Source organism: Tessaracoccus caeni, from assembly GCF_029211185.1.
Lineage (GTDB): Bacteria > Actinomycetota > Actinomycetes > Propionibacteriales > Propionibacteriaceae > Arachnia > Arachnia caeni.
This window is the reverse complement of sequence record NZ_JARGDO010000017.1, coordinates 1-109536: the sequence shown is the minus strand read 5'-3', so window position 1 is coordinate 109536 and position 109536 is coordinate 1. Positions and strand designations below refer to the sequence as shown.

Genomic DNA, 109536 nt, shown 5'->3' with positions numbered 1-109536 from the left:
CGGTGTCGGCAGCGTAGTCGGCGATCGCGTAGATCGATTTCGCGCCAGCAGCGACCGCGGCGACCGCGAGCGCCAGGACCACCGGCAACGCGTGTCGCCGTCCCCGCGCTTTGCGGGGGTCAGGGATATGGGTGAACAGTTGGGACAATCGGGCGGCGCGCAAGACTTTCGGCTCGACAGCACACGCCGTGACAGGGGAAGATGTCACCGGACGCGGTTCCTTGGCTCGAGGTTTGGACGTTGAACACCCACATCCTCGCTACTGGGGCCGCGTCCCTTGCGTCCACCACGCCGAGAATCACGCAAATCACCTAGTCAGGCGCCCCTACACACGACTTTGACGGCACCCTGAGGGCGCCCGCGTGGTGTTCATCTGCCACATGATCGTGCTGGCGACGGTGGGGAACCAGTAGTGATGGTGCTCGGGATTCGACGCGACGAACGACTCCTCGACGTTGGGGAAGAACTGTGTGGGCCAGTCCACGTCTCCGTTCTTGGCCGCCAGAAGCACCGCGTCGTTGCCGGGGATCGCAACAACCCGGACGCCGGGGATCTTCTGCTTGTCGGGCTGCCAGTAGTGCGGGTTAGGCCCCAGATCGTAGGACTGGGTCTGGAAGCTCAACACCTCCGTATACGGACCAGTGCCCACCGGAGTCTCATTGGTATCGCTCTGCCAGTCGGGCTTATCGGCCCAGATGTGATCCGGGACCAGAATCTGCTCCCCAGTACCCCAGAGTCCCGGCGAGTAGGGGCGATTGAAGGTGAAGGTCACCGTGTGATCATCGACCGCTTCCACGGACTCGAGATACTCATGGCCACCGAGTTCTTGGGCGAGCTTGAAGGTCGTCACGACGTCCTGCGCATCGAATGCCTCACCGTCGGACCACTTCACGCCCTCACGCAAATGGAAGGTCACCGACGTGGCGTCGTCGGCAACCTCCCATTCGGTTGCCAGCCACGGCGTGGTGGTGCCGTCGGCCGGATTGAAGATGAGCATCCGCTCGTAGATCGCCTGGCCGGTCAACTCCAGGCCTCCCGAGAACGGATTGAAGTTGCGCTCGAAGGTGGCAACCGCCTCGTTCGGGATGACGACGTACTTGCTGCCACCCGCGGAGGTACTACTCGGGTCACCGCCGCCGCTCGAGCAGCCCGAGAGGGCGAGCGCTCCTGTCACAGCGAGCGCGGTAGCCGCCAGAAGGCGGCGTGATCTAAGGAACTTCATCGTTGATCCTTCTCTCGTGTCGTTGTCGATGGACGACGCCAGGGGCCTGGACCTCCTCGTCTTGTCGACGGCTTATGGCACACATCTCATCGACTTACCTATATCGGTATAGGTGACCGTACATTTACCGGTATAGGTCTGTCTACCTCGATTTCTGTTGTTATCAAATCGTTATGTTGTCTGGTCTCGGGCCGCCACAGCCGTCCGTGCCAGACGGCAGCAACGCCGAGCCCACCATCCGGCGGCCACTACCATGGGCACATGGTGACTCTCAAGGATGTGGCTCGAGTCGCGGGAGTCACGAAGATGACCGTGTCGAACGTGCTCAACGGCCGCACGGGTCAGGTCTCGGAGCAGACCAGCCGCAGGGTCATGCAGGCCGTCAAGGAGCTGGGCTACGAACGCAACGCCGCCGCGCGTGCACTATCAGCCGCCAGGTCAGGCATCGTCGTGTTCATCTACCCGGGCCCGAACTCAAGGCAGTTCGGCTTCGGCAACCCCCACGACTCCCTCCTCCTGCATGCCGTCGAACAACGCATCTCAGAAGCAGGCAAACACCTCATGGTGCACTCATCCGTGGACGACGTGATGGTCACCGCGCGCCAAATCGGTGCGTGGAACGCCGACGGCGCCATCTTCTTCGGCATCCTTGCCGATCAAGTATCGGAACTACGCGCCGTGAATGACGTACCGATGGTGTTCATCGACGCAGTCGGGCCAGATCCGGTCGCCACCGTGGGACTCGATGACAAGGCCGGGGCCTACCTCGCCACGAAACACCTCCTGTCAGCAGGCCATCGTCGGATCGCATTTGTGGGTCCGCTCGCTCACACAGGTGGGGTCATCCAGGATCGCTTGGCAGGATTCGAGCAGGCGATGTCAGAGGCTCCTGGCACCGTCAAGGCCGCTTTCCATTCGGAGACCACATACTCGAACGCCTCCAGCATCGCGCCAACGATCCTCGCTGACCCACGCAGATTCACTGCGGCGGTAACCACTGCCGACACGATCGCGGTCGGCCTCCTCAGGACGGCACAGATGGCAGGCCTCCACGTTCCAGACGACTTCTCACTGGTGGGATTCGACGATATTCTCCTCGCAGAGATGACGGCGCCGCCGCTGACGTCAGTGCGCCAAGACGTGCTCGAAAAAGGGCGTCGAGCCGCCGATCTTCTCTTGTCGCAACTAGCCAACGGCCAAACCACCGAGCGGGTGGTCTTGACGCCGTCGCTCACGGTTCGCGAGTCAGTGGCGCCGCCCCGTGATCGGAAGCTCGTCCCGACGCCGGATCCCTAGCCGTCCAGGAGGTCACGGACGACGCCGTCGGCCAGGAGCCGGCCGTCGCGAGTGAGGCATAGGGTCCGATCGTCGATCACGGCCAGGCCCTGATCGACGAAACGACTCACCCGAGCGCGTTCCGACGTCGTGAGCAGGTCGAGCGGCAATCCCTCTCGAAGACGAAGGCGCAGCAGCACCTCCTCGACGCGCTGTTCATCCGGTGTCAGCACCTCGCGGGCCAGCGCCGGGGAACGCCCCTCCGCCAACTCCGCCGAGTAGCTGCGGGGGTGCTTGCGATTCCAGAACCGGACGCCGCCGATGTGAGAGTGCGCGCCGGGGCCGATCCCCCACCAATTGACGCCTCGCCAGTAGGCCAGGTTGTGCCGGCATTCCCCGCCGGGCCTGGCCCAGTTGGAGACCTCGTAGTTGTCGAAGCCGAGCGCGGCGAGCGTCTCGTCGGCCACCAGGTACTTGTCGGCCAGATCGTCGTCGTCGGGCATCCCCACCTCGCCGCGCCGCACCTGAACGGCCAGTCGAGTGCCCTCCTCGACGATCAGCGAGTAGGCGCTCACATGGTCGACGGGGGCGGTGAGCACAGCGTCGAGGCTGCGCCGCCAGTCGTCCATGCTCTCGCCCGGCGTGCCGTAGATGAGGTCGAGGCTGACGTGCTCGAAGCCCGCGTCGACGGCCCAGCCCGCGGCATCCAGCCCACGACGGGGCGTGTGGGCACGCTCGAGCACGCGTAGCACGTGCGGAACCACCGACTGGAGGCCCAGCGAGATGCGGGTGAACCCGGCCTCGCGCAGTTCCTCGAAGTAGGACGGGTCCACCGTCTCGGGGTTGGCCTCGGTGGTCACCTCCGCATCCGAGGCCAAACCGAACTCGTCGCGCAGCGTGCCCAGCAGACGGCCGAGCTCCGACGCCGGCAGCATCGTCGGGGTGCCGCCGCCGAAGAACACCGTCTCCAGCCGGGGCACCTCGTCCCCCAGGACACGTCGCGCGAGCCGGATCTCGGCGATCGCCGCGTCCACATAGGTGCTGGGTGCGAGTCCGCCCAGCTCCTGCGGCGTGTAGGTGTTGAAGTCGCAGTAGCCGCAGCGCACCCGGCAGAACGGCACATGCACGTACGCCGACAAGGGCGTCGTCGCCAACGCGGCGAGCGCGGATGCGGGCAGCGCTCCGTCCGGGGGCGCCGCGTCGCCATCGGGCAACTGGGGACTCATTGCCCCCATGCTACGGGTTCTCTTTCGGGGAAACTCGCCGATAACCCTCGCGTTAGGCGCTGACTACTGCCAAAGTAGCCGCATGCAACTCTCACGACGCTCACTTCTTCTTGGCGGCGGCGGACTCGCAGCCACCGCAACCCTGGCCGCGTGCGGCAACAACAATCCCCTCGACCAGTCCAGCACCGCGCCCTCCACCTCGGGTAGCGCGTCGGCGACCGGCGAACTCCCCGCGCTCTCGCAGTGGTACCACCAGTACGACGAGGCCGGCGTGAAGGAGGCCGTCGAAGGCTACGCGGCCGCCTACGACAAGGCGAAGGTCTCCGTGAACTGGGTGGTCTCCGACTACTCGAAGGTCTTGGGCGCCCAGTTGCTCACCAACGACCTCCCCGACGTCTTCGAGGTGGAGCAGGGCGGCTCGCTCGACATGATCCGCGCCGGCCAGCTGGCGGACCTCACCGACCTGATCGAACCCCATCGCTCCGAGTTCAACGAAGCCGTGATGAACCGCTTCACCTTCGACGGCAAGGTGCACGGCATCCCGCAGACCATCGACATGCAGTTGCTCTACTACCGCCCTTCGTTGCTGAAGGAGGCCGGCGTCGAGCCGCCCACTACCTTCGAGGAACTAGTGGCGGCCATCAACGCCACCAAGTCGGCCGACATCGGCGGCCTGTTCGCCGGCAACGATGGCAACGACATCGGCCTGCTCGGCACCCTGCTGATCTGGGCCTCCGGCCACGACCAGCTGAACGCGGAGCGCACCGAGGCCGCCTTCCTCACCGACGACTTCTACAACGCCTTGATCGCCTACCGCGAGCTGCGCGAGTCGGGCGGCATCCTCTCGGCAGCGTCCGCCGAGTGGTACTCGCCCGACGCGATGGCCAACGGCGAGGCCGTCTTCCAGTGGGGCGGTCTCTGGTCGCTACCGGTCATCCAAGAGGCCCTCGGCGACGACATCGCGGCCCTTCCGTTCCCGGCCATCGGCCCGAAGGGTCGCCCGGCGGTGCCGTTCGGTGCCTTCGGCGCCTGCGTCGCCGCCAAGGGCCCCAACGTCGACGCGGCCAAGGAGTTCGTCAAGTGGCTGTGGATCGAGCAGGACGAGTACCAGGTGGACTTCTCCGACTCCTACGGCACCCACATCCCCGCGAAGAACGCCCTAGTGCCCAAGGCCACCAAGCTGGCCGAAGGCCCCGGTGCCGACGCGGCTCGCTACGTCAACGACCACGGCTTCGCCAACGACATCATGTGGTCGGGCGCGGTGGGCGAGGCCTTCGGTGCTGCGCTCAGCGCCGTCATCCGTGACGGCAAGGATCCCAAGGAGACCTTCGAGCCCTTCGGCGAGCAGGTCGTCGCCGAGTTGAAGAACCTCAACTCCTGACCTCTAAGGAGATCGGCACACTCATGTGGCAGCGGTTGCGCGGACGCCAGGGCCAGAACCTCTGGTTCCTGGCGTTCGTCGCGCCCTTCTTCATCGGGTTGCTGATCTTCGTCTACATCCCCATCGTCTGGAGCGCCTACCTCAGCTTCTTCCAGGCGCGCAACACGGTGAACCCGACGAAGTTCGTGGGACTGGCCAACTACCAATACCTGTTGTCTGACCCGATGTTCCTCAACTCGCTGGGTGTGTTCATCGCCTTCGCGGTGTTCATCGTGCCGCTCACCTTCGTGTGCTCGTTGGCGCTGGCCCTGTTGCTGAACAATCTGAAACACGGCCAGGCGTTCTTCCGATCGGTTTTCTTCATCCCCACCGCCGTGTCCTACGTGGTGGCGGCCGTCATCTGGCGGATGAGCTTCTTCCACGGCGCCCGATTCGGCCTGGTGAACCAGGTAGGGAGGGCTTTCGGCGCCGAGCCCATCAGCTGGCTCGGCGGCGGCAACAGTCTCTACTGGGTGGCCATCGTCTCGGTGCGACTCTGGCTACAGGTGGGCTTCTACATGATCCTGTTCATCGCCGGCCTCCAGCGGATCCCACCGGACACCTACGAGGCCGCAGCTCTCGACGGCGCCTCTGGCTGGCGCATGCTGCGCTGGATCACCCTGCCGCAGCTGCGCGCCACCAGCGTCGCCGTGCTGATGCTGCTGCTCATCAACGCCTTCCAGGCCTTCGACGAGTTCTACAACATGCTGGGCTCGATCGGCAGCTACCCGCCGTATGCCCGGCCCCCGCTGGTGCACCTGTACCTGATCTCGTTGGGCGGCGGCCAGCAGGATCTCGGCGTCGGTGGAGCCGGCACCATGATCGTCACCGCCATCATCGTCTTGTTCGGCGTGACCCAGAACTGGGTGCTCGGACGTTCCGAGCGCAAGGAACGCAAGGCGGCGTTGCGATGAAGCACTCCCCCGCGCTCACCGCTCTCCGCTACGGCCTGCTCACCGCGCTGGCCCTGTTCTTCCTGCTGCCGTTCTACATCCTGGTGCGCAACGCCTTCTCGACGCAGCCCAACATCACGGCGCCGCGCTGGAACTGGCTGCCGGACCAGCTGAACCTCACAAACCTGTACTCGATGCTGGCCAACGACAACATCGGCATCGGACGCGGCCTGCTGAACTCTGCGGGCATGGCGTTGCTGCAGACGACGGGCACGCTGGTCGTCAGCCTGCTCGCGGGCTATGCCCTGGCCCGTTACACCCATCGCGTCGCCCGCGCTCTGCTGGGCCTGACCGTCTTCACGCTGATGGTGCCGGCGGCCACCACCTTCCTGCCGATGTTCATCATGACCGCCTCGCTCGGCTGGATCGACACCTTCCGCGGCCTCGTGATCCCCGGCATGTTCTCAGCCTTCGCCACCTACCTGTTCCGGCAGTTCTTCCTTGACTTCCCCGTCGAACTCGAGGACGCCGCGTTGATCGACGGCTGCAATCCGTGGACGGCCTTCTGGCGGATCGTGGTGCCCAACTCGACGGGCATCGTCGCCGCCGTCGGCGCCATCACCCTGATCGGCTCCTGGAACGCCTTCCTCTGGCCCAACCTGGTGGGCCGCGACGAGCGCCGCACCGTCCAGGTGGCGATCAGCCAGTTCATGACCAGCCAAGGCGTGAAGATGCCGGAGCTGTTCATGGGCTCGCTCGTCGCGATCCTGCCCATGCTGGTGGCCTTCCTCATCCTGCAGCGCTTCCTGGTGCAGGGCCTCACCACCTCCGGGCTCCGCTAGGGTCTGTTGCCCCTGCCCTGGGCATACTCGTCGAGGCGCCTGCTGTCCTCACGCCAGCTTTCGTATTACACTTCTGTCATGACGCGAAAGATGAGTGGTCGCGAGGTTTCGGAGGCCGAAGTTGATGCATGGGTCGCCGAAGCCGAAGCAGGATACGACGTCGAAGACTTGCGCAAGCGAGTGATTGGCCGACCGGCACGAGGTGCTGAGCCATCCCAGGTGATCCCCGTGCGACTAACGACCGACGAGCTGGCCGCCGTCATGGCTCGCGCTGAACGAGAACACCTCAACCGCTCCGAAGCCATCCGCGCCGCACTCGCGGAGTGGTCACACGTCGCATGATCGTTCGCCCCAGTAGTCACGCCTGCTCGGCTAGCTGGGCTAGCAAAGCGGCTCATCCGTTCTCTCCCGAAAAGGCTCAGGCGCCCGGGCTCTGGTAGTGCTTGGCCATGCGCGTGAACAGCGTCAGCGCGAGCGGAAGCAGCAGCCATCCGCCGGCGGGCGAGGCCCAGATCACGGCGTCGGGCAGCGGGACGCCGTCGGTGCGTCCCAAGAGAGCGGCCGCGGGAAGATAGGCGATGAAACCCAGCGGGAACGCGAAACAGAGCGCGAGCAGCCCGCCCGGACCGAAGATGGTCAAGGGGTAGACGCCGAAGGTGGTCACGACGGTGTCCGCCAGATAGTGCAGCGAGTTGACCACCGTCGCCCGGAACGCGATCGAGGCGATGAGCACCTGGATCGCCACCTCGACGATCCCGCCGCCGATCACGGCGAGGACGAGGTAGCCGATCCTCCACCAGGTCCAGTCCACCGGGGCCAGGATCGCGAAGCCCACCAGAGCCACGAACCCGAGGATCGCGTCGCCCAGTGCCATGATGTGGAAGCGCCGGGTGACGATCTGGACGAACTGGTTGACCGGTCTGAGCAGGAGCAGGTCGAACTCGCCGCTGCGCACCACCTCCGAGGTCTGCAGCAGGGACGCGAAGGGCACCACGTAAATCGCGTGAGAGGTCAGGCGCATGCCCACCAGAAGGCCGATCTCCCGGAAGCCCCAGCCGCCGATCATCCCGAAGCTGTGCAGCAGGAGGGCGACGAACACCACCTGGATGCCCTGGTAGGTGAGGCCGCCAATGAAGGCGACCAGGAAGTTGGAGCGATACTGCGCCTGCGAGCGCACCGCCGCGCGCTGCAGCGTCCACCAGGCCGACAGCGTGCCGGGCAGCTTCCGAGCGGACTCAGCCACCGAAGATCACCACCTTGCGCTCGGCCCGGCGCCACACTACGCGAAGCAATACGACGATGACGACGATCCACCCCGCCTGAGCCCCGATGGCCAGCCAGGCTGCGGGCCCTGTCGTGCTCCCGAAGTAGATCGACAAAGGTGTGAACATCTGCGCGCGGAACGGCAGCCAGTCCAAGGCCCCGGCCAGCCAGCCCGGCATGAACCACAGGGGAATCAGCGCGCCGGACAACAGCCCGGAGCCGAGGCGGTAGAGCATTCGGTAGCCGCCGATCTCCAGCGACCAGAAGCACGCCATCGACATCAGCAGATTCATCAGTAACGTGATGGTGGCCCCGAGCACCGTGGCGAGCAACCAGAGCCCGACGCCGTCGAGTCGAGGCGGCAGGCTCAGCGCCCCGATCAGCACCGCCCACACGATCCCGATCACGGCGATCGGCAACCGCGCGAGCAAGGTGCCGACGTTCTGGGCGAACACCTGCCCCACCAGGCCGAGCGGCCGCATCATGTCCACGCCCACCTGCCCGGTGCGCACGCGTCGGTCGAGTCCGGAGAACTCCCACGGCATCAGCGCCACCTGCAGGCAGGCGGCAAGCACCGCGTAGCTGACCGCTTGACTCTGCTCCACGCCGCGCACCTCGCCGGCCCCGCCGTAGACGGCGCGCCACACCGCCGTGAGCAGCCAGACCTGAATGAACAGCCCGGTCACGGCGGTCACCAGGTCGATCCGGTAGGCCCACGACGTCTTCACGGCGTTGCGGACGCAGCCTCGCACGGCGGGCCATGACGTGCGGTTCATCGCCCGGAGGCCTCCGCGTAGATCCTGGCCACGACGTCGCTCAGGCTCGCCTCGGTGACCGCAAGGTCGACGATCTGCCAGCGCGAGGTGACCTGGGCGATCAGGTCGGGCGTGCCGATCCGCTCAGGATCGTGGACCAGCACCGCCTTGCCGTCGGCCACCGAGGCGGAGGCACCGTCGACGACGATCGCTGCGGGATCGATCCCCTCCGCCGGTGTGACGGTGAGCACCCGCTCGTGCACGTAGCGGCGCTTGAGGTCTTCCAGGCTTCCGTCGAACAGCACCGTGCCCTGATCGATCATGATGATCCGGCGACACAGCGCCTCCACGTCGTCCATGTCGTGGGTGGTCAGGATCACCGTAGTGCCGAGCGTGGCGTTGATCTCGGCCACGAACTCCCGGATGCGCCGCTTGGCGACGACGTCCAGGCCGACGGTGGGCTCGTCGAGATAGACGATCTCCGGCGCATGCAGCAAGGCCGCCGTGAGATCGCCGCGCATGCGCTGCCCCAGCGAAAGGAAGCGGACGGGGGTGTCCAGGAAGTCGTCCATTCCCAGCAGTTCGACGAACATGTCGAGGCGCTCGCGGTAGTCGTCGGGCCGAACGCCGTAGAGGTCGCGGATCAGCTCGAAGGAGTCGCGCAGCGGCAGGTCGTACCAGAGCTGGCTGCGCTGCCCGAAGACGGCCCCGATGTGCGCGGCGTTGGCCTTCCTGTCCTTCGACGGCACGCGACCGGCCACCTGCACGACGCCGGAGGTGGGCACCAGGATCCCGGTGAGCATCTTGATGGTGGTCGACTTGCCCGCTCCGTTGGCACCCAGATAGCCGACGAGTTCCCCGGGCGCGATGTCGAAGGACACACCGCTCACGGCGACCTTGCGCGTCGTCGCCCGCGAGAACAGGCGACGCAGCGTCGTGAACCGGCCCTGAGGCTCCACCGGACGCTCGAAGACCTTGGTCAGATCCCGCACGTGAATGATCGGCTCAGCGGCCTTGAGGCTCTCTTGAGGGATCGACGTCACCCGGCAACCCTATCCCTCGCCGCTCCGGGGGCTCAGTGCAACCAGCGTTTGACGGCGGCGATCCGCTCCTCCACCTGATCGGTGGTCGCCTCGGCCAGCTTGCCGCCGCCGCACTCGCGACGCAGGGCGGCATGGACGTGGCTGTGCGGCATGCCCTCCCTGGCCGCGTACTGGGACACCAGAGAGTTGAGTTCTTTGCGCCTCGCCTCGAGCGCCCTGTGCAGGGAGACCACCGGCTCCTCCGAGCGCCGCGTCTGACGCTCCCGGCGCCTCACCTGGCGGGCTTGCCGCTCGCGCAGCAGAGTGCCGACCTGATCGGGGTCCAGCAGCCCTGGCAGGCCCAGGTAGTCCTCCTCGTCGGCGGACATCGGCTCGGCGTGCATGCCATAGGCCTGCTTGCCATAGAGCACGTGATCGAAGGTGGCCTGCGACTCCAGCGCCTCATACTGGCCCAGCAGGTCGTCGGAGGCGGCGTCCTTGGCGTTGGCCTCGGCCATCAGCGCCTCGGACTCGTCCCACAGCCCGTCGTCCTGCTTGGTCTTGCCCAGCACGTGGTCTCGCTGCCGCTCCAGCGCGGTGGCATGAGAGAGCAGGATCGGCACCGTGGGCAGGAAGACGGTGGCCACCTCGCCGCGCCGCCGCGAACGCACGAAGCGCCCCACGGCCTGGGCGAAGAAGAGCGGGGTGGAGGTGGCCGTGGCGTAGACGCCCACGGCCAGGCGCGGCACGTCGACGCCTTCCGAGACCATCCGCACCGCCACCATCCAGCGGTCCTCCGACGCGGAGAACTCGTCGATCTTGCCGCTGGCTTTGGCGTCGTCGGAGAGCACGACTGTGACGCTCTGACCGGTGATCTCCTTCAGCACCTTGGCGTACGACCGCGCGAGGCTCTGGTTGGTGGCGATCACCAGGCCACCGGCGTCGGGAACGTGCCGCCGCACCTGGGTCAGCCGGGCGTCCGCGGCGCGCAGCACGGATTGGATCCACTCCCCGGTCGGCGCCAGCGCGGTGCGCCACGCCTGGGCGGTCAGGTCCTTGGTGAGCGGCGAGCCGAGATCCGCCTCCAGCTCGTCGCCGGCCTTGGTGCGCCAGCGCATGGCGCCGCCGTAGTTCATGAACATCACGGGACGCACGACGTGGTCGGCGAGCGCCTCGGCGTAGCCGTAGGTGTAGTCGGCCCGCGAGGTGCGCACGCCGGGTGCGGTCTCCTCATAAGTGACGAACGGGATGGGGCTCTCGTCGGAGCGGAAGGGGGTGCCGGTCAGCGCGAGACGCCGCGTCGCGGGCCCGAAGGCTTCCAGCACGGCCTCGCCCCAGCTGAGGGTGTCGCCGGCGTGGTGGATCTCGTCGAAGATCACCAGGGTGTCGACGGCGTGGCACAGCGCGTCATAGGACCACGGCCGCATCGCGACGCCGGCGTAGGTGACGGCCGAGCCGTCGAACTGCCGGGAGCGGCCGCGCTTGGTGGAGCGGTTGGTTCCCGGGTCCAGGTGGATGCCCACGCGAGCCGCCGCGTCGGCCCACTGCACCTTGAGGTGCTCGGTGGGGGTCACCACGACGATCCGCTGCACCACGTCGGTGGTCAGCAGGTGATGGGCGATGCGCAGCGCGAAGGTGGTCTTGCCGGCGCCAGGCGTCGCGACACACAGGAAGTCGCGCGGGTTCTCGCTGGTGTACTGCTCGAATGCCGCCGCCTGCCATTCACGCAGGCTGCCGGCTGTTCCCCACGCCGCCCGGCCGGGAAAGGCGGGCGAGATCTGATCGAAGGCCGCAACACGCATAGGTCCGCGACCTTAGTACGAGCCACCGACAGGACGCGAGTTTGACACGCGCCCTTGTCAGAACTACTTCTTGCTGGGCTCCGACGTGGACAGCGCGGCGACGAAGGCCTCCTGGGGCACCTCCACGCGGCCCACCATCTTCATCCGCTTCTTGCCTTCCTTCTGCTTCTCCAGCAGCTTGCGCTTGCGGGAGATGTCGCCGCCGTAGCACTTGGCCAGCACGTCCTTGCGGATGGCGCGGATGGTCTCTCGGGCGATCACTCGGGAGCCGATGGCGGCCTGGATCGGCACCTCGAACTGCTGCCTCGGGATCAGTTCCTTCAGCTTGGCGGCCATGGTGAGGCCGTAGGAGTAGGCCTTGTCCTTGTGCACGATGGCCGAGAACGCGTCGACGGGGTCGCCGTGCAGCAGGATGTCGACCTTCACCAGCTCGGAGGCCTCTTCGCCGTCGGCCTCGTAGTCGAGCGACGCGTAGCCCTTGGTGCGCGACTTCAGGGCATCGAAGAAGTCGAAGACGATCTCGGCCAGCGGCAGGGTGTAGCGGATCTCGACGCGGTCCTCCGACAGGTAGTCGAGGCCGCGTTGGATGCCGCGCCGGGTCTGGCACAGCTCCAGGATGGTGCCGATGTACTCGGCCGGGGCCAGGATGGTGGCGCGCACCACCGGCTCATAGACGGCCGCGATCTTGCCCGTCGGGTACTCCGACGGGTTGGTCACGACGTGCTCCGACTTGTCCTCCATCTCGACGCGGTAGACCACGTTGGGAGCGGTGGAGATGAGGTCGAGGTTGAACTCGCGCTCCAGGCGCTCGCGCACGATCTCCATGTGCAGCAGGCCGAGGAAGCCGATGCGGAAGCCGAAGCCCAGCGCGCCCGACGTCTCGGGCTCGTAGGTGAGGGCGGCGTCGTTGAGCTGGAGCTTCTCCAGCGCCTCGCGCAGCTCGTTGAAGTCGTCGCCGTCGATCGGGTACAGGCCCGCGTAGACCATCGGGTTGGGGTGCTGGTAGCCGCCCAGATCCTGATCGGCGGGCTTGGCGTTGTTGGTCACGGTGTCGCCGACGCGCGACTGGCGCACGTCCTTCACGCCCGTGATCAGATAGCCCACCTCGCCGACGCCGATCGAGTCCGCCTTCACCGGCTCCGGCGCGATCACGCCCACCTCAAGCAGCTCGTGCACGGCGCCGGTAGACATCATCAGGATGCGCTCGCGGTGCTTCAGCTCGCCGTCGACCACGCGCACGTAGGTGACGACGCCGCGGTAGGTGTCGTAGACCGAGTCGAAGATCAAGGCTCGAGCCGGCGCATCCGCATTGCCCTCGGGCGCCGGGATCTGGGCCACGACGGCGTCGAGCAGGTCGGCGACGCCCGCGCCGGTCTTGCCCGAGACCTGCAGCACCTCCGACGCGTCGCAGCCGATGATGCCGGCCAGCTCGGCCGCATACTTCTCCGGCTGGGCGCTCGGCAGATCGATCTTGTTCAGCACCGGGATGATGGTGAGGTCGGCGTCGATGGCCAGGTACAGGTTGGCCAGCGTCTGCGCCTCGATGCCCTGAGCCGCGTCCACCAGCAGAATGGCGCCCTCGCACGCCTGCAGGGAACGCGACACCTCGTAGGTGAAGTCGACGTGCCCGGGCGTGTCGATCATGTTGAGCACGTAGGTCTCGTCACCGACGCTCCACGGCATCCGCACGGCCTGCGACTTGATCGTGATGCCGCGCTCGCGCTCGATGTCCATCCGGTCGAGGTACTGTGCGCGCATCTGACGGGCGTCGACCACCTCGGTCAGCTGCAGCATCCGGTCGGCCAGGGTCGACTTACCGTGGTCGATATGCGCGATGATGCAGAAGTTGCGGATGACGTCCGGGCGGGTACGTCCTGGGCGCGGTGCGGGCATGCAGTGTTCCTCGGGAGGGTCAAGGGGCGACAAAACAGTCGTGCCATTCTCCCACACCTCACCCCTCCGCCTTCGCTCCCTTCTTTCCCACCCCTTCTGAACACACATCTGCGTATGGATTGAGGCCTCGCCTACAGTGCGAGGGCTTCGCGCTGGCGCAGATCTATGCACGGACGCGCGATGCTGCGACGGCTGATCGCGCACGGGTCGACGTCATCGATGGTCGATTTGGGGCCTACCGGGACAGCGGTGTAATCTGGGTCGTCGCGTCCGAATGGGCGCCCTACCGAGTAGTCAACAAGATTCAGAGGCTTGCCAAGTGGCGAACATCAAGTCCCAGAAGAAGCGCATCAAGACCAACGAGAAGGCTCGTCTGCGCAACAAGGCCGTCAAGTCGGAGCTGCGCACGCACATCCGCAAGTTCCGCGCCGCCGTCGAGGCTGGCCAGAACGAGCAGGCTGTTGTGCTGTCGCAGGCCGCCAACCGCGCCCTCGACAAGGCCGTGAGCAAGGGCGTCATCCACAAGAACCAGGCAGCGAACCGCAAGTCTTCGATCTCGCGCGCTGTCAACAAGCTCGCAGCCTGAGCCCAGGCGGCTCCGCCGCTAGGGCCGTCTGACAAGGCGGGCTGAGCAAAACAACGAGCGTCTCGACCCACTCGGTGGTCGAGACGCTGTTTTGCGTGCTTTTGCACCACGCTCCTCCCTTCACGCTCCTTGAGGTGCGACGAAGTCGCCTCGAAAGGACCCAGCTGGCAGTCGAAGAGCAGTCCCAGCCGAAGGTCGCGTCGGCTCTTTTCGAGGCTCGCAAGCTCGCACCTCAAAGAGCGTGGATGAAGTGCTGCGCGCCCACCTTGATTGTCGAGGCTCGCTTCGCTCGCACCTCAAAGAGCGTCATTGGCGTCCCGACCCCTCATGGTCGGAGAAGCGTCGTGGTGGTCACCGACGACGCTGAGCCAGCACTCCTAGCACCATGGCTTCCAACGCATACTGGGCATCCACCGCCGCGCCCTTGACGTCGGCGTCGGTCTGAGCCACCAGGCGGATGGCGCTGGCGATGCCGGCGGATCCCCACAGCCGGGAGTTCCGGGACAGATCCTTCAGTTTCCACGGCGGAACCCCGACGTGGCGCGCCAGCTCTGCTCCGGCCATCCGGCCGGACTCTGCGTCGAGGAACTTTCCCATGCCCCGCAACGAGTTGGCCAACGCGCTGGTGATCAGCACCGGGGCCGCGCCAGTGTTCAGCGCCCACCGCAACCGCTCGACGGCGAGCGGCGCGTTGCCGGCCAGGATGGCATCGGCGACGGCGAACGACGTCACCTCTGCCCGACCGGCGAAGTACCTCTTGATCGTGGCGGCATCCACCTCTGACGTCGGCGAGTCCGCGGCCAGCTGCGCGACGGCTCCCACCAGGGCACGCAGATCGCTGCCGACGGCCGCAACAAGCGCCTCCGCCGCATCCTGGGGCATCGAGATCTTCAGCCGCTTGGCTTCGGCCAGGACGAACTTGGGCAACTCCCAGGCTTTGGGCGCGACCACGGACTCCGTCGGCACCTTGGCCTTCTTCAGCTTGTCCAGCAGGCCTTTGCCCTTCACGCCACCGCGGTGACGCAGGATCAAGCAGAGATCGGGGCCTGGATCTGACGCGATGGCGAGCACCTGCTCCACCGCGGAGGCCGGGCACGACCCGAGGTCGTCGATGATGGCGACGATGTCGCTGGCGAACAGCGAACCTCCGACGATCTCGTTCAGCATCGTGGACTCGAGCTGATCTGCCGTCACTTCATTGATCTGAGCCTCCGGGCGCTCCTTGAGCGCCTGCTGTCGGCGGGCCCGCACGGCGCGCTCGCCCAGCAACTCGTCGGGTCCGGTGACGAGCAGGGTGGAGCCGAAGATCATGAGGCCAAGCATGCCAGGGGTCACCGACAGCGGGAAAGCTCACGCCCTACACGAACCCTCCCGCTGCCTGCTGCGCCAGAGCGGCCGCTACTTCTTGATCTTCGCGGTTGGTTTCGAGGTCTTGGTGACGGTGGTGTAGCCCGACTTCTTACCGGTCACCTTCACCGTGATCTTCATGCCCTTGTCGGACTTGGACAAGGTGTAGGTCGACTTCGTGGCGCCCTTGATCGACTTTCCATTCCGCAGCCACCGGTAGCTGAACTTCGGCTTAGGTGACCATGTTCCCGGCTTGGCCGTCAGCTTCTTGCCAACCTTTACAGTGCCACTGATGGTCGGCGTCTTGGTTGACAGCGTCCCGGCCTTCACCAACGCCGTCTTCTTCGACATCTTCGACACCGTGGTGTAGCCGGACTTCTTACCGATCACCTTGACGGTGATCTTGGTCCCCTTGTCCGACGACGTCAGCGTGTAGGTGGACTTGGTGGCCTTGGAGATCTTCTTCCCATCCCGATACCACTGGTAGCTGAACTTCACGTCCGAAGGCCTCCAAGTTCCCGGCTTCGCGGTGAGCTTCTTACCCACCTGTACCGTGCCAGAGACCTTCGGTGTCGGCCCCTCAAGGCCCCTGCTCGTGAGCTTCACCGTGCCGCTCGCCGACCCCTTGCCATCAAGGGCCTTCGCTAGCTGACCAGCCTTCAGCCCGGTGCGACCAGGATCATCGGTGGCCTGGATCTCCCAGGTGTAGGTTCCGAGCGCAGCGTCAGCCCCAGCGTCCGTCTTTCCGTCCCAGCCCACACCACGATACGAGCCGTCGCCGGAAGCAGGTAGAGGAACACTGCGAACAGCCTTTCCCTTGGCATCCTTGAACACCAGCTTCCCAGCCTTGAGTGGTTTGGTCAGGTCGAACTCCGGTGCCCAGGTGGTTCCCTGGGCGAAGGAGGACGGCGCTACTGTCCCCAAGAGCCTCGGTGCCGATTTGCCCCCGACATCGAGGGTGTGCACGCGCACCTTTGAGCCACCCGGGGTGGCGACGAAACCCGCCACCCTGTTGTTGTAGACCAGACGCGGAGCAGACCCACCCTCAAGGGCAATGATCCGACCGGTACTGGTGTCGATCACGGTGGCTGGGTATCCGGGGATGACTGCGGTCCCGTCACTTACCTGATCGTTTCCACCGTACCCATAGAGCTCGTCCGCAAACTCCGCGAGCTGTTCGACCTCTCCTGTCAGCACCAGCCACTTCTGGAGGACAGTCTTGGGATGATCTTCGTCCCCCATGCGCTTAAGAAGATAGGCTTCATCGCCCCAGAATCCGAGAACATCAGCATCTGTCCCGAGCGAACCAAGTTGCTTGTCTGACTCGAAGTCGACGACATACAGAGAGGTACGCTTGCCGCCCTTATCCTCCTTTGCTGCAAGAAGACGAGATCCGAACAGGCCTTGACCGGCTTCGCTGTAATGCTCAGACTTCTGAGACCAGAGTTCATCCCCCGATACATTGCGTACCGTCGTCACGTACTTGCCCGAGCACTTCCCCGAAGAGAGGACGAACGGGCCTGACACCAGGCGGACGTTCTCGCAGGCAGGAATCGTCGGTCCTTCCGACACTGGCTGACCACGGTCGTACAACCGGTCACCAACCCACACCCTGGCAGCGGAGACCGCTACCTCGCCCGGCTGAGCCAGGAATTCAGGGGGGCTGGCGCTCTTTCCGTCCGCAGCGAGCGTCGCACGGAACAGCGCACCCCTGGTAGACAGCACGAGAGCATCGCCCGAAAACCCCACCGGAGAGCCAGGTACTGGTTCGCGCGGGCGTTCGGCGAACTTCTTCCCAGCCCCGGCTTTCGTCGGAAGGAAGATGCTCCCTTCGGCGCTGTCGCAGACGACGCCCATGAGCCCCGCCTCACATGAGCCAGCATCAAACGACCATAGTTCTTTGCCGGTGTCTGTATCAATCAGCCGATTATCATAGGTGAGCCACCCAAGCAAGGTTGGCACACCTCCATCGAATTCTCGGCAGACCCATTTGCCGCCGACCAAAGGAACGGCGCAGTGCGTTTCGGAGTCCCCAATATGCACCTCATCATCGAGGACTAACGCCTTGTCGACGTGGAAAGATGTGGCCGAAGGTGGGGACGGCAAAGAAATGTACTTCCTGGCGCAGGTATCATAGATCCCCAGCTTTCTTTTAGCACCCGCATCATAGCCAGTAACAATGGCATGACAGGGCGAAGCGACCACCAAAGCGCTCACATCGGCGATATCAGCAATCACCTGTTCGACACCGTCGAAAGGCCTGAATCGGAGTTCAGGGGCCTCCTCTGCGGCGAACACCGCCCCGTCAGGAAGCACTGCTATCTGGTCTCCCATAGCGAGCATCGGTAATGAGACGCGCACGTCTTTGCCCCCTGCTATCGGTACCCGGCGCGCATAATCTTGCCCATCCTCATACGCCACCCCGGTGATGTAGTCCACGCCATCGACACCCGTGACCGGCCTTGAATCCCACTCATCCGCCCAGCCGGGAAGATCTGGCGTTCTCCAGGTCTTCCCATCAGAGGTGACACGCCATCCTTGGTAACCATCGAGGTCGTAGGCATGGAGGGCGACTCCCCCCGTCGAGAGCTTGTAGAGCCCGCCACCGACCAGGCTCTTCGTGGGGACGGTGATATCCACCGTCGCTGTCGGCCGCGCCTCTGCCAAGGCAGGACTCACTGAGCCGCCCAGGACGAGTGCCGCCCCGGCCACCATCGCGATAGGCCTCCTCACCCTCAACTTGGTTCCAGAGATATCCGACACGGCTCGCCTTGAGCGGTTCAACTTGGGCATGGGGTTCCCTCTCAGCAGCTGCGATCGACCTACTTCTTGATCTTTGCGGTCTTCTTGGAGGTCTTGGTGACGCTGGTGTAGCCCGACTTGGTGCCCTTGACCTTGACCGTGATGGTCTTGCCCTTGTCCGACTTGGACAAGGTGTAGGTGGACTTGGTGGCCTTCGAGATCTTCTTGCCGCTGCGGTACCACTGGTAGCTGAACTTGGTGCCGCTGGTCCAGGTGCCCGGCTTGGCCGTCAGCTTCTTGCCCACCTTTGCGGTACCGCTGATGGTCGGGGTCTTGGTCGACAGCGTGCCGGCCTTCACCGACGCCGTCTTCTTGGAGGTCTTGGTGACGCTGGTGTAGCCCGACTTCTTACCGGTCACCTTCACCGTGATCTTGGTGCCCTTGTCCGACGACGTCAGCGTGTAGGTCGACTTGGTGGCCTTGCTGATCTTCTTGCCGTCCCGGTACCACTGGTAGCTGAAACTGGGCTTCGGCGACCAGGTACCCGTCTTGGCCGTCAGCTTCTTCCCCACCTGGACGGTGCCCGAGATCTTCGGGGTGGCGCCAACGAGGGCCTTGACACCCGTCCCGACCTTGACGGTGACCGACTTGTAGCTCCAACTGGACCCATACTGGTCACAGGTGGCACTGACGGCGAGGCTCTTACCATCATCCTTCGTCGGGGTGATCTCGACCGACCATTCGCCCTTTGTGTTGGGCTCGCCCAGCGCAAACTGCTTGCCCGCATACACGTACACGGTCGGGGTCTGCCAGATTTCCTTAACACAGCCCGTACCGGACAGCGTGAAGGACTTTCCCGGCGCAACCGGGTTGGGGGTAGCGGTCATCGTTCCTCCGTCAGCATGCGCTGCCGGGGTGGCCGCAAAGCCCAGCGCCAATGCGAGCAAAGCCACTGCGACTGTCTTGATGAGTTTCATTTCTCTCCTGTCGTCACTGATTGTGAATGTGAAAAACTATTGAAGGGAGCACTCGGACAAGCCGACGTCCGCAAGAAACCCGAAGGTTTCAGGAGTTGCCAGAAACGCGACTCCACCCATTGACTCGGTCGGTAAAGCGACCGGGTTCTGCATGGCTGCACTCAAGCGGAAGGCGTCCGATAGCTGCCAGTCGTCATCGATTGAGACAGCTCGAGCAACTCCCCATGCCGCGCCCACCAGACCCGGCCACGCGCCCTCATTCAGGCGCTCCTTGACACCCTCCAGAATCTGAAGCGCACCCTCAGCTCTCGTCAGCGCGCCCTCTCGGCCGCCTGCGGCGACCCACTTGCCCGATACGTATCGCTCGGGCTGCCTCGATCGGACCAACGCCATGGCTGCCATCCCGTCCAGAACGCTCTCACCCGCCGGCAAGTCCAAGTGCGCTTTGACATCACGCACGGCAGCAGGAAGAGCTACTTCGACGCCACCCACCGCATCCACGATGTTAATGAGAGCTTCTGGCTCCACGACAGCGACGTGATCTACGCCCACATCGAGCGTTCGACAAAGAGACCGAGCGGTGGCCTCGGCACCGTCGAGCAAGGTCATTGCCAGCCGTTGCGGGTTCCCCTCGTCATCGATGACAAGAAGATCTCGCGGCACCGAAATAGTGCTGCTGCTTCTGTCCTTGGATGGATGAACAAGGAGAACCACATCAGCTCGCCCACCTGTGTCCTGCACGCGACCCAACTTCTCCAGCGCACTTGCTGACACGTTGTCTCTTGAGTCGCTCCCCAGCAGGAGATAGGTATCTCCAGGCAACACCGACGTAGACTGCCAAGTGAATCGTCCGAGTTGCGCGGTCATCACCACACCATAAATAGAGGTAATGATCAGGACCACACCGGTGAAGATCATGATCGACGCCGCGACGCATCTGCGTTTACAGAAGGGCCTATCAGACATTCGGACTCCGTGATCGAACCAGCAATGGTACCTACCGAAGGCTAGCTGACCGTCACCTACTGGTTGAGGGTGCCGCGCAAATCTGGATGTCATCCTTTTGGACGACAACAAAGAACGAAATTTTCCCGATAGTTACGGTAGATCCCAGACCGGCTTCTGCCCTCATACCAAGACTCGGCTGCCAAAATCGGGTTCAGGGCTGTCGTCCGCTGGTAAGGACCGCCAACGCTCCTTCCTTGGGAGCCAGGGCGATCGAGCCTTGTTCGTCCGTGCGCAACACCGTCATGCCCAGCTCTTGGCTGAGCCGCAGCGCGGCCGCGCTCGGGTGTCCGTACGAGTTACCTACTCCCGAGCTGGCCACCGCGACCGACGCTGCAGACTCTCGAAAGAAGGCCTCGTCCTGTCTGGACGAGCCGTGGTGGGGCAGTTTCAGCACGTCCACCTCGATCGAGATGCCGAGCTCAGCGGCGAGCGCGAGCGCACGTCGTTGGCCCTCCGGTTCGGTATCTCCGGGGAGCAGGACGCGGATCCCGGCGACCTCCGCCACCCCCACGACCGAGGCGTCGTTCTCCTCCGACGACTCTCCCAGGTCGGAGGCGGCCGGTTCAGCAGCCGACGCCAGGGCCCATTCCCCTCCGGTGATCGTGCTCCAGACGACGTCCCCCACCGAAATGGTCTCTCCTGGCAGGGCTACCCGAACCTCCGCCCCGGCATCCCGCACAGCGCTGCGCACCGACTCGGCCGCTGCCGCCGGCGAGGGCAACGCGCTCACGAGCACCAGGCTCGAGTCGTATCTTTCCAAGATCGCGGCAAGTCCTCCGATGTGATCGGCGTGATAGTGGGTGAGCACCACCATCGGCACCCGGCTCACATCGAGCGCCTCCAGACACGCGAGCACCGACGAGGCATCGGGCCCCGCGTCCACCAGCACCGCGTCGCGATCGGATGCTCTGAGGACGGTGGCGTCTCCCTGACCCACGGCGCAGAAGGCCACCCTCCAGTCGTCCATCGGCCAGCCGAGCACCGGAGGACGCAGGAAGGAGGCAAGCACGAGCGACGCGACGACCGCGCCGGCCGACCACCATCTGCTGAGCAGCGGCCTGACCAGCAGCGCGGCGCAGACAGACATGACGATCGCCACCCCCATACCAAACCACCCCGGTGGCCAGGCCGCCGACGCCCCGGGCAACGCGGCGGTGGCACGCGCGATCCACAGAATGGGCTGCCCCGCCCACCCCGCGGCCCATCCAAGGAGCGACGCCAACGCCGGCCACCAAGAGACCGCAGCGGCGGCGAAGCCCAGCACCGTCGTCGGGCCGACGAAGGGCGCGGCCAAGAGGTTGCTCAGCACCCCCACCACGGAGATCTGGCTGCTGAGCAGCACGATCAAGGGAGTCGTGGCCAGCTGCGCGGCCAAGGGGACGCTGAAGGCTTCGGCCGCCCACCGTGGGCACCAGCGAGTCATCGTCTCGATCCACGTGGGCGTCAGCAGGACGATGCCCGCGCACGCCGACACCGACAGGGCGAACCCGAAGCTTCGCGCCAGCCACGGGTCGATGAGCAGCAGGGCGATCACGCACACCGACAACGCCCGCAGCGACCGTCGGCTTTTGCCGACCCCCGTGGCGGCCAACGCGATGAGTCCCATGACCGCAGCTCGCAGCACTGAGGGCTCGGGGCCACACACGAGCACAAACATGCCCACCCCGCCGGCGGCGATCCCTCGCACGAGCCACCCTCTTGCCCCGAGCCCACGCGCCAGCGCGAGCACAACTCCCAACATGAGGGTGAGGTTGGCACCGGAGACGGCCATCAGATGGGTGAGGGCGGTGACCTTGAAGTCATGCTCCATCTGTTCCGTGATCCGGCTGGTATCGCCCACCACCAAGGACGGCACCAGGGCCGCCTGCTCCGGGGCCAGCCCAGCGGTAGCGTCCCTGATGCCCTGGCGCGCCGCCGCCGCAACACGATGCAGGGGCCCGGGTTCCCCGAGCAACCGAGGCTCCTGGGTAAGGGAGAGCACGGCCGACTCGGCATCGCCTTCGTCCGACGGTGAGAGAACCCCACGCATCAGATACCGTCCACCGACCCTGAGATCGCGCGCGTACGCCACCTCGTCGCCGCGCGCCGTCAGCACCACCGGAACCGACTGCCGAAAGGTCTGTCCCCGCGCGTCGAACCACTCCAACCGGGCCGGGGCGCGAGCGAGGGCGGGTCTTCCCTGACCATCGAAGAGGCGAGCCTCTTCCGTGACCCGGACCTGCGCGGCTACCCCCACCTTCTGTAGCGCATAGTCGGATACGGCGCCGGCATGGCGCAGGTGCGATGCGACGAGGGAGGTGATCGCTACCGCCACGAACACCAGGCAAGCGAGCCGCACCCATCGTAGCTGCACCAAGACCGCGCTAGCTGCACCCAGCACCGTGAACCAGACCGCGACCGTGTGGTGCCCGCTGACCCCCAACCAGGCGGCGAACCACGCCACACCGGCCGAGGGCACCAGCCGCCAGTCGTGATCCTTCACGTGCTCACCAGAGGCTCGAGCGTGGCGAAGGTCTTGGGTCCGATCCCGTCCACCTCGCGCAACTGGGCGACCGACGAGAAGCCGCCGTTGCGCTCGCGCCACGCGATGATGGCGGTGGCGGTCACAGGGCCCACGCCGGGCAGCTCCTCGAGTTGGGCCTGCGTTGCGGTGTTGAGGTTGACGCCCGCGCCCTCTCCGCTGGAACCCCCCTCCGCCGAGCCGGTGCTGACCGCGCTGTCCTGACCCTCGACGCCCACCAGCACCTGCATGCCCTCGGCCACCGCGGCCGCCAGGTTGAGCTGTCCTGGTTCGGCGTCTTCACTGAACCCGCCGGCCGCGTCGATGGCATCCGCCACGATCGCGCCCTCGCGCAGGGTGACGACGCCCGGATCGTTGACCCCGCCCAGGACGTGAACACGGATCTCGACGGGCGAATCCTCCTTCGTTGCAGCCGACACGGCCGGCGTCGAGATGATCTCGGGTTGCGACAGCTCCACCTCGGTTGCCTGAGTGCGCAGGATGGCGAAGAGCGCGAGCAGCACCCCGCACATCAGCAGCACCACTGCGGCGATCACGTGCTTGCGGGTCACCTCGAAACGAGACCACCACGCAGCCTGAGTCACGGAAGGAGGTTCCGCGACCACGGGGATCTCGGCGTCGTCCTCGGCCAACTCGGCCGCGACGGCACGCCTCGGACCGGCGGGAGACGGCCGTCCGGCACTCACGTAGGCCAGACGGGCGCGGACCAGTTCCTCGGTGGTTGCTGGGCTCGGTCGCATACCCCGTGATAGTGCGAACTCCGCCACATTTTTCGTCGACTTCGTCGCCTGTGGATAGTCGAGGCGCTGTGCACAGTGCCGAGCTGCACAGCGACCACAGACTCAGCCAGAGCTAGACCGGTGCGGTGTTTATCATGGCCCCACGAGCCGAACGTCGACGTTCCCCACAGGCGCGGCCGGACTGAGGAGCGGGGTGTGACATGGCGTCACAAGAGGGCAGATTCCTGGCAATGCTCAAGAAAGAAGCATGGGCTATCGCCTGCACCAGCGCCCCCTGGGAGACGCAGCTGTGCACCGAACTCGAAGAGTTCTTCGACGACACCGTCTTTCTGCATGTGGTGAACCTGACGCGAACAGGACGGTGGAGTCTCCGTGTCGCCAGCTGGGTGGACTCGCCAATACGCCTCACCAAGGAGGAACCTCGACACGGCCAGACGATGCCCGATCTTCGCGCTCATCCCGGCGTCGCCACCATGTTTGCGCTGGGAACCGCCGGCCCGATCAGGCTGAGCGACATCCTGGACCTGCCGCGTTTCCGCGACACGGCCGTCTTCCACGCCACCCATTCCTATCCTGCGGACACGCGATTCGCCTCCGCGGCACCTCTGTTCCGCACGCCCGAGCAGCTCATCCTCCTCGGCGCACACGGCACGAGGAGGGACTTTTCAGCCGAGCAGATGGATCACATGGCTCAGCTGCAAAGCGTGCTGTCCCATGCCTTGACCATTCGCACCGAGTTGCAGCGCTTGGTCGACACCGCAAAGGAACCAGCATCGCCTTCCCCGCAGCCGATGCTCCCCCGCCAGGTGCCTGAAACCGACTACTGGCCCTCCAGCCGCGAGCAGCAGGTTCTGCGCCTCCTCGTCCTCGGCATGACCAGCCGTCAGATCGCGCGCCGGCTGGACATCACGGAGCGCACCGTGCGCAAACACCTGGACTCGATCTATCAGAAGGCCCATCTCTCCGGACGAGCTGCGGCTGCTGCGTGGTGGCAGCGCCACGCCAGCTGACGACGGCCCGAAAAGCGGAGAGCCGGTCCGACGAGCGTCGGACCGGCTCCCTCGAAGCCGCGGCTACTTGCCGGGCACCAGGCTCAGCATCTTAGGCAGCCTGGCGATCACCTTGATCACCTCGCGGCCCGCCAGGCTGCGCTGGACGCCCGCATCGGCCAGCGCCAGCTCCAGCGCCTCCTCCTCGGTGACCTCCGGGCTGACCTCCAGCTTGGCGCGGATCTTGCCTTGAATCTGGACGACCATGGTGACGGCGTCCTCGCGCATGAGCGCCTGATCGGCAACCGGCCAGGCGCTGTTGGCCACCGACGGCGCGTAGCCCAGCGATTCCCACATCTCCTCGGCCACATACGGGGCCACCAGGCTCAGTGCCTGAGCGATGAAGCCCGCGGCCTCGCGCACGGCCGGATCCGACGGGCCGGGGGCGCCGTCGATCGCCTTGCGCGCGGCGTTGACCAGTTCCATCACACGAGCGACGGCCACGTTGAACCGGCCGCCCTCCACCAGGGTGGAGATCTCGGCGATGGTCTTGTGCGTCGCCTTGCGCAGACCGGGGTCGCCGGCGGCGAGGTCGGCGTCGACGGGCGAGGTCACCTCGAAGGCGATCCGGTAGGCGCGCTGCAGGAACTTCAGCGACGAGGCCGGCGACACGTCGGCCCAGTCGATATCGTCCTCCGGCGGACCGGCGAACACGACCGTCAGGCGCACCGCGTCGACGCCGAACTCGTCGATCTGCTTACCCAGGTCGACGCCGTTGCCCAGCGACTTGCTCATGGCCTTGCCCTGGTTGATCACCTGGCCCTGATTGAGCAGGCGCAGCATGGGCTCGTCGAAATCGACCATGCCCAGGTCGCGCAGCACCTTGGTGAAGAAGCGCATATACAGCAGGTGCAAGATGGCGTGCTCGACGCCGCCGACGTACTGGTCGACGGGCATCCAGCGCCGTACGTCCTCGGGATCGAACGGCCCCTCGGCGTAGCCCGGGGAGCAGTAGCGCAGGAAGTACCAGGACGAGTCCACGAAGGTGTCCATGGTGTCGGTGTCGCGCTGAGCCGCACCGCCGCACGACGGGCAGGTGGTGTTGACCCAGTCGGTGGCCGACGCCAGGGGCGAGGTGCCCTTGGGCGCCAGGGCGGCACCGCGCAGGTCGGGCAGGCGCACGGGCAGCTGGTCGTCCGGCACCGGAACCTCGCCACAGGAGGCGCAGTGCACGATCGGGATGGGGCAGCCCCAGAAGCGCTGACGCGACAGCAGCCAGTCGCGCAGGCGAAACTGCACGGTGCCGCTGCCCATGCCGTCGGCCTGCAGTTGCTCGGTGATGGTCGCGACGCCGGAGGCCTTGTCGGTCAGCCCGTTCAGCAGCCCGGAGTTCAGGTACGCGCCATCGCCGACGGTGGCCACGCCGGTCTCGGCCGGGTCGGTGCCATCGACGTCCAGCACCACGCGCACGGGCAGGCTGAACTTACGGGCGAAGTCGAGGTCGCGCTGGTCGTGCGCGGGCACGGCCATGATCGCGCCGGTGCCGTAGTCGGCCAGCACGTAGTCGGCGGCCCAGATCGGAACCTGCTCACCGTTGACGGGGTTGGTGGCATAGGTGCCCAGCCAGACGCCGGTCTTCTCGTGCTCGGTGGACTGGCGCTCGATCTCGGTCATGCGCTTGACCTGGTCCAGGTAGGCCTCGAACGCGGGACGCTGCTCGTCGGTCACCAGCTCGGCCGCCAGCGCGGCGTCGGGAGCGACCACCATGAAGGTGGCGCCGAACAGCGTGTCGGGCCGGGTGGTGAACACCGTGATGGGTTCGTCGCGGCCCTCGACGCGGAAGTCGACGTTTGCGCCCTCGGAGCGGCCGATCCAGTTGCGCTGCATGGTCAGCACGTGATCGGGCCAGCCGCCCTCCAGCTGCGACATGTCGTCGAGCAGTTCCTGCGCATAGTCGGTGATCTTGAAGTACCACTGGTTCAGCTGGCGCTTGGTGACATCCGAATGGCAGCGCTCGCACTGGCCGGCGACGACCTGCTCGTTTGCCAGCACCGTCTGGTCCTGCGGGCACCAGTTGACGTAGGAGTCCTTGCGGTAGGCCAGGCCCTTCTCGAAGAAGCGGGTGAACAGCCACTGGGTCCAGCGGTAGTAGTCCTCGTCGGAGGTGTGCAGCCGGCGCGACCAGTCCAGGCTCAGGCCGTAGCGCTTGAAGGAGCGCACCTGAGTCTCGATGTTGTTGTAGGTCCAGGTGGACGGGTGGGCGTCGGCCTTGATGGCGGCATTCTCCGCGGGCAGGCCGAACGAGTCCCAGCCGATCGGATGCATAACGTCGAAGCCCTTCATCCGCCAGTAGCGCGCGACGACGTCGCCCATGGCATAGGCCTCGGCATGCCCCATGTGCAGGTCGCCGGAGGGGTACGGAAACATGTCGAGCACGTAGCGGCGCTCGCGGCTGCCGTCGTCAAGGGCGCGGAAGGTTTGGTCGTCCTCCCAGAACTGCTGCCACTTGTCTTGTGCTTGCACCCTGTCGTAGGTCTTGTGCTGGACCTCGTCTTGGCTCACGGAACTCATACTCCTGCTTGGCTGTGAAGTGCCGCCGGACGTGGCCCGACGGCCGGCCCAGTCTAGCGCGAGAGGAAGGCGTCAACCTCTTCGGCGGTCGGCGGCTTGGCGCCCTGCCTGGTGCAGACCAGCGCCGCAGCGGCCACGCCCCGATCGAGAGCAGCCTCCAAGGCCTCGGGGTTGTCGGCGTAGGACGACAGGAAACCGGCCATGAAGGTGTCACCGGCCCCCACCGTGTCAGCGACCTCGACTCGACGACCGGCCACCTTCACGACGGAGCCGTCGCCGCGCACGGCAGCCACGCCGTCGGCGCCGAGGGTGACGATGAAGAGCGGAAGCCCGAACTCCGCACACCAGCGCTGCGCGGTCTCGACGGGATCCGCACCCTCGGTGAGCCAGAGCAGATCGTCGTCGGATGCCTTGGCGATGCCGCCGTTCTCACCGACGACGCGCAGGAAGCTGGCCACCTTCTCGTTGTACTCGGCGCGATCGGGGATCACCGTGGGGCGCACGTTGATGTCGAAGCTGATCTTGGCCTCAGTTCCGGCGACGAAACGAAGCACCGGCGAGTAGCTGGGGTCGGTGACCGCGCCGATGGAGCCGAAGTGGAGCCAATCGCCCTCCGACAGCTCCGGGAACTCCTCGTCGTGCCAGTTGAAGTTGGACGTGCCGTGGAAGTGGAAGGTGTAGTGGGCCTTGCCCTCGTCGTCCAGGGACACGATGGCCAGCGAGGTGGGATCGTCGGTGGTGATCGCCAGATCCAGCTGCACGCCGTTGCTTTCGATGTGCTCGGCCAGCTGGCGACCGAAGGCATCAGAGCTGAGCCGGCCGAGGAAGTGGCTGTCCAAGCCGAGCTTTCCGAGCGCGACGGCCGTGTTCATCGGGCCGCCGCCGGACAGGGCGCGCCAGGCGCTTTCCGCGGGGGTCCGCTCGTCACCGGACAGCATGTCAATCAGTGCTTCACCGCACACCACAAAACGCATGAGGGAACTCTACTGCCCTGACCGTCGTCACCGGCGAAAAATGACCTAGTCGTCCCAATGTGCGGGAGGGATGGCGAGCCGGTGCAATCTCAGGAGCAGGCGCAGCATGGGGTGTTCGGGGTCGACGCGCGCGAGCTGCTCGAGACAGGCCGTGTGCTGGGCCGCCCTGCCCGCAAGCCAGCAGGCGAGGCCAAGGAGGGCGAGCGGGTTGGGTGCGGCCTCGTCAGGGCAGGATCGTCTGGCTCGAGTGAGCATGCCGAAGTGTCGCTCGGCATTGGTGGTCTTCAACTCCGTGAGCACGGCCACGAAGCACTCCTCATCCTGAAGCAGGACGGCGAGCCGCGTGGCTGCGTGTTCGCCGTCCGGCGCGTCCTCCATCAGAGCGCGCAGCAGGGCGAGTTTGTCATCGATCGACATGGCGGAGGCCTCCTCGACGGCGTCGCTCCAGATTCCGATGTCGACCACCCCCGCTTCCACCTCGGCGACGGTGGCCCGCCGGCCGCGTTGGATCGAGACTCCTTGATAGACGGCTTGGGCGGCGAGGGCGGAACTGTCGAAGTCGTATTCGACCGCATCGTGAGGGCAACCCACCGGCCAGTAGCGGTTCCCGTCGCAGATCAGACGCACCGCCACGCGCTCGCCACCGAGCACCTCGCTCAACTCCTCCAGCGCCACCTCCGCGTCGTCCTCGCTCGCGCTGTACGCGATGAGGATCCATTCGCACGGCCCCGCCCGCAGCTGGGCGTTGTAGAGCTGCTCCGCCACCTGATCGAAATAGGCGGCGTACCAGTCGAGGTCGACCCGCAAGCAGAACAGCACGGCCTTGCGGCGCGCGCTGCCCGCCCGCACGGCCATGACGACGCAGGAGTCGTCCGGATGGAAACCCAGCAAGAGGCTGGGCGCGGCGATCATGTCCTGGAACTGTCGAATCGTGAGACTCTCGGTTGTGCTCATGTCCCATGAGAGGAAACGGCGGCACGATTATCCCGCCGAGTTCCGCGCCTGTGGACAACCCGAGGTACGAGGAACCGCCGAGTAGGCTGTGGCCATCATGAGCAATGGACAGCGGCCACCGGGCAACCAGGGCAACCCATGGGCCCAGCAGGATCCCAACTGGCGCCCCCAGCAGTTCCATGACGCCGCGGCCCGCGACCCGCGAGTACCGTTCGGCCAGCAGCAACCACCACCCGATCCCCAGCAACTCAGCCCGTCAGGACCACCCCGAAAGGTGTGGGTGATCATCGTCGTCGCCGTCGTTGCGATCGCGATCGGTCTGTTCTCCCTGCAGTTCTTCATGGGCGTGGATCCCGAGTCCACCAACCCCGGCGAGCGTCCCGCCGTGCCCCAGCCCACCGCCACCCGAACCGGCAACTTCAAGCCCTTCGACGGCGCGGTCACCGGCGTCTTCGAGCTGACCGCCACCCGCTGGACCGACCAGGGCCTCGAGGTGGACTACCGGATCGAGGTGGACATGGTGGCGGAGTTCAGCTTCTTCGCCTACACCAACGCCAGTCGTGAGTCCTTCATCGCCGACAACGACCCGCTGGCCTACGCGACGCCGGAGACCCCCGCTACGGGCACGCTCGTGTTCCCGATGCCCCAGGAAGACTCCACCATCGTGCTCGCCGGCCCCCGCGGCAACAACGCGATCCAGGCACTACCCGTCAAGGCGCCATGATCAGGGCTGCAGGTCTTTGAGTTCGGCCCTGAGCTCGCGCCAGTCGGGTAGCAGGGAACTCATCCGGGCGTAGAAGCCGGGCCCGTGGCCGTGCTCCCACAGATGCACCAGCTCGTGCACCACGACGTACTCCAGCAACTCCGGCCGGAACTGGGCCAGCGCGAGGTTGAGCGTGATGTTGGCCTTGGACGGGCTACAGCTTCCCCACCTGGTCTTCATCCTGCGCAACCGCACCAGCCGCGCGGAGCGTCCCACCCGAGGCTGCCAGCGCTCGAACAGCGCCCGGACGACCGGCTCCAGCTCTTGACGGTAGAGCCGGTCCAGCAACAGCTCCGCCCGCGACGAATCCGCCACCACCAAACAGATCTCCTCGCCGACGAGGCACGCGGACTCCCAGGGACCGACGTCGACCCTCACGCGGTAACGCCTCCCCCACAGCCACGCCGTCGAGTGCTCGGCCAGCGGGCGCTTGACCTCGGCCGCAGCGATCACCTTGCGCTGAGCCCCGACGATCCAGTCACGACGCTCGCGCACGAACCGACGCACCTCGTCCGCCGAGACCCCGAACGGAGCCGACACGCGCACGTCGCCTCGCGGTGGCATCACGCGGACGCGCAGGTACTTCACAGACTTCACGGTGACGTCGACCACGATTCCGTCGAGGTCGAAGCTCCATGAGCGGGGGCGTAAGGACATGGCGTAGACCCTAGCCCGCCCCTCCGACAGTTCCGTCCAAGGCGACCCGTCGGCTCAGCGGAATCGGCGCAGCCTCAGACTGTTGCCCACCACGAACACGCTGGAGAAGGCCATCGCCGCGCCCGCGAGCATCGGGTTGAGCAGACCAAGGGCCGCCAGCGGAATGGCCGCCGTGTTGTAGGCGAAGGCCCAGAACAGGTTGCCCTTGATGGTGCCGAGCGTCCGGCGGGACAGCCGGATCGCGTCGGCGGCGCTGCGCAGATCGCCGCGCACCAGGGTGAGGTCGGAGGCCTCGATGGCGACATCCGTACCGGTGCCCATCGCCAGGCCCAGATCGGCCTGCGCCAGGGCCGGGGCGTCGTTGATGCCGTCGCCCACCATGGCCACCACGCGCCCCTCCTCCTGCAGCGAGCGCACCACGTCGACCTTGTCCTTGGGCAGCACCTCGGCGATCACCCGATCGATGCCCACCTCGGCGGCGATCTGCCGGGCGACGGTCTCGTTGTCGCCGGTCAGCAGCACCGGCGTCAGCCCGAGTCGCTTGAACTCCGCGACCGCCTCCGCACTAGTGGGCTTGACGGCATCCGCCACCACGAGCACCCCGCGGGCACGGCCGTCCCAGGCCACCGCGATCGCCGTGCGGCCGCCCGCCTGGGCCAGCGCCATGGCATCGTCGAGTTCTGGGGGCAGCGGGGAGCCCTGCTCGGCCAGCAGCGCCGGGCGCCCGACGATCACCTGATGCTCGTCGACGCGGCCGCGCACGCCCAGGCCCTCCATGTTCGCGAAGTCCGACGCAGCCGGCAGCGGCGCACGCAACCACTCGGTGGCGGCCTTGGCGATCGCCTGCGCGATGGGGTGCTCGGAGCTGTCCTCCAGGGCGCCCGCCAGGCGCAGCACCTCGTTGCCATCCTCCCCCGACGCGACAGCGACGTCGATCAGGGTCATCTTTCCGGTGGTCACGGTGCCGGTCTTATCCAGCACGATCGTGTCCACCTTGCGCGTCGACTCCAGCACCTCCGGCCCCTTGATCAGGATGCCCATCTGCGCGCCACGGCCCGTGCCGACGAGCAGTGCGGTGGGAGTCGCCAGGCCCAGCGCACAGGGGCAGGCGATGATCAGCACCGCGACGGCTGCGGTGAAGGCGGCTGACGCGGGGTTGCCCAGCGCCAGCCAGGCGATCAGCGTGACGAGCGCGATCACGATCACCACCGGCACGAAGATGCCGGAGATCTTGTCGGCCAGGCGCTGCACCTCGGCCTTGCCCGACTGCGCGTCCTCCACCAGCTTCGCCATCTGAGCCAACTGGGTGTCGGATCCCACCCGGGTGGCCTTCACGACCAGCCGTCCTCCGGCGTTGACGGTGGCGCCGGTGACAGCGTCGCCCTCCCCCACCTCGACGGGCACCGACTCTCCGGTGAGCATCGACGCATCCACGGCCGACGTGCCGGAGACGATCACGCCGTCGGTGGCGATCTTCTCGCCCGGACGCACCACGAAGTCGTCGCCGACGCGCAGCTGCTCGGTGGGGATCTTGGTCTCCTTGCCGCCCCGCAGCACGGACACCTCCTTGGCACCCAGTTCCAGCAACGCTCGCAGCGCGGCGCCCGCCCGGCGCTTGGCCCGCTTCTCGAAGTAGCGACCGGCGAGGATGAAGGTGGTGACACCCGCGGCGACTTCCAGGTAGATGTTGCCGGCGCCGTCGCTGGGCTGGATGGTCAGCTCGAACGGGTGCGTCATGCCGGGCATGCCGGCGTGGCCGAAGAACAGCGCGTACAGCGACCAGAGGAACGCGGCGATGGTTCCCATCGAGATCAGCGTGTCCATGGTGGCGGCGCCGTGACGCAGGTTGGTCCACGCCGCCTTGTGAAACGGCCAAGCCGCCCACACGACGACCGGCGCGGCCAACGTCAGGGAGAGCCACTGCCAGTAAGTGAACTGGAGAGCCGGGATCATCGCCATCAAGATGACGGGGACGGACAGCACGATCGACCCGATCAACCGCTGCCGCAGCGCGGTGAGCTCCGGGTCGTCGTCGGCCTCGCGCTCGTCCTTCTCCTCGACGGGGGGCGCGGGAAGCGCGGCGGTGTAGCCCGTCTTCTCCACCTCGGCGATCAGCTGCTCGGCCTCGAGGTCGCTGGAGACGGTGACTTTGGCCTTCTCCGTCGCGTAGTTCACGGAGGCGCTGACGCCATCTAGCTTGTTGAGCTTCTTCTCGATCCTGGCGGCGCAGGAGGCGCAGGTCATGCCGCCGATCTCGAGTTCGAACTCCTTGATCGGAAGCGGCGCGCTGGTGCTCATGCTCGTGCTCTCTTTCGGTCTCTATACCCCATCAGGGTATCCCTCAACGCTCACTCTATACCCCCAGGGGGTATCATTCAAGCGTCCGCACGACCTGGTGAGCAGCGCCCTAGAGTCCAGGCTCTCCAGGCCACCACTGGCTGTCGGGCGTCGAGCGGGAGCCGAAGATCGCCTGGCCCACGCGCACGCAGGTGGCGCCTTCTTCGACGGCGATCTCGTAGTCGCCGGACATCCCCATGGATAGCCCGCCGTCGCCGATCAGGGCCGGATCCTCGTCGCGCGCCCGATCGCGCAACGTGCGGAGCAGCCCGAAACAACGACGCACTCGCGCCTCGTCGGCGCTGAACACCGCCAGCGTCATCAGGCCACGAACGCGCAGCGACGAGTAGTGACGCAGCTGGCGCAGCACGTCGAGCAGTTCGCTCGGGGGAAGGCCATACTTGGACTCCTCGTCGGAGGTGTTCACCTGCACGTAGACGTCGAGCCCGCGTCCGGCGGCCTGTAGCCGGCGATCCAGCGCCTCGGCGACGCGAAGGCTGTCCAGGGCTTGGAACTCCGACGCGAAGGCCACCACGTCCTTGGCCTTGTTGGTTTGCAGGTGGCCGATCACGGCCCAGGCGACGTCGAGGTCGGCCAGCTCCGCATGCTTGCGCTTGGCCTCCTGCACCTTGTTCTCACCCAGTTCGGTGCAGCCCGCGGCGACGGCGTTGCGGATCCGATCTCCTGGAACGGTCTTGCTCACCGGCAGCAGGCGCACCTCCGACGGAGCCCGTCCAGAGCGCTCGGCGGCCGCGTCGATCCGGGATCTGACCTCGGCGAGGTTGCGCCGGAACTCCTCCACCGTCGACGCCCCTGGGTAGCGGATCACGGGGCCGGGTACCGCATCATCGACTGCCATTGCCCCATCGTGTCACTCTTCGCCAACGACGACACGGGGCACGCCGATAGCGGCATGCCCCGTGCCCTCTAGAACCCGGGTCCAGCGCTCCGATCAGACCTCTTTCAGGGCCGACACGACGCCGCCGAGCGACTCCTTCGCATCACCGAAGAGAAGCTGCGTCTTGGCGTTGAACAGCAGCTCATTCTCGATGCCGGCAAAGCCCGGCCTCATCGAACGCTTCAGGAAGAAGACCTGCTGAGCATGGTCGGCGTTGATGATCGGCATCCCATAGATCGAACTGGACGGATCGTCGCGCGCGGCCGGATTGACCACGTCGTTCGCTCCTACGACGAGCACCACATCCGTGGCCGGCAGCTGCGGGTTCACGTCATCCGCCTCGACCAAGAGCTCGTAGGACACGTTGGCCTCCGCCAGCAGCACGTTCATGTGCCCGGGCATCCGGCCCGCGACGGGGTGGATGCCGTAGGTGACGTCCACGCCTCGATCGCGCAGGCTGGTGACGAGTTCGGCCAGCACGTTCTGCGCCTGCGCGACGGCCAATCCATAGCCAGGGATGACGATGACCTTGCTCGCGTAGGCCAGCGCCACCGCGACGTCGTCATGGGTGGCGCGCCGCACGGGACGATCGGACTCCTGCGTGGAGCCCGCCGTCGAACCGCCCTTAAGCGAGCCGAGCAGAATGCCCGCCACGCTGCGTCCCATGCCGTCGGCCATCACCAGGGTCAGAATGAGACCGGAGCAGCCGACCAACATGCCGGAGATCAGCAGGACGGAGTTGTCCAGGGCGACACCGGAGGCCGCCACCGACAGGCCGGTGAAGGCATTGAGCAACGCGATGGTGACCGGGGCATCGGCACCACCGATCGGCAACAGGACCAGCACGCCGAGCAGCATGCCCAGAACCGACAACGCCAAGGCCCACACGAGCGACCCCGTCACCGCGACGTAGACCGTCGCGACCGCGGACAGCACCAACGCCGCCACCATGATCACGGGGGCGAACGGAAGCACGATGGGACGCGCCGACATGATGCCTTGCAGCTTGAAGTAGGTGAGCAGCGAGCCCGTGAAAGCCACCGCTCCCACCAGCACCGCGAACGCCACGGCCACCTGCGCGACATAGCCCGCGTCACCACGGCCGAGGCTGACCTCGACCACGCCGACGAGGACGGAGCCGAGACCGCCGACCCCGTTCAGGATGGCAACCAGCTGCGGCATGCTCGTCATCGGAACCTTCGCAGCGATGGGCACCGAGATGCCGGCGCCCACGACGAGGGCGGCGAGGATGAGAAGCAGCCTTGTCGTGCCGATGTCCGTGGACAGCAGCACCGTCGCGAGCGCCAGTACCGCTCCGGCCGCTCCGACGGCGTTGCCTCGTCGTGCTGTCGGCGGGCGCGACATCCCTTTCAAAGCGAAGATGAAACAGGCTGAGGAGATGAGGTACAACAGCCCGGAGACCGTGTCGGGGAGGAGGTTCACTTCTGAATCTCCTTCTTCGTGGTGAACATCTGCAGCATCCGGTCGGTGACGAGGAAGCCTCCCACCAGGTTGACTGCGGACAGCACGATCGCCAGCAGCCCGGCGACCAGCCCGATGGTCGAGTCAGTATGCGCGGTGACGAGCACGGCACCGATCAGCACCATGCCGGAGATGGCATTGGTGCCGCTCATGAGAGGGGTGTGGAGGGTGGAGGTGACCTTCGAGATCACCTCGACGCCCACCACCCCCGACAGGACGAGCAGAGTGAGCGCGATGACGAGGTCCATCTCATGCCTCCTTGGGTTGGGCGAGGCGGTTGACCCCGTCGTGAGTGATGGTCATGCCGTCGACGATGTCGTCGCCGAAGTCGATGACGACCGCCCCGTTGGAGGCGATCAGCTTGACGACGTTCTCGACGTTCTTGGCGAACAACCGCGACGCGTCGGCAGGCAGGTCGGACGGCGCGGACGCGACACCGACGATGGTGACGTCGCCGTCGCCTCGGGTCGAGGGCACCTTCACGTCCTCTCCCGGACGGCTCCCCTCGATGTTGCCTCCGGTTGGCGCGGCAAGATCCACGGCGACGGAGCCGGGTCTCATCGCCTGGACCATCTCCGCCGTCACCAGACGCGGTGCCGGGCGGCCCGGCACGGCGGCCGTGGTGATCAGCACGTCGGCATCGGCGATGTGCGGCGCAAGCGCCTCGCGCTGGCGTGTCGCGGCATCCTGCCCGAGCGTTCGCGCATATCCGCCGGTACCCGCTCCCTCGTCGGAGCCCAGTCCCACGTCGATGAACGTCGCTCCCACGGAACGGGCCTCTTCCGCCGAACTCGGCCGGATGTCGTTGGCAGAGACCGTGGCGCCAAGCCGTTTGGCCGTGGCGATGGCTTGGAGGCCCGCGACACCGATGCCCAGCACGACGACCTTCGCCGGCGGCACCGTCCCGGCAGCCGTCATCGCCAACGGAAAGAACCGAGGCAATCGGAAGGCGGCCTCCAGCACGGCGCGATAGCCGGCGGCGAGGGCCTGCGAGCTCAGCGCATCCATGGATTGCGCCCGCGAGGTGCGCGGCAGCCTCTCGAAGCTCATCGCGGTGATCTCGGCCTCCGCGAGGCGCGTGACGCGGTCGACCTCGTGCGGACCGGCCATTCCGATGGTCAGCGCTCCCGGTTTCAGCTCACGAATCCGTTCCTCCGTCAAAGGCAGCACGTGAGCGAGGACATCGATCTCGGAGAGCGGCACCACGGGGACGACCTCGGCCCCCGCCTCCTGATATTGCGCATCGGGGTGCCCGGCGGCGCCTCCGGCTCCTGACTCGACGATGATGCGATGCCCTGCCTTCGTCAAGGACCGGCAGACATCGGGCGTGAGCGCCACCCGAGTTTCGGGATAGGGCTCTCTCGTTGCAACTACTGTGATCACGTCGTCAGCCTATGAGACGACGACCTCGCGCTAAGCAGGGGGTCTCCCTGCGCCGGTGAGACGGCTCGCTAAAATGAACCAACTACTCGGCAAAGGCGAGAATCAGCCTGGCCGCGTCGGCCGGATCGCGGATCATCGCCTCGTGTCCATGGCCGGGCACCTCGTCGTAGCGGGAGTTCGGGACAATTTTGGCAACATGCTGCACCCAGTCGCGAGGACACACCTTGTCGGTCTCGCCGCGGAGCACCAGAGTCGGGGCCTGGATCTTCGGGTAGCTGCTCTCGACGTCGTGCTCCAGCATGATGCGCAGCTTCCGGAGGAACCACGGAATGCCGGCCTTGGCGTACTGCCAGCCCCCGAGGATCAGCACCTTCGGCGCTTCGCCCAAGAGGTCTTGCACCATCCGCCACGCTTGACGGGCGGCCGTGCGCTCCACCACGTTCACCGTCGGCGCGATCAGGACGAGCTTGGACACCAGCTCCGGATGACGCGCCGCCACCTCGGTGACGATCTGGGTTCCCATCGAATGCCCGATCAGCACCAGTTCCGCCGCGTGCAACTGCCGGAGGTAGTCCGCGACGAGGTCGGCGGTCTCCTGCATGGTGCGGGCCTTCCCGGGTTCCGGGGAGTCGCCGAATCCCGGCAGGTCGAGGGCGATCACCTGACCGGCATCGGCCAGCAACTCGGCCAGCCCCGCGAACACCCGGCGCCCCATGCCGATGCCGTGGATCAGCACGAATATCCGCTCGCCCGCGCCGGTGTGAGTTCCGACCAGGGTGGCGTCGTCGTCGTAGAAGAAGAACGAGTTCTCGGACACCCCACCAGGTTACGTGCCCGGACACCCGATGCGCGCTCTGAGCCGACGCCCAGGCGATCCAGATGGCCGCGGGGAGAACCGCGCGGGACGACGGTAGGCTACGAGAGCAAGGGGGGCATCCGTATCCCGAAATGAGGACCACCATGAGTCTTGTCACACGCACCGCGAAGTCCATCGCGCTCCTGGCCGCAGCGGCGCTGGCCCTCGGCACCATTCCCGGAGTCGCGGATGCCGCAAGCTGGACGTCCGCCAACTCCTCGGCGACGAACTATCGCCCGACGCAGACGAAGCTCCGCAACGAAGTGCTGAAAGAGGTCAATCGCGTGCGGAAGTCGTCGCAGAAGTGCGGCGACAAGAAGTACAAGGCGGTCCCGGCCGTGGAGCTGAACACCGTGTTGAACAACTCGGCGTTCCTGCACTCCAAGGACATGGCCGTCAACGACTACTTCGACCATATCGCCCTTGACGGACGCGACCCGTTCGACCGCATGGAAGACGCCGGATACACCATCACCCACGCCGCCGGCGAGAACATCGCCTACGGCATAGGCATGCTGCTCGACGCGAAGACGGTCGTCGCAGCCTGGATGAAGAGCCCGGGCCACTGCGTCAACATCATGAGCCCCGACTTCGAGGAGCTCGGGGTCGGCGTCTACTACTCCGAAGGGCGCATCCTCTGGACGCAGAACTTCGGCACCGGAACCTCCAAGAAGGTCTCCGACGTCGTCAAGTACAAGCTGAAGACGGCCACTCCGAAGATCAGCGGCACCGCGAAGGTGGGCAAGACGCTCACCATCAAGCGGGGCACCTGGACGTCCGGAACGAAGTTCAGCTACCAGTGGTACCGCGACGGCAAGAAGATCAAGGGAGCCACCAAGTCGTCCTACAAGCTGACCAAGTCGGACGCAGGCAAGAAGATCACCGTCAAGGTGAAGGGCACCAAGTCGGGCTACAAGTCGGTGACGAAGACCTCGGCGAAGACGGCCACGGTCAAGAAGTAGCCTCAGGTCTCCTGACACGACGACGTCCCGGTCAACCGCTGGTTGGCCGGGACGTCTGTTCTCCCTCCGCTGAACCGCCGGTCTACAGGCGAGCAGCCGGGGTCGACCGGCCGGGCGCGCACTATCGTCCTCCCCGTAGGCATACCCATTCCCTGGAGGAGTCCCCCATGAACGCTTTGCCCGGTTCCGGCGACGCGCAGTACCGCATCGGCACGACGATCGCCCGCGGCCTCCTCGAACCCGGCGAGGACGCGCCCGGGATCCAGCGCTACATCGACAACCAGACGCCGCCCGCCCTGACTGTGCCCGACGGATCCACCATCGTGTTCGAGTGCCCCGGAATGCCCTTGCCGCCCGGTGCGTCGCTTGAGCATCTCGCCGTCATCGACCCTGAACGGCCGCATGCGGTGGTCGGTCCGGTCTACGTCGAAGGCGCGGAGCCGGGTGACACCCTCGTCGTCGATATCGTCGACGTCAGCCTGGCGCAGAACTACGGCCACACCCTGTTCCTGCCCGGACACGGCCTGCTTCCCGACGACTTCTCCATGCCCTACATCCACAACTGGTCGTGGGAGCCCGGCGCCACGCACGCCGAACTGAAGCCCGGCATCTCCATCCCGATCCACCCGTTCTGCGGGTTCCTCGGCACCTCTCCCGCCGAGCCCGGCGAACACGCGACGCTGCCCCCGCGGCACACCGGCGGCAACCTCGACCTGCGTCACCTCGTGCCGGGCACCCGCCTGTACCTGCCCGTCGAGGTGCCGGGCGCGCTGTTCTCCTGCGGCGACGGCCATGCCGCCCAGGGTGACGGCGAGGTGTGCCTGACCGCAATCGAGACGGGCGTGCACGCGACCATCCGGCTGTCCGTCAAGCGCGGCGTGCGTCGCACCGCGCCGGAGTTCCGCACGACCGGCCCGCTCAGCGTCCCGTCGCCTCGCTCCGGCTATCACGCGATGTCAGAGGCCGGGCCCGACATCTATGCCTCCAGCCAAGAGGTGATCCGTCGCATGATCGGATACCTGACCAGCGAGCACGGCCTGACCAGGGAGGAGGCGTACGTGCTCTGCAGCGTCGTCTGCGACCTGAAGATCAACGAGATCGTCGACGTCCCGAACTGGGTGGTCACGGCGTACCTGCCGCTCGACATCTTCGACGCCGAGCGCTGATCGATGCCCCTGGTGAAGATCGCGCCGGGACTGCGGTTGCACGTGCAGGAGTACGGCGCCGGCGACCCCGTGATCCTGATCCACGGCGGATCCATGACGCACGCCGTCTGGGACCACCAGGTGGCGGCGCTGGCGACGGAGTTCCGCGTCATCGCCTACGACTTCCGGGGCGTCGGCGGCTCCGACCGCCCATCCGACGGCTATTCCATCGATACGTTCGCCGATGACCTCCGCCGGTTGATCGGCGTCCTGGGCGTCGAGCCCGTGGCGCTCGTCGGCTACGCCCTCGGCGCTCACGTGGCGCTGCGCCTCATGCGCGACGCGCCAGAGTTGGTGAGCCGGCTGGTGCTGATCGCGGGCGCTCCCTGGTTTGTGAAAGACGCCGGTGGCGGCCTGCCGCCGGAGCTGTGGAAGAAGATGCAGCAGCGGTCGATGACCGATCGCGCCGCCGCGGATCTCGCCCTGATCGACGGCGAGCTGTTCCTGCATCCGCCGAGCGAGGGAATGCGCCTCTGGCTTGCCCAGATGGCCTTCTCCTGGCCGCTGCCGATGTTCGCCGCCTTGGCCCCGACGCTGAGGACGGTCGACCACGACGCCTACCTGCCTGACATCGCCGTGCCCACACTCGTCATCCATGGGCGCCACGACAAGAAGACCCCCTTCGACGGCGGCGAATACCTGGCCACCCGCATTCCCGGCGCCCGCCTTGTCGCATTGGACAACAGCGCCCACGCCCCGATCCTCGAAGAGGTCGACCTGGTGAACGCCGCCCTGCTCGACTTCCTGCGATAGGCGCCTCCCAAACGTCGACGGAGACCTCAGCCAGGACGGTCAGGATATGGCGACTCTGGACACTCCCAGGTGAGACGGAGGCACGATAGGGTGCATCGCGGGGGGATCGCTATCTCAAGTTATGAGGAACAACATGAGTTTCGCCATCCGCTTTTCCCGAACGGCCGCGCTGCTGGTCGCCACCACGATCACTCTGGGCTCCGTCCCCGGCCTTGCCACAGCAGCCACCTGGACGTCGGCCGACTCCCCTGCAACGAACTACCTCGAGACCCAGACCAAGCTGCGCGCCGACGTTCTGAATGAGGTCAACCGCGTGCGCTCGGCGCCTCAGACGTGCGGCGACGAGGCCTTCGCGCCTGCTGCCCCGTTGACGCTGAACACTGTGTTGAACAACTCCGCGTTCCTGCACTCCAAGGACATGGCCATCAACGACTACTTCGACCACATGGCCCTCGACGGACGCGACCCCTTCGACCGCATGGAAGACGCCGGCTACACCATCACCCACGCCGCCGGCGAGAACATCGCCTACGGCATCGGCATGCTCCTTGACGCCGGATCGGTGGTGACAGCCTGGATGAAGAGCCCGGGCCACTGCGTCAACATCATGAGCCCCGACTTCGAGGAACTCGGCGTCGGCGTCTACTACTCCGAAGGGCGCATCCTCTGGACACAGAACTTCGGCACCGGCCTTTCTGAGGTCGTCGACGACGTCGTCCCCGCTGCGACTATAAAGAAGCTCAAGACAGCGACCCCCACGATCAGCGGCATCGCCAAGGTGGGCAAGACCCTCACCGCCAAGCCGGGCACCTGGACCTCCGGAACGAAGTTCAGCTACCAGTGGTACCGCGACGGCAAGAAGATCACCGGCGCCACCAAAGCCACCTACAAACTCACGTCCTCGGATCGTGGGAAGCAGATCACGGTCAAGGTGACGGGCTCGAAGTCGGGGTACGCGAAGGCGTCCAAGACTTCGGCCAAGACGACGAAGGTGGCGTACGGCACGCTGACGACCGCCAAGCCGAAGATCAGCGGAACGGTAAAGGTGGGCAAGAAGCTCACCGCCAAGCCGGGCACCTGGACCTCCGGAACCACCTTCAACTACCAGTGGTACCGCGATAGCAAGAAGATCACCGGCGCCACCAAGAGCACCTACAAACTCGCCAAGTCCGACGCAGGCAAGCGGATCACCGTCAAGGTGAAGGGCACCAAGTCCGGATACACGTCGGTGACCAGAACCTCCTCCAAGACGGCCAAGATCAAGAAGTAGCCGCGCCCAAACCAAGCGCGACGTCCCGGGCACCTATGGGGTGACCGGGACGTCGACGTGTGATGGCAGAAGGCGCCTCTTGCGCCGCTTGGTCAGAACGGCACGCCGCAGCGCAGGATCACGTTGGCGTAGGGCACGGTCGCTCCCGTACGCACCACGAATCTGGCATCGGCGAGCACGAAGGTGTCGGTGTGCCCGAGCCGGGCGATGGCCGCGTTCAGTCCGGGATTCAAGAGTCCGCGTTTCTTCATGAGACCTCCGGAAGCGGCGTACCCGGTGCGGGATAGGACGACTGCGCGCCGTCGAACTGCACCGTATATGCCGCGAAACGGGCGGCGTAGCCGGCCGAAATCACGAGGCTATCGCCGGCCGCCAGTCGTGCTGCCAGGGCACCCACGAACGCGTCGCCGGCACCAACGGTGTCAACCGGGGTCACCGTCGGAGAGGGTATCGAGGAGATCCCCGAAGCGTCGCCCACCAAGGCCCCCGCTGCCCCGAGCGTCATCACGACCGACGGCACCCCTTGGGCGAGCAGACCCTCCAGGATCTCGCGAGGCTCTGAGATCGTCTCGCCGCCCAACTGCTGCAGCGCTTCCTCCCCCTCATGCTCGTTGACGACCAGCGGATCGGCACGCCGCAGCAGCGACGCCGGCATCGAGATCACCGGCGCGAGGTTGACCACCACCTGTCCTGAGGCCAGATCAGCCGCCCGGGCACTGCTCGTCGCGGGGATCTCACCCTGCAGGACGAGCACCGTCGCGTCGGCGATGAGCGGCTCCCAGGCCTCCACCGATGCCGTGCCGACCAGGGTATTGGCCCCCGGCACCACCACGACGGTGTTCTCCCCTTCCGCGTCGACCGTCACCACGGCCAGACCGGTGGGCTGGTCGGCGATGACCGCCAGCCGCGAGATGTCGACGCCCCCGTCCTTCAGCAGCCGCAGGGCGGCCTCCTTGGCACCGTCGGCGCCGACCGCGCCGAGGAGCACGGTCGGCGCCCCGGCGAGGGCGGATGCGCACGCCTGGTTCGCGCCCTTGCCGCCCGGCGACAGCGTGCCGCCGGAGGCGAGGAGCGTCTCCCCGGGGCGGGGATGACGAGCGAGGCGGAGGTGCAGATCGGCGTTGACCGACCCGACCACGACGACACTCATTGCAGGAATTCGCCAACGTTGTCGGCGGTGATGGTCTGGACCGGCACGGGAGACATCGCGTCGATGGTCACGTTGTCCACAACAGTGACTCCGTTAAGGCGCTTGCTCACGCCTCTCAATGGGAGGATGCTCATTTCGTCCTTTCTCACGGAGCGGTACCGATAGATGCTCGGACAACCAGTTCGGTGGGTATCCGGATGCTGGCGGGGTGTCCGCCGTTCATGACCTCGAAGGGCGTGGAGACCGCGAGGCGCCCCATCTCCGCGATGCCCCCTCCGCCGAGCCAGATGACCTGGTGGTCGGGAACCTCGATCGTCGACGCGGTGACAGCGATCCAGCGGCGCTCTTCAAAACTGTCGGTGGAGTCTGACACGGTTAGGCCATGCCTTGGCACCTCAGCGACCAGTCACGAGAACTCGACCATCGATCTTTCGAGTCGGTCGACGAGCTCTGGGCCTGGCTGACGGAGAACCATCAAAGCCACCCCGGCCTCTGGGTGGTGCTCCAGAAGAAGGGAAGCCTGAAGCCTAGCATCACCTTCCACGACCTCCTCGAAGCCGGAATCGCATTCGGCTGGAGCGAAAGCACTCGCCGCGCAAACGACCGCCACTCCTATCTACAGAAGTTCACCCCGCGCCGCACCAAGGGCACCACCTCGGCGCGCAACACGGCGATCGCCGAACGACTCGAAACCGAAGGACGCATGACCCCCGCCGGACGATCCGCGCTTCAACGCTGACTACGAGAAGGTCGCTCGCGACATTAGCTAAGCCGCGCAACCTCATCGTCGACGGTTGCGGGCGACGACACCGCAGAGATGGCCGAGAGAAAGCGCTGCCATCGGCCTGCTGACATCCATACCTATCACCACTTCGCTACGGATATCCGCAAAATAGTACGTATAACGGTGGAAACCGACGAGCACCTCGCGGCCACTACACACCGAGACGCAGCCGATGAGCAAGGGCGGACCGCTCAACACCAGTAGTGCCATCATCAGAAGCAGGGCGAGCCTCCCGCAGTCACGCATTCACCCATCGGAACCAACCGAAGCCTCGCACGCTTCTATCCGACACAGGACACACCATTGTGAAAACGGCGGGCTAGGACCGCCGACACGGTCTCGTGGTCATGCTCGAATGGCTCACGACAAGCGTCGGCACTCAGCATCCAAGCGACATACCGAGTTCCAGCCGCCTGAAAATAGTGATCTCGGATCGGCGCATCCTGGTCGGTGATCGTCCCGTAACGCCAGGAGGCTATGGCACCGTTGGGTCATGCGGTACTTCACCTCAGACACCCACTTCGGGCACCAGAACATCATCAAGTTCTGCAACCGCCCATACACCAGTGTCGATCACATGAACCTTGACCTGGTGAAGCGCATCACGGAAAGGCTTGAGCCCGACGACGAACTCTGGCACCTGGGCGATGTGGCCCTCGGCCGGCTCGACGACACCCTCGTGCACCTTGCGTGCATCGCCGTCGACGTCACGCTCGTGGCAGGCAACCACGATCGCTGCCATCCGTATAACGGAGCCCGCGCCGAAGGGTTCGTCGACTACTACCGCGAGCGCTGCGGCCTCGCCGCACTCATCCAGACCAACACCGCCCTGACGCTGAGCAACGGACTCAAGGTCAAGGTCTCACACTTCCCCTACGCCGACCCGTCACTACCCGCACAAGAAGATCGACACGGGAAGATCGTCAGCGACAAGTTCGCACCCTGGCGCCCCATCGACGATGGTTCCTGGCTCCTCTGCGGCCACGTCCACGACAGTTGGCGGCAACGTGGGCGGATGATCAACGTCGGCATCGACGCCTGGGCTGGCCGCCCGCTCAGCGAAGAAGAGATCATCGACGTGATCAGCGCCGGACCACAAGACCTTGATGCGCTGCCATGGTGAGCCAGCAGCACGCCGAAAGAACTCGACCGCCGGTCCCTTCGAGTCGGTCGACGAGCTATGGGCCTGGCGGACAGACAAGAACCAAGACCATCCGGTTCAGGATCCCCAGCTGTTGGATGAGCTTGCAGGGAAGTCTGGAAAGATGGACTCATGCCGAGTTCTGTGCAGTTGATCCGAGCATCCAATCTTTCCGATGTTGCTGAATACGCGTACGCAGCAACGGCCCCGAAGGACGCACGCCTGATCTTCCTCGCCGGTTCCTGTCCGCTGAACGACGACGGCACCACCGCAGCCATCGGCGACTACGCCGGTCAAGCCGCCGCATGCGTGGAGACGATGACCCGAGCCCTGGCAGCAGCGGGCGCAACAATTCACGACGTGATCAGCACCCGCGTGCTCGTCGCCTCGTCGAAGCAAGCAGATCTCGTAACGGCCTGGGAAGTCGTCCGAGACGCCTTCGGCGAGCACGACGTGCCGAGCACTCTGATGGGCGTAACGGTTCTGGGATATGACGATCAGTTGGTGGAGTTGGAAGCGATCGCCGCCGTTACCGATTGAAGACGAAGGGTTGAGCAATCCATCGTTCGAGAGCAAGATCAGAAGAACCGCGCCGTGGTCGGCGAGGACACCGCCAGACGAACGCAGCGCTTCCAGGTAGGAAGAAGGGGTCAGAAACCCGACTCCCGATGCTGGGGTGATTCTGGAGTCCGCCCGTCAGCAGAGTTCCTCGTCCCGTCTCGACTAGGGTCGCCCGCGCGCATCGATCGACGGCACGCAAGATGTCCCTAATCCGGGTCTTCTGGCTCGCAACTCATAGTTCCACGGCATCTTTCAGAGCCGAAGCGGAGACCGGACGCTTCAGTAGTTGGACCGGGAACACATCGATGTCATCACGGCCAAACAGCGCCCGGGTCTCCTCCATCAGCCCCGAGGCTCGCATGAGCAGGTTCCCGTCGGCAGGATCCATCTCAACAAGGATGTCGATGTCACTGCCCACCTGGGCAGTGCCGCGCGCGACCGAGCCGAACAACCGAGGATTCGCCGCCGCGTGCTTGTCAAGAAGCGCACGGAACTCCGGCAGGCGCGCCTCAATGAGTTGATACAAGGCGAGCGACTCCGGTGTCATCGCGCTATTCGACATAAACCCAGCCTATCCATGCCTTCGAGACAGGTCGAGACGCAAGTGCATCGCTACGGCCTCATCCGGCTCGATATAGCGGCGTAGCGTGATCGCCTCGGTGTTGCCAAGCACTTCCGCCCCAGTTTTCGCACTCAACCCTCGGAAAACCATGAGTTGCGGAACCCGTGGGACCAGGGCTGAGTCTGATCTGTGACTGGGTCGCTGGACGGATGGGCTGCGTCGGGACTTCTATTGCCCTGGAAAAGCAAGAAACCGGTGTGATCTGCAGATCACACCGGCCTCAAATCCGCTTTGACTAGCGGTTTCGTAGCGGGGACAGGATTTGAACCTGTGACCTCTGGGTTATGAGCCCAGCGAGCTACCGAGCTGCTCCACCCCGCGTCGCGATCTCTAACTATAGTCATGCTTCGCCGGCGGAGCAAATCGAGCTCCTAGAGCATGTCTTCGGTGACCCTGCTGCCGGACTGATGGGGCTTGATCCAGTCCGTCAGGTCGAAGCCTTGGCGTACGGCCTCGGCGAGGTAGTCGTCCTCCACGTCGGAGCTGATCTGAGGCTCGCGGTTGAGCAGCCACAGGTTCTTGTGGTCGGGGGTACCGACCAGGGCGTGGCGGTACTCGTCGTCGATCTTGAGCACCCAGTAGTCGGCCTGCGTGAATGGGATCCAGCGCAATGCCGCCGGAAGGAAGGTGACGCGCAATCGGCCGTCGTGCTCCTCGTCGGGAATCGCCTCCCCCAGGGCTTGCGTGGGTTCGCCCTCCTCGTCGATGCAGCGGTTGTCGACGCGCACCTTTCCGTCGTCTTGCAGCGAGTATTCGGCGGTGATGTCGCGGGCCCCCTCATCCTCGAACTTCAGCGGCAGCCGACCCACCTCGTACCACAGCCCCAGGTAGCGAGCGAGGTCCAACTCGGGCACCGACACCACTTCTGGCTTGTCGTTCATCATGATCGTCCTTCCCAGATGCTCCCTCCACGCTACCCGCCTCGCGCGGCAGACTGGGGGCATGAGCATCGCATCGCTGGACGAGGCCCGTCGCATCGTGATCCTGAGCGGAGCCGGCATCTCCACCTCCGCCGGCATCCCGGACTTCCGCGGCCCACAGGGAGTCTGGACGAAAGATCCCTATGCCGAACGGGTATCGACGCTGTCCTGGTACCTGGGCGACGAAGAGGTGCGCAAGGCCGCGTGGAAGCGTCGTGCGAATCCGGCGGCATGGGTCGCGAAGCCGACGCCCGGGCACCGCGCCGTCGTCGAACTCGAACATCAGGGCCGGTTGAAGGCTGTCATCACGCAGAACACCGACGGGCTGCATCAGCTGGCTGGTTCCGCCCCTGAGCTGGTGCACGAGGTGCACGGCTCCATGCGACGGTGGCGCTGCGAGGGGTGCCCTGCCACCGGTCCGATGGAGGAGATGATCGCCCGCTGGCGGGCCGGTGACCCCGATCCAAGATGCCCCGAGTGCGGCGGCATCACCAGGGCCACCGTGATCCTGTTCGAGGAAGCCCTAGACATGGACGTGCTGCAGGCCTCGATCGACGCGGTCGAAGACTGCGACGCGATCGTCGCCGTTGGAACGTCGCTGGGCGTGTACCCCGTCGCCGCCCTCTTCCCCGAGGCCATCCAGAACGGCGCTTACGGCGTTATCGTCAACGCCAGCCCCACGCCGTGCGACCGGATCGCGGATCGGGTCGTCCGTGGTGACATCGACGAGGAGCTACCTGGGTTGCTGGGGGCTTAGGGGCTCGTCGGATCCCCAGCCGGATAACGGTCTCCACAGAAAGTCACTCTGGGTCTCTTCGAGGCTCCCTCGCAGAACTCGGTCGCACCTCAGAGAGCGTCAGCGGGAACGCAGCTCGACGAGCGCCTGGGGGGCATGGGGGTCGCGGCTGGAGCGGGCGACGCGGAGGATGAACTGCCCCGGCTCGACGATGCGACGAGCCTGCGCGTCGACGATCGTGAGGTCGGACACCGGAAGCTCGATCTCGACGCGCTTCGCTTCGCCGGGCTGCAGGTCGACCAGTTGGAAGCCCTTGAGCTCCTGCTCCGCCCAGCTGACGGACGTGACGCAGTCCGTCACGTAGACCTGGACCGTCTCCCGCGTCGGGCGCACGCCCGAGTTCCGCACCGTCAACGAGGCCCGCACCACGCCGTCCGCGTCCACCTCATCCGACTCCAGACGCAGATCCTCGTACTCCACCGTCGTGTACGACAAGCCATGACCGAACGGGAAGGCGGGATCCTGGGTGAGGTCGGCGTAGCGGTCGCCGTGCTGGCCGCGCAGCTGGTTGTAGTAGGTCGGCTGCTGGCCGACGTGACGAGCGAACGAGATGGGCAAGCGGCCAGTGGGCTCGATCTGTCCCAGCAGAAGCTCGGCGATGGCCCGCCCGCCCTGCATACCCGGGTTGCCGACCCACACCACGGCGGCAGCGTTCAGAGCCGACGGCGGGAGCACCAGGGGCTTCGACGCCATCAGGACGACGATCATCGGGGTGCCGGTCTCGGCCAAGGCGTCCAGCAGCGCGACCTGGCCACCGATCAGCTCCAGCGTCGCCGTCGAGCGACCTTCGCCCACCAACTCGATGCGGTCGCCGACGACGGCCACCACGTAGTCGGCGCCATTGGCCTGAGCCACCGCCTCGGCGATCAGCCGTTCGTCGGGATCGCACGGCACGACGACCGGCGGGCGCGGCTGGCCGTCGTGGAAGGTGTCGCCGCGCGGGTCTGGCTCGAGGGTGAGGATCTCGGCGCCGACGGCGTGTGTGATGGTCCAGTCGGCCGGCGCCTGGGTGCGCAGCCCGTCCAGAAAGGTAACGATCTGCTCCCGCGGCTGCCCATCCAGCCAGCCGGCCTGGCCCGATCCACCGGCCCAGTCGCCCAGCTGCGTTTGGGCATCGTCGGCGAGCGGCCCGACCACGGCCACCCGCTTCACACCCGCGCCCTCGACGGGCAACGGGAGGACACCGTCGTTGCTCAGCAGCACCAGCGAGCGCCGGGCGGCCTCCAGATTGAGCTCTGTGTGCTCGGCCGTGGCGATGACGGTGCCGATCCGTTCGTCGTCGGGGCGGCGCGGGTCGTCGAACAGGCCCAGCTCGAACTTCAGCCGGAGGATGCGCGAGACAGCCCTGTCCAGGTCGCTCTCGGCGAGCATCCCGGCGCGGATCGCCGCCAAAGCCCCCTCGTAGAAGCCCGGCGTCGTCATCACCAGATCGTTACCCGCGCGCACGGCCGCCGCGGCCGCGTGCGTGTAGTCGGGCTGCACCTTCTGCTCCCACGCGAGGCGTCCAACGTTGTCCCAGTCGGTCACCAGGGTGCCGGTGTAGCCCCACTCCCCTCGCAGCACCTCGTCGAGCAGCCACGAATTGATGGTCACGGGCACCCCGTCGATGGCCTGATAGCCCAGCATGAACGTGCGGCACCCCGCGCGCGCCACCTTCTCGAAAGGCGGCAGGAACCAGGAGCGCAGCTTGCGGCGCGAGATGTCGGCCTCGCTGGCGTCGCGCCCGCCCTGGGTCTCGGAGTAGCCGGCGAAGTGCTTGGCGGTGGCGAGGATCGCCGTCGGATCGGCCAGCCCATCGCCCTGGTAACCGCGCACCATCGCAGCAGCCAGCTCGCCGATCAGCAGCGGATCCTCGCCGAACGTCTCGTCAACCCGGCCCCAGCGCAGGTCGCGCGCGATGCAGAGCACCGGGGAGAAGGTCCAGTGGATGCCGGTGGCGGCCGCCTCGATGGCGGTCACGCGGGCGACGCGCTCCAGCAGGTCGGCGTCCCACGACGCGGCCATGGCGAGCTGCGTCGGAAAGATCGTTGCACCCTCCCAGAAGGAGTGACCGTGGATGCAGTCCTCCCCCACCAGCAGCGGGATGCCCAGGCGCGTCGTCGCCACCAGGTCGTGAGCCCGACGAAGCCGCTCGGGCGAGGTGTGCAGGAGCGACCCGACGCCGACCTCCACCACGATCTCTTCCAGGTTCTCGCGGGCGTCGAGCTGCATCATCTGCCCGACCTTCTCCTCGACGGTCATCCGCCGCATCAGGTCGGCGATCCGCTCGTCGATGCTCAGCTGGGGGTTCCGGTATGCCGCGTCGTCGCTCATGGCTCCATCCTGGCACCCCTGATCGCCGGGCCGGAAATATAGCTAGGTGCCACCTAGAGCATGTCTGCGGTGCGATCAGCCCCGACGACCGCGGGCGAACCACCGGCCGTCTTCGTGGCGGCCAACGGCGAGCGGCATCTCGAAGCACGCGCTCAGGTTGGCGTCGGTGAGGGTCTGGATGATCGGCCCGGCCGCCACCACCTTGGCCCTGTTCAGCAACAGGCAGTGGGTGATGCCGGCGGGAATCTCCTCGACGTGATGGGTCACCAGCAGCGAGGCGGGCGAGTCGGGGTCGAGGAAGATCCCGGACAGCGTCTCCACCAGCGACTCCCGACCCGCAAGATCGAGACCGCTGGCCGGCTCATCGAGCAGCAGCAGCTCCGGGTCGGTCATCAAGGCACGGGCGATCTGCACCCGCTTGCGCTCGCCCTCGCTGAGGGTGCCGAAGGTGCGGTCCGCGAACGACTCCATCCTCAGCTGACGCAGCAGTTCGTCGGCTCGCGCGATGTCGAAGGGGTCGTACTCCTCACGCCAGCGCCCGACGATGGCGTAGGCCGCAGAAAGCACGATGTCTCGCACCTTCTCGCCCCGCGGAATCCGCTCGGCCAGCGCCGACGACGTGAGTCCGATGCGCGGACGCAGTTCGAACACGTCGACCGCACCGATCACCTCGCCCAGCAGACCCACCACGCCAGTGGTGGGGTGCATCTCTGCGGCGAGAAGCTGCAACAGGGTGGTCTTGCCGGCCCCGTTGGGGCCGATCATCACCCAGCGCTCGTTCTCGTTGATGGTGAGATCGACGTTGTCCAGGAGCAGGGCGGTACCCCGCCTGATCGAGACTCCCGCTAACTCTGCGACCGCTGCCATGGGCACAACCCTAGCCACCCTTTGCCGGAGCGCAGTTGTTACGCGCCGGTGGAGTGCAGGCCGCCGTCGACGTGGACCATCTCGCCGGTGGTGGCGGGGAACCAGTCGGACAGCAGCGCGACGATCGCCTTGGCCGACGGCTTCGCGTCGCTGGGATCCCAGGACAGCGGCGCCCGCTCGGCCCAGATGTCGTTGAACGACGAGGCGCCGGGGATGGCTTTCTTCGCGACGGTGTCGATGGGTCCGGCGGCAACGAGGTTGCAGCGGATGTTGTCGGGCCCGAGGTAGCGAGCCAGGTAGCGCGACGTCGACTCCAGCGCCGCCTTCGCCACGCCCATCCAGTCGTAGGTGGGCCACGAGACGCGCGCATCGAAGGTCAGTCCGACGATGCTGGCGCCCGAGTTCAGCACCGGCTTGGCGGCCATCGTCAGCGACTGCAACGAGTAGGCCGAGATCTGCAGCGCGTTGGCGACCGACTCCCAGTCGGTGGTCAGGAAGGCCCCGCCCAGCGCCGTCTCCGGGTTGGCGTAGGCGATGGAGTGCACGATGCCGTCGAGGCCGCCCTCGAAGTGCTCGGAGAGCATCTCGGGCAACGCCGCGAGGTGCTCCGGGTTGGTGACGTCGATCTCGACGATCGGCGGCACCTTCTCCAACTTGGACAGCGCGCGGGTGGCCGGCGCGACAGCGCGTCCGGCGGCGGAGACCACCACGTTGGCGCCCTCCTGCTGAGCGATCTCCACCGCGGCGTAGGCGATGGAGGTGCGCATGGTCACGCCGGTGACCAGGATGTTCTTGCCTTCGAGAATGCCCATGTGTCTTCGTTCCTCGTGTTGTTCGTCGTGAGTGGTCAGTGGCCCATGCCCATGCCGCCGTCGACGGGCAGCACAGCGCCCGAGACGTATCCGGCCTGGTCGGACGAAAGGTAGAGCGCGGCGGCGGCGATGTCGTCGGTGGAGCCGAGGCGGCCGGCGGGGATGCGCTTCTTGTAGTCGGCGATCAGGTCGTCGCTGAGCACGGCGGTCATGTCGGTCTCGATGAAGCCCGGCGCCACCACGTTGCAGGTGACGTTGCGCACGCCCAGCTCGCGGGTGAGGCTGCGAGCCATGCCCACCAGGGCGGCCTTCGAGGACGAGTAGTTGATCTGGCCGGGCGAGCCCAGCAGCGCCACCACCGACGAGATCAGGATGATCCGGCCGAACCGTGCACGCATCATCGGGCGCGACGCACGGCGCACAACGCGGAAGGTGCCGGTGAGGTTGGTGTCGATGACGGCGTTCCAGTCGTCGTCGGACATCCTCATCAGGAGGGTGTCCTTGGTCACGCCGGCGTTCGCGATCAGCACCTCGACGGGGCCAAGCTCCTTCTCCACGGCCTCGAACGCCGCGTCCACCTGGCCTTGGTCGGTGATGTCGCACACCACCCCCAGCACGCCGTCGGGGACGCCTCCGGAACGGTAGGTGGCCGCCACGCGGTACCCGGCATCGCGGAACGCCTCGGCGATCGCACGACCGATGCCCTTGGAACCGCCGGTAACAAGTACAACTCTGCCTTCAGTCACGCCGTCAACCTACCGCAGGCTGGGCGCCGGATGGCGCAGCTTCCTTCCGCGCCGTGTCCCGGACAGCTATCTCTCCAACGAAGCGGGGCAATCTCTGTGCACACTCGCCAACAAGCCCACCCCCACTGGACGCTGCATATTCCACAGATTCGATGCCTTCGAGCGCTACAGTGCGGTCCCATGACGTCCCTCAGATGGCTGCCACGCATCGGCCTCGCCGGCCTGCTGATGCTCGCGGCCATCTATCTTGTCGGCTACTTCACCGGAGTCGCCAACCGGACCTGGATCTTCGGCGGCGCACTGGCATTCCCCGTCGTCAGCTTTATCCTCGCCGCCACCGCGGCCCTTCTCTTGCTCGTGCTGTCCGTCTCCATCAGGACATGGCGCACCAGGGCGAACATCGTGTCCACGGCATCCGCGGCCGTTACCTTCGGGCTCACCGCTGTCCTTCTCATCGCGACGACCCCATCCCCAGCCCAGATCGCCGACCTCCCGGATCGCGGTGACGGCTTCGACGTGCGCGCGCTCGCTTGGAACGTCAAAGGCAAGGTTCCGGCCGATGCCATGGCGGATCTCATGACACGCACCGATGCGGATGTCGCGGCCTTCGCCGAGCTTCGTTCCGGAGGCAGCGCCTCTTCCTTCGCGCGGGGACGGCACCCTGAGGGCTACCAGCTCTTCCATGGGATCTATACGAGCGTCACGCTGTTGGTGGCCGACCGACTCGGCGAGTATCGTCTCGCAGCCGCCGACGAGGATGGCGCATGGACCGGCGTGGTCGCGGAACCGCTCGACCCCACGTCGGACTCACCGAGAATCGTCGCCGTTCATGCGACACGGATGGCCTTGGATCCGACGATCGGCGCTCAAGGCTGGCGGCGTGCGCTGACCTGGATCACCCGACAGTGCGCTGAGACGAACACCATCGCGTTGGGTGACTTCAACGCCGGCCCGGCCAACTTCACCGACGGTCGGCTCGGCGAATGCCAGCTGCACTCCTTGGGCACCTCCGCTCCCACCTGGCCGTCGACGGTTCCCGTGCCGCTAGGAGCAACGATCGACCACGTCCTGGCCACCCCCGACTGGACACCGACCTACGCCCGCACCCTTGATGTGCCCGCCTCCGGAACCGACCACCGCCCGGTCTTCTCCGTCTTGACCCGATAGTGTCTCCTCTTCAGACTGACGTTCTAGCGCCCTGCCCACTACGTTGGACCGATGAGCACCACCGAGGTTCACGTTCATCGTTTCGGCAGCGACGGCGCCCCACCGCTGGTGCTCGTGCACGGCCTCACCGACGACGGCACCACCTGGCCGGACGCCGTCGCCGAATGGGGTGCGGGATGGGACATCCATGCCGTCGATCAGCGCGGACACGGGCTCTCCGCTCGTTTCACACCGGACGACGTCACCTTCAGCCATCGACTCTGGGTGAAGGATCTTCGCACCGTGGTCGCGCGGACGGGGCAACCTTCGGTGGTGATGGGTCATTCGCTCGGCGGACTCGTCGCGCTCAGACTTGGCATCGAGTCTCCCGAACTGGTCAAGGCACTCGTGCTCGAGGATCCCGCTCGGCCAGGCGACGCCGACGGGCCTGATCTCGAGTTCGTCGCGGAGCAGCAGAAGTTCCTCTCCGCCTTCCCTGCTCAGGAACAGGCTGAGGTGGAACGAATACTCAGAGAGACGTCCTGGTCGGAAGCCGAGACTCGCGCGTGGGCGGCATCCAAGGCGCGCGTCGATCCTCTGATGATCGAACGAGGTCTGTTCCTCGGCGACGCCGAGTGGGAGTCGCTGTTCCAGGCGCTGACCGTGCCCACGCTGTTGGTGCTACCGGAGGACGGCGGCATGGGCCCTGATGAGAGTCGTTACCGGAATCCGCTCGTCGAACAAGTGAAGATCACCGGAGCCGGCCACTGCATCCGACGAGACCAGCCCGCCGCCTTCTACGCCGCCGTCGACTCCTTCTTCAGCCGGCAGCAAGACCCGCATCAATGAGGTTGCGAATGTCGCTATCGCGACGGAATCAACCGCATTATCACGATCACGAGCACAGACACGGGCTGACGACACCGTTGAACAATCCGGCGTAGCAGTCCAAGCTAGGGTCCAACCCATGACCGTCCTCAAGTTGCCGCCCAGCATCGGGGTGGCGGCGCTGCTCGCCTTCGCCGTCGCCTATCTGCTCGGCACCTTTGCCGGAGTGGCCAATCAGGCATGGATCTTCGGCGGCGCGCTGGCCTTTCCGCTGGTGTGCACGCTCCTCGGACTGGTCGGAGCCATCATCCTGCTGCTGTTAGCGGCAGCCGTCCGCCCGCTGCGCACTCGCGTGAACCTTCTCTCGACGGCGTCCATGGCCGTCGTCGCGGGCATCCTCGCGCTCACCCTCGTCCTCGCCACTCCCTCCCTGACCAGCCCTGATTCCGTTCCCGTTCGCGCGGGCGCCCGAGAGCTGCGGTCCCTCGCCTGGAACGTGCACCAGGAGGATGTTCCCGCGGAAACCCTGGTGGCCCTGATGGCCGAGACCGAACCGTACGTCGTCATGTTCGCAGAACTGTATTCCGGCGGTGACGAAGCCCGGTTCCCAGGAGGCCGCTATCCGACGGGGTATCAGCTCGTCGATGGCCATGCGATCGCGGTCACGTTGTTCGTCTCGGAACGCCTCGGTGAGTACCGGCTGGTGGCATTCGACGAGTCCGCTGCCTATACGGGCATCGTCGCCGAACCCGTCGATCCCGAGTCGGAGTCGCCAAAGATCGTCGCGGTGCACACCACCCGGATGACGCTGCACCCCGACATCGGCGCTGGCTTGTGGCTGCGCGGCCTGGACTGGATCGCCCAGCATTGCGCCGAGCCCAACACGATCGCGTTGGGTGACTTCAACGCCGGCCCGGCCAACTTCACCGACGGTCGGCTCGGCGAATGCCAGCTGCACTCCTTGGGCACCTCCGCTCCCACCTGGCCGTCAACGGTTCCCGTGCCGCTGGGAGCAACGATCGACCACGTCCTGGCCACCCCCGACTGGACACCGACCTACGCCCGAACCCTTGACGTCCCCGCCCCAGGAACCGACCACCGCCCCGTCTTCTCCGTCCTCACGCGTTAGCACGAGGAGGTTCAGCAGCATGGTCACCAACAAGCTCTTCGCCGACTACGAGCCTCAGGTCGACGCTCAGACGACGGTCTCACCTCGGATTGACCCGTTGTCTCACTCAACTGTCACCGCGTGCGCCGCACTGGCGGCTGCACGCGAAGGCGATCCCGTTGAACGCTGGCTGCCCGTCTTCGCGCAGAGGGCGACGGCCGATTCTGTCACGACCTTCGTGGCCCACGTCGACGAGCACTTCGCCGGCTACGCGTCCATGAACTGGCTCTCCCCCGGGAAGGATGGAGCGATAGCGCCGGAGGGTTGGTACCTCACAGGCCTCGTCGTCGCTCCCGAGTGGCGACGCCACGGCGTCGGCGCGGCGCTCACGCAGCACCGTCTGACGGTCCTCGCCGAGATCACGTCCGAGGTCTACTACTTCGCCAGCGCCCTCAACCGACCGACCATCGACCTCCATGCGCAGCTCGGCTTCGAAGAGCTGACAACAGACTTCCAGTTCCCGGGCGTCACCTTCAGCGGTGGAGCAGGCACGCTCTTCAGACTGGCGTTCTAGACTCCGGTACACGTCAACGAGTTTGCATGCGTCGCTATTCCGACGGAATCAACCACGCTATTGACGGCGAGGTGATCTTCGCTCCCTGCCCGGCGGCGCCGGTTATCCACAGCACGACGGATTCTTCTGGCGGTAGTCAGCCCCCTCACCAAGACTTAGCGCCATGACCTCGCCATCACGCACCGAACCACCAACCGTCTATGTTGCAATAGACACTGCTGTCTATTGCATGGTTGAGATAGCCTCATGATGAAACGAAGCGCCGTCCTTGCACGGCTTCAAAAGGCAGCGAAGAAAAAGGGTGGCGATGAGTGAGGTGTTCGTCGTGAGGGCGGAACGTGGAAGCCACGTCTGGGTGCTTGAGTCGGACAACGGGGCTGTCAGCCAGGTGCGGCGACTGGACCAAGCCATCGATGAGATGCGAGAGGCAGTTGCCTATCTCGCGGGGCTACCGATCGACGAAGTAGAGATCGAGCTACAGCCCGTCCTTCCCACGTCATACCAGCAGGCTATGGACCGAGCGGCACAGCTGCGGGATGCCGCCTCGCAAGCCCAACACGAGGCGGCGGTGGAATCTCGCCGAGCGGCCTCGGCTTTGGTTGAGGCCGGTCTCTCGATGCGCGACGCCGCCCACGTCATGGGCATCTCGCATCAACGAGTAGCGCAACTGGTGAAGGGCGCAGCCTGATCCCTCGATGACCATGTGTCGTACTCCAGTGGGAGATGTTCCACCGCAGACGGTGGAACATCTCCCACTGGAACAACAAACCTGAGGCGGCCTACTGCTCCATCCAGGGATTGACGACATCGACGCCCGCTCTGCGGAAATCAGACTCGTTGCGGGTGACGACGGCCAAACCGTGAGCCAGCGCGGTACCCGCGATGAGTGCGTCGTGGCCCGGAGCAGGATCAGGAACGTGCAGCGGGGCCACTCGTCGGGCGGCAACCAGGTCGAGCGGAAGAATGCGATCCGCAAATCCAGTCAGCACACGATCCTCGAACCACCGGGTGAGCAACGCCGCTTGCTCTGCGTCGCGGCGTGCGAGCCTCAGAATCCCGGTCTCGATCTCGATCACCGTCACCACGCTGATCGCCAGGTCGCCGGTCTGTTGAGCGGCTACCCATTGTTTGACCTGCGACGCACCTGATCTTTTCCGCAGCTCCCCCAGCACGTTGGTGTCGAGCAGATACCTCACCACTGCACCGGCGCGATCCCGAGGCCACTCTCCTCGATCTCGAAGTCGACGTCCTCGTCCATCTCGAGCCACGACGCCATATCGCGCGGCACGCCCGCGAGCCGCTCGTAGTCGGCGTAGGACAGCACGACGAGAGTCGGCTGATCGCGCTCGGTGACCACGACGGGACCACTGGCCGCCAGCCGCTTCACATGGCTGGGGTTCCGGTTGAACTCGGTAGCTGCAACGGTGACCACGACACCCCCTAAGTAGTACTTCTAACTACTATACGTCGATGGGATGTGATCAGCATCGCATCGGTCGTTCCTCCGTGCCCAGGATCGCCCTGACCCAGCCTTTTGTCCACGCAGAAGGGAGCGGTCGGTGGCGGCTTGGAAGGGATCCCACCCTATGTCCGAATGGGCGTAGATTGGGGGTATGGCTTCGAGGGCAGCGCGCGCTGAGACGGTGGTGATCACCACCGCTCCCAAGTCGCGCACGCTGGACGTCGAGACGCGGCAGCGCCGGTACCTGATCACCATGGCCATCCGCACGGCTGGCTTCCTGGCGTTCCTGGTGGTGCCCGGGTGGTGGAAGCTGTTGGCGTTGGCCGCTGCAGCCCTTCTCCCTGTCGTCGCGGTGCTGTTGGCCAACAACTCAGACCATCGCCCACCGCCCGTCGTCACGCCCGAGGAGACAACGGAACGTCTGGCGCTACCCCCAGGAGAGGTGCTGCGCGGCACCGTGGAGGACGAGGAATGAAGAAACTGATCCTGCGTTGGGTCGGTCTGGTCATCGCAGTAGCGATCCTGGGGTTCGTCTTCGTACAGTTGGGTGAGTGGCAGCTGCGCCGGCTGGAGGAGCGCCGGGAGTCCAACGCGATCGTCGTCGCCCACCAGGGGCAGGCGCCGCTCCCCTACGAGCAGGTCTTCACCAAGCCCATCGAGGACGACGACCAGTGGCAGCGCGTCGTCGTACACGGAACCTACACCGGCGACCAGTACCAGGTGCGTTACCGCAACCAGGACGGCGCGGGCATCGAGGTGGTGGCGGTGATGCGCACCACACAGGGCGATCTTCTGCTGATCGACCGCGGGTTCATCCGACGACAGTCCGGGCAGCCCGACCCCGAGGTTCTTCCCCAGCTGCCCAACGGCGACGTCGAAGTGATCGGCTACGTCCGCCGCAGCGAGAACGGCAAGCCGGAGGCCATCGAGCCTCACGACTACAAGGTGCGCTTGATCAACGCCTCCGCGCTGGGCGCCTCTCTAGGCGAGACGCTGCTCGACGGGTACGTCTCACGCATCGAGTCCACGCCCGCTGAGCCCGAGGAACTCGAGCCGCTGCTTCCGCCAGAGCTCGACGAAGGCCCCCACCTGATGTACGCGATGCAGTGGTTCGCTTTCTCGGTGATCGCCGCTGGTGGCGTCGCTATTCTGATCCGGGCCGACCTCCGCGACCGCAAGAAGGCCAAGACTCGGGCGGCTGCCAAGAAGGCGAAGGTCGCCGAGTCCGAGGCGGAGACGCCGGCCGATGCCACCCACTGACGCGCTTCGGGCGTTCACCGATGCGCTGCGCTGCCCTCATTGCTCGCAGCCCGTTCACCTCGACGCCAACGCGCTGGCCTGCGATCGCCGGCACAGCTTCGACGTGGCACGCCAGGGCTACGTCAACCTGCTGACTCGTGCCGCACCGGCCAACGCCGACACCGCCACCATGCTGCGCTCCCGCGCCGACTTCCTGAGCACAGGCCACTACCTCCCCATCGCCGACGCGGTTGCCGAGGCCGTCGGCGACGCCGAACGCGTGCTCGAGACTGGAGCCGGCACAGGCTACTACCTAGGCCACGCGCTGGAGGGCAGGGGTTGGGGCCTGGCCACCGACGTCTCCCCCTCCGCCGCCAAACTCGCGGCCCGCGCGCACCCGAGAATGGCCAGCATCGTCGCCGACACCTGGGCCGGGCTCCCCGTCGCCGACCAGTCCTTCGACGCGCTGCTCTGCGTCTTCGCCCCGCGCAACCCGACGGAGTTCGCCCGCGTGCTGCGACCCGACGGACGGCTGATCGTCGTCGTCCCCACCGCCGGCCATCTGGCAGAACTGCGCGACGACTACGGCCTGCTCGGCGTCCCCTCGGACAAGGCGGCGGCCGTCGCCGAGGCTTTCACCGGCTGGACCGTCCAGACCGCCAGGGTCGAGGCCGACTTGGATCTCTCCGCCGACGACGTGGCACACCTGATCGCCATGGGCCCCAACGCCTTCCACGGCCTCCCCCCGACGACGGCCCCCGCGCGAACCCGGCTGTCCGTCGACGTCCTCACCCTGACCTGCCGCTCCTGACCACGCGGTGACCCACCCCGCCTCTAGGGTGATCCCATGACGGCGGGAGATCGATGGGGATACGGGCTGGGAACGCTTGGGCGTGACATGCTGGCCGCGCTGGTGTCCACCTATCTCATGTTCTATCTCACCGACGTCCTCCTGATCTCGGGCCGCGAGCTCCTGGTGCTGACCGGCGTGATCGTGTTCATGCGCTTCTTCGACGCGGTCAACGACCCGGTGATGGGCATCATCGTCGACAACACCAAGAGTCGCTGGGGCAAGTTCAAGCCGTGGATCACCATCGGTGCGATCTCCTGGGCAGTAGCCGGCGTGCTGATGTTCACCGACTGGGGCCTGCGCGGCTGGGGCTTCGTGGTGATCTTCACCGTCACCTACATCGCGTTCGAGATCAGCTACACCATCAACGACATCGCCTACTGGGGCATGCTGCCGTCGCTGACGCGCGACCAGCGCGAGCGCGAGAAGGTGGGCGCCGTGGCGCGGATCTGCGCCAACATCGGACTGTTCGCCGTGGTGGTCGGCATCGTGCCGCTCACCGCGTGGATGGGCGGGATGCTGGGCTCTACCCAGAAGGCCTGGTTCGTGTTGGCCATCGCCGTCGCGGTACTGATGCTCGTCTTCCAGTCCTTGACGCTGCTGTTCGCGCACGAGCGCATTCCGACCTCCGACGAGGCCACGCCGCTGCGCGAACTCTTCCGGGTGATCTTCCGTAACGATCAGCTGCTCTGGGTCACCCTGGGCATGGTGCTGTTCATGACCGGCTACATCACCACCACGTCGCTGGGGCTGTACTACTTCAAGTACGTCTACGGCGACGAGGGCATGTACCCCGTCTTCGCGCTCATCCTCGGCGTCACCCAGCTGGTTTCCCTCGCGCTGCTGCCCGCGGTCTCCAAGGTGCTCTCGCGGCGCGGACTCCACCTGGTCGCGACGAGCATGATCGCCGCCGGCTACGCGGTGTTCTGGTTCTCGGGCACCTCTCCATTGCTGGTGGCTGTCGCCGGCGTGCTGATCTTCGCGGGCCAAGCGGCGATCCAGCTGCTGCTGGTGATGTACATCGCCGACAGCGTCGAGTACGGCGAATGGAAGCTGGGGCGACGCAACGAGTCGGTCACCTTCTCGCTGCAACCGTTCGTCTACAAGTCGTCCAACGCCCTGGCCAGCGGGGCGGTTGGCATCACGCTGGTGCTCTCCGGCGTCGACGTCGCCACCTCGGCCGCCGAGGTCACCGCGTCGGGAGCGACCGTCGTCAAGCTGGCGATGCTCGCCCTGCCGGCCATACTGACCCTGATCAGCTGGGCCATTCTGCGCGCCACATACAAGCTCGACGAAGCCACCTACGCTCGCATCATCGCCGACCTGGAAGCGAGGCACAGCGCGTGACGCTGGACAAGAACGCCCGAGTCCGAGACCTGTACGCCACGCCGCTCGGGCGCGACATCGTCGACAAGCTCCTGTTGCAGAGCGGCGCGCCGAGGTCCGCCATCAAGGCAGCGGGCCGGTTGCGGCTATCGCGGCTGGAAGCCCTGACGGAGAAGCTCACCGGTCCGGGCCTCGTCGACGCGCTGCTCGCCCTCGTCGATCAGCATAACGACGACGTGCCGGGGACGGAGCCCAAGGACGCCTGGTGGCGCGACGCGGTGTTCTATCAGATCTACCCGCGCTCGTTCCAGGACTCCGACGGCGACGGCGTCGGCGACCTTCGCGGCATCATCTCGCGCCTCGACTACCTGGCCGAGCTGGGCGTCGACTGCCTGTGGCTCTCCCCCATCTTCGCCTCGCCCAACCAGGACATGGGCTACGACATCAGCGACTACCGCGACATCATGACCGAGATGGGCACGCTGGCCGACGCCGACGAGCTGATCGCCGGCTGCCACGAGCGCGGCATGCGGATCATCCTTGATCTGGTGGTCAACCACACCTCCGCCCAGCACGAGTGGTTCCAGAAGGCGATCGCCGACCCCGACGGCCCTTATGGCGACTACTACTTCCTGCGCCCACCGCGCGATGACGTGCACAAATCTGCGGATACGGCGAGTTCTGCGGCCGAAGTGGCCAGGCCTGAGCACATACGCAGACTTGTGCACGGAACTCCCGGCGAGCCGCCCAACAACTGGACCTCGTTCTTCTCCGGGCCCGCCTGGCGCTGGATTCCCGAGGCCGAACGCTGGGCGCTGCACCTGTTCGCCGACCATCAAATGGACCTCAACTGGGCCAACCCCGCAGTGCGCGGCGAGGTTGCCGACGTCGTGCGCTGGTGGCTCGACCGGGGCGTCGACGGGTTCCGGCTCGACGTGATCAACTACATCTCCAAGGCGGAAGGCCTGCCCGACGGCAACCCGTTCGTCGGACAACTGATGGAGTTCACCGGGGTCGAGCACTACTTCTACGGTCCGCACCTCGACGAGTACCTGCGCCAGCTGCGACGCGACGGCTTCACCCGCCCCGATGGCAGCGTCGCGGTGATGGTGGGCGAGACGCCGGGCATCGGCATCGAGGGCGCCCGCCTGCTCAGCAACGCCGGGCGCGGCGAGCTGGATCTGGTGTTCAACTTCGACGTGCTGGACATGCCGGGGCAGATCCGGTGGGACGCGTACGCCTACGACCTCAACTACCTCAAGCGCTTCTGGCTGGGTTGGCAGGAACGGCTTCGCCCCGGCGACGGGATCGCTCTGTTCCTGGACAACCACGACAACCCGCGCATGCTCAGCAAGGTGGCCGACGGCGCCGAACTTGACCCCACGACGCGCACCGCCATCGCCAAGCTGCTCGCGACGCTGCAGCTCACCATGCGCGGCACGCCCTTCCTGTTCCAGGGCCAGGAGCTGGCGGCCGTCAACCAGGACTTCGCCGGCATCACCGACCTCCGCGACGTCGAGTCGCTCAACCGCTACCGGAAGCTACTCGACGACGGAACGACGCCTGAAGATGCCTGGGCCGAGATCCTGGCAGGCAGCCGCGACCATGCCCGCGTGCCGATGCGCTGGGACGCCGAGGGCGGCTTCGGCGGCGAAGGCGGCCTCGGCAGCAAGGGCGGGTTCCGCGGCGAGGGAAGCTTCGGCCGCGAAGGCGGCTTCGACAGCGAGGGCGGGTTTGGCAGCGAGCCATGGCTGCCCGGCAAGGACGACGCCCCTGGCTTCACCGCCACCGAACAACAGGCCGACCGGAACTCCGTCTGGCACTGGTACCGCAGCCTGATCGCCCTGCGTCGGGCCCATCCGGCGCTGGCCCGAGGCGACTTCCGCGCCATCCACCCCGACCGTCGCGACTACCTGGGATATGTGCGAGAACATGCCGGCGAGGCCTGGCTGATCGAGGCCAACCTCTCCGGCAAACCACGCCGCCGCCCGCGACACGGCCTCAAGACCGACACCGTCCTCGGCCCGACACCCGGCCCCAAGATGCGCCCCTGGGAGTCGACCGTCGGCCGCATCATCCGCTGAGCCCGCGAGCCTCTCACGACGCCCTTCGACGTGCGAGGAACGAGCCTCGACCATCAACGTCGGCGCGAACACCGATGACGCTCTTCGAGGTGCGAGGCCGCTCGCGGCCGAGCCTCGAGGAGAGCCAGCGCGAGGTGAGGCAGGGATCAAGCAACCGTGTTGATCGGGGTGGTAGCTGAGTTTCTGCGGCTGCTTGCGGTGGCTCTCCTTGAGGCAGCTTCACTCATGAGACCTTCTTCGTCACCGTCGTGTAGCCGGACTTCTTCCCGGTCACCTTCACCGAGATCGTCGCACCCTTGTCAGCAGCCGTGAGCGTGTAGGTACTCGCAATGGCGTCTGGGATCGCCTTTCCATCTCGCAACCACTGGTACGCGAGCGTCACGGGTGCCGGCCGCCACTCGCCAGGTTGCGCGACCAGCGTTCTCCCGGCCTGCGCAGTTCCCGAGATCGTAGGGGTAGGCGTGTTCTGCAGTGCGGCAGTGACCACCGTCGCCGAGTTGCCGGACGTCGCGGTTGAAGACGCGTACCCTGCTAGCGAAGCGCTGACTCTCACCGAAAGAGCGCGTCCGATGTCAGCACTCGTCACTTCGTAAGTGGAAGCGGTAGCGCCTGGAATGCTCGCGCCGTCCCGCAACCACTGGAACGAGAACTGCTGGCCCAACATGGCCCAACTCCCAGGATCTGCCCGAAGCAAGGTTCCAAACACAGCAGAACCCTGAACGCGCGGAACGCCCGTCAGTGCCACTGGACCTACGGCCGTGCCGAACCGCGGGTTTCCACCTGCACCGTAGTTGATCGCGTAGATCTCGTACCTCGCACCGCTCGCGCCGCCCGCGATGGTGACATCGAACCCGTGATTTGCCCCGTTCCTGTGCACCGTGTCGACATCGGGCCTGGACAAATCGGCCTTCACCGAGGTGACGTGCTTGCCGTCACGGTAGACGTGGACGCTGATCGCCGTCGCCCAAGTCCTTGATGTCGAACTCACCGACCTCATCCCCAGCGACCTGTCAGACCTCACCGCCGGGCGATAGCCGTCGTCGCCGGGATCAACACGGCTGCATACGTTCGATCTAGGGAGCCGGCCGAGAGAGTGCGGCTGCTTCCGTCGCTATACCGACTCTTGCCGCCGCGTTGCCCTCGGGGGCGGGACAGAACCGATGCACGCAGCCGCACTGATCCCGCAAGTGTGGGCGTCCCGAGAGCCGGTGAGACGCCGTTGATGCACCGCTCGGATCCGACCGCCCACGCAGACTCCACCTCAAGTCGTCAGACCGGGTGCCAGTTCATTGGTTTCGACACGGGCGCTCGTTCCTCGCCGCCCGGTTCAACCAGCAGTTATCGGCCAGCTCGGAACGAGAACCCCGGGCCGCATGTCGCCCACGACGCTACCGTCAGGCGTGTCGCCGCTGGTTGAGCCGGGCGAGGAGGCCTAGTACGAGGTCGTGGGCGTACGGGGCAGCGACGAGGTCGAGGAATCGCGGGAAGTCGAGGTGGGCGTGGTCGTCGGCGCGGTCGGAGATCGTACGCGCCAGCGCGAACGGGATCCCCGCCGTCGCGCAAACCTGAGCCAGGGCCGCACCCTCCATCTCGACGGCGAGGAGGTCGGGGAGGTCGGTGCGCAGCCGGTCGCTGTCCTCGCGCGTGGCGATGAACTGGTCCCCGCTGGCGACGAGCCCGGTGTGCGCCCTCGGCGCCTCGATCCCCAGCTCCAAGAAAGCCGCAGGCGGGGACACCTTGTGCTTCTCGACCACCTGCCGAGCCGCTTCACATAAAGCACCAGTGAGGCCCGGGTCCGGCAGAAAACGCACGGTCCCCTCCACCTGCCAGCGCGGAAACAGTGGCCGAGGGTCGACATCGTGCTGCAGCAGCGCGTCGGCGACGACCACATCACCGGTCCGCACGCCAGGGCCGATCCCACCCGCGGTGCCGACCATCACGACGGCGTCCGCACGCTCGGCCAGGACGGCTGCGGTCGCCGCAGCAGCGACCTTGCCGACGCCGGAAAGCGCCAGCAGCACGTCGTGCCCAGCGAATCGGCCCTCAAGGAAGCTCCGCCCCGCGACGACGTGCCGAGTCACCTCTCCGGACTCGCGGGCCGCCTCGAGGACCGAGGACAGCTCGGCTCGGAGGGCGGCGACGATCGCGATCACTACAGGCCGAGGAAGGCGCGGAACTCGTCGCAGCAGCGCTCGGCGCGCTCCTGATCGGGCAGTTCGCAGAAGATGCGCAGCAGCGGCTCGGTGCCGGAGAAGCGGGCGATGATCCAGCCGTCCTCGAAGTAGACCTTGCACCCGTCCTCATAGGAGACGCGCACCACCGGCTCGCTGAAGGTGGGCAGCAGCTTGTCCTCCATCAATGTCTTCAGGATCTCGGGCTTGCGCTCGCGCTCGAAGGCGAAATCGGTCTCCGCCATGTAGTGCGGCGGGAACTGCCCGGTGATCTCCTCATAGATCTGGCTCATCGACTTGCCCACCACCGCGATCATCTCGACGAGCAGCGCGGCGGCGTAGATGCCGTCCTTGCCGGAGATGTGTCCGCGCACCGTCAGGCCACCGGACGACTCGCCGCCGATGATCGCATCGGTCTCCAGCATCTTGCCGGACACCCATTTGAACCCGACGGGCACCTCGTAGCAGGTCTCGCCGAACATCTCCGCCACGTCGTCGAGCAGCGACGTCGTGGCCACGTTGCGCACCACCGGGCCCTTCCAGCCCTTGTACTTGAGCAGGTAGTAATACAGGATCACCAGCAGCTGGTTGGGGTGCAGGAAGTTGCCCTTGTCGTCGATCACGCCGAGTCGGTCGGCGTCGCCGTCCGTCGCGATGCCGAGGTCGCAGCCCGTGTCGACGACGTAGCGCTTGAGCGACTCCAACGTCGCGCTCGTCGGCGACGGCATCCGGCCGCCGAAGAGGGTGTCGTGCCGGTCGTGGATCACCTCGACGTCGACGCGCGCCGTCATGAGGATGGTCTGAAGGGACGTCTTGGAGACGCCGAACATGGGGTCGAGGGCGATCTTCAAGTTGGCCGCCTTGATGGCCTGCATGTCCACTTGGTCGATGATCGAGTCGATGTAGCCGTTGAACGGGTTGATCTCGGCGATCTGACCGGCCTTGACTGCCCTCGCGTAGTCGACGTGCCCGATGCCGGCCTCGGCCTCCCCCTCCAGGCCCTCCATCCGACGCTCGACGTCGCGGGTGACGTCCTCGTCGGCATCCTTGCCACCGGCGGTGAACACCTTGATGCCGTTGTAGAGCGCCGGGTTGTGCGACGCGGTGATCGCCATCCCGTACGGGAGATCCTGGTCCTTGACGGTCCACATGATCATCGGCGTCGGCGCCTGCGCCACCTTGATCACCTGCGTCTTGATGCCCTCGCCGGCGAACACCTCGGCCGCCCAATGCGCCGCCACGTCGGAGAGGAAACGACGGTCGTATCCGATCACCAGACCGCGATCCGCCACGCCCTCGTCCTTGATCCGCTGGGCGAGCGCCCCGGCCAGCAATCTGACGTTGGCGCGGGTGAACTCGTCGCCGATGATCGCGCGCCATCCGCCGGTGCCGAAACTGATCCTGGCCATGGTTTCCTCCTCGATAAGGTTCCCTTTCAGGTTAGTGAGGGGCCTTGCCAGAGGGCGGATCAAGGAGCGAAACACGCAACGAAACTACGCGAGTGCGACGAGCTCCGCATAGTCGTCGGACCAGAGATCCTCGACGCCGTCCGGCATCACCAGCACCTTGTCGGGTTGCAGTGCGTCGACGGCCCCCGGATCGTGGGTCACCAGGATGACGGCGCCGGCGTAGGTGCGGATGGCGTTCAGCACTTCACCGCGCGATGCCGGGTCGAGGTTGTTGGTGGGCTCGTCGAGCAGCAGCACGTTCGCCGCCGAGACCACGAGCATCGCCAGCGCCAGCCGCGTCTTCTCGCCGCCTGACAGCACGCCGGCCGGCTTGTCCACGTCGTCGCCGGTGAACAGGAACGAGCCCAGCACCTTGCGCGCCTCGGTCTGGTTCAGGTTGGGGGCGGCGGAGACCATATTGCTCAGCACGCTGGCCTTCACGTCGAGGGTCTCGTGTTCCTGCGCGTAGTAGCCCAGCTTGGCGCCGTGGCCGTGATTCACCCTGCCGGTGGTGGGCTCCTCGATGCCCGCGAGGATGCGTAGCATCGTGGTCTTGCCTGCACCGTTGAGCCCGAGGATGACCACCTTGGTGCCCTTATCGATGGCGAGATCGACGGCGGTGAACACCTCCAGCGAGCCGTAGACCTTGCTCAGATCCTCGCCGGTGAGTGGGGTCTTTCCGCAGGGCGCGGGATCGGGGAAACGGATCTTGGCCACCTGATCGACGGTGCGCTCCCCCTCGACGCTGGCCAGCAGACGCTCGGCGCGCTTGGCCATGTTCTGGGCGGCGACGGCCTTGGTGGCCTTGGCGCGCATCTTGTCGGCCTGGGCCATCAGCTGGGAGGCCTTGCGCTCGGCGTTGGCCAGCTCGCGCTTGCGGCGCTTCTCGTCGGTCTCGCGCTGCAACAGATAGCGCTTCCAGTTCATCGCGTACTGGTCGAGCGCCGCGCGGTTGGCGTCGAGGTGGAACACCTTGGTGACCACCGCGTCGAGCAGTTCGACGTCGTGGCTGATGACGACCAGCCCTCCGGAGAACGACTGAAGGTAGCCGCGCAGCCAGATCACCGAGTCGGCGTCCAGGTGGTTGGTGGGCTCGTCGAGCAGCAGGGTGTCGGCGGCGGAGAACAGAATCCGCGCCAGCTCGATGCGACGACGCTGACCGCCGGACAGCGTCTTGAGCGGCTGGTTCAGCACCCGATCGGGCAGCCCGAGGTTGGCGGTGATCCGCGCGGCCTCCGACTCCGCCGCATATCCGCCGGCGGCGTGCAGGGCGTTCTCCGCGCGGGTGTACGCAGCCATCGCCTCGTCACGCTGAGAGCCGATGCTCTCCGCCATCCCGATCTCGGCGCGACGCAGTCGCTTCAGCACCTCGTCGAGGCCCCGGGCGCCGAGCACCCGGTCGCGGGCGAGCTGCTCCGGGTCTCCCGAGCGGGGATCCTGGGGCAGGTAACCGAGCGTGCCGGAGCGCGTCACGGCGCCGGCGGCGGGCATCCCCTCCCCGGAGAGAATCCGGGTGAGCGTGGTCTTGCCCGCGCCGTTTCGGCCCACCAGACCGATCCGATCGCCCTTGTTGATGATGAACGACGTAGGCTCCAGCAACAGCCGGGCGCCCGCCCTTACCTCAACGTCCTTGACCTGCAACACGCTGACCGACTCTACACGTCCGCCGACGCTCACCCACGCGTCGACGGTGTGCGCACCGCCAGCACGACGTCGGTGACGAAAAGCGCGATCGCCAGCCAGACGAAACCGAACCCGAGCCACCGGCTGAGCGGCATCGGCTCGTGGAAGACCAGCCATCCCAGCAGGAACTGACCCACGGGAGCGATGTACTGCAGCATGCCGAGCGTGACCATGGACACCTCGCGCGCCGCCACCGCGAACAACAGCAGGGGGATCGCGGTGATGATGCCGGTCGTCGCTAGGAGCGCGCCGTAGCCGCCGGACAGGCCGAAAGTGGACTGCCCCACGACGGCGAGATAGATCAGATAGCCGAGCGCGATCGGGGTGACCGTCGCCGTCTCGAACGCCAACCCCGGCACGGGCGCAACCGAGGCCCCAGCCAGCTTCTTCACCAAGGAGTAGGTGCCGAACGAGAAGGCCAAAGTGAGCGCGATGTAAGGGAACCGGCCATATCCGATGAGCAGCACCACGACGGCCACCACGCCCGAGGCCATCGCCGCCCACTGCAGCGGCCGGAGCCGCTCCTTCAGCACCAGAACCCCCAGCGCGGTGACGGCGAGCGGGTTGATGAAGTAGCCCAGCGCTGCGTCGAGCGTACGCCCGGTGTTGACGCCATAGACGTACATCGACCAGTTCGCCAGGATCAGCACACCGGCAGCCGCCAACCCCCACGCGAGCTTGCGATTGGTCAGGATCTCTCGTAGCTGGTGCAGCTTCCGAGTGGCCGCCAGGATCAGCAGGCACACGCCCAACGACCAGATCGCCCGGTGCGCCACCACCTCCAAGGCACCGGAGCGGGCGAAGAGAGCGAAGTACAGCGGGAAGAGCCCCCACAGGAGGTAGGCCGCGAACCCATTGACCAGGCCTTTGCGTTGCTGCACCTGACGAGGCTATGCCTCATCGAGCAAGCTGCGCCAATCGTGCTGTTCAGCCGGTTCGCGATGCACTGCGCTCAGCCACCGACCACCTATGAGGAGGTACCAAACCGCCATATACTAGAATTCAAGATTCTCAAGTTTTTCAAGCCTTGGAGGGCATGATGGATGTAGCCACGATCTCCGCGAACGGACAGATCACCGTGCCCATCGACGTCCGACGTCGCCTACAGCTCGGCCCGGGCGACAAGATCGTCTTCATCGAGAACGAAGACGGCGACCTGGTCGTCGTCAGGCCCGCAGCGGCCGCCCTCCTCGCCGCGCAGCGCGCCTTCCGCGGAGCTGCCGACGCCGCAGGACTGGAAAGCGAAGAGGATATGGACGCCTACGTCGCAGAGGTCCGCGCAGAACGACGCGGCCAGGCTCGGCCGTGAGACGAGTCCTTGCGGATACGAACCTCCTCATCGCTGCGGTCGGCTGGCCGCACGGCGTTCCAGCTCAGGCATTGTGGCGCATCCTGAATGAAGAACGCCTCGTGTTGACGACCTACATCATCGACGAGTTCCTTGACGTCATCGAACGCAAGTTTCCGGCGCAGAGGGAGGCCGCGCAGGCTCTCCTCGACGACCTCGACTACGAACTTCTCCCCGTAGCCACGTCTGGCGTCGCTATGCGCGACGAAAAAGATCAGCCGATTCTCGACGCCGCTATTGCCGCGTCCGTCGACGTGATCGTGACCGGAGACAAGGACTTCCACGCGCTCGCCATCGCGATTCCTTCCATCCTTACGCCACGTCAGTACCTAGACGAGCCGGCGCCATTGGTCTGACTTCACTCACCCGCGAACTGCCCGAATCGCCCCAGGTCAGGAGACCGTCCAGGTAGACGTCCAGTGACTCGGTCATGGACGGAAACCCGGGACCGCATCGAGGATCACCTGGGACTCATCGGCCCGGGTCTCGAGGAGCACGTCCACGCATCGCAGCGCATCGATGACCAATCCCAGTCGTGCGGTCGGTGCTCCGGCCTCGACGCTCGCCACCCACTGCCGCGTGACACCGAGCGTGGTCGCTAACTGCTGCTGACTCATTCCCTTGCTAACGCGCGCGCGACGCAGCACCGCGCCGATGTCCTCCGCACGCCCGATCTCCACTTCCGGCCTCCGATGTCACCCGACGCTAACAATCAGGTCGATGTTAGCTACAGATAACATTAGCCTATGTGTTAGCTCTAGCTAACACACTGCCGTCCGACGGTACTGGAGAAGGTCAATCCAGGGTGGCGAGGAAGCCGAGCAGGGCGCCTTCCCATTCGGCCTGGTGGGAGACGTTGACGCCATGCGGGCCGCCTTCGATCACGTGGATCTGAGCGTCGGGTACGAACTCGGTGATCCTGGCCGTCGACTTTGCCAGCGGGACGTTCTGGTCGCCGTCGCCGTGGATGGCGAGCAGGGGGACGTCGATCGCCTTGCAGTCGTCGCGCAGGTCGGTGGCCCAAGCCAGAATGCAGGCGACAGCCGCGTCCTGATCGCACTGAAGCGCGATACGCAGCGCCGCCCGGCGCGTGGCCTCGTCGACGGTGAGGCCCTCGTTGTTGCTGAAGAACCAGGTGATGAATTGGTCGAGGAAGCCGTTCTTGTCGTGGGCGCAGGAGTCGGCCATGCCCTCGAAGCCGGACATCGGCATCGCGCCGTCGGGGTTGTCGTCGCGGATGCAGAGCGCCGGGCAGATCGAGCCGGAGAGTACCGCTCCCGCCAGGCGATCGGTGCCGTAGGTGGAGCAGTAGCGCGCCACCTCGCCGCCGCCCATGGAGAAGCCGAGGATGACGGCTTGGCGGAGGTCGAGCTGGGTGATCAGGTCGTTGAGATCGGCGGCGAGAGTGTCGTACTCGTAGCCGCTCGTGGGCTTGTCGGAGCGCCCGAAGCCCCGGCGGTCGTAGGTGATGACGCGGTGCCCCACATCGACCAGAGCTTGCCGGTTGCCGGCGAACGCCTCGCCCGATAGCGGCCAGCCATGGATCAGCACGACGGGGCGGCCCTCGCCCCCGGAGTCGGTGTAGTGGAGCGTGATCGGCTTGTCACCGGTGGTGGTCAACGTCGGCATGAACGGCCTCCTCGCGAGCGGAACCTTTCAGCCAAATCTACTGCGAAGACACAGCCAGGCATGGGAAAGCCGAGTAACAGTCCCCAGTGAAACTCACGCTGGCTCTTTTCGAGGCTCCGCTGCGCTCCGCACCTCAAAGAGCGTCATTGGTGCTTCGCACTCGTCCCGATTGTCGAGGCTCGGCCGCGAACGGCCTCGCACCTCAAAGAGCGTTATTGGTGCTTCGCGCTCGTCCCGATTGTCGACGCTTGGCCGCGAACGGCCTCGCACCTCAAAGAGCGTCAGAGGTTGTAGCCGATGGCGCGGAGCTGTTCGCGGCCGTCCTCGGTGATCATCTCCAGCGTCCACGGCGGCAGCCAGACCCAGTTGATCTCGACCGACTCGACCAGACCGTCGAGCACGTACTTGGTGTCGTACTCGATCTTGTCGGTGAGCGGGCAGGTGGGCGAGGTGAGCGTCATGTCGATGGTGGCGTTGCCGGCCTCGTCGACGTTGACGCCGTAGACCAGACCGAGGTCGACGACGTTGACCATCAGCTCGGGGTCGACGACGTCCTTCATCGCCTCGAGCACCTCGTCCTCGGTGGGCACCGGGGCGGGCGCGTCGACGTCGGGGAGCTGGTCCTTGACGAGATCGCTGGGGCGGGGTTCGTGGGTGTACATCTCAGGCCTCCTTGGCGGTTGCTTGCAGGGCGGCGTCGCGCACGGCGGACCACCCCAGGAGGGCGCACTTCACGCGCGCCGGGAATTTGGAGACGCCGGCGAAGGCGATCGCGTCTTCGAAGACGTCTTCGTCGGGCTCGATGCGGCCCTGCGACTGCATCATCTCCAAGAATTTGTCGTGCAGCTCGAGGGCGTGATCGACGGAGCCGCCGATCAGCAGGTCGGTCATCACCGAGGTCGAGGCCTGCGAGATCGAGCAGCCTTCCGCGTCGTAGGACACGTCACGGATGGTGGAGCCGTCGAGGACGATGCGCAGGGTCAACTCGTCGCCGCAGGACGGGTTGACGTGGTGCACCTCCGCGTCGAAGGGGTCGCGCAGGCCGCTGTGATGCTTCTCCCGGTAATGGTCCAGGATGATCGTCTGGTACAGCTCGTCGATGTTCATCGGTTTCCGGAGACTCCTGTCAGAAACGCGGCGCGAAGTAGTTTCGTGTGAACACTAGCGCGTCGGCCAACGCGTCGATCTCCGCCTCGGTGGTGTAGAGGTACGACGAGGCACGCGTCGAACTCTGGTGTCCCAGGCGCTTGTGCAGCGGGCGCGCGCAGTGGTGGCCTCCGCGGATGGCGACGCCGCGCGAGTCCAGCACCTGCATCACGTCGTGCGGGTGCACGCCCTGCAGGTTGAAGGAGATGGCGCTGCCGCGGTCCACGTTCTCGACCGGCCCGAGGATGCGAAGCCCCTCGATGGCGGTGAGCTTGTCCAGCGCGTAGCCCGTGATCTGGTGCTCGTGGGCCTCGATCTGGTCCATGCCGATGGCGTTCAGGTAGTCGATGGCAGCGGCCAAGCCCACGGCCTGCGCGATCGGCGGGGTGCCGGCCTCGAAGCGATGCGGCGGGGCGGCGTAGGTGGAGTGCGTCATCTCGACCACCTCGATCATCTCGCCGCCGCCGAGGAACGGGGGAAGGGAGTCGAGGAGGTCGTAGCGCCCCCACAGCACACCGAGGCCAGTCGGCCCGCACATCTTGTGCGCGGTGAAGGCCAGCAGGTCGGCGCCCAGCGCGGCCACGTCGGTGGCCTGATGCGGCACCGCCTGCGACGCGTCCACCACCACAACCGCGCCGACGGCGTGCGCCTGCTGCGCGATCTCGGTGATCGGGTTGCGAGTGCCCAGCACGTTGGACACCCAGGTCAGCGAGACCACCTTGGTGCGCTCGTTGATCAGGTTCTGCTCCGCCGCGGCGGCCAGGTCGAGCCGGCCGTCGTCGGTGACGTCGAACCAGCGCAACGTGGCGCCGGTGCGCTCACACACCAGCTGCCACGGCACGATGTTCGAGTGGTGCTCCATGACGGAGATCACCACCTCGTCGCCCGGCTTCAGAGCGGCACCCAGGGTGTTGGCTGCCAGGTTCAGCGCCTCGGAGGCGTTCTTGGTGAACACCACCTCCTCGGGCCGAGCGGCGCCGATGAACGACGCCACCTTGGCCCGGGCGCCCTCGAAGGCCTCCGTCGCCTCGGCCCCCAGCAGGTGCATGGCCCTGGCCACATTCGCGTTGTGCTGCAGGTAGTGATCGGCGATCGCGTCGATCACCTGCTGCGGCTTCTGCGAGGTGTTGGCCGAGTCCAGGTACACCAGCGCCCACTCCCCCGCCCTGCGCTGCAGGATGGGGAAGTCGGCCCTGATCGAGTCGAGGTCGTACATGGTGATCACTGATCCCTGGTCTCTGGTAAAGGCTGGGCGGTTTGGTGACGGTGGGTCCTTTCGAGGCTCCTCGCAGAGCTCGTCGCACCTCAAGGACCGTGAACGGAGCTCGCCGCGTCCCACCGACGGTCGACGGAACTCGTCCACGCCCCGAGGGGCGTCGGTCCACGTCAGGCGTTGGCAGCGGCCTTGGTGACGTACTCCTCGTAGCCGTTGGCCTCGAGCTTGTCGGCCAGCTCCTTGCCGCCCTCGTCGACGATGCGACCGTCGACGAACACGTGCACGTAGGTGGGCTCGATGTAGCGCAGGATGCGGGTGTAGTGCGTGATCAGGACCACGGCGCGGTCACCCTGGGCGGAGTAGTGGTTGATGCCCTCGGAGACGACGCGCAGCGCGTCGATGTCGAGGCCGGAGTCGGTCTCGTCGAGGATCGCAGCCTTGGGGTTGAGCAGCTCCAGCTGGGCGATCTCGTGGCGCTTCTTCTCACCACCGGAGAAGCCCTCGTTCACCGAACGAGCGGAGAACGACTTGTCGAGCTGCATGCGGCCGAGCGCGGCCTCGACGTCCTTGACCCAGGTGCGGACCTTGGGGGCCTCACCGTCGAGAGCGGTCTTGGCAGTGCGCAGGAAGTTGGCGACGGAGACGCCGGGCACCTCCACCGGGTACTGCATGGCGAGGAACAGACCAGCCTTGGCCCGCTCGTCGACGCTCAGCTCGGTGAGCTCGACGCCGTCGAGGGTGACGGAGCCGGAGGTGATCTCGTACTTCGGGTGGCCGGCGATGGCGTAGGCCAGGGTGGACTTTCCGGAGCCGTTGGGGCCCATCAGGGCATGGATCTCACCGGGGTTGACGGTGAGGTTGACGCCCTTGAGGATCTGCTTGGGGCCGTCCTCGGTGAGGACGTCGACGTGCAGGTCGGAGATGACGAGAGTGGACATGTGAGCGGTACTCCTCGGTGTGTGATCTGGTGTGATCTAAAAGTCTGTGGTGGTCGACTCGGGGTCGACCTGGATGAGGTCGCCGTCGACGCGGACCGGGAACACCCGGACCGGCTCCGTGGCGGGAAGGTTCAGGACCGCGCCGGTGGCGAGGTCGAAGCGGGACCCGTGCAGGTAGCACTCGATGGATCCATCCTCGACGTCGCCCTCCGACAGCGGCACGTTGCCGTGCGAGCATTCGTCCTCGATCGCATACAGGGCGCCGTTGTGGCGCACGATCGCGACGGTGAGCTCATCGTCGACGTCCACCGCGAGCGGCAGGTCGTCGGTGAGTTCGCTCAGCTCGGCGACGGTAACGAAGGTCACTGTGCGGCCCCGGCGGACTCGACGGCGGCGATCTCGCGCTCGACGCGCTCCAGCAGCTTCTCCTGGATGCTGTCGATGCCGATGCGGCGGATGATGTCCCAGAAGAAGCCGTGCACGACGAGGCGGCGGGCCTCGCGCTCGGGCACTCCGCGGCTGCGCAGGTAGAACAGCTGCAGTTCGTCGAAGCGTCCCGTGGATGAGGAGTGACCCGCGCCCTCGATCTCGCCGGTCTCGATCTCCAGGTTGGGCACCGAGTCCACCTTGCAGCCCTCGGTGAGCAGCAGGTTCTTGTTGGACTCGTAGGTGTCGATGCCCTCGGCGGCCTTGCGGATCAGCACGTCGCCGATCCAGACGGCGTTCGCCCCCTTGCCCTGCAGCGCGCCGCGGTAGTCGACGTTCGACTTGGTGTGCGGCTCGTTGTGGTCCACGAACAGGCGGTGCTGGATGTGCTGGCCGCTGTCGACGAAGTACAGGCCGTAGCTGTTCAGCTCGCCGCCCGGGCCGTCGTAGCGGAAGTTCTCCTGCAGCCGCACCACACCGCCGCCGAGGGAGGCGGTGACGCTCTTCACCTGGGCGTCGCGGCCGACGGACAGCGAGCGCTGGCCGCCGTGCACGGTGTCGTCGTCCCAGTCCTGGAGGGTGACGATGTTCAGCTGCGCGCCCGGACCGACGATGAAGTCGGACTTCTCCGCGTAAGCGCCGGCACCCACGAAGTGGAACACGACGGTGGCCTGGGCATTGGCGCCCACGCTCAGCACGATGTGATCGCGGGCCAGCCCGCCGTCTCCCTTCGCGGTGAACACGATGGGCTCGTCGTAGACCCCGTTGGCGGGGATCTGGATGTGGCTGCGCCGCAGCGGGCCTTGGGCCGCGATGGCCGAGATCCGGTCGACCGGAGCCTCGACGGCGAGCGCGCGGGCCTCGTCGGCGCTCAGGTCGGAGACGACGATCCCCTCGGGCAGCGCGACGTCCCAGTCGAGGGAGCCGGTCTCGGCGTCCTCGCTGAAGAGCTTGCGCAGCTTCTTCACCGGGGAGAAGCGCCAGATCTCCTCGCGGCCGGTGGGCACGGGGTGATCGGCGACGTCCCACGACGGGGTGGGATGCAGGTGCGACTCGACGGTCTCGACCGCAGCGGCCACGATCGGGGCACTATTCACAGTGGTGGTCAATGGATTTCCTTTTTTACTCAAACTCTGGGATCGGGCTGGGGACGGCGCTCGGACTAGCCGACCGCGCCTTCCATCTGCAGCTCGATCAGGCGGTTGAGCTCGAGCGCGTATTCCATGGGCAGCTCGCGGGCGATGGGCTCGATGAAGCCGCGCACGATCATCGCCGTGGCCTCCAGCTCGTCCATGCCGCGGCTCATCAGGTAGAACAGCTGATCCTCGGAGACCTTGGAGACGGTGGCCTCGTGGGCCATCGACACGTCCTCCTCGCGGATATCCACGTAGGGGTAGGTGTCGGATCGGGAGACGGTGTCCACGAGCAGGGCGTCGCACATCACGCCGGACGACGAGTGCAGCGCGCCGGGCTCCACCTGGACCAGGCCACGGTAGGACGCGCGGCCGCCGGAGCGGGCCACCGACTTGCTGACGATCGAGCTCTGCGTGTAGGGCGCGCAGTGCACCATCTTGGAGCCGGTGTCCTGGTGCTGGCCCTCGCCCGCGAAGGCGATCGAGAGCGTCTCACCGCGGGCGTGCTCGCCCATCAGGTAGACCGCCGGGTACTTCATGGTGACCTTGGAGCCGATGTTGCCGTCGATCCACTCCATCGTCGCGCCCTCTTCGCAGGTGGCGCGCTTGGTGACCAGGTTGTAGACGTTGTTCGACCAGTTCTGGATGGTGGTGTAGCGAACGCGGGCGTTCTTCTTCACGATGATCTCGACGACGGCCGAGTGCAGCGAGTCCGAGGAATAGATCGGCGCGGTGCAGCCCTCGACGTAGTGCACGTAGGAGCCCTCGTCGGCGATGATCAGCGTGCGCTCGAACTGGCCCATGTTCTCCGTGTTGATGCGGAAGTAGGCCTGCAGCGGGATGGAGACGTGGACGCCCTTCGGCACGTAGATGAAGGAGCCACCCGACCACACGGCGGTGTTCAGCGACGCGAACTTGTTGTCACCCACCGGGATGACGGTGCCGAAGTACTCCTGGAAGATCTCCGGGTGCTCCTTCAGCGCGGTGTCGGTGTCGAGGAAGACGACGCCCTGGCGCTCGAGCTCCTCGTTGATCTTGTGGTAGACCACCTCGGACTCGTACTGCGCGGCGACACCCGCGACGAGGCGCGCCTTCTCCGCCTCGGGGATGCCCAGGCGGTCGTAGGTGTTCTTGATGTCCTCGGGCAGGTCGTCCCAGGTCTGAGCCTGCTTCTCCGTGGAACGCACGAAATACTTGATGTTGTCGAAGTCGATGCCGCTCAGGTCGGCACCCCAGTTGGGCATGGGCTTCTTGTCGAAGAGCTTCAGGCCCTTCAGGCGAAGGTCGAGCATCCACTGGGGCTCGTTCTTCAGATGGGAGATGTTGGCGACGACGGCCTCGTTCAGGCCGCGCTTCGCGGAGGCGCCGGCGGTGTCGGTATCGTGCCAGCCCCATTGGTAGTTGGAAAGAGCCTCGATGTGCTCGTCCTGCGTGGCTCCGGTTCCCGGTGCCTGCGGCATGGTCTGCGTCATATCGTCACTTTCTTCTTCGGAATCTGGGGCGTGGGGAGCCTGCGTGGCACGTGGGTGGTGCACACGCCGTCTCCGTGGGCGATGGTGGCGAGCCGCTGCACGTGGCTGCCGAGAAGTCGGGAGAATAATTGGGTCTCGACCTCGCACAGCAGCGGATACTCGGCTGCGACGTGCGCGATCGGACAGTGGTGCTGAAGCAATTGGTCCCCGGAGGAGACCGGCCGCACCGAAGGAGCGTAGCCGTCGATGCCAAGGGCGTCGACCAGCAACTCCATCGCGGAGGCCTCGGGGCGCTGCTCGCGGGCCTCGAGGTAGCGCTGCTCAATACCCTCGGCTCGCTCACTGGCGAGCTCCTGGAGCGCATCCGGGCCGGCCTTGTCCAAGAGCTGGCGGATGGCGGAGAGCGCCAGTTCGTCGTAGGCCTGCCGGAACTCAGCGCGGCCTTCGTCGGTCAGGGCGAACACTTTGGACGGCCGGCCTCGGCCGCGCGCACCGTAGACGCGCTGTTCGCGCGAGGTGAGTGTGCCGTCCTCCAAAAGCGCGGTAAGATGTCGACGGACAGCCGCCGGGGTCAACGAGAGCTTCTCCGCCAACTGCTTGGCCGTTTGCGGGCCGTCGTTGAGAATCAGATTGACCACCCGTCGCCGTGTGGGAGCTTCTTCGACGCTGATCGCCTCGGTCATGTGTCCACCTCCATCCCACAACTTTAGGTGATGACAGTGTTGTCTTTTCCGGGTGTTCTTTCAAGGAAGGGGTACCTAACCCTAACTTTGAGTGAGCGATCGCCTGGTCGCACCTGAGGGAGGGGTAAGAGCGGAACCTGTAATGAGGTGCTGCAGATACCTCTAAGCTGTCGGGGTGGCTGTGTTGGAAGCGCGTGACCTGAGGTTGTCGTTCGGCTCCACCGACGCCCTCGACGGATTGACGCTGGAGGCCGAGGCGGGCGCCGTGACCGCGCTGCTCGGTCCCAACGGGGCGGGCAAGACCACGTTCATCCGCTGCTGCACCGCCTTGGCCCGCGCCGACTCCGGGGAGCTCCGCCTGTTCGGCCAACAGCCTGGCTCGCCTGAGGTGCTCGCCCGGATCGGGCTGATGCCGCAGTCCACCGGCGCCTGGTCCGGGGTCAGGGCCGGAGAACTGCTGGCCTACCTCTCGCGCCTCTACGCCAATCCGCAACCGCTTTCCGAGTTGATGGGCCTGCTCGGCGTCGCCGACTACGCGAACACGCCTTATCGCCGACTCTCCGGCGGCCAGCAGAAGGCGGTCAACCTGGCCGGTGCGCTGGTCGGTCGCCCGGCACTGGTGTTCCTCGACGAGCCCACCGCTGGGCTCGATCCCCGGGCGCGTCGCCTCACCTGGGAACTCATCGCCGCTGTCCGCGACGCGGGCGTCGCGGTGCTGCTGACCACCCACGACATGGCCGAGGCCGAGGCGCTCGCCGATCGCGTCTACATCGTCGATCGCGGTCGGGTGCGCGTCGAGGGAACGGTTGCGCAACTGTCCGCGCACGGGGGCTTGGAAGAGGCCTTCCTGCGTCACACCGGAGGGATGCCATGAGCCTGGACTTCACCCCTGCTCCGGCGCCGGCGCAGGCCTCCCGACGGGTTCTGACGCACGCCGCGATGGAGGCCCGGCTCATCGTCCGCAACGGCGAGCAGCTCCTGCTGGCCCTGGTGATTCCCCTCGGTGTCCTTCTCGTCACCCGGTTCTTCGGCGAGCGCTTCGGCCTCGACTTCGCGACGATGACCCCGTCGGTGCTGAGCCTGGCCATGTGGTCGACGTGCCTGACGACGCTGGCCATCGCCACCGGCTTCGAGCGTCGCTACAACGTGCTGGAGCGGATGGCGGCCACTCCCCTCGGCAAGCCCGGTGTGCTGCTCGGCAAGGCGCTGAGCATCGCGATGATCGCGACGGGACAGGCCGTCGTGCTGACGGCGGCCGGCCTGCTGCTGGGCTGGCGGCCGCAGCCGTCGCTCGCCGCGCTGGTGGTCTCCGCCCTCACCGCCCTGCTGGCCATGGCGACCTTCGCCGGCCTGGCGCTGATCATGGCGGGGTCGCTGCGCCCCGAGGCGACGCTGGCCGTCGCGAACCTGATGTATCTCGTCGGCATGCCGCTCGGCATCCTGCTCCCCGTCTCGGCGTACCCCATGTGGGCTCAGCCGGTGCTCTCTTTGCTCCCGACCGCAGCGCTCGGCGAGTCGATGCGCGCCGCCGCCGACGGCGTCACCTTGTTCTGGCCGCTCGCCGTCGCGGCGGTCTGGGCGCTCGTGCTCTCGTTCCTCACCCGGAAGGTGTTCTCGTGGACTTCCTGACCAAGCTGGTCACCGGCCAGCGCGCGATGCGGGCGTGGTTGTGGGCCTCGCTGATCTGCAACATGGGGATCATCGTCACCGGCGCGGTGGTGCGGCTGACTGGGTCGGGCCTCGGCTGCCCCACCTGGCCGAAGTGCACCGACGAGTCCTATGTCCCGCACCCGGAACTGGGCCTGCACGGCGTGATCGAGTTCGGCAACCGAACCCTCACCTTCGTGCTGATGATCGCGGCGCTCGGCGCCTTCATCGCAGTGTGGCGCACCGTCGGGCGTGGAAAGCTCTGGGCGCTCACGCTGGGCATCGGCCTAGGCATCCCGTTCCAGGGCGTGATCGGCGGCTTCACGGTGTGGAGCCAGCTCAACCCCTTCGTCGTCGCCCTGCACCTACTGCTCTCCGTGGCGCTGGTGGTGCTCTGCGTCTGGGCGCTATTCCTGGGCTACGACGCCCGGCCCACGCCCGTGGCGCGGCTGCCCCGGCTGGCCGCCCAGGTCACCTTCGCGCTGACCATGCTGTCGATCTGGATCGGCACGGTGGTCACCGGTTCGGGGCCCCACGCGGGCGACGCGGACGCCCCCCGTACTGGCTTCGAGATCGAGTTCGTCGCTCGCCTGCACTCGCTGAGCGCGTGGGCTGCGGTGGCCGGCACCGTCGCCTGCCTGGTCCTGTTCCGCGCCTACCGCGGCACCCTTGCTCGCCGCAGCACCTGGTGGCTGCTGGCCGCCATGCTGCTCCAGGGCCTGATCGGCTATATCCAGTACTTCGCCGGGCTTCCGCTGGGCGTGGTCATCCTGCACATGATCGGGCTGCCGATCGTCGCCGCCGCGGCCGCCGCCGTTCTCTTCAGTTCCACCCGTTCCGCTAGCGAAGGAATCTCATGAACCCCATCCTGCGTCTCGACCTTCCCTATCAACTGCCAGACTTCGCGAGCGCCACCGCCGACGACTACCGCTCGGCCATCGAAGAAGGCATGCAGGCTCAACTGTCGGCCCTCACCGCACAAAGCGAGGACGATGCGCCGGCGACAGTCGAGAACGTGATCGGAGCCTGGGAGGACGCGGAGGCGACGCTGCGCCGCGCCCTCAACGCGTTCTACGCCGTCTACGGCTCCGACGCCACACCGGAGATCGAGGCGATCGAAGAGGAGATGGCCCCGCGTCTCGCCGAGCACGACGACGCCATCTACCTCGACCGCGGCCTGTTCTCGCGCCTGGAGGCCCTGCGCTCTCGCATCGACGACGGGGAGCTCGAGGCCGACGAGCAGGACGCCTTTGCGCTCGACGAGCTGCTGCGCGCCTTCCGCCGCGCCGGCGTGGCCCTCGGCGACGAGGAGCAGACCCGTCTGCGCGAGATGAACAAGAAGCTGGCCGAGCTGTCCAGCCGCTTCGAGCGCCTCAACCGCGAGGCGCGCAACGCCGGCGGCTTCACCGTCTCCGTGGCCGAGCTCGACGGGTTGAATGACGACGAGTTGCAGAGCCTGCTCACCGATGGCACCTACCGGCTGAACCTGGTGAACACCACCCAGCAGCCGCTCGCCACCAAGCTGACGAACGCGGAGGTGCGGCGTCGGCTGCATGACGAGTCGACCACCCGCGCGCTGGCCGGTGAGTTCGACACCCGGCCCGTCGTCGTGGAGATCGCTCGCACCCGCGCAGAGCGGGCCGCACTCCTCGGGTACGCCAACCATGCCGCGCTCGTCGCGGAGTCGGGCTGCGCCAAGACCACCGACGCGATCCTCGAGATGCTGGTTCCGATCGCCCAGGCCGCCCTGGCGAAGGCCCGCGAGGAGGCCGCCGATCTGAGCGCCCGCTACGCCGAGCTGAGCCCCGGGGCCGAGTTCACCGCCGCGGACTGGGCCTTCGTCGAGGCCATCGTGCGACGTGAGCGCTTCGCCTTCGACGAGTCCGACGTCACCGAGTACCTGCAGGTGAACGAGGTGCTCGCCGCCGTCTACGCGGCCGCCGAGGAGCTCTACGGGCTCACCTTCCACCCGCGCCAGGATCTGGTGGGCCACGTGCCCGACGCCCAGGTCTACGAGGTGCACGACGCCGACGGCAGCGTCATCGGGCTGTTCGTGATGGACTTCTGGAGCCGTCCCACCAAGCAGGGCGGCGCCTGGATGAGCAATCTGGTCGACCAGTCCACCCGCGACGATGCCCTGCCCGTGGTGACCAACAACTGCAACTACTCCCCCAGCACCACGACGATCAGCTGGGACGACGTGATCACGATGTTCCACGAGTTCGGGCACGCCCTGCACGGCCTGCTGGCCGACAGCCGGTACGCCTCACGCTCGGGCGCGAACACGCCCCGCGACTTCGTCGAGTTCCCCAGCCAGGTCAACGAGCACTGGGCCTGGACGCCCGACCGGGTGCTGCCCGCCGAGTGGGTCGATCGCCTCACCGAGGCCAGCAAGTTCGGTCAGGGCTACGCCACGGCCGAGACCGAGATCTCCTCGCTGCTCGACCTGGTGTGGCACACCACCCCGCTCGACGAGCTCCCCACCTCCGCCGACGAGGTGGAAGCCTTCGAGCACGCCGCGCTGGAGCGCTTCGGCCTGGTGGAGCCCTTGGTACCGCCGCGCTACCGCACGCAGTACTTCGCCCACGTCTGGGGCGGCGGCTACGCGGCCAGCTACTACGGCTACGCCTGGGCCAAGGTGATGGACGCCGATGCCGTCGCCTGGTTCACCGAGCAACCCGACGTGCGCGTGGCCGGCGAGCACTTCCGCCGCACCCTGCTGGCCCCCGGCGGCTCCGTCGACGCCATGGAGACCTACCGCCGCTTCCGCGGCCGCGACCCCCAGATCCAACCCCTCCTGGATCGCCTCGGCCTCACCATCTGATTCGGAGCCCGCCAGGCTGATTTCGTCAGGGTTCGGGGCCAGCCAGGTTGAAAGCGTCACGGTTCGGCGCCGCCTAGGGTTTGCCAGGTTCTGTCCGTCAGCATGCTGGCGTACAGAACCTGGCTGAGCCCAGATCGCCGAGCAGCTGAACGAAATCAGCCTCGCTACGACTTGGGAATCACGTTGATGACTTGGTATTCGCCCACCCTGAGGTGTTCCTCGGAGACGAGTTCCTGGGCGATGGTCCCGGATTGCCCGATACCAGTCCAGTCCACATTCCAGTGCGCGGTGGCGGTGACGGTGTACTCGCCTTGCTTCTGATAGCCGTCCTGGTAGCCGCAGACCACCTTGTACTCGGGGGACAGGGTATTGAGGCCGTAGGGCGTGCCGGGACCATAGCAGGTGACGGGTGGGCTGCTATCGCCGAAGTTCCACATCACTTTGTTCAGGGTGGCGGTCAGTGAGACGGTGAACCCTCGCTCTGATGCGCTGGCGGTCCGATCATCGAGATCAGTGTCGGTGGTGTCGGCCCACACGGGAACAGGGAAACCGACGATGGCCATCGAGTCAGGGTTCTTCGACGTCGCCTGCGGGAAGGTCGCAATCGTCACCTTGGAAAGCTGAAGCTCCGCGACAGCCCGCCAGGCGAGTTCCTCGGGATCTGGCGGAGGCAACTCCGGCGCAGCAGGCAGCCAACGATAGAAAGGCAAACCCGTGCTCGGATCAAAGGCACTGCCAACACCCCGAGTGCAGACGAAGATGCTGCCGTCCGTTCTACCTCCCCACACAGCATCGGTTTGCGCCGGTTGCGGATCGGCAGCCTCACACCATGCCCCCGCCATGGAACTCCAAGTGCCAAAGGCCGACGAGCAACTGACCTCACGGTCCTGGTAATAGCACTTGGTGGCACTACCACTGCCACGGTTCTTTGCAGGGTCTTGACCCGCCGATCCGCCTCCCTCGCTAGCGATCCCTCCACCACACATCTCGCTCCAGCAGTCCCTACCGTTGCAGCCAGAACCGCATGCGGAAGCATCTACAGGCAGGACTCCGAGGAGGACGAACGCTGCCACCAGTGCTGTGAATAGGCGTCTCAACACGGCGCCATCTCGGCCTTCACCAGTGCTGCGCGCCAACTCCCATCGGGAAGCTTCTCCATAAGGACCTCAACCTTCGCGGTGCCGGTGAGGCGGCCTTCGTCCTCTTTGCCGGTGTCGATGTCAACCGCCTTCGTAAGCCTGTTGTCCCGGCAGTGCTCAATGATCGCGGTAGTAACTCCATCCTTATTGGTGACCGGTTCAGAGATCACCACGTCTCGGTAGACCATAACTCCCGTCCGCTTGAGGTTCCGCTCGCGGAACATCAAGATGCTGTCGATGACATCGGAGGACTCCTGACCGGTCGTCACCTCCTGAGTGGCAGACAGGTCTTCCAACGACGGATCCTCAACGAACGCGTCAGCAACCCTGTTATAGGCCTGCCAACCGGCTCGGATCTCGGCTTGTTCAGCGGTGTCGCCCGACGTGTCGTCGGGGAACGGCTCGATAGCAGTGGGGCTGGGACTCGGGGATACAGAGGGGCTCGGAGACTCCAATGGCGTCGGACTGGGGCGCGTCGACACGGTGGACGACGGGGACGTCACGGATCCGCGATGCCCGGGCTTCGTCAGGTTCTGTGCGTCAGCATGCTGGCGTACAGAACCTGGCGAATCCCAGATCGCCGAGCAGCTAAACGAAATCGACCTCGCCAAGTTATCCACAGGCTGCTCGCAACAGGTTTCCGCAGCGCGCGACAACAGGCACCATCATCAGTATGGACAGGGCAAAATTCGCGGCGTGGGTCAGCGCGGTCGGCGGCGTCGCCACACGAGCAGAACTGTTGGCCGCTGGAGCGAGTTCGGCAACCATCGCCAACCGCGTCCGCGACGGAGAATGGCAACGCCCCTTCCCAGCCGTCTTTCTTCTCTTCCCGGGAACCCCGACCTGGGAACAGCGCCTGGTTTGCGTACAGAAGTGGGCAGGTGCTCGCGGAGTCTTTTCGCACAACACTGCCGCCTACTTGCACGGCCTGCGATCGGAAGCCCCCAAGACCATCGAGATCACCGTCGCCCAGACAGCAGGACTACGCTCGACACCACGTTGCATCGTCCACAGGCCCACGATCACGGCCACCCGTTCTGGCAGCCCACCGCGCACTTCTCTCGAGCAGACCGTTGTCGACCTCATCAATGAGGCCCCCTCAAAGGCCGACGTCCTCGACCTTCTCATCGCAGCCATCCAGAGACGCATGAACACCGCCGCGTTCGTCACCCAACTCGCCCGTCACCGCCAGGTGACGAATCGCACCTTCGCTCTCCGACTCCTCGACGTCACAGACCAAGGGGTCGAGTCCCACCTCGAACTCGAATACCGCCGACGTGTCGAACGCGCCCATGGACTGCCATGCGCCGCACGCCAGAAATGGGAACTGATCCGCAAGCGCTGGATCCGTTCCGACTGCTGGTATCAAGGCTTCCGAGTGCGGATCGAGCTCGACGGAGAACTCGCTCACCCGGGCCGCGCCACCGATGCAGACATCATGCGTGACAACGACCTCCTCATCGCCCGCGACGAGATCACGTTGCGCTACCGATGGCCGCACATCTGGAACTCCCCGTGTGACGCCGCCGGCCAAGTCGCAGCGGCGCTCCGCCGACGAGGCTGGCGCGGCCGTCTCGGACCATGCTCGCCCACCTGCCGCGCCGCCCAGATCGCCGACGGCTACCCCGGCTGAGCAGTCAGCACCCGATGGCCCGCAGCGACCTCACGGAAGAGCGGAGACCCGCGGGTGCCCGGGGGTCTCGTCGTGTTCAGCTGGATCGTCGGCTCACTTCACCCTTATGGACTTCGCGGACGTCTTCGTCACGCTCGCGTAGCCCGACTTCTTGCCCAGCACCTTCACCCTGATCTTCTTGCCCCTATCGGCGCTCGTCACGGTGTAGGTCGACTTGGTCGCGCCGCTGATCTTCTTGCTGCCCCGCCACCACTGGTAGGTGACCTTGACGCCCGAGGGGCCCCATGAGCCGGCCTTGGCCCTCAGGGTGTTGCCCACCTTCACGGTGCCCGAGATGACCGGCGTGGGGGTCTTGGTGAGCTTCTTCTTCAGCGAACCGCGGCTGCCGCCACGCGACGCGGAGGAGCTGCGGTCGGAGTCGCCCTTGGCAACGTGGATGAAGCCGGCCACCTGAGAGAACCGGTAGGTGCGCCAGTGGAAGTTGCCGCCCCAGTTGTCCTCGGAGACCAGGACCGTGCCGGCCGAGTGGTTCACCGACTCGACGTAGGCCACGTGGCCCATCCGGTAGGCGCCACCGGAAGGCAGGAACCAGGCGACGTCGCCGGGGCGCGGGTTGGACTTGCTCACCGAGATGCCCTTGCTCCGCGCGTGGCCGCCCCAGTACTTGGCGGTGCCCTGGCCGGGAACGGTGAACTGCTTCACCCCGTCCTTCTTGAGGCGGTAAGCGACGTAGTTGACGCAGTTGTGGCCGGGAGACATGTTCCAGTGCGACTGGCGGTACACGCTGCTGTACCCGGCGCTGCCGTACCCGCGGCTCGCGCAGCCGGAGAATCCGGTGCAGTGATAGGACGATCCGGCGGCTGCGGCCTGCTGCTGCGGGAGCGCCGACAGGCCGAGCGCGAGCGCCACGCCGAGCAGGATGCTCATCCACCGGAACCGGCGGGAACCTGATGCCAATGACTTCACACGAATCTCCCAATCCGGGGTGCTACACCCCACTCGGACAACCACCTGAGCTCGCCCCCTGGTACGACAAGGTACCTACTTCCTGAGAAAATACCAATAAATCCTCAACTTTGGAAGCAAAACCTGAAGGAACATCAGGACATACGAACGGCCCGGTCCCCTGGGGGACCGGGCCGATGAGCCGGGGCTAGGGTCTGTTGCGGAAGTGGTGGCCGTAGCGAGCGGCGTCATGGTGCGTCATATGCAAGGCGCAGGAGGAAGGAGCTAATGGTGCTTAACTTCGACGAGTGCAACGAAGCAGATGGCGTGCCAGGGCGTCGCGTAGTCAAGCCATTTCCACTTTCGCAACAGACCCTAGAAGATCAGCGGATCGATCGCGATCGCGAGGAACAGCAGCGCCAGGTAGCTGTTGGACCAGTGGAACAGGCGCATCGCCTTCAGCTGGGCGCCCTCCATGCCCGCTCGGGCACGACGCCAGAGCTGCGCGGCCTCCCACAGCATCACCCCGCCGATCACCGCCGCGACGATCGGGTACAGCGGTCCGGTGGGGCCGGCGGGCCACAGCAGGAGCGAGACGATCACCGTCGCCACCGAGTACCAGAAGATCTGCGCCGCGACGTTGGCCGCGGGCTTGACCACGGGCAGCATCGGCACCCCGGCGGCCGCATAGTCGTCCTTGTAGCGGAAGGCCAGCGCCCAGGTGTGCGGCGGGGTCCAGAGGAACACCACCGCGAACATCACGAACGGCGCCCAGGCCACCTGGCCGGTGACGGCGGTCCAGCCGATCAGCGGAGGGAAGCAACCGGCGATGCCACCCCAGACGATGTTCTGCGAGGTGCGTCGCTTCAGCCACATCGTGTAGACGAAGACATAGAAGGCGTTGGCGACGAGGGCGAGGATGGCCGAGAGCCAGTTCGCGCCGAACCCGAGGATCAGCGTCGCAAGGATTCCGAGGACCAGGCCGAAGACGGTGGCATTGCGGGGCGTCACCTGATGACGGGGCACCGGGCGACGTCGCGTGCGTCGCATCACCTCGTCGATGTCGGCATCCAGCACGCAATTGAAGGTATTGGCGCTGGCGGCGGCGAACAGTCCACCCAGCAAGGTCCACACCGCCAGCTGCCACGGCGGGAATCCCCCGGCCGCCAGGAACATGGCGGGCAGCGTCGTCACCAGCAGCAACTCGATGATGCGGGGCTTGGTGAGTGCGACGTATGCCTTGATCACGTCGACGGTGCTCGACTGCGGCTGCGCCAGATTCCCGGCCGTGCCAACAACCACGAAGAAACCTCGTTCGCTAATGAAAGGTGGGTAGTGCTTCGGAGTCTAGCGTTGTTTTACCACTCGCCCACCACGGCGATATGCCGGGGTGGGTATGTTTCGCGAAGGTGAAACCTCGTGTTACGGGAAAAATACCTTGCCGGACAGGTGGCAACCGGGGACGCGCAGTCTCTATGGTGGTCGTCGCGACACTCTCCGGGAGGAATCAGATGAGCAACGGCTACCACAATCCCTTGCGGGATCCGGCGGACAGGCGCCTGCCCCGGATCGCCGGGCCCTGCGTCCTCGTGATCTTCGGCGTGACGGGCGACCTGTCGCGGAAGAAGCTGATGCCGGCGGTCTACGACCTGGCCAATCGCGGCCTGCTGCCCCCGGGCTTCGGCCTGGTTGGCTTCGCGCGCCGCGACTGGGAGGACCGCGACTTCGCGCAGGTGGTGCACGATGCCGTCAAGGAGCACGCCCGCACCGTCTTCCGCGAGGAGGTCTGGGAGCAGCTACTGGAAGGCATCCGCTTCGTCTCCGGCACCTTCGACGACGACCAGGCCTTCATCCGGCTGCGCGAGACCCTGCGCGAGCTGGACACCGAGCGCGGCACCGCCGGCAACCACGCCTTCTACCTGTCGATCCCGCCGTCGAGCTTCGAGAAGGTGGGCGCGCAGCTGCAGCGCCATGGCCTCACCGAGCGGGCCGAGAACAACTGGAACCGCGTGGTCATCGAGAAGCCGTTCGGCCACGACCTCGCCTCCGCGCAGGCCCTCGACGGGGTCATCTCGCAGCTCTTCGAGCCGCACGAGGTGTTCCGCATCGACCACTACCTGGGCAAGGAGACCGTCCAGAACATGCTGGCGCTGCGCTTCGCGAACCAGCTGTTCGAGCCCATCTGGAACAACCACTACGTCAGCCACGTGCAGATCACCATGGCCGAGGACATCGGCATCGGCAGCCGCGCCGGTTACTTCGACGGCATCGGCTCGGCCCGCGACGTGATCCAGAACCACCTGCTGCAGCTGCTCGCCCTCACCGCCATGGAGGAACCCACCTCCTTCGAGGCCTCGCAGCTGCGCACGGAGAAGAAGAAGGTGCTGGCCGCGGCTCGCGTCCCCGATCGCTACGACCTGCATACCGCGCGCGGGCAGTACGCGGCCGGTCACCAGGGCGGCGAGCACGTCATCGGCTATCTCGAGGAGAGCGGGGTCGACCCGGCCTCCCAGACGGAGACCTACGCCGCCATCCGGGTCGACGTCGAGAACCGGCGCTGGGCCGGCGTGCCGTTCTACCTGCGGGCCGCCAAACGGATGCCACGGCGCGTCACCGAGGTGGCGCTGTGCTTCCGCAAGCCGCCGCACCTGCCCTTCGCCGACACCGAGACCACCGAATTGGGCACCAACGCGCTGGTGATGCGGATCCAGCCCGACGAGGGCGTGACGCTGCGCTTCGGAGCGAAGGTTCCCGGCACGCAGATGGATATCCGCGAAGTCTCCATGGACTTCGCCTACGGCGAGTCGTTCACCGAGTCCTCGCCCGAGGCATATGAGAGGCTGATCCTCGACGTGTTGCTCGGCGATCCGCCGCTGTTCCCGCAGCAGGAGGAGGTGGAGCTCAGTTGGCAGATCCTCGATCCGGTTCTCGACTACTGGGCCTCGCTGACCGATCAGCCCGAGCAGTACCAGTCCGGCACCTGGGGCCCCAGCTCCGCCGACGAGATGCTGGCGCGCGACGGCTTCGCCTGGCGCAGGCCCTGACAACCGGGATCAGAGGACACGAGAAGAAGAATGATCATCGAGCTGAACAACACCACCTCGCGCGCCATCTCTGCGGCATTGGTGCGCGCCCGTCGCGGTGCCGGCAGCGCCACCGGGCAGGTGCTGACCCTGATCATCGTCACCGACGACGATCACGCCGACATCGCCCTCCAGGCGGCGAAGGCATCGGCGACCGCCCACCCGTCGAGGGTGATCCTGGTCACCTACGTCGACGGTCCCACGTCCAAGCTGGACGCCACGCTGCAGATGGGCGAGGAGCTGCCCGGCGAACTGCTCTCGTTGACGGTCCACGGTGAGCTGCAGAACCACACCGACGCCATCCTGCTGCCCCTCCTGCTGCCCGACTCCCCCGTCGTGGCGTGGTGGCCGACGAACTCCCCCGCCAACCTGGCCGAGGATCCGGTCGGCCGGCTCGCGGATCGCCGGATCACCGACGCCGGCGGCGCGCGAGACCCCCAGGCCGCGCTGAGGGTGCGCGCACGAAATCATGCCCCCGGCGACACCGACCTCAGCTGGACGCGGATCACGCGCTGGCGGGCCCTGCTGGCCGCGTCGCTCGACCAGACCCAGGCCGAGGTCCTCTCGGCCTCCGTCTCCGCGGCCCCTGACAACGCGCCCGCCACCCTGCTGGCCGCATGGCTGAGCGAGAGCCTGAAGGTGCCCGTCGACGTCGAGGCCGGCAGCTACATCGGCGTCCACGAGGTGCGTCTCACGACCGCCGACGGCGACATCGTGCTGCACCGTCCCACCGACTCCACTGCCCTGTACCGCGTCCCCGGACAGCCGGAACGCAAGGTGGCGCTGAAGCGCCGCCCGCTGACGGACCTGCTGACGGAGGAACTCACCCGGATGGGGCCCGACGAGGTATTCGAGGCAGCCTGCCGCCACCTCCTTCATGGAGTGGAAGAATAACCGGCATGCATACCCGCGTCGTTCGCCTGCCAACGGCCCCGGCCGTGTCCCGGCTGGTCGCGGAGCGTCTCCTCGCCACCCTGGTGGAGTTGCAGACGAAGCGTGACAGCGTGCACCTCTGCCTGACGGGAGGCAAGGCGGCCAACGCCATGTACGAGCATCTCGCGGAGCTGGCACCGGGCTCCGGGCTGGACTCCAGCCGGCTGCGCCTCTGGTGGGGCGACGAACGCTTCCTGCCCGCCACCGATCCCGAGCGCAACTCGCTCCAAGCCCTCACCCGGCTGGGACGCACCATCGCGATCACCCCGGCCGACACCCACATGATGGCCGCCAAGGACGGGCGGAAGGACTCGCACGAGGCGGCCGCCGAGTACGAGGCGGAGCTCGGCGACGTGCACTTCGACATCATCCTGCTCGGCGTCGGCGTCGACGGCCACATCGGCTCGATCTTCCCCGGGCATCCCAGCTTCGAGCCCACCAGTCGCATGGTGATCGGCGTCGAGGACGCTCCCAAGAAGCCCTCGGAGCGCATCTCGTTGACGCTCGGGGCGATGGCGCGCACCGATCAGATCTGGTTCCTGGCCACCGGCCAGGCCAAGGCCGACGCCGTCGCCCGCACCTTAGGCGCAGACATGACACTGCCGGCCGCGCATGTGCACGGCCGGCAGGCCACGATCTGGTATCTGGACGAGGCTGCGGCGTCGAAGCTCGAGCCCCAGGCCACCTGCTCGCTGTAGCGGGGAGATCTAGTAGATGATCTCCCCTGCCGCGCGGCGCTCGCGCAGCGCGGTGACGGCCTCGGTCAGGATGGCCGCAGCCTCCTCGTCGGTGCGACGCTCCTTCACGTAGGCGAGGTGCGTCTTGTACGGCGTGATCTTCGGCGGGGGCGGCGGGTTGTCCTTGTCGGTGTTCGCCGGAAGCCCGCATCGGGGGCAATCCCATGACTCCGGAACCACGGCGTCGATCGCGAACGCGGGCCGCGTCTCGTGTCCGCCGGCGCAGAAGAACGAGACGTGCAGCCGGGGAGCGGTATCACCCCGCTCGGCTTCGCCCATGGGTCCGGCACCGACTCGGCTACCACGAATGGCATTGCCACCAGCCACGCTGATTACTCCTCAGTATCGATTGATTGAAAGTGCGCGACGCCGCGCTCAGGCGCCGATGCCGTACAGCACCAGCAGCGCTGCGATCGTCAGCAGCCACACCAGTGACAGGACGACCGTGATCTTGTCCAGACGGCGCTCCGCAGTGGACGCACCGCCCATCGTCGTCGACATGCCGCCGCCGAACAGATCGGACATGCCGCCTCCACGACCCTTGTGGAGCAGAACGGTGGCCGCAAGCAGGACACTGAGCACGATCGCGATGATCGACAGGGTCGTGATGGGCCAGGAAACCAAGGGGACAATCACGCGGTACACCCTAGCCGACGAGCCCGGATTCTCAACATCATCCCTGGCTTGGCGTCGCGCTCGCGGGCGTGCCCGCCGCCACCTGGCTCATCATCAGCTCGCAGGCCATCGAGTTGGACCAGCTGAACCACTCCCGGGTGAACTTCCGGGGGTCGTCGGGGTCGAAGCCTTCGTGGGTCAGGCCAGTGCCTCCGTCGGTGTCGAGGATCGTGCGGAGGCACTCCTCCGCCTCCGCCTCGGAGCCCGTGAGCCCCTGCACGGCGAGCGCGATGTGCCAGATGTAGCCCGGAGGCGTGTGCGGGCTGCCGACGCCCTTGGCGTGGGCTCCCTCGTAGAAGTACGGATTGTCGCTGCTCAGCACCCAGGCCCGAGTGGCCAGGTAGCGGGGGTCGTCGGCGGTCACGTCGCTGGTGAGCGGGAGCGACAGCAGCGATGGCATGTTGGCGTCGTCCATGAACAGCGCGTTGCCCAGCCCGTCGACCTCGTAGGCGAACCGCCCGTCGACGACCCCGTACTGCTCGATCCCGGCCTCGATCTCCGCGGCCAGAGCGGAACTCTCCGCAGCGAGCGCGTCGTCTCCCCACTGGCCGGCGAACTCCTCGATCCGGTGCAGCGCGGCGACCGCCATCAGCTGGGCCGGAATGTTGTAACCGTAGCGGCACGCGTCGTCGGAAGGCCGGAAGCCGCTCCAGGTCATGCCGGTGACCGCCACCGGCGTGCCGCGCCCGCCCTCGCCCAGCGTGTCCCAGGGCTCCGCGTCGCGGATGTGGCGGTAGTCGGACAGCTCGAAGTGCCGCTGCTCCCGACGCCAGAGCTCGACGATGGCCCGGCACCCTTCCTGGACGGCCGCGTCGAGGTGGCCGTCGTCGCCTCGTTCGCGCCAGAGCCGGTGGGCCAGCAGAACGGGGAAGGCCAGGGAGTCGATCTCGTACTTGCGCTCCCAGACCCCGGGATCCAGCTCGAGGTCGGTGGGATCGAAGTGGGCGCCCGTCGGGCCGGCGTTGAAGGCGTTGGAATAGGGATCCAACGCGATGCAGCGCCATTGCTCGCGCACGATGCCGAGCAGGATCTGCGTCACCTCGGGCACGTGAAGGAGGCGGAGAAACGGCAGCACCTGGGCCGAGGAGTCCCTCAGCCACATGGCCGGGATGTCGCCGGTGACGACGAAGATGCCGTCGCCGTTGCGCGACATCGTGGTGGTCCAAGTGTCGAGCATCATCGTGCGGAACCGGCGGCCCGCCTCGGCGCCGAACCGCGTCGAGATCCGGGACGCCCACGCGTCGATCTCCGCGAGCAACGGCTCGCCGGCGGGGTTGGTGATCTCACGCATGGTTGTCCTCCCAGGGTTGCGGATGCCAGTTCACGATACGCGGATCCAGAAGCGAATCGACGTTCAGATGGCCGCGGTCGACGGCAGCAGACCCTACCGTGACGACGAAGGCGCCCGCAGCCATACCGGCGCTTGCCCCCGTCGGGGAGTCCTCGAAGATCACGCAGCGGGTGATGTCCACGCCGCAGGACCGAGCGGCGGCGAGGTATAGGTCGGGCGCGGGCTTGGGCAGGGCGACGTCCTCGGTGCCCAGCCAGGCGCGGAAGTATCCCTCCCACCCCAGCGAGCGCACGACGGCCTCGACGATGTGGCTCGGCGAGTTGGAGGCGACCGTGATCGGGAAACCGGCGCTCAGCCTGCGCACCAGCTCCGGCGCGCCCGGCATCGGGTCGACCCCGGCGTCGAGATGAGCGTCGAGCAACTCGCCCAGGCGCCTTTCGACCCACTCCTGATCGGTGCCGGGGAAGTCCTCGAGATAGCGCTCGACCAGATCCGCGAGCGTTCCTCCGAGCATGCCCTTGCCCGTCGGGTCGCCGCCGGACTCGCGCCAGAGCAGGTCGACGGCCGCGAACCAGGCGCGTTCGGAATCGACGAGGGTGTCGTCCATGTCGAAGAGGACCGCCGAGACACGGGGCGGCAAAGCGACGTCGTTCATGCCCCCAGCCTACGCACGAGCACCCGGGACGACGCTCAAATCGATCGACCAATCTGCATATTTGCGTCAGATTCACGCAATTCACTCAGATACAATCATCACATGGCCGAAGGAGTCACCGTGACCGTTCACCCCCGTGGAACCCACCTCGATGTGCTCGCCGTGGGCGTGACCTACCGCGACCTCATCTTCACCGGCCTCGAACGACTGCCGAGGCTCGGCGAGGAGAACCACGCCGTGGCCTTCCATGAGACCTGGGGCGGCATCGCCACCATGGCCCGCGTGAGCCGCGCCTTGGGCCGGCGTTCCGCGCTGTGCACTCCTTTGGGCGACGATCCGATGAGCGCGCGGCTCGTCGCCGACATGGCCGATCAGGGCATCGACACTGCGCTCTCGCGCGTGCATCAGGGGTGGCGACTGCCGGTCACGGTCGCGCTTTCGACGGCCTCCGATCGCGCCATGACGACGGTCGAGGAGCCCCCGCCGCACGGCGTCTCCGAACACCTCGACGCACACGAGGTCACGGCCTCGTCGATCATCGTCGACCTGCGCGACCCCGCGTTGCCCTGGCTGACCCGCGCGAGGACAGCGGGCAGCAAGGTCTATGCGTCGCGCGGCTTCGACGCAACCGGGCGCTGGGACCGCGAGGCGCTGGGCGAGGCGGGCATCTGCGACGTCTGGATGCTCAACGAGCTCGAGGCCATGGCCTTCACCGGCGCCTCGGATGCGACCCAGGCTGCCCGTCGCCTCGCCGAGCACGTGCCCCTGGTCGTCGTGACAAGGGGCGCCGACGGGATGGTCGCCGTCGATGCAGCCACCGGCGAGGAGGCCGCTGTCTCCGCGTTCCCGGTGCGGGCCACCGGAACCACCGGGGCAGGCGACTCCTCTCTCGCATCCTTCGCCTTCGCCAACGGACTGCCGGGGCTGAGCCTTGCCGAGCGCCTAGATCTGACCTGCTTCGTGGTCTCCGCGATTCTCTCCCGCCCCCTCGGTGCCGCCGACCCGCCGAGCGCCGACGAACTGATCCGGCTGGCCGAGCGCCACCCGGACCAGCGCGCCCGCGGGATCGCCGTGTCCCTCGCGTCACGGGGCGCCCAGGGTTAGAGACTCACCACTCGAAGGACAGATTCCGCGTCGGACCCACGGACTCGATGTCGGTGCGCACGCCCACCTCCGGCGCATCCATGGATCCCTGACGCGCACCGATCGCCCCCAGCAGCAGATCCATCACCTGATGGCTGCGCAACGAGGCCACGTCGGTGAGCGACTCCGGCAGCGGCGAGCCCACGCGATGCACGATGAGGAAACTGCGTCGCACCTCCACCTCATCCTCGCCATGACCGCCCTCGGCCTTGTGCCCGTGATCGGTGGTGACGGCGATCAGCCAGTCCTCGCCCAGCTGCTCGTGGCGCTCCGCCACCGCCTTCACCAGATGCCGAACCAACTCGTCGACGCGACTGATCGCCTCGCGATATTCCGACGACATCGACCCATGGCTGTGCCCGGCGTCGTCCACCTGCTCGAAGTAGACCACCGAGGCATCCGGTCCCTCGTGCAGCAGCCGCCACGTGGCCCAGTGGCAGACCTCGGCGTCCGCCGGGACGATGCCCCGACGCAGGTCGGGCTGGAACGTCACATGCTGGCCCGTGCGCTGCTGGTCGACGCGCTGCTGAATAATCGGGCCGGGGCCAGCGGGGTCGGTGAACGCGTCCCAGGTGGCGGCGGCGAGGGTCCGCGCAGCGGGGTTGGCGAAGAAGATCCGCGAGAGCAGGTCGGGGCGTCGGGCGAGATCGTGTCCGACGAACTCGTTCCACCACACATTGCACTGCTCGTGGGTCGAGCCGGTCAGAATCGAGGACCACCCGGGGCCTGAGTCGGTGGGCGGGGTCATCCACATCGGGATCACCCGGCCGCCCGAACGCTCGTCGCCGCGCGCCAATCGCGCCAGCGTCGGCGCCAGCACGCCGTGTCCGGCAGCCTCGTCCAGGGTCAGCGTGCCATCGGCGCCGCCCGCCCCGAACCGGGGATCGGAGTCGTGGTCGGGGGTCGCGAACAACGGGTCGGCGGCCACCTGCTCGGGGAGTGCCAGGTCGGCCCTGATGCCGTCGAGGCAGATCAGCAGCAGCTTCATGGGGTTCTCCTGAATCGCAGAGTGAGGATCTGGAACGGGGTGAGCGCAATCCGCAGCGGCCCGCCGGTCTCGACGGCGCCGTCCTGCAGCTCCTGGGTGGCGACGTCGATCGGATCCTCCAACAGGTCCACCTCGACGACGCCCGCCGCGTCGAAGCCGGGCACCAGCTCGATGCGACTCTGCGCACCGGCCGCCTCGTGCAACCGGACGACGATGTCGCCCGACTCGTCGAAGGCCGTCTTCACCGCGTCCACCACGGCGAAGCCTCGCTCGCATCGGAGCTTGCACACCGACCGCTGGGCAACGGAGCCGGGAAGGATCCGCAAGGGTTGGTTGAGCCGGAGGCCCGCGGCGTAGGCCTCGGGCACCCCTGCATCCGCGGTGAGGCTGTAGTTCAGGGTGTGCTCGCCGAGATCGGCCGTCGGATCCGGCGACTGGGGTGCGCGCAGCAGGGTGAGCCCCACCTCGACGCCGCCGGCGACGCTCCCGTCACGCCCGTCGGCGGCACGCACGTCGTGCCCGTGGCTGGAGTCGTTGGCCATCGCCACGCCGTAGCCGGGTTCCCGCAGCAGCAGCCAGCGGTGACCGGAGGTCTCGAACCGGGCCTGGTCCCACGAGGTGTTGACGGCGACGCCGCGTTCGATGTGACCGAACTGGATCTCGGCCTCGGCCCGCGGCGCCCGCACGGCCAGCGGGAAGCCCGCGCGAAGGACGCGCTCGCGTTCGCGCCAGTCGATGGACAGGCCGAAGTCGACCGTCACGGAGTCGGCATCGAGACCGATGGTCTGGACGAGCGAGGAGGATCCGAAGCGACGCCGGACGGTCACAGTGGCCCGTACCGCATCCGCCCGCGACAGCTCCATCGACTCCACAGCGTCCAGCGCGACCGACTGGCGACGATACTGCTCCTGCAGCTCCCACGCGTCGAAGCTGCTGGGATGGTCGGGGTGGAGGCGCAGCAGGTTCGCCCGCCCGCCGGGGATGACGAGCTCGCGCCCGACACGCAGATCCTCGATCGACGAGACGGTGCCGTCGGCGTCCACCCGCACCCGCAGGAGCCCGTTGTCCAGCAGGTAGCCACCGTCCGCCGGCACGGCCCGAACCGGGTGGAGCGGCACGCGGAGAGCCTCCTCCACTGCCAGCACCGCGAGCGCGGGAGCCTCGACCAGCCGCAGCCCATCCCCCGCCTCGACCACCTCCCGGCGTGCCATGGGCGCGGCGTTCAGCAGCGTCGAGCCGGCCTCGTCGTCGCACAGCTCCGACCAGATGCGATCGAGCAGCGCGCCGAGTTCATCGCGTAGCGCGACGTACTCCGCCTCGGCCTCTCGGTTCACCCAGGACGTGCTGGATCCGGGCAGGATGTCGTGGAACTGAAGCAGCAGCACCCGGCGCCAGATCGTCTCCAGCTCGTCGGACGGGTAGTCGAAGCCGGAACTGTTCAGCGACGCCATCGTCGCCAGCAGCTCGACAGCGGTGAGGAGATGCTCGCTGCGGCGATTGCCCTGCTTGAGCGCCACCTGCGTGGTGTAGACGCCGCGATGGAACTCCAGATACAGCTCCCCCGACCACACCGGCGGCTCCGGATATTCGGCGACGGCCGCGTCGAAGAACACCGAGGGATGGCCCTGCACGACGCGCGGCGCGTCCTCGAGGTCTGCGAAACGGTGGATCCGCTCCACCATCTCCGCGGTCGGCCCGCCTCCCCCGTCGCCGTACCCGAACGGCAGCAGCGAGTGCGAGGCCCTGCCCTTTTCCTTGAAGTTGCGCTCCGCCTTCAGCACCTCCTCGGCGCTCGCGACGCTGTCGTAGCAGTCCACGGGCGGGAAGTGCGTCCAGATCCGGGTACCGTCGATGCCCTCCCAGCGGAAGGTGTGGTGAGGCAGCGTGTTGGTGCGATTCCAGGAGAGCTTCTGCGTGAAGAACCAGCGCATGCCGGCGAGGCGCGCGATCTGCGGCAGCGCGCCCGAGTAGCCGAAGGAGTCGGGCAGCCACAGGCAGTCGGGCCGCACGCCCAGCTCGTCGCGCATCCAGCGCAGACCCGAGGTGAACTGCCGCACCAGCGACTCTCCCCCGGGGAGATTGGTGTCGGATTCCACCCACATGCCCCCGACGGGGTGCCACTGACCGGCGCGGATGGCGTCGAGCACGCGTTCGTAGACGACGGGCGAGGCTTCCTTCAGCCACTGATAGTGCTGGGCGGAGGTGCAGGCGAAGTGGAAGTCGGGATACTGCCGGGCAAGCTCCGCGACATTCGAGAACGTGCGCAGGATCTTGCGCCGCGTCTCCCGGATCGGCCAGAGCCACGCCGAGTCGATGTGCGCGTGACCGACGGCGGTCATGCGCTGGGCCGACGCGTTGGCGCCCGAGGCGATCGACGGCGCCAGCACCGCGCGCGCCTCCGCCGCCCGTTCGGCGAGGTCGCCGGCGTCGAGCACGTCGGCCGCGTCCTCCAGCGCGCGCAGCAGGCACGCGCGATGCGTGGAGTCGACGGGCAGCAGGCGCATCAGGGAATCGAGCACGTCGAGATCGCACCAGAGCGCCCACACCTCGTCGTTTCGGATCACCAGGTCGGCGCCACCGAACCGCCAGACAGGCTCGTCGGTGGTGGTGAGCACATCGCCTTGCGGGGTCACGACGCCGATCTGGTGCGACAGGTTGGGGTTAGCGGCCGCCTCCACGTACAGCAGCACGGTGCCATCGGCGTCGACGGGCGGGACCGAGCGCCGCGCGGCGGCTTCGGCCAGATCGCCGTGGGTGAGCGCCACCGTGCGGTTCATGGGATTGACGGCCTTCAGCGGCCAGCCGTCGCCGGTGAACACCATGCCTTCGGACTGATTGCCGGCCCAGTCGCCGACGAAGCCGAGATCGACGCGCAGATCCAGCCGCTCGGCCCGCGCGGCCTCGGGAACGCTGCCCTCGACCCGCAGCCACCAGGTGCTCCACGCCGGACCCCACCAGGTGCCCGCCGGGAAGTCGGCGTAGTCGCCGGCCATGGCCTCGTCGAAGCCGACCGGCTCCCCCGGCGCCCGCCATGCGGTCACCGTCAGGGGCGCGACCACGGTATAGATCCTCGCCTCGACGCGTTGCTTCAGCCTCTCCAGTCGCTCCTCCACCAGGACGCGGTCGTCATGCACGACCCGCATCCCTCAGGTAGGCGAGCTCCGGCGAGGCGTCGATCAGATCGTCGAGCAGCTTCTCGGCGACGGAGAACGAGCCGATCAGCGGGTGGTAGGTGAACGCGAGCAGGGCGTCGTCGCGCGACGCTCCGGTGGCGGCGCGGATGGTGTACCGCTCCACCGACTTGGCGTTGATCACCAGGCCCCGTCCGTGCTCGGGCAGCGCCGTGCCAGGCAGCTTGGTGACGCCCGCGCCGTCCACGCGGCAGGGCACCTCGATCACCGCGTCGTCGTCCAGCTCGGGGAGCAGACCGCCGTTGGCGACGTTGAGGATCAGGTGGGCCGGCTCGTCGTTGGCGATCGCGTGCATGATCGCCAGGGCCACTTGGTCGTAGCCGCCCGTCTCGAGGTCGGCGGCGTCGCGCTCGAAGCTGCCCGCGGCCTCGCGGTTGGTCGACATGTAGGTCTCTTCGCGCTCGCGGCGGGTCTTCTCCCACAGCTCATACGCGCCCTCACCCGACGGCCGCGCCTGCTCGTAGAAGCGGCCCTGCTGCTCCTCGAGGAACACACCGCGCGTCTTCTCGGTGGCCTTGTCGACGGCGAGCGTGTCGCGCGAGTAGTAGTAATAGTGCAGATACTCGTTGGGCAGGGCACCGAGCGCCTGGATCAGCCGCGCGCCGAAGAGCCGCCCTTCCTCGAAGGACTCGATCAGGTCCGGACGGGCGAGCAGCTCGGGCAGCACGTCGACCCCGTCCACCTCCAGCGTGGTGATCCAGCCCAGATGGTTGAGCCCGGCGTAACCGATGCGGATGCGCTCGGAGCCCGAGTCCGGCTGCGGCACGTCGTCGGCGACGATGCCCGCCCCTCGCAGAGCGTCGAGAGCCCGGCGCGCCAGCCCCAGGGGCGAGTCGCAGATGCCCACCACCTTGTCGCCCAGGTGACGTCGCATCACCTCGGTGACCACCCCGGCGGGGTTGGTGAAGTTCATCACCCACGCGTCGGGCGCGTAGCGCTGGATCTTGGCCACCAGGTCGAGCACGGCGGGAATGCACCGCAGCGCATAAGAGATGCCACCGGCGCCGACGGTCTCCTGCCCGATCACGCCATGACCGAGCGCGATGACCTCGTCGAGCGCCCGAGCGTGAGTGCCGCCCACCCGCATCGCGGAGAAGATGAAATCGGTGCCGGTCAGCGCCTCCTCCGCGTCGGTGGTGACCACCAGCTTCGGGGGCTGCTCCCCCTGGGCCTCCAACTCGCGAAGAACGTCCGCGATCGCCTGCAAGCGGCGCTCGTCGGTGTCATAAAGCCGCAGTTCCGTCACTCGCGCGGCCGAGCGATCGGCCAAGAGCGCCTTGTAGACGAGGGGGACGCGGAACCCTCCCCCTCCGATGATGGTGAGCCTCATGCCCACAATCTAGCGGCATCGGACGTCTTTTTGTTCATATTTCGGCAATTTCGTCATCTAACTTCAAATTTGCTCATCGAGATGCTAGCTTGACGACAGCACAACAGGATCAAGGAAGATCGGCGTCGGCCCAGATGGGACCGGTTTCTTCCTGCTGTCGCGGCACGAATCGCCGTGGCATCAGGGGCGACACGGCCGAGGCGAGAACCGGACGGGAGCACCGTCGAGACTCGTCACATCTAGTCAGATTCACGCATCTTCACGAGACTTCGTCATCGCGCTGGAGCCTCCAGCGACGACCGGCACCAACTGAAGGAGTTCGAATGAACGTGTCACGCCGGACACTCATCCAGGGCGGAGCCGCTGGGCTCGGCATCATGGGATTGGGCGGCCTCGCCGCCTGCTCGACCGCAGCCCCGACCGCCCCGAATACGGGCGCCGCCACCGGAGGCGACAGCACCGCGCTGGTCCTGTGGACGTGGCCCGAAGGCTTCGGGAAGCAGGTTCTCGACGCGGTGACGAAGGAGTTCCCGCAGTACACGCTGCGCCAGGACGTGATCGGCGGCGACTTCAAGCAGAAGCTCACCACCACGTTCACCGCCGGCTCCGGCCAGCCCGACATCACGGGCGTCAAGGGCGAGGACATCGCGTTCTTCCTGACCCAGTCGTCTTACTTCGTCGACCTGAACACCGTCGGCGCCGCCGACCTCAAGGCCACCTACCTCGACTGGAAGTGGGAGCAGGCGACCACCACCGACGGCAAGCAGCTGGGCATTCCGATCGACATCGGCCCGACCGCCCTGTTCTACCGCTTCGACGTCTTCGAGGACGCCGGACTGCCCTCCGATCCCGCGGAGTTCGCCGCGGCCACCCGCACCTGGGACGAGTACTTCGAACTCGGCAAGCAGCTGCTGGCCAAGAAGCCCAACACCTACCTGATTCGCAACGCCGGCGGCCTCTTCACCATCGCGTGGAAGCAGGGCGGCATGGGCTTCATCGATCGCGACGGCGTATTCATCGGCGACCAGGACCACATCCGCGCCGCCTGGGACACCGCACTGAAGCCCCTGGAGTACGGCATCGTCGCGAGCCTGGACTCCAACACCGCCGACTCCGCGGCCGCCGTCAACGAAGGACGTCTGCCCGCCGACTTCGGCGCCTCCTGGCACCTGGCCGACCTGATGGTCGACGCCCCCGACACCGCCGGCAAGTGGCACGTCTGCGAGCACCCCGGCGACGCGACCAACAACGGCGGTTCGTTCCTGACGATCCCCGCGGGCGTCGCCGACCCCGCCGCCTCCTTCGAGGTGATCAAGTTCATGCTCAACCCGCAGAACCAGGCCTACGAGTTCGTCGACAAGGGCAACTTCCCAGCCACCCCGGAGGCCTTCGAGCTTCCCGAACTCACCGGGCCGGTGGAGTTCCTGGGCGGGCAGGTCGCCTCCGAGGTGTTCGGACACGCGGCCGAGACCGTCCGTCCCCTCTACGAGGACGCCAACGAGAACACGATCAACGCCACCTACTACGCGGAGATCGATCTGGTCGAGTCGACGGGCAAGGATCCCGAGCAGGCCTGGAACGACGCTGTCACGGCCGCCAAGCGTCTGGCCAAGCAGGTCGGGCTCACTGTGAAATGAGTACCTCCACGGCACGGCGGGGCGACGCGAACGTCGCCCCGCCCTCGGGCGGTGAACGCACCCCCACGCTGGGCCGCCGGATGCGCAAAGCACTGCCGCAGTACGGCGCACTGGGGCCCTATTTCTTCTTCTTCTTTCTCTTCGGCGCCATGCCCATGGTGTTCACCATGGCCCTGGCTTTCACGAACTGGTCGGGGCTGGGCGAGATCCACTTCATCGGCTGGGAGAACTTCGGCTACCTGGTCACCGATCCCCTGTTCTACAAGTCGCTGCTGAACACGTTGATCCTGTGGGTGATGGGCACGGTTCCCACCCTGACCTTCGCCACCATCGTGGCCTTGATGCTCAACTCGACGCTGCGGTTCTCGACCACCTATCGCGTCATCTACCTGATCCCCAACGTGACCTCTTTGGTGGCGATGGGCATCCTGTTCGGCTCGATCTTCTCGAGCGAGTTCGGCCTCGCCAACGCCCTGATCAACCTGATCGGGTTCGACAACATCTCGTGGCTGCAGAACGAATGGGGCATTCGAGTGGCCATCTCGGCCCTCACCACCTGGTCCTTCGTCGGCTACAACGCCCTGCTGATCCTGGCGGGCCTCCAGGCCATCGACAAGACCCAGTACGAGTCGGCGGCGCTGGACGGCGCCAATGGATGGCAGACCTTCTTCCGGATCACCCTTCCCCAGCTGCGCCCCATCGTCTTGTTCATCACGCTGATGTCGACGATCGGCTCGCTGCAGAGCTTCACCGAGGCTCAGGTGCTCACCTCGTCGGCCACCTCCTCCGGCGCGGCGTCCGCGGGCGGCGTCGGCAACGCCGGCATGACCATGGTGCTCTACTTCTACTCCGTCGCCTTCCAGGAGAACCGGTACGGCTACGGCGCGACGATCGCCTGGGGCGTCTTCGTCGTCGTCATGTTCTTCTCGGCCATCAACTGGCTGGTGACGAGGGAGCGCAAGGAAAGGGGCAACGCATGAGCATGTCATCGCGAGCGGTACCGCCGGCACTGGCCGGTCCCGCCATCGAAACCGGAGGCCCACGCCCCCGACGCCGTCGCAAGGTGCGGCCGTCGACGGTGCTGCGTCACGTCGCCTTGACGGCCGGGGCATTGATCTCGATCTTCCCGTTCTACTGGATGTTCGTCCTGTCCACCCACCCGTCGGCGGTGATCTACCAGTTCCCGCCCGTGATGACGCCCGGTGGCAGACTCGGCGACAACATCGCGACGATCCTGTCGAAGACCAACATCTGGGCGGCGATGGCGAACACCGCGGTGGTCGCTCTCAGCGTCACGGTGCTCGTCATGCTGATCGCCTCGCTGGCAGCCTTCACCTTCGCCAAGTACCAGTTCCCTGGCAAGAACCTGCTGTTCGGCATCGTGCTGGCCACGTTCCTGCTGCCGTCGCAGCTGGCGACGATCCCGCAGTTCCTGTTCATGAGCCAGCTGGGCTGGGTCGGCGACCTGAAGGCGCTGATCTTCCCGTCGCTCGCCAGCGCATTCGGGGTGTTCTGGCTGCGCCAGTACGCCACCTCCGCAATTCCGAGCGAGCTGTTGGAGGCCGCCACGATCGACGGCTGCGGGTTCCTTCGCCAGTACTGGCACGTCTGCCTGCCCACCATCCGTCCGGCGCTCGCCTTCCTCGGCATGTTCACCTTCATCGGCTCGTGGAACGACTTCATGTGGCCGTTGATCGTCCTGAACGACCCGACGAAGCTCACCCTGCAGGTGGCGCTGAGCCAGCTCAAGACCGCGCACGGCACCGACTACGGCATGTTGATGGCCTCGTCGCTGATCGCGGTCATCCCGCTGCTGATCATCTTCTTCCTCGGTGCGAAGCAGTTCATGGCCGGCATCACGGAGGGCGCGGTGAAGGGGTAGCCCCACCCGGCTGCGCCCAAGCCAGTCCCCGAACCAAGAAGTAAGAGGTTCCACCAGAGATGGTGGAACCTCTTACTTTTCGTGCCCGGACTCGACCGTGCACGCTCCGGACCCATACCAAGGAAACCTAGACGAGGCGGACCTCCGTGCCACTCGCGCGACAGTGTTCGACGAGCGGATCGGGCACGCGCTCCGCATCGGTGATGAGCCCTTCGAGCCGTCCGACGTCGAAGGGAGAGCTGCCCCCTTTGCCCGGGAACTTCTCGGCATCCGCGAGGAGATAGCTCTGGGTGGCCGCCGCACGGATGGCGCGCTTGATGCCGCTCTGCGAGTAGGAGGTGTCGCGGATCCGTCCCGAGTCCGACACGCCGGAGCAGCCGAGGAAGGCGATGTCGGCCTGCTGGCGCTCGAGCGCGTCGATGACGGGGGTTCCCGTCAGGCACTGGTACTGCTCCGACCAGTGACCGCCGAGCAGCACCAGCGAGACGCGACCACCGGCCCGGAGCACCTCGAAGGTGGGCAGCGACGCGGTGAGCACCGTCACGTCCCTGTCCTTCAAGGCCATGGCGACGTGGTGCACGGTGGTGCCGATGTCCAGGATCACGGTGGCACCGTCAGGCACCAGCTCGGCGGCGGCCGCCCCGATCCTCTGCTTGCCGGCACCCGAGCGCACCAGGGCCTCTTGGAACGGATCGTCGATCTCGCCGACCAGCCGCACCCCGCCCCAGGTCCGTTCCACCAGCCCCTGGCGCTCCAGCTCGATCAGGTCGCGACGGGTGGTGGCGGGGCTGATCTGCAAGCGCTCGGAGATCTCGGCGACCGTTGCGACTCCGGTGCCCTGAAGCAGGCTCAGCAGGGCCTCGTGACGGACAATCTTCAACATTCCCACAATCTATCGCCAACCGACGTCTACTTGCTCAGGCTTCGACACTTTCGTCATATTCCTTCACGCTGCCGTTGCTCGAACCGCTGCCTCATCGATCCGCACGCCCCTGGCCCTCCGCTCGGGCTGCGCGGAGTGACGCGGCCCACACGTCGTAGAGCGCGTCGGCGGCTTCCGGTGGCGCGGCGAGGATTCCGCCAGAGGCCGGGAACAGCGTCGGCGCGCCGGACTCGTCCAGTACCACGCCGCCGGCCTCGACGACGATGAGGACGGCGGCCAGATGGTCGACGGCACCGAACCGGCCGATCACCGCACCGGCGCCGCGGCCCGCCGCCACGCCTACGACCGTCATCGTCCCCGACCCCATCACGCGCAGCGTGCAGTACCGGTTGCCGAGCGTCTCGAGGAACGCCAGCATGCCCGGCCAGGGATACTGGTTCGCCAACTCCGTGCCGACGGTCCGCCCCCGCAGCGGGGCGTCGCCGTCGTCGAGCGAGGCGGGCGCGATCCGGAGGGGTTCGCCGTTCAGCAACGCCCCTTGGCCGCGCTCCGCGTCGAACAGCTCGGCGCGCCAGGGATCCGAGACGACGCCGACCACCGGCTCGCCATCGACCACTAACGCGAGCGAGAACGCGGTCCACGGCACCCGGTTGGCGAAGTTCGCGGTGCCGTCGACGGGGTCCAGGTACCAGCAGGGCACCCCGGGCCGAGCGGCGCCGCCCATTTCCTCGCCCACGAAGTCGTGCTCGGGGAACTGGGCTCCGATCACCTCGCGCACGTAGCTCTCCACCGCGACGTCGACGTCGGTGACGATGTCGGCACCGTCGCGTTTGACACGGATGTCGCCGGGATCGGCATTGCGGGTGAAATCGATCGCCCACTCCCCCAGGGCGCGGGCGACGGCCCTTTCCTTGGCGAATGCGGATGGCGTCGTCATGGTCTCGTCCTCTCCGGCGATGACTCGCTTGAGCGTCGCCAGCCGGTTGGTGGTCACCTGGTCGACGCCGGCGTCCAGCAGCGCGCGCATGTCCGCGACCTCGTCGACGGTCCAGGCCGCCACGCGCAGCCCCAGCTCGTGCACGCAGTCGACCAGAGCCTGGCTCACGACGAACGCGGGTGCGTTGATCGTGTCGGGGCCCAGGCCCGCGAGGTCTCCGGCCTCCGGGAGAGCCGCGCGCTTCCACGGCATCCAGATGGTCGCCTCGGGGTCGAGGCGACGCACGGTGCGCATCGCCTCGAGGTCGCCGCACCAGGCGACCGTGCACCCGGACGCCCGCGCAATCGGCATCGCCGGCGGGATCATGCGCGCCTCGGTGACGTCGATCAGCGCGACGGCGCCGCTCCCCTCGATGGCCGCCAACACCTCGCTCAGCAGCGGCGGGCGCTCGTCCGGCTCCCCGAGCGCGAGGATGTCGGCGAGCGGGGTGTCGACGACGCGTCGAGGCATCCCCCACAGCCGCTCCAAGGTGTCGTCGTGCAGGACGATCACCTGGCCGTCGGCGGTGACCTGGAGGTCGAACTCGATCAGATCGGCCCCCCGCTCGATCGCCGAGCGGATCGCGGGCAGCGTGTTCTCGCGATGGTTCTCCGAGTCTCCCCGGTGCGCGGTGGCGCGGACCCCGACGGGCACCGCCATCAGTTGGCCCCGACCAGCACGCCGTCACGGAAGAGCAGGGACTGGGAGATGAGCGCGTAGCCCCGATCGCCCACCGACGGGGCGTTGCCGGTGAAGTAGCCGTGCAGCGTGGCGTCCTCACGGGCGAGCACCAGCTCCGAGAAGTGGCCGCGCGGGATGACCCGCTCGACGGTGGCCGGATGGGCGCCGGGCACCGAGTCGGCGCTGAACAGCACGTGCTCGGGACGCACTCCCGTGATCTCCGGCGCCTCGCGGAGCCGGCCGTCGACCAGCACGCCCGGAAGCTGATTCATCGAGCCGATGAAGGTGGCCACGAACATGGTCTGCGGACGGCTGTACAGCTCCTGCGGGGTGCTGTACTGCTCGATCCGGCCGTCGTTCATCACGGCGATCCGATCGGAGACGCTCATCGCCTCGTCCTGATCGTGGGTGACGATCACCGTCGTGATGCCGAGCCGCTGCTGGATCTCGCGGATGTCCTCGCGCACCTTGACCCTGAGCTTGGCGTCGAGGTTGCTGAGGGGCTCGTCGAGCAGGAGCAGCTGGGGCTCCTGCACCAGGGCGCGGGCGAGCGCCACCCGCTGCTGCTCACCGCCGGAGATCCGCCCGGGCCGCGAGTCGCGGTGGTGCATCAGGTTGACCAGCGCCAGCGCCGCCTCCACCCGCTGGGTGAGCTCCGGCTTGGGAGTGCGGCGCAGCTTGAGCGGGAAGGCCACGTTCTTGAACACCGTCATATGCGGCCACAGGGCGTAGTTCTGGAACACCATGGCGCTGGGGCGTTTCTCCGCACCCAGGTCGGTCACGTCGGTGCCGCCCACCAGGATGGTGCCCGTATCGGGCGTCAGGAACCCGGCCACCATGCGCAGCGTCGTGGTCTTGCCGCAGCCCGACGGCCCGAGCAGCGAGACCAGTTCCCCCGGCTCGACGCGCAGGTCGAGGTCGTCGATGATGGTGCGTCCGCCGAGGATCTTGCTCAGGCCCTGGATCTCCAGGCCGGCGGATGCGGAGGTTGCCGTGGCGCGCGGGGCGCCCTTCACGTCTTGTTCAGTCACAGTAGGAAACTCACTCATCAGCGGATCTGGAATCCCTCGGCAAGCTGACCTCCCATGATGTGCTTGCGCGCGGCGAGCAGGAGGACGACCGAGGGGATGGAAAGGAGGATCGAGAACACCGCGGCCACCTGCTTCGGATAGTTCAACACCAGCTAGTACATCTGGGTCGGCATCGTGAAGTAGGTCGGTGCGCCGATGAGGTAGGTTCCCTGTGCCTCATCGAAGGCCGCAAGGAACGACATGATCAGCGCGACCAGGATGCCGGGAAGCGCCATCCGCAGCGTCACGGAGAAGAACACCCGGAACTTGCCGGCACCGGCGTCGCGGGCCGCCTCCTCGAGGCTTCTCGGCACCGCGCTGAACGCCGCCGCGGGAATCCACGTCATGAACACCACGGTGCCGAGAATCTGCACGATCACGATGCCGAAGACGGTGTTCATCAGGTTCAGGGCGAAGAACAGCGACGCGAGGGTGGCGAAGAGACCCATCTTGGGGAACGCGTTGGTGGCGAACAGCCCGATCAGGAAGATCCGCCGGGCGAAGAAGTCGTGGCGGGCGAAGGCATAGGCCGCCGGCAGACAGATCACGGCCGAGCACAACACCACGATGGGGGTGATCACCAGCGAGTTCTGCACCGCGGCTCCGAGCGCCGCGTCGGTGAAGACCGTGCTCCACCACTTCAGCGTCCAGCCGTCGGGCCACAGATTCGGATAGGTCCAGTTGGTGGCGAACGCCCGTACCGCCAACCACACCAGCGGGCCGAGGATGAAGAAGATCATGAACACGGCGAACAGCGCGATGACCGCCTGCCCGCCGATCTTGACGGCGAGCTCGCGGCCCGTCAGCTTCTGCTTCGTGCGGCGCACGCGCGGCGGTGCGGCGATCCGGTTGCTCGCCGTGTGTGTCGTGTCGGTCATCACACCCGCCCCTCTTCTTTCGCGCTACGGAAGTTGGCCCAGACGTAGAACGCGCCGATCGCGGATGCCGCGAGGAAGACGGTGAACGCCATCACCACGGATTGCTGGGGCTGGTTGTAGGAGGAGAAGTACTTCGCCAGCATCACGCCCATCATCGTCGGGGAGTTCGGGCCGGTGAAGTACGGCACGGTGAACGAGCCGATCACGCCGATGGCCGTGAAGGTTCCCGCGATGACGATCGGCACGAAGGCCATCGGCATCAGGATCGAGACGATGATCCGGGGCATGCTGGCACCGGCGTCGCGGGCGGCGTCGATGATCGCGTCGGGGATGCTCTGGAGACCCGACGCCACCATCAGCACGGCGAACGGCAACGATGTCCATACCGAACCGATCACGATCGCGACCAGGGTGTAGCCCCAGACAGGCGCGTCGAGGCCCACCTGAGCGAACACGCTCCGGATGAACCCGTCCGCCGAGTAGAAGCTGAGGATGGCCCAGGCCGAGATGACCACCGGGATGAACAGCGGAACTACCGCGAGGCCCGAGAGCAGGTTGGCCAGCCAGCCGCCACGCAGCCGCAGGTACAGGCCGATGCCCAGAGCCATGAAGAGCACCACCCCGGTGCTGATCAACGTGACCGCAACGGTCACGGTCAGGTTCTGCACGAACTGCGGATCCTCGAGCACCTCGGTCCATGCCGCGAGAGTGCCGTACCAGTGCTCCGCCTCGTGCACGTTCTGGCCGACCAGGGCGACGATCTCGTTGAGTCCGCCGGTGAAACCCAGTGAGAAGGCGAGTGCCACCACCACGGGTACGCCCACGAAGAACAAGACGATCAGGATGGGCGGCAAAGCCATGAAGAAGCCGATCCACGATCGACGCGGGGCGGGAACTATGCACAAACAATCTCTGACGATCTCGGAGCCTCACGGTGAACCTGGGGAGGCCGGGCATAAAACGACGTCGGGGGGGGGGGGGGGGGGGGCCCCCCCCCCCCGCGGGGGGGGGGGGGGGGGGGGGGGGGGCCCCCCCCCACAACCCCCACCCGCCGGGGCGGCGGGGGACGCCCCCCCCCCCCCCCCCCCCCCCCGAACGCGGCGGC

General features: G+C 66.6%; 109 protein-coding genes and 1 tRNA gene. 40 read left to right on the top strand and 70 right to left on the bottom strand.

The features are described 5' to 3' along the window. On the bottom strand, nt 1–208 hold a 208-nt coding region (locus P0D62_RS14650), incomplete at its 3' end, for a transposase family protein (protein WP_275703294.1). A gap of 117 nt (nt 209–325) precedes the next feature. Then, the gene (locus tag P0D62_RS14645; protein WP_275703293.1) at nt 326–1222 is read right to left on the bottom strand and encodes an ABC transporter substrate-binding protein; all 897 of its coding nucleotides are present in this window, start codon (nt 1220–1222) and stop codon (nt 326–328) included. Between the two features lie 261 nt (nt 1223–1483). On the opposite strand from P0D62_RS14645, the gene P0D62_RS14640 reads away from it, so the two are divergent. After that, the gene (locus tag P0D62_RS14640; RefSeq protein ID WP_275703292.1) at nt 1484–2518 is read left to right on the top strand and encodes a LacI family DNA-binding transcriptional regulator; all 1035 of its coding nucleotides are present in this window, start codon (nt 1484–1486) and stop codon (nt 2516–2518) included. Here the strand turns inward: P0D62_RS14640 and hemW are convergent. Further along, nucleotides 2515–3723 carry a radical SAM family heme chaperone HemW gene (hemW, locus tag P0D62_RS14635; RefSeq protein ID WP_275703291.1) on the bottom strand — a complete coding sequence of 403 codons (1209 nt, stop codon included), beginning with the start codon at nt 3721–3723 and terminating at the stop codon, nt 2515–2517. The genes P0D62_RS14640 and hemW overlap by 4 nt on opposite strands. An 82-nt stretch (nt 3724–3805) precedes the next feature. On the opposite strand from hemW, the gene P0D62_RS14630 reads away from it, so the two are divergent. The 4 genes from P0D62_RS14630 to P0D62_RS14615 all read left to right on the top strand — a co-directional run bounded on the left by P0D62_RS14630 (nt 3806) and on the right by P0D62_RS14615 (nt 7220). Beyond that, nucleotides 3806–5104 carry an ABC transporter substrate-binding protein gene (locus P0D62_RS14630; protein WP_275703290.1) on the top strand — a complete coding sequence of 433 codons (1299 nt, stop codon included), beginning with the start codon at nt 3806–3808 and terminating at the stop codon, nt 5102–5104. Nucleotides 5105–5127: 23 nt separating this feature from the next. After that, a complete protein-coding gene (locus P0D62_RS14625; RefSeq protein WP_275703289.1) occupies nt 5128–6057 on the top strand; it encodes a carbohydrate ABC transporter permease in 930 nt (309 codons plus the stop codon). Then, nucleotides 6054–6878, top strand: coding sequence for a carbohydrate ABC transporter permease (locus P0D62_RS14620; RefSeq protein WP_275703288.1), 825 nt, complete (start codon nt 6054–6056; stop codon nt 6876–6878). The genes P0D62_RS14625 and P0D62_RS14620 overlap by 4 nt, the downstream gene beginning before the upstream one ends. Before the next feature lie 78 nt (nt 6879–6956). Continuing rightward, nucleotides 6957–7220 carry a ribbon-helix-helix protein, CopG family gene (locus P0D62_RS14615; RefSeq protein WP_275703287.1) on the top strand — a complete coding sequence of 88 codons (264 nt, stop codon included), beginning with the start codon at nt 6957–6959 and terminating at the stop codon, nt 7218–7220. A 76-nt stretch (nt 7221–7296) separates the two neighbouring features. Here the strand turns inward: P0D62_RS14615 and P0D62_RS14610 are convergent, their stop codons facing one another. From P0D62_RS14610 to lepA, 5 genes are all read right to left on the bottom strand, one after another. Further along, entirely contained in the window at nt 7297–8121 is an 825-nt protein-coding gene (locus tag P0D62_RS14610) for an ABC transporter permease (RefSeq protein WP_275703286.1), read from the bottom strand. Next, nucleotides 8114–8917, bottom strand: coding sequence for an ABC transporter permease (locus tag P0D62_RS14605; protein ID WP_275703285.1), 804 nt, complete (start codon nt 8915–8917; stop codon nt 8114–8116). The genes P0D62_RS14610 and P0D62_RS14605 overlap by 8 nt, the downstream gene beginning before the upstream one ends. Further along, on the bottom strand, nt 8914–9939 hold the full coding sequence (locus P0D62_RS14600) for an ABC transporter ATP-binding protein (RefSeq protein ID WP_275703284.1): 1026 nt from the start codon (nt 9937–9939) through the stop codon (nt 8914–8916). The genes P0D62_RS14605 and P0D62_RS14600 overlap by 4 nt, the downstream gene beginning before the upstream one ends. A gap of 32 nt (nt 9940–9971) precedes the next feature. Beyond that, the gene (locus tag P0D62_RS14595) at nt 9972–11720 is read right to left on the bottom strand and encodes a DEAD/DEAH box helicase (RefSeq protein ID WP_275703283.1); all 1749 of its coding nucleotides are present in this window, start codon (nt 11718–11720) and stop codon (nt 9972–9974) included. Between the two features lie 63 nt (nt 11721–11783). Next, on the bottom strand, nt 11784–13613 hold the full coding sequence (gene lepA, locus P0D62_RS14590) for a translation elongation factor 4 (protein WP_275703282.1): 1830 nt from the start codon (nt 13611–13613) through the stop codon (nt 11784–11786). A gap of 319 nt (nt 13614–13932) precedes the next feature. Between lepA and rpsT the strand changes: the two genes are divergently transcribed. Continuing rightward, the gene (gene rpsT / locus P0D62_RS14585) at nt 13933–14199 is read left to right on the top strand and encodes a 30S ribosomal protein S20 (protein WP_275703281.1); all 267 of its coding nucleotides are present in this window, start codon (nt 13933–13935) and stop codon (nt 14197–14199) included. 351 nt (nt 14200–14550) lie between these two features. Here rpsT and holA read toward each other — a convergent pair whose 3' ends face one another. The 6 genes from holA to P0D62_RS14555 all read right to left on the bottom strand — a co-directional run bounded on the left by holA (nt 14551) and on the right by P0D62_RS14555 (nt 23534). Next, a complete protein-coding gene (holA, locus tag P0D62_RS14580) occupies nt 14551–15510 on the bottom strand; it encodes a DNA polymerase III subunit delta (RefSeq protein ID WP_275703280.1) in 960 nt (319 codons plus the stop codon). A gap of 87 nt (nt 15511–15597) precedes the next feature. Beyond that, nucleotides 15598–18339, bottom strand: coding sequence for a FlgD immunoglobulin-like domain containing protein (locus tag P0D62_RS14575; RefSeq protein WP_275703279.1), 2742 nt, complete (start codon nt 18337–18339; stop codon nt 15598–15600). Between the two features lie 29 nt (nt 18340–18368). After that, nucleotides 18369–19265 carry a hypothetical protein gene (locus P0D62_RS14570; protein ID WP_275703278.1) on the bottom strand — a complete coding sequence of 299 codons (897 nt, stop codon included), beginning with the start codon at nt 19263–19265 and terminating at the stop codon, nt 18369–18371. 36 nt (nt 19266–19301) lie between these two features. Next, on the bottom strand, nt 19302–20183 hold the full coding sequence (locus P0D62_RS14565; protein WP_275703277.1) for an LCP family protein: 882 nt from the start codon (nt 20181–20183) through the stop codon (nt 19302–19304). Nucleotides 20184–20424: 241 nt separating this feature from the next. Then, nucleotides 20425–22755 (bottom strand): ComEC/Rec2 family competence protein, encoded by a 2331-nt coding sequence (locus P0D62_RS14560; RefSeq protein WP_275703276.1) that lies wholly within the window; start codon nt 22753–22755, stop codon nt 20425–20427. Continuing rightward, nucleotides 22752–23534: a ComEA family DNA-binding protein gene (locus P0D62_RS14555; RefSeq protein ID WP_275703275.1), complete on the bottom strand. Its 783-nt coding sequence runs from the start codon at nt 23532–23534 to the stop codon at nt 22752–22754. The genes P0D62_RS14560 and P0D62_RS14555 overlap by 4 nt, the downstream gene beginning before the upstream one ends. 230 nt (nt 23535–23764) lie before the next feature. Between P0D62_RS14555 and P0D62_RS14550 the strand changes: the two genes are divergently transcribed. Next, the gene (locus tag P0D62_RS14550) at nt 23765–24544 is read left to right on the top strand and encodes a helix-turn-helix transcriptional regulator (protein ID WP_275703274.1); all 780 of its coding nucleotides are present in this window, start codon (nt 23765–23767) and stop codon (nt 24542–24544) included. A gap of 63 nt (nt 24545–24607) precedes the next feature. Here P0D62_RS14550 and leuS read toward each other — a convergent pair whose 3' ends face one another. From leuS to P0D62_RS14535, 3 genes are all read right to left on the bottom strand, one after another. Beyond that, nucleotides 24608–27085, bottom strand: a complete 2478-nt coding sequence (gene leuS / locus P0D62_RS14545) for a leucine--tRNA ligase (RefSeq protein WP_275703273.1) — start codon at nt 27083–27085, stop codon at nt 24608–24610. Nucleotides 27086–27147: 62 nt separating this feature from the next. After that, nucleotides 27148–28068, bottom strand: coding sequence for a carbohydrate kinase family protein (locus tag P0D62_RS14540; RefSeq protein WP_275703272.1), 921 nt, complete (start codon nt 28066–28068; stop codon nt 27148–27150). A 45-nt stretch (nt 28069–28113) separates the two neighbouring features. Then, nucleotides 28114–29022 carry a DUF4192 domain-containing protein gene (locus P0D62_RS14535; RefSeq protein ID WP_275703271.1) on the bottom strand — a complete coding sequence of 303 codons (909 nt, stop codon included), beginning with the start codon at nt 29020–29022 and terminating at the stop codon, nt 28114–28116. Between the two features lie 97 nt (nt 29023–29119). Between P0D62_RS14535 and P0D62_RS14530 the strand changes: the two genes are divergently transcribed. Then, the gene (locus tag P0D62_RS14530; protein WP_275703270.1) at nt 29120–29746 is read left to right on the top strand and encodes a hypothetical protein; all 627 of its coding nucleotides are present in this window, start codon (nt 29120–29122) and stop codon (nt 29744–29746) included. Here the strand turns inward: P0D62_RS14530 and P0D62_RS14525 are convergent, their stop codons facing one another. The 7 genes from P0D62_RS14525 to P0D62_RS14495 all read right to left on the bottom strand — a co-directional run bounded on the left by P0D62_RS14525 (nt 29747) and on the right by P0D62_RS14495 (nt 37359). Next, nucleotides 29747–30442: a M48 family metallopeptidase gene (locus P0D62_RS14525; protein ID WP_275703269.1), complete on the bottom strand. Its 696-nt coding sequence runs from the start codon at nt 30440–30442 to the stop codon at nt 29747–29749. It abuts the gene before it with no gap. 54 nt (nt 30443–30496) lie between these two features. Beyond that, complete coding sequence (locus tag P0D62_RS14520) at nt 30497–32740, bottom strand: heavy metal translocating P-type ATPase (RefSeq protein ID WP_275703268.1); 2244 nt, start codon at nt 32738–32740, stop codon at nt 30497–30499. Nucleotides 32741–32849: 109 nt separating this feature from the next. After that, the gene (locus P0D62_RS14515) at nt 32850–33638 is read right to left on the bottom strand and encodes a YggS family pyridoxal phosphate-dependent enzyme (protein ID WP_275703267.1); all 789 of its coding nucleotides are present in this window, start codon (nt 33636–33638) and stop codon (nt 32850–32852) included. A gap of 93 nt (nt 33639–33731) precedes the next feature. Beyond that, the gene (locus P0D62_RS14510; RefSeq protein WP_275703266.1) at nt 33732–35120 is read right to left on the bottom strand and encodes an NAD(P)(+) transhydrogenase (Re/Si-specific) subunit beta; all 1389 of its coding nucleotides are present in this window, start codon (nt 35118–35120) and stop codon (nt 33732–33734) included. Further along, nucleotides 35117–35407, bottom strand: coding sequence for an NAD(P) transhydrogenase subunit alpha (locus P0D62_RS14505; RefSeq protein ID WP_275703265.1), 291 nt, complete (start codon nt 35405–35407; stop codon nt 35117–35119). The genes P0D62_RS14510 and P0D62_RS14505 overlap by 4 nt, the downstream gene beginning before the upstream one ends. A gap of 1 nt (nt 35408) precedes the next feature. Beyond that, nucleotides 35409–36542 (bottom strand): NAD(P) transhydrogenase subunit alpha, encoded by a 1134-nt coding sequence (locus tag P0D62_RS14500; RefSeq protein WP_275703264.1) that lies wholly within the window; start codon nt 36540–36542, stop codon nt 35409–35411. 82 nt (nt 36543–36624) lie between these two features. Continuing rightward, nucleotides 36625–37359 carry an alpha/beta fold hydrolase gene (locus P0D62_RS14495; RefSeq protein ID WP_275703263.1) on the bottom strand — a complete coding sequence of 245 codons (735 nt, stop codon included), beginning with the start codon at nt 37357–37359 and terminating at the stop codon, nt 36625–36627. Nucleotides 37360–37502: 143 nt separating this feature from the next. Between P0D62_RS14495 and P0D62_RS14490 the strand changes: the two genes are divergently transcribed. From P0D62_RS14490 to P0D62_RS14475, 4 genes are all read left to right on the top strand, one after another. Continuing rightward, nucleotides 37503–38360, top strand: coding sequence for a CAP domain-containing protein (locus tag P0D62_RS14490; RefSeq protein WP_275703262.1), 858 nt, complete (start codon nt 37503–37505; stop codon nt 38358–38360). A 167-nt stretch (nt 38361–38527) separates the two neighbouring features. Beyond that, on the top strand, nt 38528–39526 hold the full coding sequence (locus P0D62_RS14485; RefSeq protein WP_275703261.1) for an acetamidase/formamidase family protein: 999 nt from the start codon (nt 38528–38530) through the stop codon (nt 39524–39526). Between the two features lie 3 nt (nt 39527–39529). Then, entirely contained in the window at nt 39530–40318 is a 789-nt protein-coding gene (locus tag P0D62_RS14480; protein ID WP_275703260.1) for an alpha/beta fold hydrolase, read from the top strand. A gap of 133 nt (nt 40319–40451) precedes the next feature. Then, nucleotides 40452–41588, top strand: a complete 1137-nt coding sequence (locus tag P0D62_RS14475) for a CAP domain-containing protein (RefSeq protein WP_275703259.1) — start codon at nt 40452–40454, stop codon at nt 41586–41588. Between the two features lie 92 nt (nt 41589–41680). On the opposite strand, the gene P0D62_RS14470 is transcribed toward P0D62_RS14475, so the two are convergent. Genes P0D62_RS14470 through P0D62_RS14455 form a run of 4 tightly spaced genes read right to left on the bottom strand, consistent with a single transcriptional unit; the run spans nt 41681 to nt 43111 of the window. After that, nucleotides 41681–41839 (bottom strand): RbsD/FucU domain-containing protein, encoded by a 159-nt coding sequence (locus P0D62_RS14470; protein WP_275703258.1) that lies wholly within the window; start codon nt 41837–41839, stop codon nt 41681–41683. Next, nucleotides 41836–42738 carry a ribokinase gene (locus P0D62_RS14465; protein WP_275703257.1) on the bottom strand — a complete coding sequence of 301 codons (903 nt, stop codon included), beginning with the start codon at nt 42736–42738 and terminating at the stop codon, nt 41836–41838. The genes P0D62_RS14470 and P0D62_RS14465 overlap by 4 nt, the downstream gene beginning before the upstream one ends. Further along, the gene (locus P0D62_RS14460; RefSeq protein ID WP_275703256.1) at nt 42735–42872 is read right to left on the bottom strand and encodes a hypothetical protein; all 138 of its coding nucleotides are present in this window, start codon (nt 42870–42872) and stop codon (nt 42735–42737) included. The genes P0D62_RS14465 and P0D62_RS14460 overlap by 4 nt, the downstream gene beginning before the upstream one ends. A gap of 11 nt (nt 42873–42883) precedes the next feature. Next, nucleotides 42884–43111: a hypothetical protein gene (locus tag P0D62_RS14455; protein ID WP_275703255.1), complete on the bottom strand. Its 228-nt coding sequence runs from the start codon at nt 43109–43111 to the stop codon at nt 42884–42886. A 9-nt stretch (nt 43112–43120) separates the two neighbouring features. On the opposite strand from P0D62_RS14455, the gene P0D62_RS14450 reads away from it, so the two are divergent. Beyond that, on the top strand, nt 43121–43477 hold the full coding sequence (locus P0D62_RS14450) for a YdeI/OmpD-associated family protein (RefSeq protein WP_275703254.1): 357 nt from the start codon (nt 43121–43123) through the stop codon (nt 43475–43477). A 42-nt stretch (nt 43478–43519) separates the two neighbouring features. Here P0D62_RS14450 and P0D62_RS14445 read toward each other — a convergent pair whose 3' ends face one another. Beyond that, nucleotides 43520–43735: a hypothetical protein gene (locus tag P0D62_RS14445; RefSeq protein WP_275703253.1), complete on the bottom strand. Its 216-nt coding sequence runs from the start codon at nt 43733–43735 to the stop codon at nt 43520–43522. Nucleotides 43736–44015: 280 nt separating this feature from the next. On the opposite strand from P0D62_RS14445, the gene P0D62_RS14440 reads away from it, so the two are divergent. Further along, complete coding sequence (locus tag P0D62_RS14440; RefSeq protein WP_275703252.1) at nt 44016–44645, top strand: metallophosphoesterase family protein; 630 nt, start codon at nt 44016–44018, stop codon at nt 44643–44645. 150 nt (nt 44646–44795) lie between these two features. Next, the gene (locus P0D62_RS14435) at nt 44796–45203 is read left to right on the top strand and encodes a RidA family protein (RefSeq protein WP_275703251.1); all 408 of its coding nucleotides are present in this window, start codon (nt 44796–44798) and stop codon (nt 45201–45203) included. Nucleotides 45204–45456: 253 nt separating this feature from the next. Here the strand turns inward: P0D62_RS14435 and P0D62_RS14430 are convergent, their stop codons facing one another. The 3 genes from P0D62_RS14430 to P0D62_RS14420 all read right to left on the bottom strand — a co-directional run bounded on the left by P0D62_RS14430 (nt 45457) and on the right by P0D62_RS14420 (nt 46730). Then, nucleotides 45457–45786: a nucleotidyltransferase family protein gene (locus P0D62_RS14430; protein ID WP_275703250.1), complete on the bottom strand. Its 330-nt coding sequence runs from the start codon at nt 45784–45786 to the stop codon at nt 45457–45459. 307 nt (nt 45787–46093) lie between these two features. After that, a tRNA-Met gene (locus tag P0D62_RS14425) sits at nt 46094–46167 on the bottom strand. A gap of 50 nt (nt 46168–46217) precedes the next feature. Continuing rightward, nucleotides 46218–46730 carry a lipocalin family protein gene (locus tag P0D62_RS14420; protein WP_275703249.1) on the bottom strand — a complete coding sequence of 171 codons (513 nt, stop codon included), beginning with the start codon at nt 46728–46730 and terminating at the stop codon, nt 46218–46220. Nucleotides 46731–46788: 58 nt separating this feature from the next. Between P0D62_RS14420 and P0D62_RS14415 the strand changes: the two genes are divergently transcribed. Then, complete coding sequence (locus tag P0D62_RS14415; protein ID WP_275703248.1) at nt 46789–47523, top strand: SIR2 family NAD-dependent protein deacylase; 735 nt, start codon at nt 46789–46791, stop codon at nt 47521–47523. A 99-nt stretch (nt 47524–47622) separates the two neighbouring features. Here the strand turns inward: P0D62_RS14415 and P0D62_RS14410 are convergent, their stop codons facing one another. The 4 genes from P0D62_RS14410 to P0D62_RS14395 all read right to left on the bottom strand — a co-directional run bounded on the left by P0D62_RS14410 (nt 47623) and on the right by P0D62_RS14395 (nt 52300). After that, the gene (locus P0D62_RS14410) at nt 47623–49875 is read right to left on the bottom strand and encodes an exo-beta-d-1,3/1,6-glucosidase (protein ID WP_275703247.1); all 2253 of its coding nucleotides are present in this window, start codon (nt 49873–49875) and stop codon (nt 47623–47625) included. A 75-nt stretch (nt 49876–49950) separates the two neighbouring features. Then, nucleotides 49951–50742: an ABC transporter ATP-binding protein gene (locus P0D62_RS14405; protein ID WP_275703246.1), complete on the bottom strand. Its 792-nt coding sequence runs from the start codon at nt 50740–50742 to the stop codon at nt 49951–49953. Between the two features lie 38 nt (nt 50743–50780). After that, nucleotides 50781–51554 (bottom strand): enoyl-ACP reductase FabI, encoded by a 774-nt coding sequence (gene fabI, locus P0D62_RS14400; protein ID WP_275703245.1) that lies wholly within the window; start codon nt 51552–51554, stop codon nt 50781–50783. A gap of 35 nt (nt 51555–51589) precedes the next feature. Beyond that, a complete protein-coding gene (locus tag P0D62_RS14395; RefSeq protein ID WP_275703244.1) occupies nt 51590–52300 on the bottom strand; it encodes a beta-ketoacyl-ACP reductase in 711 nt (236 codons plus the stop codon). Between the two features lie 180 nt (nt 52301–52480). Here P0D62_RS14395 and P0D62_RS14390 point away from each other — a divergent pair, with 180 nt between their 5' ends. From P0D62_RS14390 to P0D62_RS14370, 5 genes are all read left to right on the top strand, one after another. Beyond that, nucleotides 52481–53467, top strand: a complete 987-nt coding sequence (locus P0D62_RS14390) for an endonuclease/exonuclease/phosphatase family protein (RefSeq protein ID WP_275703243.1) — start codon at nt 52481–52483, stop codon at nt 53465–53467. A gap of 51 nt (nt 53468–53518) precedes the next feature. Continuing rightward, nucleotides 53519–54295: an alpha/beta fold hydrolase gene (locus P0D62_RS14385; RefSeq protein ID WP_275703242.1), complete on the top strand. Its 777-nt coding sequence runs from the start codon at nt 53519–53521 to the stop codon at nt 54293–54295. A gap of 118 nt (nt 54296–54413) precedes the next feature. Continuing rightward, nucleotides 54414–55403 (top strand): endonuclease/exonuclease/phosphatase family protein, encoded by a 990-nt coding sequence (locus P0D62_RS14380; RefSeq protein WP_275703241.1) that lies wholly within the window; start codon nt 54414–54416, stop codon nt 55401–55403. Between the two features lie 19 nt (nt 55404–55422). After that, nucleotides 55423–55956, top strand: a complete 534-nt coding sequence (locus P0D62_RS14375; RefSeq protein WP_275703240.1) for a GNAT family N-acetyltransferase — start codon at nt 55423–55425, stop codon at nt 55954–55956. A 307-nt stretch (nt 55957–56263) separates the two neighbouring features. Beyond that, nucleotides 56264–56644 carry a hypothetical protein gene (locus P0D62_RS14370; RefSeq protein ID WP_275703239.1) on the top strand — a complete coding sequence of 127 codons (381 nt, stop codon included), beginning with the start codon at nt 56264–56266 and terminating at the stop codon, nt 56642–56644. A 91-nt stretch (nt 56645–56735) separates the two neighbouring features. Here P0D62_RS14370 and P0D62_RS14365 read toward each other — a convergent pair whose 3' ends face one another. Beyond that, on the bottom strand, nt 56736–57152 hold the full coding sequence (locus tag P0D62_RS14365; protein WP_275703238.1) for a type II toxin-antitoxin system VapC family toxin: 417 nt from the start codon (nt 57150–57152) through the stop codon (nt 56736–56738). Then, the gene (locus tag P0D62_RS14360; RefSeq protein ID WP_275703237.1) at nt 57149–57388 is read right to left on the bottom strand and encodes a type II toxin-antitoxin system Phd/YefM family antitoxin; all 240 of its coding nucleotides are present in this window, start codon (nt 57386–57388) and stop codon (nt 57149–57151) included. Before P0D62_RS14360 ends, P0D62_RS14365 begins: the two co-directional genes overlap by 4 nt. Before the next feature lie 181 nt (nt 57389–57569). Between P0D62_RS14360 and P0D62_RS14355 the strand changes: the two genes are divergently transcribed. Genes P0D62_RS14355 through P0D62_RS14335 form a run of 5 tightly spaced genes read left to right on the top strand, consistent with a single transcriptional unit; the run spans nt 57570 to nt 62917 of the window. Then, the gene (locus P0D62_RS14355; RefSeq protein WP_275703236.1) at nt 57570–57893 is read left to right on the top strand and encodes a DUF3099 domain-containing protein; all 324 of its coding nucleotides are present in this window, start codon (nt 57570–57572) and stop codon (nt 57891–57893) included. Then, nucleotides 57890–58678: an SURF1 family cytochrome oxidase biogenesis protein gene (locus tag P0D62_RS14350; protein WP_275703235.1), complete on the top strand. Its 789-nt coding sequence runs from the start codon at nt 57890–57892 to the stop codon at nt 58676–58678. The genes P0D62_RS14355 and P0D62_RS14350 overlap by 4 nt, the downstream gene beginning before the upstream one ends. Next, nucleotides 58665–59468, top strand: a complete 804-nt coding sequence (locus P0D62_RS14345) for a putative RNA methyltransferase (protein WP_275703234.1) — start codon at nt 58665–58667, stop codon at nt 59466–59468. The genes P0D62_RS14350 and P0D62_RS14345 overlap by 14 nt, the downstream gene beginning before the upstream one ends. Before the next feature lie 36 nt (nt 59469–59504). After that, entirely contained in the window at nt 59505–60854 is a 1350-nt protein-coding gene (locus tag P0D62_RS14340) for a glycoside-pentoside-hexuronide (GPH):cation symporter (RefSeq protein ID WP_275703233.1), read from the top strand. Further along, nucleotides 60851–62917, top strand: coding sequence for a glycoside hydrolase family 13 protein (locus P0D62_RS14335; protein ID WP_275703232.1), 2067 nt, complete (start codon nt 60851–60853; stop codon nt 62915–62917). Before P0D62_RS14340 ends, P0D62_RS14335 begins: the two co-directional genes overlap by 4 nt. A 223-nt stretch (nt 62918–63140) precedes the next feature. Here P0D62_RS14335 and P0D62_RS14330 read toward each other — a convergent pair whose 3' ends face one another. The 5 genes from P0D62_RS14330 to rarD all read right to left on the bottom strand — a co-directional run bounded on the left by P0D62_RS14330 (nt 63141) and on the right by rarD (nt 69100). Continuing rightward, nucleotides 63141–63905, bottom strand: coding sequence for a hypothetical protein (locus tag P0D62_RS14330; protein ID WP_275703231.1), 765 nt, complete (start codon nt 63903–63905; stop codon nt 63141–63143). Nucleotides 63906–64311: 406 nt separating this feature from the next. Further along, a complete protein-coding gene (locus P0D62_RS14325) occupies nt 64312–65070 on the bottom strand; it encodes a 5'-methylthioadenosine/adenosylhomocysteine nucleosidase (protein ID WP_275703230.1) in 759 nt (252 codons plus the stop codon). After that, on the bottom strand, nt 65070–66497 hold the full coding sequence (locus tag P0D62_RS14320) for a phosphoglucomutase/phosphomannomutase family protein (RefSeq protein WP_275703229.1): 1428 nt from the start codon (nt 66495–66497) through the stop codon (nt 65070–65072). The genes P0D62_RS14325 and P0D62_RS14320 overlap by 1 nt, the downstream gene beginning before the upstream one ends. An 84-nt stretch (nt 66498–66581) precedes the next feature. After that, nucleotides 66582–68180, bottom strand: coding sequence for an ABC-F family ATP-binding cassette domain-containing protein (locus P0D62_RS14315; RefSeq protein ID WP_275703228.1), 1599 nt, complete (start codon nt 68178–68180; stop codon nt 66582–66584). Between the two features lie 29 nt (nt 68181–68209). After that, nucleotides 68210–69100: an EamA family transporter RarD gene (gene rarD / locus P0D62_RS14310; RefSeq protein WP_275703227.1), complete on the bottom strand. Its 891-nt coding sequence runs from the start codon at nt 69098–69100 to the stop codon at nt 68210–68212. A 155-nt stretch (nt 69101–69255) separates the two neighbouring features. Between rarD and P0D62_RS14305 the strand changes: the two genes are divergently transcribed. Both P0D62_RS14305 and P0D62_RS14300 read left to right on the top strand, forming a co-directional pair. Then, nucleotides 69256–69528, top strand: coding sequence for an AbrB/MazE/SpoVT family DNA-binding domain-containing protein (locus tag P0D62_RS14305; RefSeq protein ID WP_275703226.1), 273 nt, complete (start codon nt 69256–69258; stop codon nt 69526–69528). After that, nucleotides 69525–69923 carry a putative toxin-antitoxin system toxin component, PIN family gene (locus P0D62_RS14300; RefSeq protein ID WP_275703225.1) on the top strand — a complete coding sequence of 133 codons (399 nt, stop codon included), beginning with the start codon at nt 69525–69527 and terminating at the stop codon, nt 69921–69923. Before P0D62_RS14305 ends, P0D62_RS14300 begins: the two co-directional genes overlap by 4 nt. A gap of 72 nt (nt 69924–69995) precedes the next feature. Here P0D62_RS14300 and P0D62_RS14295 read toward each other — a convergent pair whose 3' ends face one another. The 10 genes from P0D62_RS14295 to P0D62_RS14250 form a co-directional block, all read right to left on the bottom strand. Next, on the bottom strand, nt 69996–70247 hold the full coding sequence (locus P0D62_RS14295; RefSeq protein WP_275703224.1) for a helix-turn-helix transcriptional regulator: 252 nt from the start codon (nt 70245–70247) through the stop codon (nt 69996–69998). A 115-nt stretch (nt 70248–70362) separates the two neighbouring features. Next, a complete protein-coding gene (locus P0D62_RS14290) occupies nt 70363–71196 on the bottom strand; it encodes an alpha/beta fold hydrolase (RefSeq protein ID WP_275703223.1) in 834 nt (277 codons plus the stop codon). Nucleotides 71197–71477: 281 nt separating this feature from the next. Then, nucleotides 71478–71858 (bottom strand): metal-sulfur cluster assembly factor, encoded by a 381-nt coding sequence (locus tag P0D62_RS14285; RefSeq protein ID WP_275703222.1) that lies wholly within the window; start codon nt 71856–71858, stop codon nt 71478–71480. A gap of 1 nt (nt 71859) precedes the next feature. Then, nucleotides 71860–72303, bottom strand: a complete 444-nt coding sequence (sufU, locus tag P0D62_RS14280) for a Fe-S cluster assembly sulfur transfer protein SufU (protein ID WP_275703221.1) — start codon at nt 72301–72303, stop codon at nt 71860–71862. A 19-nt stretch (nt 72304–72322) separates the two neighbouring features. Next, nucleotides 72323–73558: a cysteine desulfurase gene (locus P0D62_RS14275; protein ID WP_275703297.1), complete on the bottom strand. Its 1236-nt coding sequence runs from the start codon at nt 73556–73558 to the stop codon at nt 72323–72325. A 170-nt stretch (nt 73559–73728) separates the two neighbouring features. Next, nucleotides 73729–74496, bottom strand: a complete 768-nt coding sequence (sufC, locus tag P0D62_RS14270; protein ID WP_275703220.1) for a Fe-S cluster assembly ATPase SufC — start codon at nt 74494–74496, stop codon at nt 73729–73731. A gap of 36 nt (nt 74497–74532) precedes the next feature. Beyond that, nucleotides 74533–74862, bottom strand: a complete 330-nt coding sequence (locus P0D62_RS14265) for a Rieske (2Fe-2S) protein (protein ID WP_275703219.1) — start codon at nt 74860–74862, stop codon at nt 74533–74535. Further along, the gene (sufD, locus tag P0D62_RS14260; RefSeq protein ID WP_275703218.1) at nt 74859–76031 is read right to left on the bottom strand and encodes a Fe-S cluster assembly protein SufD; all 1173 of its coding nucleotides are present in this window, start codon (nt 76029–76031) and stop codon (nt 74859–74861) included. Before sufD ends, P0D62_RS14265 begins: the two co-directional genes overlap by 4 nt. Before the next feature lie 53 nt (nt 76032–76084). After that, on the bottom strand, nt 76085–77527 hold the full coding sequence (gene sufB / locus P0D62_RS14255; RefSeq protein WP_275703217.1) for a Fe-S cluster assembly protein SufB: 1443 nt from the start codon (nt 77525–77527) through the stop codon (nt 76085–76087). Further along, entirely contained in the window at nt 77524–78210 is a 687-nt protein-coding gene (locus P0D62_RS14250; RefSeq protein WP_275703216.1) for a helix-turn-helix transcriptional regulator, read from the bottom strand. Before P0D62_RS14250 ends, sufB begins: the two co-directional genes overlap by 4 nt. 175 nt (nt 78211–78385) lie before the next feature. On the opposite strand from P0D62_RS14250, the gene P0D62_RS14245 reads away from it, so the two are divergent. Genes P0D62_RS14245 through P0D62_RS14230 form a run of 4 tightly spaced genes read left to right on the top strand, consistent with a single transcriptional unit; the run spans nt 78386 to nt 82681 of the window. Further along, on the top strand, nt 78386–79084 hold the full coding sequence (locus tag P0D62_RS14245; RefSeq protein WP_406708260.1) for an ABC transporter ATP-binding protein: 699 nt from the start codon (nt 78386–78388) through the stop codon (nt 79082–79084). Then, nucleotides 79081–79839, top strand: coding sequence for an ABC transporter permease (locus P0D62_RS14240; protein WP_275703215.1), 759 nt, complete (start codon nt 79081–79083; stop codon nt 79837–79839). The genes P0D62_RS14245 and P0D62_RS14240 overlap by 4 nt, the downstream gene beginning before the upstream one ends. Then, nucleotides 79827–80717, top strand: coding sequence for a COX15/CtaA family protein (locus P0D62_RS14235; protein ID WP_275703214.1), 891 nt, complete (start codon nt 79827–79829; stop codon nt 80715–80717). The genes P0D62_RS14240 and P0D62_RS14235 overlap by 13 nt, the downstream gene beginning before the upstream one ends. Then, nucleotides 80714–82681, top strand: a complete 1968-nt coding sequence (locus tag P0D62_RS14230) for a M3 family metallopeptidase (RefSeq protein ID WP_275703213.1) — start codon at nt 80714–80716, stop codon at nt 82679–82681. Before P0D62_RS14235 ends, P0D62_RS14230 begins: the two co-directional genes overlap by 4 nt. Nucleotides 82682–82845: 164 nt before the next feature. Here P0D62_RS14230 and P0D62_RS14225 read toward each other — a convergent pair whose 3' ends face one another. Both P0D62_RS14225 and P0D62_RS14220 read right to left on the bottom strand, forming a co-directional pair. Continuing rightward, nucleotides 82846–83292: a hypothetical protein gene (locus P0D62_RS14225; protein WP_275703212.1), complete on the bottom strand. Its 447-nt coding sequence runs from the start codon at nt 83290–83292 to the stop codon at nt 82846–82848. Nucleotides 83293–83774: 482 nt separating this feature from the next. Beyond that, complete coding sequence (locus P0D62_RS14220) at nt 83775–84116, bottom strand: hypothetical protein (protein ID WP_275703211.1); 342 nt, start codon at nt 84114–84116, stop codon at nt 83775–83777. A gap of 851 nt (nt 84117–84967) precedes the next feature. Here P0D62_RS14220 and P0D62_RS14215 point away from each other — a divergent pair. Further along, nucleotides 84968–85453: a hypothetical protein gene (locus P0D62_RS14215; protein WP_275703210.1), complete on the top strand. Its 486-nt coding sequence runs from the start codon at nt 84968–84970 to the stop codon at nt 85451–85453. A 93-nt stretch (nt 85454–85546) separates the two neighbouring features. Here the strand turns inward: P0D62_RS14215 and P0D62_RS14210 are convergent, their stop codons facing one another. After that, nucleotides 85547–86419, bottom strand: coding sequence for a CHAP domain-containing protein (locus tag P0D62_RS14210; protein WP_275703209.1), 873 nt, complete (start codon nt 86417–86419; stop codon nt 85547–85549). 354 nt (nt 86420–86773) lie between these two features. Then, nucleotides 86774–87700, bottom strand: coding sequence for a heme o synthase (locus P0D62_RS14205; RefSeq protein ID WP_319947011.1), 927 nt, complete (start codon nt 87698–87700; stop codon nt 86774–86776). Between the two features lie 209 nt (nt 87701–87909). Here P0D62_RS14205 and zwf point away from each other — a divergent pair, with 209 nt between their 5' ends. The 3 genes from zwf to pgl are packed head-to-tail and all read left to right on the top strand — an operon-like array spanning nt 87910 to nt 91112. Continuing rightward, nucleotides 87910–89442, top strand: coding sequence for a glucose-6-phosphate dehydrogenase (zwf, locus tag P0D62_RS14200; RefSeq protein WP_275703208.1), 1533 nt, complete (start codon nt 87910–87912; stop codon nt 89440–89442). A gap of 30 nt (nt 89443–89472) precedes the next feature. Continuing rightward, a complete protein-coding gene (locus P0D62_RS14195; protein ID WP_275703207.1) occupies nt 89473–90375 on the top strand; it encodes a glucose-6-phosphate dehydrogenase assembly protein OpcA in 903 nt (300 codons plus the stop codon). Nucleotides 90376–90380: 5 nt separating this feature from the next. Further along, the gene (pgl, locus tag P0D62_RS14190) at nt 90381–91112 is read left to right on the top strand and encodes a 6-phosphogluconolactonase (protein WP_275703206.1); all 732 of its coding nucleotides are present in this window, start codon (nt 90381–90383) and stop codon (nt 91110–91112) included. Between the two features lie 9 nt (nt 91113–91121). Here the strand turns inward: pgl and P0D62_RS14185 are convergent, their stop codons facing one another. Genes P0D62_RS14185 through P0D62_RS14170 form a run of 4 tightly spaced genes read right to left on the bottom strand, consistent with a single transcriptional unit; the run spans nt 91122 to nt 93772 of the window. Further along, nucleotides 91122–91478, bottom strand: coding sequence for an RNA polymerase-binding protein RbpA (locus tag P0D62_RS14185; protein ID WP_275703205.1), 357 nt, complete (start codon nt 91476–91478; stop codon nt 91122–91124). A 48-nt stretch (nt 91479–91526) separates the two neighbouring features. Further along, a complete protein-coding gene (secG, locus tag P0D62_RS14180; RefSeq protein ID WP_275703204.1) occupies nt 91527–91787 on the bottom strand; it encodes a preprotein translocase subunit SecG in 261 nt (86 codons plus the stop codon). Between the two features lie 37 nt (nt 91788–91824). Then, on the bottom strand, nt 91825–93117 hold the full coding sequence (locus tag P0D62_RS14175; protein WP_275703203.1) for a glycoside hydrolase family 125 protein: 1293 nt from the start codon (nt 93115–93117) through the stop codon (nt 91825–91827). Then, nucleotides 93110–93772, bottom strand: coding sequence for an HAD family hydrolase (locus P0D62_RS14170; protein ID WP_275703202.1), 663 nt, complete (start codon nt 93770–93772; stop codon nt 93110–93112). The genes P0D62_RS14175 and P0D62_RS14170 overlap by 8 nt, the downstream gene beginning before the upstream one ends. A 102-nt stretch (nt 93773–93874) precedes the next feature. On the opposite strand from P0D62_RS14170, the gene P0D62_RS14165 reads away from it, so the two are divergent. Beyond that, complete coding sequence (locus P0D62_RS14165; RefSeq protein WP_275703201.1) at nt 93875–94876, top strand: carbohydrate kinase family protein; 1002 nt, start codon at nt 93875–93877, stop codon at nt 94874–94876. A 4-nt stretch (nt 94877–94880) separates the two neighbouring features. Here P0D62_RS14165 and P0D62_RS14160 read toward each other — a convergent pair whose 3' ends face one another. The 3 genes from P0D62_RS14160 to P0D62_RS14150 are packed head-to-tail and all read right to left on the bottom strand — an operon-like array spanning nt 94881 to nt 100424. After that, on the bottom strand, nt 94881–95903 hold the full coding sequence (locus P0D62_RS14160) for an alkaline phosphatase family protein (protein ID WP_275703200.1): 1023 nt from the start codon (nt 95901–95903) through the stop codon (nt 94881–94883). Continuing rightward, nucleotides 95900–99037, bottom strand: a complete 3138-nt coding sequence (locus tag P0D62_RS14155; RefSeq protein ID WP_275703199.1) for an alpha-mannosidase — start codon at nt 99035–99037, stop codon at nt 95900–95902. Before P0D62_RS14155 ends, P0D62_RS14160 begins: the two co-directional genes overlap by 4 nt. Further along, complete coding sequence (locus tag P0D62_RS14150) at nt 99030–100424, bottom strand: 6-phospho-beta-glucosidase (protein ID WP_275703198.1); 1395 nt, start codon at nt 100422–100424, stop codon at nt 99030–99032. The genes P0D62_RS14155 and P0D62_RS14150 overlap by 8 nt, the downstream gene beginning before the upstream one ends. Before the next feature lie 323 nt (nt 100425–100747). Here P0D62_RS14150 and P0D62_RS14145 point away from each other — a divergent pair, with 323 nt between their 5' ends. The 3 genes from P0D62_RS14145 to P0D62_RS14135 all read left to right on the top strand — a co-directional run bounded on the left by P0D62_RS14145 (nt 100748) and on the right by P0D62_RS14135 (nt 103943). Beyond that, nucleotides 100748–102061 carry an extracellular solute-binding protein gene (locus tag P0D62_RS14145; RefSeq protein WP_275703197.1) on the top strand — a complete coding sequence of 438 codons (1314 nt, stop codon included), beginning with the start codon at nt 100748–100750 and terminating at the stop codon, nt 102059–102061. Between the two features lie 80 nt (nt 102062–102141). Beyond that, the gene (locus P0D62_RS14140; RefSeq protein ID WP_275703295.1) at nt 102142–103041 is read left to right on the top strand and encodes a carbohydrate ABC transporter permease; all 900 of its coding nucleotides are present in this window, start codon (nt 102142–102144) and stop codon (nt 103039–103041) included. Next, on the top strand, nt 103038–103943 hold the full coding sequence (locus P0D62_RS14135; RefSeq protein ID WP_275703196.1) for a carbohydrate ABC transporter permease: 906 nt from the start codon (nt 103038–103040) through the stop codon (nt 103941–103943). Before P0D62_RS14140 ends, P0D62_RS14135 begins: the two co-directional genes overlap by 4 nt. Before the next feature lie 127 nt (nt 103944–104070). Here P0D62_RS14135 and P0D62_RS14130 read toward each other — a convergent pair whose 3' ends face one another. The 6 genes from P0D62_RS14130 to P0D62_RS14105 form a co-directional block, all read right to left on the bottom strand. After that, the gene (locus P0D62_RS14130; protein ID WP_275703195.1) at nt 104071–104826 is read right to left on the bottom strand and encodes a DeoR/GlpR family DNA-binding transcription regulator; all 756 of its coding nucleotides are present in this window, start codon (nt 104824–104826) and stop codon (nt 104071–104073) included. Between the two features lie 91 nt (nt 104827–104917). Beyond that, nucleotides 104918–106462 carry an inositol monophosphatase family protein gene (locus P0D62_RS14125; protein ID WP_275703194.1) on the bottom strand — a complete coding sequence of 515 codons (1545 nt, stop codon included), beginning with the start codon at nt 106460–106462 and terminating at the stop codon, nt 104918–104920. Next, nucleotides 106462–107514 carry an ABC transporter ATP-binding protein gene (locus P0D62_RS14120; protein WP_275703193.1) on the bottom strand — a complete coding sequence of 351 codons (1053 nt, stop codon included), beginning with the start codon at nt 107512–107514 and terminating at the stop codon, nt 106462–106464. The genes P0D62_RS14125 and P0D62_RS14120 overlap by 1 nt, the downstream gene beginning before the upstream one ends. Before the next feature lie 17 nt (nt 107515–107531). Next, entirely contained in the window at nt 107532–107660 is a 129-nt protein-coding gene (locus tag P0D62_RS14115) for a hypothetical protein (RefSeq protein ID WP_275703192.1), read from the bottom strand. Nucleotides 107661–107666: 6 nt separating this feature from the next. Further along, nucleotides 107667–108431 carry an ABC transporter permease gene (locus P0D62_RS14110; RefSeq protein ID WP_275703191.1) on the bottom strand — a complete coding sequence of 255 codons (765 nt, stop codon included), beginning with the start codon at nt 108429–108431 and terminating at the stop codon, nt 107667–107669. Further along, nucleotides 108431–109291 carry an ABC transporter permease gene (locus tag P0D62_RS14105; protein WP_275703190.1) on the bottom strand — a complete coding sequence of 287 codons (861 nt, stop codon included), beginning with the start codon at nt 109289–109291 and terminating at the stop codon, nt 108431–108433. The genes P0D62_RS14110 and P0D62_RS14105 overlap by 1 nt, the downstream gene beginning before the upstream one ends. Between the last annotated feature and the right edge of the window lie 245 nt (nt 109292–109536).

Excerpts from the sequence above, each read along its gene's own strand:
- P0D62_RS14645 (WP_275703293.1), bottom strand. The coding sequence starts at position 1,222 with ATGAAGTTCCTTAGATCACGCCGCCTTCTGGCGGCTACCGCGCTCGCT.
- P0D62_RS14640 (WP_275703292.1), top strand. The coding sequence starts at position 1,484 with ATGGTGACTCTCAAGGATGTGGCTCGAGTCGCGGGAGTCACGAAGATG.
- hemW (WP_275703291.1), bottom strand. The coding sequence starts at position 3,723 with ATGAGTCCCCAGTTGCCCGATGGCGACGCGGCGCCCCCGGACGGAGCG.
- P0D62_RS14630 (WP_275703290.1), top strand. The coding sequence starts at position 3,806 with ATGCAACTCTCACGACGCTCACTTCTTCTTGGCGGCGGCGGACTCGCA.
- P0D62_RS14625 (WP_275703289.1), top strand. The coding sequence starts at position 5,128 with ATGTGGCAGCGGTTGCGCGGACGCCAGGGCCAGAACCTCTGGTTCCTG.
- P0D62_RS14620 (WP_275703288.1), top strand. The coding sequence starts at position 6,054 with ATGAAGCACTCCCCCGCGCTCACCGCTCTCCGCTACGGCCTGCTCACC.
- P0D62_RS14615 (WP_275703287.1), top strand. The coding sequence starts at position 6,957 with ATGACGCGAAAGATGAGTGGTCGCGAGGTTTCGGAGGCCGAAGTTGAT.
- P0D62_RS14605 (WP_275703285.1), bottom strand. The coding sequence starts at position 8,917 with ATGAACCGCACGTCATGGCCCGCCGTGCGAGGCTGCGTCCGCAACGCC.
- P0D62_RS14595 (WP_275703283.1), bottom strand. The coding sequence starts at position 11,720 with ATGCGTGTTGCGGCCTTCGATCAGATCTCGCCCGCCTTTCCCGGCCGG.
- lepA (WP_275703282.1), bottom strand. The coding sequence starts at position 13,613 with ATGCCCGCACCGCGCCCAGGACGTACCCGCCCGGACGTCATCCGCAAC.
- holA (WP_275703280.1), bottom strand. The coding sequence starts at position 15,510 with ATGATCTTCGGCTCCACCCTGCTCGTCACCGGACCCGACGAGTTGCTG.
- P0D62_RS14575 (WP_275703279.1), bottom strand. The coding sequence starts at position 18,339 with ATGCCCAAGTTGAACCGCTCAAGGCGAGCCGTGTCGGATATCTCTGGA.
- P0D62_RS14570 (WP_275703278.1), bottom strand. The coding sequence starts at position 19,265 with ATGAAACTCATCAAGACAGTCGCAGTGGCTTTGCTCGCATTGGCGCTG.
- P0D62_RS14565 (WP_275703277.1), bottom strand. The coding sequence starts at position 20,183 with ATGATCTTCACCGGTGTGGTCCTGATCATTACCTCTATTTATGGTGTG.
- P0D62_RS14555 (WP_275703275.1), bottom strand. The coding sequence starts at position 23,534 with ATGCGACCGAGCCCAGCAACCACCGAGGAACTGGTCCGCGCCCGTCTG.
- P0D62_RS14550 (WP_275703274.1), top strand. The coding sequence starts at position 23,765 with ATGCTCAAGAAAGAAGCATGGGCTATCGCCTGCACCAGCGCCCCCTGG.
- P0D62_RS14540 (WP_275703272.1), bottom strand. The coding sequence starts at position 28,068 with ATGCGTTTTGTGGTGTGCGGTGAAGCACTGATTGACATGCTGTCCGGT.
- P0D62_RS14535 (WP_275703271.1), bottom strand. The coding sequence starts at position 29,022 with ATGAGCACAACCGAGAGTCTCACGATTCGACAGTTCCAGGACATGATC.
- P0D62_RS14530 (WP_275703270.1), top strand. The coding sequence starts at position 29,120 with ATGAGCAATGGACAGCGGCCACCGGGCAACCAGGGCAACCCATGGGCC.
- P0D62_RS14525 (WP_275703269.1), bottom strand. The coding sequence starts at position 30,442 with ATGTCCTTACGCCCCCGCTCATGGAGCTTCGACCTCGACGGAATCGTG.
- P0D62_RS14520 (WP_275703268.1), bottom strand. The coding sequence starts at position 32,740 with ATGAGCACCAGCGCGCCGCTTCCGATCAAGGAGTTCGAACTCGAGATC.
- P0D62_RS14515 (WP_275703267.1), bottom strand. The coding sequence starts at position 33,638 with ATGGCAGTCGATGATGCGGTACCCGGCCCCGTGATCCGCTACCCAGGG.
- P0D62_RS14505 (WP_275703265.1), bottom strand. The coding sequence starts at position 35,407 with ATGGACCTCGTCATCGCGCTCACTCTGCTCGTCCTGTCGGGGGTGGTG.
- P0D62_RS14490 (WP_275703262.1), top strand. The coding sequence starts at position 37,503 with ATGAGTCTTGTCACACGCACCGCGAAGTCCATCGCGCTCCTGGCCGCA.
- P0D62_RS14485 (WP_275703261.1), top strand. The coding sequence starts at position 38,528 with ATGAACGCTTTGCCCGGTTCCGGCGACGCGCAGTACCGCATCGGCACG.
- P0D62_RS14480 (WP_275703260.1), top strand. The coding sequence starts at position 39,530 with ATGCCCCTGGTGAAGATCGCGCCGGGACTGCGGTTGCACGTGCAGGAG.
- P0D62_RS14475 (WP_275703259.1), top strand. The coding sequence starts at position 40,452 with ATGAGTTTCGCCATCCGCTTTTCCCGAACGGCCGCGCTGCTGGTCGCC.
- P0D62_RS14470 (WP_275703258.1), bottom strand. The coding sequence starts at position 41,839 with ATGAAGAAACGCGGACTCTTGAATCCCGGACTGAACGCGGCCATCGCC.
- P0D62_RS14465 (WP_275703257.1), bottom strand. The coding sequence starts at position 42,738 with ATGAGTGTCGTCGTGGTCGGGTCGGTCAACGCCGATCTGCACCTCCGC.
- P0D62_RS14460 (WP_275703256.1), bottom strand. The coding sequence starts at position 42,872 with ATGAGCATCCTCCCATTGAGAGGCGTGAGCAAGCGCCTTAACGGAGTC.
- P0D62_RS14450 (WP_275703254.1), top strand. The coding sequence starts at position 43,121 with ATGCCTTGGCACCTCAGCGACCAGTCACGAGAACTCGACCATCGATCT.
- P0D62_RS14445 (WP_275703253.1), bottom strand. The coding sequence starts at position 43,735 with ATGATGGCACTACTGGTGTTGAGCGGTCCGCCCTTGCTCATCGGCTGC.
- P0D62_RS14440 (WP_275703252.1), top strand. The coding sequence starts at position 44,016 with ATGCGGTACTTCACCTCAGACACCCACTTCGGGCACCAGAACATCATC.
- P0D62_RS14435 (WP_275703251.1), top strand. The coding sequence starts at position 44,796 with ATGCCGAGTTCTGTGCAGTTGATCCGAGCATCCAATCTTTCCGATGTT.
- P0D62_RS14430 (WP_275703250.1), bottom strand. The coding sequence starts at position 45,786 with ATGTCGAATAGCGCGATGACACCGGAGTCGCTCGCCTTGTATCAACTC.
- P0D62_RS14420 (WP_275703249.1), bottom strand. The coding sequence starts at position 46,730 with ATGATGAACGACAAGCCAGAAGTGGTGTCGGTGCCCGAGTTGGACCTC.
- P0D62_RS14415 (WP_275703248.1), top strand. The coding sequence starts at position 46,789 with ATGAGCATCGCATCGCTGGACGAGGCCCGTCGCATCGTGATCCTGAGC.
- P0D62_RS14410 (WP_275703247.1), bottom strand. The coding sequence starts at position 49,875 with ATGAGCGACGACGCGGCATACCGGAACCCCCAGCTGAGCATCGACGAG.
- P0D62_RS14405 (WP_275703246.1), bottom strand. The coding sequence starts at position 50,742 with ATGGCAGCGGTCGCAGAGTTAGCGGGAGTCTCGATCAGGCGGGGTACC.
- fabI (WP_275703245.1), bottom strand. The coding sequence starts at position 51,554 with ATGGGCATTCTCGAAGGCAAGAACATCCTGGTCACCGGCGTGACCATG.
- P0D62_RS14390 (WP_275703243.1), top strand. The coding sequence starts at position 52,481 with ATGACGTCCCTCAGATGGCTGCCACGCATCGGCCTCGCCGGCCTGCTG.
- P0D62_RS14385 (WP_275703242.1), top strand. The coding sequence starts at position 53,519 with ATGAGCACCACCGAGGTTCACGTTCATCGTTTCGGCAGCGACGGCGCC.
- P0D62_RS14380 (WP_275703241.1), top strand. The coding sequence starts at position 54,414 with ATGACCGTCCTCAAGTTGCCGCCCAGCATCGGGGTGGCGGCGCTGCTC.
- P0D62_RS14375 (WP_275703240.1), top strand. The coding sequence starts at position 55,423 with ATGGTCACCAACAAGCTCTTCGCCGACTACGAGCCTCAGGTCGACGCT.
- P0D62_RS14370 (WP_275703239.1), top strand. The coding sequence starts at position 56,264 with ATGAGTGAGGTGTTCGTCGTGAGGGCGGAACGTGGAAGCCACGTCTGG.
- P0D62_RS14355 (WP_275703236.1), top strand. The coding sequence starts at position 57,570 with ATGGCTTCGAGGGCAGCGCGCGCTGAGACGGTGGTGATCACCACCGCT.
- P0D62_RS14350 (WP_275703235.1), top strand. The coding sequence starts at position 57,890 with ATGAAGAAACTGATCCTGCGTTGGGTCGGTCTGGTCATCGCAGTAGCG.
- P0D62_RS14345 (WP_275703234.1), top strand. The coding sequence starts at position 58,665 with ATGCCACCCACTGACGCGCTTCGGGCGTTCACCGATGCGCTGCGCTGC.
- P0D62_RS14340 (WP_275703233.1), top strand. The coding sequence starts at position 59,505 with ATGACGGCGGGAGATCGATGGGGATACGGGCTGGGAACGCTTGGGCGT.
- P0D62_RS14320 (WP_275703229.1), bottom strand. The coding sequence starts at position 66,497 with ATGGCCAGGATCAGTTTCGGCACCGGCGGATGGCGCGCGATCATCGGC.
- P0D62_RS14305 (WP_275703226.1), top strand. The coding sequence starts at position 69,256 with ATGATGGATGTAGCCACGATCTCCGCGAACGGACAGATCACCGTGCCC.
- P0D62_RS14290 (WP_275703223.1), bottom strand. The coding sequence starts at position 71,196 with ATGCCGACGTTGACCACCACCGGTGACAAGCCGATCACGCTCCACTAC.
- P0D62_RS14285 (WP_275703222.1), bottom strand. The coding sequence starts at position 71,858 with ATGTACACCCACGAACCCCGCCCCAGCGATCTCGTCAAGGACCAGCTC.
- sufU (WP_275703221.1), bottom strand. The coding sequence starts at position 72,303 with ATGAACATCGACGAGCTGTACCAGACGATCATCCTGGACCATTACCGG.
- P0D62_RS14275 (WP_275703297.1), bottom strand. The coding sequence starts at position 73,558 with ATGTACGACCTCGACTCGATCAGGGCCGACTTCCCCATCCTGCAGCGC.
- sufC (WP_275703220.1), bottom strand. The coding sequence starts at position 74,496 with ATGTCCACTCTCGTCATCTCCGACCTGCACGTCGACGTCCTCACCGAG.
- sufB (WP_275703217.1), bottom strand. The coding sequence starts at position 77,527 with ATGACGCAGACCATGCCGCAGGCACCGGGAACCGGAGCCACGCAGGAC.
- P0D62_RS14250 (WP_275703216.1), bottom strand. The coding sequence starts at position 78,210 with ATGACCGAGGCGATCAGCGTCGAAGAAGCTCCCACACGGCGACGGGTG.
- P0D62_RS14240 (WP_275703215.1), top strand. The coding sequence starts at position 79,081 with ATGAGCCTGGACTTCACCCCTGCTCCGGCGCCGGCGCAGGCCTCCCGA.
- P0D62_RS14230 (WP_275703213.1), top strand. The coding sequence starts at position 80,714 with ATGAACCCCATCCTGCGTCTCGACCTTCCCTATCAACTGCCAGACTTC.
- P0D62_RS14215 (WP_275703210.1), top strand. The coding sequence starts at position 84,968 with ATGAACACCGCCGCGTTCGTCACCCAACTCGCCCGTCACCGCCAGGTG.
- zwf (WP_275703208.1), top strand. The coding sequence starts at position 87,910 with ATGAGCAACGGCTACCACAATCCCTTGCGGGATCCGGCGGACAGGCGC.
- P0D62_RS14195 (WP_275703207.1), top strand. The coding sequence starts at position 89,473 with ATGATCATCGAGCTGAACAACACCACCTCGCGCGCCATCTCTGCGGCA.
- pgl (WP_275703206.1), top strand. The coding sequence starts at position 90,381 with ATGCATACCCGCGTCGTTCGCCTGCCAACGGCCCCGGCCGTGTCCCGG.
- P0D62_RS14175 (WP_275703203.1), bottom strand. The coding sequence starts at position 93,117 with ATGCGTGAGATCACCAACCCCGCCGGCGAGCCGTTGCTCGCGGAGATC.
- P0D62_RS14170 (WP_275703202.1), bottom strand. The coding sequence starts at position 93,772 with ATGAACGACGTCGCTTTGCCGCCCCGTGTCTCGGCGGTCCTCTTCGAC.
- P0D62_RS14165 (WP_275703201.1), top strand. The coding sequence starts at position 93,875 with ATGGCCGAAGGAGTCACCGTGACCGTTCACCCCCGTGGAACCCACCTC.
- P0D62_RS14160 (WP_275703200.1), bottom strand. The coding sequence starts at position 95,903 with ATGAAGCTGCTGCTGATCTGCCTCGACGGCATCAGGGCCGACCTGGCA.
- P0D62_RS14150 (WP_275703198.1), bottom strand. The coding sequence starts at position 100,424 with ATGAGGCTCACCATCATCGGAGGGGGAGGGTTCCGCGTCCCCCTCGTC.
- P0D62_RS14145 (WP_275703197.1), top strand. The coding sequence starts at position 100,748 with ATGAACGTGTCACGCCGGACACTCATCCAGGGCGGAGCCGCTGGGCTC.
- P0D62_RS14140 (WP_275703295.1), top strand. The coding sequence starts at position 102,142 with ATGCGCAAAGCACTGCCGCAGTACGGCGCACTGGGGCCCTATTTCTTC.
- P0D62_RS14135 (WP_275703196.1), top strand. The coding sequence starts at position 103,038 with ATGAGCATGTCATCGCGAGCGGTACCGCCGGCACTGGCCGGTCCCGCC.
- P0D62_RS14130 (WP_275703195.1), bottom strand. The coding sequence starts at position 104,826 with ATGTTGAAGATTGTCCGTCACGAGGCCCTGCTGAGCCTGCTTCAGGGC.
- P0D62_RS14125 (WP_275703194.1), bottom strand. The coding sequence starts at position 106,462 with ATGGCGGTGCCCGTCGGGGTCCGCGCCACCGCGCACCGGGGAGACTCG.
- P0D62_RS14110 (WP_275703191.1), bottom strand. The coding sequence starts at position 108,431 with ATGACCGACACGACACACACGGCGAGCAACCGGATCGCCGCACCGCCG.
- P0D62_RS14105 (WP_275703190.1), bottom strand. The coding sequence starts at position 109,291 with ATGGCTTTGCCGCCCATCCTGATCGTCTTGTTCTTCGTGGGCGTACCC.